The organism is Alteromonas gilva (assembly GCF_028595265.1).
Taxonomy (GTDB): domain Bacteria; phylum Pseudomonadota; class Gammaproteobacteria; order Enterobacterales; family Alteromonadaceae; genus Alteromonas; species Alteromonas gilva.
Map to the genome: position 1 here is coordinate 2,075,255 of NZ_JAQQXP010000001.1, position 115,343 is coordinate 2,190,597.

The window sequence follows — 115,343 nt, forward strand, 5'->3', positions numbered from 1 at the left end:
GAAGAAGTGATGCTGGGTGCCGTCATGTACGGTCACGAACAGCTACAAACCGTGATAAGTGCCGTTAACGAATTTGCTGCAGAAGTTGCGACCCCTAAGTGGGACTGGCAGCCGCCTGTAGAAAATACCTCGTTAAAAGATAAAGTTAAAGCGCTTGCCTTAGAAGGCATGACTGCTGCTTATCAAATCTCTGACAAGTTAGAGCGTAAAGACGCCGTGACTGCAGTGACTGAAAAAGCGGCCGCAGAGATTATTGCTGCAGACGAAGAGCAAGACGAGAAAGAAGTACTTGAGCTGTTACACGAACTGGAAAGTGACGTTGTTCGTTCACGTATTCTGGCTGGCGAGCCTCGTATTGATGGTCGTGATCCGACCATGGTTCGTGCTCTGAATGTTGCCACCGGCGTATTGCCACGTACTCATGGCTCTGCTGTATTCACCCGTGGTGAAACGCAGGCACTGGTTGTTGCAACCCTGGGTACTGAGCGTGATGCACAGATGATTGATGAGCTGGCCGGTCGTCGCGACAGCCGCTTTATGCTGCACTATAACTTCCCTCCTTACTGCGTGGGTGAAACCGGCATGATCGGCTCACCTAAGCGTCGTGAAATCGGCCATGGTCGTTTGGCTAAGCGTGGTATTCAGGCGGTAATGCCAAGTGAAGAAGAATTCCCGTATGTTGTTCGTGTGGTTTCTGAAATCACTGAATCTAACGGTTCATCTTCAATGGCGTCTGTTTGTGGTACGTCACTGGCGTTAATGGATGCTGGTGTGCCAATTAAGGCCTCTGTTGCGGGTATCGCGATGGGTCTGGTTAAACGCGATGATAACTTTGTTGTTCTGTCTGACATCTTAGGTGACGAAGATCACTTAGGTGACATGGACTTTAAAGTAGCGGGAACCACCGAGGGTGTTACGGCGCTGCAAATGGATATCAAGATTGAAGGTATCACTAAAGAAATCATGCAGATCGCCCTTAAGCAAGCCAAAGAGGCGCGCTTACACATCTTAGGTGTGATGGACCAGGCACTTGGTGGCCACCGTGAAGAAATGAGCGAATTCGCACCGCGTATTTATACCCTGAAGATTGATCAGGACAAAATTCGCGACGTTATCGGTAAGGGTGGTGCAATGATCCGCGCTATTACCGAAGAGTCTGACACCAACATCGAAATCGAAGATGATGGTACCGTTAAGATCTTCGCGACCGAGCGTGCTAAAGCTGACATCGCCATTAAGAAAATCGAACAGGTTACTGCAGAAATCGAAGTAGGCAAAACCTACCACGGTAAAGTAACCCGTACCGTTGACTTTGGTGCCTTTGTTGAAGTATTGCCAGGCAAAGAAGGTTTGGTGCATATTTCACAAATCGCCCACGAGCGAGTGAATAAAGTGACTGACTACCTGACCGAAGGTCAGATGATAGACGTAAAAGTAATGGAAATCGATCGCCAGAACCGTGTACGTCTTAGCATTAAAGAACTGTTAGAGAAGCCTGCTAAACAGGAATCGTCTGACGAATAATGCACAGTCAGCCTAACCACATCTGAGCAGGTGGATAAATAAATTCACTTGCAACAATGGTCAGGAATACGTACAAAAGGGGCTTAATTGCCCCTTTTTTATTGGAGTTTAAAGATGAACAAATCAGTGCAAACTGAAGTAGAAGCGGCTGTTTTCAGACGCTTAATCGACCATCTCGATGCGCACAAAGAGGTGCAAAACATTGAGCTGATGATCCTTGCTGACTTTTGCCGTAACTGCCTGGCGAAATGGTATAGCAAAGCCGCAGCCGACAAAGGTGAAAGCGTCGACTACGATGAAGCGCGTCAGATTGTGTATAAAATGCCCTACAGTGAGTGGAAAGATAAATTCCAACTGCCGGCCACACCTGATCAGCTTGCGGCGTTTGAAGCTAAGCAGCAACAAAAATAACCAGGCTTAAGCCGGTTAATCTTGTTCTTCGTCAAGAGGAAAGACATAAGCGTGGGGTAATAGCTCGGCCACGGTGGTTGTCGTGCACTGACCTTGGTTGGTCATCATTATTACCGGTGTTTCTGCGCCGGCGAACTCGGCTATCTTTTGTCGGCACCCCCCGCAAGGATAGCAGTATTCGTCGTTAGGACTGACAACGATTATCTGTTGAATTTGCGTGGCGCCCTGTGTCACCATGGCGCCAATGGCCGAAGCTTCTGCACATTGTCCGAGGGGATAGGCGGCGTTTTCAACATTACAGCCACTATAGACCTGTCCGTCGTTGGCTATAATCGCCGCGCCGACACGAAACTTAGAGTAGGGGGCATGGGCATTTTTCTGAGCGGCTAGTGCGGCTGTTTTTAATTGTTGTAACAATTTTGTTTCCTTTCTGGTCGTTATTTTTGTTTTAATCCCATTCTGGAATACGTGTTCAGGATTGACATCTGTTATAGTGAACAATACCACGGCGAATAGGAATGAATTATATTTACCATGCTTAGTCGATTGAGTCTTATTTTTTTTGTAATAGTGTTGTCGGGATGCGCTCAAACGGTCCCTGAATCGCGGCAAACCGAGATGGGTAATCTGCTCGTTCCCGAGCCTGCCCCTGTGAGCATGCGCTCTCAGGTTGCCATCGCCCGTTTTGGTCAGATTTTAGAAAATGCCGAGTTGAACGACGATGACAAAGCCCAGCTTCATTTTCAGCGTGGTATGTTGTACGACAGCGTTGGTCTGGGGGGATTAGCGCAGTTCGACTATAATCGCGCCATCACTCTCAAACCCGATATGGCAGAGGCCTATAACTCTCTTGGTGTGCATATGGTACAACAGGAGCAGTTTAGCCGTGCCTATGAAGCCTTCGATTCGACCCTCGATATCGATCCCGATTATGATTTTGCTTTTTTAAACCGCGGTATCGCGCTTTATTACGGTGGCCGTCCTGATTTGGCAATTAACGATCTTAATGCTTTTGCTGAGCGCGCACCTGAGGACCCATTCAGGGTGTTGTGGGCGTATTTTGCCGAGCAGGAACTTTCTGCCGAAGCGGCCAGAGCGAGCATGGCTGAGCGGCGCCAGCGCTTACCAGAAAGTCACTGGGCTACTACCCTGGTCGACTTGTTTTTAGGCACAAAAAACGAAAATCAGTTGCTCGATTCATTGCTTAGCGGCGTCAAAAACGAAAAAGAACTGACCGATCGCTTATGTGAGGCTTACTTTTACCTCGGCAAATACCATGAGGCAAAAAAGCAGCCCGGCGTAGCCTCCAATTACTTTAAATTCACATTGAGCACAAATGTATTTGAGTATGTTGAACATCGTTACGCACGACTGGAACTACAACGCATAAGGCAAGCTTCGGCTACAGACTAACGCAATGATGTTCAGAGCGACCTGTATAGCGGTATTTACGTCTCTCACCATAGCTGCCGACAGTGGCCATTTGCCATCGCAGTTGCTGGCCAACGCTGAGCGAGCCGCTGAACCAGCACCATTGTTATGGGTAGCGGTACAAGCGGGGAGTCAGGAAGCCAGGGCGCGTCTGCTTGCGCAGGCTGAAGCAAGCGAGGATGAGTACTGGCTGGAAAAACTCATTCAGGTCGGGTATTCCCCCGCCGCATTAGAACTGTCGCGCCTCAAAGAGGATCCGCGCCTGTCGGGCCGTTTGGTCAAGCTTGCAGCGCGCGGTGGTGTTGCCGAAGCACAGTATGAATACGCGCTGATCCGCGATGATTATAAGCATCGGGAAACCTGGTTAACCGCTGCTGCTGAGCAGGATTACTTTATTGCTCAGACAGCGTTAGCTGACTGGTATTTACTCCATGATGCGCAGGCGAAGGCAGAACCCTGGTTAGTTAAAACCGCCGCCAGGGATAGCCAGAGTGCCTATCAGCTGGCCTTTATTCGTTGGCAACAAGGCAGCGAGAATGAAGCGTTTGAGCTGTTCAAACAGGCTGCCCAACAGGACCATGTTGAAGCACAACGGGTGCTGTCCGTGTTAAAGCAATATCAACCGGTGTCACTGAGCGCTTTAGCCGAAACGCCAGCCGCAGAATATAGCAACGTTAGCTGCAAACAGCGTATTCAACCCTTTGCAACGGGCCTGGCCGAAATAGTGCAAGCGAACCGCATTTACCAACAATATCAGCAGGATAAACGACTCAGTCAATTACCTCTTTGCGTTGAAGAGCCGGTTTGGCTGGAGCGGCAGGCGCTCAACTGCAATGCTAACTGGCAGGGCCAGGGCCGGTTAGGATGCGATATAGCAGCGCTGGATGAAGTCACGCAGGCAAAGGGTTTTACGCATGCCGTGATCCTGGCAAAATCCGGCAAAGCGAATGTCAATAATGGCGTGATGTATCTGGATGTCGGTGATACCTACAGTGTGTTTGTCCATGAACTGGCGCATTTTGTTGGTTTTGTCGATGAATACCCGCTGACGCGTGAACTGGCTCGCGAATACTGTCAACGCAAGACGGCGCCAAACCTGGTGTTTTTAGGCCAGATAACCTATGCGCCACTGAGCAATATAGACTTCTGGGAAACCTTTGAATATCCGGTAAGCTTATATCCGTCACGTACCTGCAACAATATAGGCGTTAAAAGTTACAAGCCCAGTGAGCGCATTACGTTTATGGAAAATCACGATGCGCACTATATTCCTCCCCTGTATTTGTCGATATGGCGACAGCGTCTGCAACAACGCAGCAGCCAGCGCCCTATCGCGATGAACTTTTTTCAACACTATGAAAAGGCAGGGAATATTCCTAAAGCCGCATACTGGCTGGATGTGTTGCGCCAACAACGACGCGAACCAGACCCTATTGACGACGCGCCAACCGCGGCCAATGCAGCACGCAAGCTAAGCGATTAACCGGCTGATACCCGTGGTGAGAGCACATCATCACGGTATTCGTTCACCCACATTGCAGTGGCACCACATATGGCAACCGGCATCACCAAAAAGTTAATAATGGGGATCATTGCCATAACATTGACTGCGATGCCAAAGGGGTAGCTCAGCCCTTTGCGATTACCCAGGTGACTGCGCATTGTGGCAAAAGGCACTTTGTGATTGTCAAACGGGTAATCGCAGTATTGTATTGCCATCATCCAGGCACCAAATAAAAACCACAATACCTGGCCGACAACCGGTAAAATAAAAAACAACAATAAAAAACCGATAGCCCGCGGCAAGTAATAGATAAACTTAGTGACTTCGCGGCCCATCGTGCGCGGTATGTCTTTGATAATTGCCATAAGGCCTTCATCACCCAACGATTGGCCGGTAAGGTGGCGCTCGACTTTTTCGGCTAATAAGCCATTGAACGGGGCAGCAATCCAGTTCGCTAAGGTGCCAAACAAGAGCGCGAAGCTCAGTAAAATGCTAATCACCGCCAATGGCCAAAGCAAAAAGGTAATAGACGTTTTTAACCAGCCCAGAAAGTCGGGAATAAGGCCGGTAATGTAATTTACCCCGACTTCTATCTGACCAATCAAAAAGTAAAATGCCACGGAAAATAGCAGCAGATTGATGGTCAGTGGCACAAAAACAAATCGTTTTAACCCCTTGGTAGTGATCAAGTCAAAACCCTGGCCAAAATAACTCATACCACTTCGTTGTGCCATTTGAACTCCTGATTGCTGAAAATAAACAAGAAATAACCCTGATATGGCGTACCATACCTTACTGTGCACAGTATAAAATGCCAGACTACGGCTGTGAAATCCTAATTGTTACAGTCCATGAACTTTGTTACATTCAACCTATAATAACAATTCGAAAGTGCGCAACGTGAATTCTTCCGTAACGACGTTTACGACAGATCCAGCAGTAACTTACGCTCTCAAAGACAGGGTGGGTTAGCGTGCGGCTAAAGAAAATCAAACTTGCTGGTTTTAAGTCTTTTGTTGACCCAACCAGTATCCCCTTTCCCGGCGACATGACAGCTATTGTTGGTCCTAACGGCTGCGGCAAATCGAATGTCATTGATGCCGTGCGCTGGGTATTAGGTGAAAGTTCAGCTAAAAACCTCCGCGGTGATGCCATGACCGACGTTATTTTTAACGGATCGTCAGCCCGCAAACCGGTTGGTCAGTGCAGTGTTGAATTGGTGTTTGATAATTCCAGCGGTCGTATTGCCGGGGAATATGCGAAATATAACGAACTGTCGATCAAACGCCTTGTTACGCGCGAGGCGGTGTCGACGTATTTTCTGAATGGCAGTAAATGTCGGCGCCGCGACGTTACAGACTTATTTTTAGGCACAGGCCTTGGCCCGCGCAGTTACGCCATTATCGAACAGGGCATGATTTCCCGTCTGATAGAGTCTAAACCCCAGGATTTACGGGTATTTATTGAAGAAGCCGCGGGCATATCCAAATACAAAGAACGCCGCCGCGAAACGGAAAATCGTATTCGCCATACGCAGGATAATCTAGAACGCTTAGAAGATGTTCGCAGTGAGTTGTCGCGCCAGCTTGAGAAGCTGCAACGTCAGGCATCGGCCGCCAGACGCTATACCACGTTGAAGGCCGAAGAGCGCAAATTAAAAAGTGAACTGGCGGCTATCCGCTGGTTAAAGCATGATGATCATCTGCAAAAGTTACAGCAACAACAACAGCAACTGGAAACCGACATTGAGGCACTACGAGCGCGCCAGCGCGGTGACGAGGCGGGCATCGAAAAGTATCGTGATGTACAGCAGGTGTGCAAAGGCAAACTGGATGCGTTGCAACAGCAGTTGTTTAAAGTGAGTGCCGGTATTTCGCGACTTGAGCAGACCACGTTACACAACCAGCAAAGACGTCAGCAAATTAGTCAGGAGCTCAGTGACGCTAACCGTCAACGCGAGGAGTTAGCCGCGGAGCAGGAAGAACTCACCAGCCAGACTGAAGAGCAATCTGCGACATTGCTCGAACTCGAACCTGCTTACGAATTAAAAGAGGCCGCCTGCGAACAATTAGAGGTTACGCGTAACCAGGCTGAAGAGGCTTTACAAAAGCATCAGCGCGAATTTCAGCAAACCGATCAAAATTACCATCAACTCAAACAACAGGTGCACACCCAGCACAGTAAAATTCAATCGCTGCTGCAAATGCAGATGCGCACGCAACAGCGCATTGGCGAGCTACAGCAGGATATTAAAGAGTTTGACGACGCTGATCATGCGCAGACGATTGCCGGGTTGCAGACTGAGTCAGAGCAGGTAGCCGAACAGCTTTTGAGCGTTGAGGAGAGTGTTAACGAGGCGACGGAAAGTCTCAAAGCGCAGCAAGCTGAACATGCCGAGCAGCAGCAAAAACACCAGGCGCTCAATGCAACCTTGCAGCAACGTCAGTCTCAGCTTGCTGCTCTACAAACCCTGCAGCAGGCCAGCAGCACGGTACAGGACGAAATAGACGGTGTCGCACCATTATGGCAGTTTCTTGAGCCCATTGATGGCGCGGCACCGTTACTTGAAAGCATATTGCAACAACTGGGGGATGCTCGCCTTGCCAGCGATGTATCAAAAGAAAGCTTAGCAGCCATGCAACCGCAGCTGGCCGCGGGGGTGAGATATTTTTCGGCGGCAGAGTTAACCAGCACAAAGCGCGCTGGTACTGCGGCGGCGTTAGTCAGCAATGCACAGGTTCCCCGATGGTTTAACTCTGTGTACATTGCCTCGACAACCGACGAAGCACTTGAACGCTTGTCGGCAATCGATGAGCTGGCTGCCGTGGTGACCCATGATGGGCAGTGGTTTGGCGCTGACTGGTATAGCTTTGGCCAGCAGGATAAAGAGCAGGGCGTACTGCAAAGAGCCCAGCAAATTGCCACGTTACAGGCGGAAACAGACGAATTAACCAATCAGGTCGACAGCGCTGAGGATCGCGTCAGGCACAGCGCTGAACAAATCGATCAGGCCCGGCAACTGCTCAATACGCAGCAGGCACAATTAAACCACTATCACAGCCAGCAACAGCAAATTAAAAGCCGCATAAGCTGGGTGACTGAGCAACAGGCGCAACAAGCACAAAAGCAGCAGCGTTTAAACGAAGAGCTTTCACGTCAGCAACAACAGCTGGAAGATGAAGCCATGCAAATGGCCATGCTTAATGACAGCCTTGAAGAGCTTGAGATTCAGTTATCAGAGCAGCAGGAAAATCAGGCCCGGCTGCAGGATCTGCAGCAAGGACTTGAGCAGCAGGTGAATAATCATCGCAGTCAGTACGAGCAGCATATGCGCGAATTGCATGAACTTGCGCTTAACAAACAGCGGTGTCAGAACCAGCAGCAATCGTTACAGTCACAACTGCATCGTGTCGTACAGCAGGCACAGACACTGAGCGGGAGAATAGACGCCTTAACCGAAGAGGGGCAGGCACTGGAGCAACCAGCCCACGAGCATCGCTCACAACTGCAGGATCTACTCGAGGAAAAAGCGCAACTTGAATTGCAGCGGGCAACACTGCAAGAAGAACTTGACCATGCCGAGAGCCTGCTAACCGAGGCAATGCAGGGTCAGCAAGGCCTGATAAGTGATATCGCCAAGCGGCAGGAAAAGCTCGATAGCTTTAAAATTGAGGCTGAGGGCTACCGGGTGCGTGGCACCGCCATTCTTGAACAACTGAACGATTTAGGTGTCACACTTAAAACAGTGCTGGAAACCCTGCCCGGTGAAACCAGCGAATCGCAGTGGCAGGATACACTGGAACAAACGACTGCAGCCATAGGTCGTTTAGGGGCCGTTAACTTAGCGGCGGTAGAAGAGTATGATGTACAGGCCGAGCGCAAAGCCCATTTAGACACCCAGTTTGATGATTTAAATGAAGCCCTGGACACACTGCAAAATGCCATTCGCAAGATTGATCGTGAAACCCGTTCGCGCTTCAGTCAGACCTTTGAGCAGGTGAACGCCGATTTGCAGTTGTTATTTCCTAAGGTGTTCGGCGGTGGTTCGGCGTATTTAGCCTTAACAGATGATGATTTACTTGAGACCGGTGTGACAATTATGGCGCGCCCGCCGGGTAAGAAAAATAGTACAATTCATTTGCTCAGTGGTGGAGAAAAAGCATTAACCGCTTTATCATTGGTGTTTGCGATTTTCCGCCTGAATCCGGCGCCGTTTTGTTTATTGGACGAGGTTGATGCGCCATTAGACGATGCTAACGTGGGGCGATTTTGTAATTTGGTTTCGGAAATGTCGAAATCGGTACAGTTTATCTACATCTCACACAATAAAATTGCGATGGAGATGGCCAGCCATCTTACCGGTGTTACCATGGCAGAGCCAGGCGTCTCGAGAATGGTGGCTGTTGATGTGGATGAAGCGGTATCGATGGTAGAAGCAAGTAGTTAATGTAGATTAGTCACGCGCCGGCTAAACATTGTTTGTGGCGCGCTGAAGAGAGTAAAAGGTAAGGGTAGTTAGTCATACTGCCGTAATAACCAGGAAGACGATAAACCAATAGGGCGAAAGAAGTCGATGGAAGAAGAATTACGTTTGTCATTGTTGCTGCTAGGTGGTTTTTTTATCTTTGGTGTGTTGGCGCATGGCTTATGGAATATCCGTAAAAATAGCCAGGCCAAACGTCCGCAGCGCCGCGTGGAACCCGAGGATTGGCAGCACAATAGCGCCGATGAACAAGACGCCGCAGAAAACTCACAGGGTTTTGATGAATATGGTGTGGGTGAGGTGCGTGTAGTCAATACCGACATCCCGACTTCAACTGACGATGACGCGGATGAAGACGCAGTTAACGACAGCGAGGATGATCACGCCCACACGGTGCAGTTAAGCGCCGGCGAAAACGAGCACGTCTCATCAATGGCAGATGCCGAGCCGGCAACCGCTGCTGAGCAACGCGCTATAGAAGCTGAAAAAATCTATGCATCAGTGGTGTCTAACCCTAAGCCTCAGTTTGCCAAAGGTCACCCTGACAGCGTGCCGGATTCTGTACCGGCACCACCGGCGTTTTTGCTAAAAGAGGCAAATGAAAACGCTGAAAAAGCGCGCCCGATGGCCGACGAGTCGGCCGGCCAAACACCGAAGCATACCCCGGAAGATGACTTTTCTCTTGATGTTCAGGCGGCACCAGAGTCTGTCGATGCACGCAAGGAGCCGGAGGCAATTAATTTGTCTGACCAACAGTCATCCAACCGCAAAAATGCGGCTAAAAAGCGTCCTCGCCAGGGCAGCCGTCGTCGCCAGGAGCCAAACTTTGGTGATGACGAGCAAATGCAAATTGATTTTGATGATTCGGCAAAAGCCGCTGCGTCCGACTCGACAAAGGGTCCCCAGGTAGAGCCTGAAGTGCTCATTTTAAATGTCAGGGCGCCGGAAGATGCGCCTATCAGTGGTGCTGCCTTGTTACCCATGTTGTTAACCCTGGGATTTAAGTTTGGTGAGCAGGATATCTTTCACCGTCATGTGAACTCCAATGGTAAAGGCCCGGTATTGTTTAGTCTGGCTAATATGTTTAAGCCGGGAAATTTTGATATTGATAACCTCGAAACCTTTACCACCCGGGGTATATCATTGTTTATGCTGTTACCTATTGAGGGCGATCCGCATCAGGTTTTTAATATGATGCATAACGCTGCCAGAAAGATTGCCGATGAATTTAATGCGCAGGTACTTGACGGACGACGCAGCGTACTGACTAAGCAAGGACTTCAGCAGTATGTTGAGAAAATTCGCGACTTTGAGCGTAAGCGTATGATTGCCAAACAGTAATACAGGCTTTTTTAGATTAAGGACGGCGCCAGGACGAAGTGATTCGTGCTGGCGCTTTTATTAACAGAGTAGAGTAAATGAGTGATCAGACAGTAAGCGCCCGGCTCGAAGCGCTGCGCAATAAAATTAATGACTATAACTATCAGTACTATGTGCTGGATGATCCCAGTGTGCCGGATAGTGAATATGACCGTCAGATGCAGGCACTACAAGCCCTCGAAGCACAGCACCCGGAGCTCATTACGCCAGACTCACCCAGTCAGAAAGTCGGCGGTGAACCCCTCGGTGCATTTGAACAGGTCGAGCATGAAGTGCCGATGTTGTCGTTAGACAATGGTTTTGAGGACGAAGCCCTTAGCGCATTTGAAAAGCGCCTGCAGGACCGCTTAAAGTCATCTGATGTGCTCAGCTACAGCTGTGAGCCCAAGCTTGATGGCCTGGCGGTATCTATTCTCTATGAGAACGGCAGTCTGGTACAGGCCGCGACGCGTGGTGATGGCAGAGTCGGAGAGAACATTACCGCCAATGTCAGAACCATTGGTAATGTACCGCTCAAATTACGCGGCGAGGCGGTACCTGAACGAATTGAAGTCCGCGGCGAAGTGTTTATGCCCCGTGACGGGTTTGCAAAGCTCAACGATGCTCAGCGTCAGGCAGGGCTTAAGATCTTTGCTAACCCGCGTAACGCAGCGGCCGGTAGCCTGCGTCAGTTAGACTCACGAATTACCGCCAAACGGCCGTTAATGTTTTATGCCTACTCGTTAGGTGTGGTAGCACCGGATAGCTTTAGGTTACCCGAAAGTCATCATGAGCGGTTGCAGCAACTGGCAGAGTGGGGTATCCCATTGTGCCCCGACATTGCAACTGCCACGGGAGCTCAAGGCTGCCTTGATTACTATCAACAAATTTTAAGTCGTCGGGACGCGCTGGCCTACGATATTGATGGCGTGGTGTTTAAGGTTGACGCTATCGCGCTGCAACAGCAATTAGGCTTTGTTGCCCGTGCCCCCCGCTGGGCGATTGCCCAAAAATTCCCGGCCCAGGAAGAAATAACCACCTTACTGGATGTTGAGTTTCAGGTTGGCCGTACCGGCGCCATCACACCGGTGGCCAGACTGGAACCGGTGTTTGTGGGCGGTGTGACGGTGTCGAATGCGACCTTACATAATCAGGATGAAATAGACCGGCTTGGGGTTAAAATTGGCGATACGGTGATTGTTCGCCGCGCCGGTGACGTAATCCCGCAGGTAGTGTCTGTGATGCTCGACAAGCGACCTGACGATGCCAGGGATATAGCCTTCCCGGTGCATTGTCCGGTATGTGATTCGCAGGTAGAAAAGCTCGCCGACGAAGCCGTGGCCCGTTGCACGGGGGGCTTATTTTGCGCCGCTCAGCGCAAACAGGCGCTAAAACACTTTGCATCGCGCAAGGCCCTGGATATTGATGGTCTTGGCGATAAGCTTATTGAGCAACTGGTTGATGCCGGGCTGTTAAAAAATCCCGCCGATATCTTTCATTTAACCTTTGTACAGCTTATACAGCTGGAACGCATGGGCGATAAGTCGGCCGCCAATTTATTGCAGGCCATTCACAAGGCAAAGCAAACCACATTACCTAAGTTTTTATATGCGTTAGGTATTCGTGAAGTCGGCGAGACCACCGCCGTCAACCTGGCGATACATTTTAAAACCCTGGATGCCCTTAAACAGGCCGATGTCGATGCGTTGCAAGCAGTACCCGATGTTGGCGTGGTAGTCGCGCAGCATGTCAGTAACTTTTTTAATGAGTCGCACAATATCGACGTGCTCAACGGTTTACTGGACGCTGGTATGCACTGGCCTGATATCGAAGTTCCCGACGCCAGTGAGCAAGTATTAGACGGTAAAACCTGTGTGGTAACCGGCACACTCAGCGCCATGCCGCGCAACGAGGTCAAAGCGTTACTGCAACAGGCGGGGGCCAAAGTGGCTGGCAGTGTGTCGGCTAAAACCGACTTTTTAGTGGCAGGCGAAAAAGCCGGCTCTAAATTAACCAAGGCACAGGATCTTGGCATCGAGGTTTGGGATGAAGCGCGCCTGATGGCATTCCTGAGCGACAACGGATTGGTGTAAAAGCGACGATCGATGTTCTCGTCACAGGCTAACCTGACGCGGCAACACTCTCCAAGCGGCAGTGGCGGGTGGCTGCCTTGCAAGGGGTAACATTCATAGTCGTTTAACCTGCTTATTCGATAAATTGAAAACTGCCGCAAAAGCCAAACAATAAAAGTTAATAGCCATCTGGAGCAGTGCTTGAAATTAATCAATTTGGTGACCATTGCCGCGCTCATGGTAGGTGCCGTCAGTCACAACGTTAGAGCACAGGTCCGGGAGAAGCCGTTAGCACGACAGGAAGTCACTATTGCGGTATCTCGCTTAATCAAATGGATAGAGAAGGACTATATACATGAGATCAAGGGCGAGAAGGCCGTTGCGGTGTTAACAGAGGCACTTAACAGTGGCGAGTTTAACGGTCACTTTTCGTTTGGCCGTTTGAAGATTAAGCTGGAATCCATGTTAGTTGAGGCAACCTTAGATTCCAATTTTGAATTATTTCAGCCCTCTGGATTGGCGCAGACGGATACCCTTGCCAGTACAGTCCTGCCCGGTGCGATTCAGACCCGAGTCATCGATAATAACATTGGTTATCTTGCTATCGATGGCGATTTACTTGATGACCGTTGGCAAACGGAGCTTGATATCGCAATGGCGAGTTTGTCTGGCAGTGATGCCTTAATTATCGATTTAAGGACTGCCGGCTTTAGCCCACTGGCGCTCTCGCAACATTTTCTAAGCTATTTTGTGCCCACCGGTCAGCGGCTTTCCGAGGCTTCGTTTGCTCACCGTAAACGTGAGACGCTTATGTCTCACGCTGTTAATAAGCCGGTAAAAAAAGAAGTTGCCGTTTATATTGTTACCTCGCCGTTTGTGGCTGGTGCGTGGGAGTTTGTGGCGTACACGCTCAAACACGCTGAGCGAGCGACGATAGTGGGTAGCACCACCATCGGGTTAGGTTATATGACGACGTCGAGGCGTCTGAGTGAAAACCTGGGTATGCGCATGGCGTATGCGCAGATTATTAATCCTGAAACCCATGATAACTGGCAAGGAGAGGGGGTAATACCGGATGTGCTCTGCGCTGCCAGGGAAGCGGTTGCCGCAACGTTGTTGATGATAAACCACGCGACGCCGCAACAATGTGAGACTGAATAACCGCGCTATTTGACCTGCTTGTGCTTATTTTGTCGTTTTTCGCGTCTTGCCTGCCAGGCTTTCACTACCGAAAAGCGCCATAGCCAGTTAAGCGTGTAATAGCCCGCCAGACCAAACACTACCGAGCAAATTCCACATCCGAGCAGAAATGCCGGCCCAATCGTCGACAACGAATTAACTACCCATTCCCAGGTAGGCTCAAAATGAAAGCCATCAGATTCGGTCCCCAGTACAGTAGAACCTATCCAGTAAGCCCCATAAAATATGGGGGGCATTGTGAAAGGGTTGGTGATCCAGACCGTGGCCACCGACAGGGGCAGGTTAACCCGACAGGGAATAGCCGTTGCGGCGGATAACCACATCTGAAAAGGGACCGGCCAAAAAGCAAAAAACAATCCGATGCCAAAGGCACCCGATGCTGATTTGCGGTTCAAATGCCACAAATTTGGTTCATGTAAAATGCTGCCGAAAACTTTTAACGCCCGGTTTTGTTTAACCGACGTGGGATCCGGCAATAATCGCTTAATGAAATTCTTGGGCATATATCTCAATCTTATCTGACAACAGAGCTCACAGTGAACGGACGCATTATCGGTATTGCTGCAACGGGGTATTGTTGCGCTACAGTTTCTGCTCGATGGTGGCCATCTTTACCATCCATTGTCTGGCAATGTTGCCTGCTCCTGACTACCGGAATCATACTCATCGCCTGTTTCGGTCGCCACTATTATACCTCAAACCGTACACCAAAATCGTGGTGGTATTGTAGTGCAATGTTGGCGGGGCTTTGCACTGGTAGTCTATGGGCTGCCAGTTTAGGTCAATCATACCTTACCTGGCAACAGCTTGATGGCGAAATTCAGCAAGATGTCATAATTGAGGGACGAATTACCCGTTACCAGGTTTATCCTGATCTGCAGCGGCTGATCCTCGATAACGTTGTGCAGGATGGTCATTCATGGCCAGCGAGCAGGCAGATTTTACTCAATGATTACCGCCCGGACAGGCGCTTCAAAAGAGGCCAGTGGATTACCGGGCAGGTGCGTATCAGGCCGGCAAGGGCGCTTGCAAACCCGGCAGGTTTTGATGCCCAGCAATGGTATGTCAGTCAACAGATTGTCAAAACCGGTTACGTGCGTCACGCGTTGCAACTCATTGAACCTGATCTATCGCTGCGCGGGCGTTTGCAAATGCGTCTTATCACGTCGTTAATGCCCGGCAAAAAATGGCTCAACGCATTGCTGTTTGGCGATCGTGAGCAGTTTAGCAAGGCTGACTGGGGCCTGTTACAGCGCACCGGTACCGCTCATTTGTTTGCTATATCGGGTTTACATTTAATGATTGTGGCGGCCTTGTCTTTGTTATTGGTGCGGGCAGTAGTGCTCCTGGTCGCCACTACCAGGCTGCCATTACTGGCCAACTTTCGGCCTGTATCGGTCATAGTGATGCTGAGCTGCTGCGGTTTTTATGGTTATCTCGCACACTGGCAAGTGGCAGTAGTCAGAGCGTTTATCATGGTAGCGATTGGAGCTGCGTTGTTTCTGCTGGCGCGGCGCATCAGCCGTATGCAGGTGCTTATTTTTACACTGGCACTCAATATCGCGCTGACACCCTTTGCGGTTTATGGTTCGGCGTTATACCTGAGCATCGGTGCGGTTGGAATAATATTGCTGTATTACTGGCGCTGGCAGCTATTAGTTCGCAAGCCTGTCTGGATTCAGTGTATCGCGCTGCAATTTGCCCTCACTATAGGGATGATGCCCCTGGTAGGCGGCCTGCTGGGGCAGGTCAGTCTGCTCTCACCGTTTATTAATATCCTGTTGGTACCGGTGATGAGCATGCTGATAGTGCCTGGTTGCATGCTGGGGTTGTTGCTGAGTGTTATGGGCCCTTTGCAACCCTTTGGTGATGCTGTGTTAAATACGACCGGCAGGTTGCTGGAGTGGATCATGGTGCTGCTGGCGGGTATCGATGAACGCTATGCCAGCGGGACAGCGCTGCCGCTGGGCGATCCCGGCTACGCACTGGCAGGCGTTGTGGTGATTTGCCTGGCGGTTTTACCGGTATTCTATGGCCAGAGAAGACTGTTGTTGGTAGCGGTGTTAGCGAGCAGCCAGTTAAGCTCGGATGTGTTGTGGAGCAATACGCCCTGGCAGGTTCATTTTTTTGATGTGGGCCAGGGCAGCGCCACGCTGATTACCCGCAATCACGAAGCGCTACTGATCGATACTGGTGCCGGGTACGGTGCCGGCAACAATTATGTCGAGCGTGTTATTGAACCTTTTTTGCAGGCCGGCGGTTACACCTTAAAACAGGTATATCTTAGTCACCTGGACAATGACCACGCCGGTGGTTTACCGGCATTACAACGGCTGTATCCGGCGCTACCCGTTTTTACGCCCCATAACGGCTGCACACAAGGTCAGCAGCATCAGTGGCAGGCACTGCAAATAAGGGTGTTATGGCCTCCCGCTGACAGCCAGCGACTCTCCGAAAATGACAGGTCCTGCGTGCTCCTAATCGGCGATGACAAGCATAAGGTATTGTTACCCGGCGATATTGAACAACACGCAGAGTCGGCGTTACTGGCCGGTAAGCAGGCGCTGCGCGCCAGCGTATTACTGGCGCCTCATCATGGCAGTAATACCTCTTCGTCGGCGCAGTTTATTGCCCGGGTAGACCCGCAGTATGTGGTGTATTCACAGGGGTGGCTAAATCGTTGGGGGTTTCCCGATGAGCGGGTGAGGGCGCGTTACCAGCACCTTAATGCCAGCGAGATATTGATCAGTAAATCGGGTTATGTGCGCCTGAGCATGGGGCGTGTTATCAGCACTGAGCGGTTCCGCAACGGAAAAAATGCAAAATGGTTTCACAAAACGTTTTCAAATTAGGGAATTGGCCATATAAAAGGTACAATACCGCCGATTTTTTAGAACTGTATTAGTGTGATATGCAAGATACCGACACCGACGCACAAACATTACCCATAAAACGTTTTTTTGGTTACCTGCGAGCACATCGCCTGGCATTTATTGTGGCATTCGTTGGCATGGTGGGCTATTCGGCCCTGGATACCTTCGTCATTTCGCAGGTTCAGCCGGTGATAGATCGCTCACTGAATAATCAGGATTTTGATTATTTACGTATGGCGGCGTATCTGGTTGTGCCGGTATTTATTTTGCGCGGCATTTTTAACTTTATGGGCAGTTATGCGCTCAGTTGGATTGGTGCACAGGTGGTCATGACCATGCGCCAGCAGCTATTTGCCAAATATATTCATTTGCCGGTGAGCTTTCACGATCAACAGGCTAAAGGCAATCTCATTTCCAAAGTGATTTATGATACCGATCAGGTGGCGCGGGCAGCCGGTAAATCACTGGCGATTCTGGTCCGCGAGGGAGCACTGGTAATTGGTATTCTGGCCTGGATGTTTTATTTGTCGTGGCAATTATCGCTGGTGTTTTTGTTTGTGGGCCCCATCGTTGCTGTGATTGTTACCTATGTGACTAAACGATTCAGAAAAGTCAGTCGCAGTATACAGCAGTCCATGGGCAGCTTAACCAGTGCCGTCGAGCAGGTGGTTAAAGGGCATAAAGTGGTGCTCATGTTTGGTGGTCAGCAAAAAGAACAAGACCGTTTTGCTGCCAAAAACAACGCTAACCGTCAACAAACAATGAAGCTTGCGGTGACACAAACACTGAGTGTTTCAACCATACAAATTATTGCGTCTGCTGCGTTGGCAGTGGTGCTTTACATTGCCAGCACACCCGGCATGCTCGACGAACTCACCGCGGGTACATTCGTAACGATTGTGTTTTATATGGTGATGTTGCTCAAGCCGTTAAAACAGCTGACCACGGTGAACAGTGAGTTTCAAAAAGGCATGGCAGCCTGTCAGAGTATTTTTGCCATACTCGATGAAGAAATTGAGCGAGATACCGGCCGCTTAGAAAAAGCAGACGTTAAAGGTGATATCCGCTTTAACCATGTGACTTTTTCGTATCCTGACAAATCCATACCGGCAGTGAATGATATAAACGTGAGTGTACCGGCAGGCAGCAGCATTGCACTGGTTGGCCGCTCTGGCAGTGGTAAATCCACCATGTCCGGATTACTCACCCGTTTTTATTTGCCGCAACAAGGCACGATTACCTTAGATGACATTGATATCAATGACTTTAAATTAACCGCGTTGCGAAAGAATATTGCCCTGGTATCACAGCAGGTGACGTTATTTAACGATACCATTGCGAATAATATCGCTTACGGCGTGGCAGAAAATGTATCCCGCGCTGACATCCTGAGAGCCGCTAAGCTAGCCCATGTTATGGAGTTCGCTGAACAACTCGAGGATGGCCTGGATACCATGATAGGTGAGGATGGCTCAGCACTGTCTGGCGGTCAGCGCCAGCGAGTGGCCATTGCCCGCGCATTGTTACTTGATGCCCCGGTGCTTATTCTTGATGAGGCGACCTCAGCATTGGATACTGAGTCAGAACGCATGATCCAGGATGCGCTGGGCCATTTGCAACAAAACAGAACCAGTCTGATTATTGCGCATCGCCTTTCAACCATCGAAAATGCCGACCTAATCCTGGTGATCGATCAGGGCAAAATCATTGAGCAGGGTAAACATCAGCAATTGCTCGACAAAGGCGGTGCCTATGCACAGCTGCACGCGTTGCAGTTTGGAGACTAGACATGTCTGCGATTAGCCGCATGTGGTATGAAGGGCGCTGGTATCAATGGTTACTTGCGCCCTTAAGCCTGTTGTTTTGGGGCTTGTCAGCATTGCGTCGCGGGCTGTTTCGCGTTGGTATAAAAAAGCAGATCAGATTACCGGTGCCGGTGATTGTGGTTGGCAATATCAGTGTTGGTGGTAATGGCAAGACGCCTTTGGTGGTTGCCTTGTGTGACCGTTTAACCGCGCAAGGCTTTACTGTTGGTGTGGTGAGTCGCGGTTACGGCGCCGCCACCAAAGCATTTCCGCACACTGTTGATGTCAATGCGCAGGCAAACCTGGTTGGCGATGAGCCGCTGCTTATTGCCCGGCGTACCGGCGTGCCGGTGGTGATTGACCCCAACCGGCCCCGGGGCGCGGCGGTGTTGGTAGAAGCGTTTAACTGTGACGTTATTATTAGTGATGATGGCCTGCAACATTATGCGCTGGCCCGCGATATAGAGTGTGTGGTGGTAGACAGGCGGCTATTTGGTAACGGTTTTTTGTTACCCATGGGGCCGCTGCGGGAAGGTACATGGCGACTGCGCACAGTCGATTATCTGATTGTTAATCAGTCTCAGCAGGGCGTTAAGCTGCCGGCGCACCTAACGGCGTGTAAGCCGGTGCCAATGCAATTGCGCCCAGCTCAGCTGGTAAATGTTAAAAATCCGCAGCAGCACCGTGATATCCGGGAAATGAAAGCAGAGAGTACGATTACCGCATTGGCGGGCATCGGCGATCCGGCGCGCTTTTTTACACAATTACAGGATATGGGGCTTGCCCTTGACCATAAGGTGGCACTGTCCGATCATCACCCTATCAGCGCAGCAGATATTCCTGTTGATCACTGCGTAATAATGACAGAAAAAGATGCCGTAAAGGCCCGTGAGTTTGCTCACGATAACTGCTGGTACCAGCCTGTTGATGCAGTGCTACCAGAGGCTTTTTACATGCAACTCATACAGCAGATAAAGCGCGATGCGCAATGACAATAAAGAGAAGGAATCCCCATGGCATTCGATAAAAAGTTACTGGAAATCATTGCTTGTCCGGTGTGCAAGGGCAAGTTGATGTTCACTGAAAAAAGTGACAAGCCAGCACTGGTGTGTCGCTTTGATCGCTTAGTTTATCCCTTAAATGAAGGGATTCCGGTATTGATTGAGGAGCAGGCCGAGGCGATTTCGTTAGATGAACTCGACATGCTCAAAAAAGGCTAACAGTATGGACTTTGTGGCGATTATACCGGCCAGATTTCAATCGAGCCGCTTTCCGGGCAAGCCGCTGGTGGACATTCAGGGCAAACCCATGGTCCAGCACGTGGTTGAACGTGCCAAAGAAGCCGGTGCAGGCAGTGTTATTGTGGCCACCGACGATGAACGAATTGCCAAGGTTGCGGCGGGGTTTAGTTCGGTTGTCATGACCTCAGGGGCCCATACCTCCGGTACCGAGCGCATCGCGGAAGTGATTAAACGCAATAACATTGCTGATGATACGATTGTGGTTAATGTGCAGGGCGATGAGCCATTTGTACCTGCTGAAAATATTCGCCAGGTGGCAAGCAACCTGGCGGCAAACCCGGCCATGCAAATGGCGACGCTGTGCACCCGTATTCATTCGCAGAACGAAGTGCTTAATCCCAATATTGTTAAGGTAGTATTTTCTGCAACCGGCCGTGCGGTATATTTTTCCCGTTCGGTTATTCCCTTTGCCCGCGATACCATGACCTCTGATCCGGTTACGGTGGATACCGAGTTGTATTACCGCCACATTGGTTTGTATGCCTATACGGCCAGATACGTTAATCAGTACGTTGCATACCAGCCGTCGGCGCTGGAGCAAATTGAGTCACTGGAGCAGTTGCGGGCGCTTTGGTACGACGATGCCATACACGTCGATGTGGCTAAGTTGCCGCCACCGGTGGGCATTGATACACCGCAGGATCTGACTGATCTGCTGGCATCATTGCCGTCTTAAGAAATACCGACCTGAAAAGTGGCTAACCGACTGGCGGTACATTAAGTACCGCGTTAACAGTCCACACAAAAACACAGACCCAGCGACGTTTAGCGGGTCTGTTAAGCCGGTTTATTGTACCGGCGCGGCGTCATCCTGCTGGTCGTCCTGATCTTCCGACATAACGGCCCACATATCATGCTCGTTGGTATGAATAACCTCGGCCCACACCCGTTGGCCGGGACTTACATCATAGACGCCGTTAAGATGAACCACGCCATCTACTTCAGGCGCATCAGCATAACAGCGGCCAACAGCCCCTTCGGCATCCACTGCGTCAATGACAATCTGATATTCCTGGCCGATACGGGCTTTTAAGCGCTGGGTACTGATTTCACTTTGCACCGCCATAAAGCGTTCGAGACGCTGCTGTTTTACGGCTTCGTCAACCGGATCAGGTAAGTCATTGGCTTTGGCGCCTTCTACCGGTGAATACGCAAAACAACCAACCCTGTCGAGTTGCGCTTCACGCAGAAAATCCAGTAGTTCGTTAAACTCTTCTTCGGTCTCGCCCGGAAAACCTACAATAAAGGTTGAGCGAATGATCAGCTGCGGACACTGCTCTCGCCACTTTTGAATACGTTCCAGGGTGCGCTCGGCACTGCCCGGACGTTTCATTAATTTAAGGATGCGTTTATTGGCATGCTGAAAAGGAATATCCAGATAAGGCAGGATTTTACCTTCATTCATCAGCGGTATCAGGTGGTCCACGTGGGGGTAGGGGTAAACATAGTGAAGTCTTACCCACATATCCATTTCACCGAGTTTTTCACATAACTGCTGCATATGGGTTTTAACCGGCATGCCGTTCCAGAAACCGGTGCGGTGTTTGACATCCACGCCATAGGCACTGGTGTCCTGGGAGATCACTAATAACTCATTAACGCCGGCATTTTTAAGACGCTGTGCTTCGTCGAGTACTTCGCCGATGGGGCGGCTCACCAGATCGCCACGCATGGACGGAATAATACAAAAGGTACAACGATGGTTGCAGCCTTCGGATATTTTCAGGTAGGCGAAATGACGAGGCGTAAGTTTAACGCCATGGTCCGGGATTAAATGTTCAAACGGATTATGTTGCGGTTTCGGCAGGTGCTCATGAACCTGATTAACCACCTCTTCATAGGCATGCGGCCCCGTGATAGCCAGCACATTGGGGTGTACTTCGCGGATTTCGTCTTCTTTAATACCAAGACATCCGGTCACAATCACTTTGCCGTTTTCAGCCAGCGCTTCGCCAATGGTATCCAGTGATTCCTGCACCGCAGCATCAATAAAGCCACAGGTATTCACAATTACCAGTGCGGCATCGTCGTAGCTGGGCACTACCTCATATCCCTCTGTGCGCAACTGGGTCAGAATACGCTCTGAGTCGACCAGATTTTTTGGGCATCCCAGGCTGATAAACCCAATTCGGCTGGCAGCATTGGTATTCAATGGATCCTGAACGTTTTTCCTTTCTGCTTCCAGCACTTTAACCGGGGTTTCCAGTGTTGTGGTTTGCTTAGGGATATATTTTTCTACAGTCATTTTTTCACATCGTAAATCGTTATGACGTAATTATATCATTGTTTAACGGTCAGGCTTAAGTATCGATTGCGGTTTTATCGGGCAACGCAAAAGTGCGCGGCAGTGAACCCTTGGCTTACGGTTCAGGACGAATGGATACGTTTTAAAGCGGATAGGTAAATTGTTGCTGCTGCACATCATTATAATTGGTACTTGTTTTAGGCTCGGAATAAAACCACGGGATTGTCAGTAAGTATTTTGTAAATACGGTAGTTTTGAAACAAATTGTTGCATTTTTTAATAGTTTAAAACCACGAGGTTCATCCAGTATTGGCATCTCGTTGTAATTACCGGCTTTATGCTTAGGTTAAAAGGAAGTTAAATGAAGCGCTTTATCATTTGGATGATCACCACCGTGGTTGCGGTTGTAGTGTGGTCAGCGGCCAATTTTTTTGTGACGACGGAAGGCTGGACATTAAAGCGCCTGGCGCCAGCCGGTGATGTACAGGCATTTGAACGCGCACTCACGGCGCAGGCACAGCAACAATTTAAGGGTAATTTAATTTATGCGCTGCTCAGTAACGGCAAACAGGTTGCTGTGCAGTCGATGTCGAAGGGCAAGCCGGTTGATGAACACAGCCGGTTTGGCGTTGCCTCACTGAGTAAGTGGGTAACGGCCACAGCGGTTATGGTGCTGGTGGAGCAGGGTAAAGTTAATCTGGATACGCCGGTATCGAAGTACTTAACGCGCTGGCAGTTGCCGCCGAGTGAGTTTGACAATGAGCAGGTGACTTTACGCCGGCTACTCAGTCATACGGCAGGTATTACCGACGGGCTGGGCCATAACGGATTTGCCCCCGGTGAGCCTGTGCAACCGCTGGTCGAACATTTAACCCGGGCAAACGATGCCGATCCGGGTAAAAGTGGTAAGGTGCAGGTTGGCATGGCGCCGGGAACAAAGTGGATGTATTCAGGCGGCAGCTACAATATTATCCAGATGATCATTGAGGAAGTCTGCGGTTGTTCCTACGCACAGGCAATGCAGCAACTGGTATTTGCCCCGTTGGGGATGATCAGCACCGATTTTACGGTAAAGCGGGATGCGCCGGAACTGGCTACCTATTTTGGCGCTAATCAACAACCCAGAGTGTACCCTAATTACACTTCGCTGGCGGCGACAGGACTCTACACCACCGTGTCTGACCTCATTCGCTTTACGCGTTCTCAGATCCCTGCCAGGGTGCTCGATGAACCGGGTACAAGGCTGCTCACTGATAACACACTGGACACCATGCGTACACCTATTGCACAAGTCGAGGGCCTCGATATCTGGGGGGCCGGTGTCATGCTATTTGCACCAACAAACAGCGATGACTATGTTATTGGTCATGGCGGGCAGTCGCCGTATCTTAACGCGTCGGTGCGCCTGAATCCCGACAATGGCGATGCGATTATCGCTATGCAAACCGGCAATCAGGAAGCGCTGGCCTCTGATTTAGCCACGCACTGGACAACCTGGCAAACCGGTAAACCGGATATGTATATTCTTAACAATAGTGTGCCAGCCATGCTGTTACGTATTGTGGTAGGGAGTGGTGTGATTATGTTGCTGGCAATTACCTGGGGTGTGGTAGGCTATACCCGGCGCAGCAGGCGTCACCCGGCGTAACAGGCGTCACCCGGCGTAACAGGCGTCGATAAGTTAACTACATCAGGAGTGTTGATTGTGCAACACATACACTGCTATTGCCCACAGTCCTGGGATAAAGCATTATTCGACAGGGTTGCCGTATTAATGCAGCAACTGCGACCGCAATACCCAACTGAGACACTATCTGCCCTGCTGGCTCAACAGGTTGATGATGGCTATAAAATGGTGTTGGCACAAAATGCGCAGCACCAGATTGTTGGCATTGCAGGTTATGTGCTCGGCCATAAGCTGGCCTGGGGTCACTATTTGTATATAGATGACCTGGTAGTCGATGAGCATCATCGCGGCCAGCGGGTGGGACAGGCGCTGCTTGATTTTTGTCAGTCGTTAGCCACACAGCACCATTGTGACAGTTTACATCTGGACTCGGGTAGTCAGCGTCATCGTGCTCACAAGTTTTATCTGGGGCAGGGTATGCACATCAGCAGTTTTCATTTTACCCAGGCCGTTAACCAGCCATGAATATTGTGGCATCATATTCCTAATGCTTAAATTACCACTCAATTATTATGATGAGGCCGGCGTTGTGTTGCCGCCGCGCTGGTTTTACTGGATGCTTATGATAGCGTGCAGAGATGTTTTGCTGGTTTGTGCTTTTGCTGCGATCCCGGCCGAATCTGATCGTTTATACCGGCTGTTTTTCCCCCATAGCGACAGTTTATGGCTGCAATTGCTATCAAGCCTGCCGTTTATTGCTGTGATCATTCTGCTGAGTTTCAGAGGGCGTTTGTGGCAGGTGGGTTGTTCCCGGTGGCGTTTGGCTGTGAGACCATTATGTTGGCTGGGGTGCCTGACTCAACTGATGGTAGTGAGCTATTTGCTACAACGCAGCGGCTGGCAATTTGACCTTTATCTGGGCGCCGTCATCGTGTTGTTGGTGGCATTTACTATTATGCTGGTAAGAAGTCGTCATTTGACAGTGATGCTCGATGACTGGCAACAATTGCCTGCGGTAATTGGCGCCAGCGAAAATCAGTAGAGCAGAGGTGTTTATTGATACGGTGAGTTACTGGGTATTATTAGCCAGCGCCTGATCGCAGTAGGCTTTAACACTTACCTGACTGTCGTTAACCAGGCGTTCATAACAAATACCAGCAAAGGCATAGGAGTACTCACCCACGTCCAGCACCACGTAAGGGGCGGCGGGCTCGCTCACATCATAGCGCCACTGGCCGCCAATCAGGCCACGGACGACCTCACCAATGTAGGCACCATAAATATTACATAGCGTAAATACCGCGGTGTCTTCCAGTGCCTGATCCTTGTACCGGTCGATGAACGCCAGCAATAAATCATCAATGAGAGCAATACTCTGCGCACTGTAATCCAGTGACACGCCAAAGGTATCCTGGCTGGTTTCGACCGCGTCTTTAGCGCTTTGCGCCATTAATTCTTCTAGTTCTTGTTGTTGCATATGCGCTCTCCTTTTTCATTATTGTGCGCGACGGGCGATAAAATGTCGAGTTAGCTTACACTGTTGTACTCAGACTTTCGTCAGTTTATTGATTATTCTGCTGGCCGCAAACATGCCAAAGCTGGCGGTGACCATTACCGACGCGCCAAATCCGGATGCACAATCAAGACGGGTACTGCCATCGTCGAGGGATTTATTGTGGCATACCGAGCCATCCGGTTGAGGGTAGCGCAACTGTTCGGTGGAAAACACGCACTCAACGCCAAAGCGGCGCTGTGGGTTTTTAGAAAACCCGTAGTTACGGCGCAGCTCGTTGCGCAGCTTTGCGGCTAAAGGATCCTGTATGGTACGCGCCAAGTCGGCGCAGGTAATCCGGGTCGGGTCAATCTGCCCGCCGGCGCCGCCAACGGTCACAACGGGTATTTTGTTGCGTTTGCAATAATAAATAATGCTCGCCTTGGCACGAACCGAATCGGTGGCCTCAATCACGCCGTCTAATTCTGCATGCAACTGGTCACGAACGGTCTCTGGGGTAACAAAGTCTTCGATGACGGTCACCTCACAGCGGGGATTAATCTGTTTTATGCGCTCCGCCATGACTGTGACTTTGGCTTGTCCCACCGTATCGGTTAACGCATGGATCTGGCGATTAGTGTTGGTCACACAAATATCGTCTAAATCGATAAGTGTAATGTGACCCACGCCGCTTCTGGCCAGCGCTTCAGCACTCCATGAGCCCACGCCGCCAATCCCGATGACGGCAATACTGAGAGTGGCGATGCGTTCGGTTAACGCTTCACCATACAATCGGGCAATGCCACCAAAGCGTTGTTTATCAAACATGTTCAGGCCTTTAAGGGTTGATGTTGTAACCAGGTCGAGTACTATCGGGATCAGCTTAGCATTTTTCAATAGTGTTCCGATGACAGAATGTGATTATGCAATAATTGGCAGCGGTATAGTAGGTGCTGCGGTAGCGTACAGGTTGAGCCAACGCCAGCCACAGGCAAAAATTCGTATTTTTGACAAAGAGCCACACTGCGCGGCACATCAGACCGGGCGCAATTCCGGGGTCATCCATGCCGGGGTGTATTATACGCCTGGCAGTTATAAAGCGCGTTTTTGCCGTGCGGGCCTCGCCGCAACGGTTAATCTGTGTCAGCAACATAATATTGCCTACGAACAATGCGGCAAGCTCATTGTTGCTACCAGCGCCGATGAACTCGCCGCCATGCATGCGCTGTATGAGCGCTGCGTGCAAAACGAATTAAACCCGGTAATGCTTAGTCGTGAGCAAATCGCCCAGCGAGAGCCGGCCATTTCTGCCGTGGGCGGCTTTTTAGTGAAACAAACCGGAATTACAGATTATGCCGACATTACGCGCTGTTTATTGTCGTTGGCCAGCACCGCGAAAAACTGCCGGGTGTTGTACCAACATCAACTGCAAGCGCTGGAGGAAACCTCATCCGGCGTCTATCTGAGCATTAAAACCCCCGATGGGCATCGTCGCGTTCATGCGGCCAAAGTGATTAATTGTGCAGGCATATACAGCGATGAGATTATTCGTCGGCAAGGCCTGGAGTGCGACTTTAGAATGCTGCCGTTCAAAGGTGAGTATTATAAACTGGTGGCTAAATACAACCATGTCAGCCGGCATTTAATTTACCCGGTCCCTGATCCGGCCATGCCATTTTTAGGCGTGCACCTGACCAGAATGATCGGTGGCTACACAACCGTTGGGCCTAATGCGGTGTTAACCACCGGCCGCGAGGCCTATGGCAGCTTGTTAAGTCGTGATGCTGAGTGGTTAACAGTATTTGGTCATGCCGACGTGTGGAAGTTGCTGTGGCGCTATCGTAAGTCAGCAGTGCATGAGTTACGCTCTTCCTTGTCAAAAGTGCATTATGCCCGCTTGGTAAGCCGTTATTGCCCGGGGATCACCGCGCAGGACTTCTTACCTTACCGGGCGGGTATCCGGGCGCAGGCAGTGGACCGCCAGGGCAATCTTATTCACGATTTTAAATTTGTTGAGTCTGCACACACGTTGCATGTGGGCAATGCCCCGTCACCTGCTGCGACCAGCGCCTTACCCATTGCCGATGAGATCCTAAGCAGACTGTTCTAAATCTTCGATTAATCAGTCCAAATGTTACGTTAACCTGTATAAGCGTTGTTATGTTGAAATACACACTAATAAATCTTTTAACAGGAGTGTGGCATGGGGTTGCTTATTGATGGTCGCTGGCACGACCAATGGTATGACACCGATAACAATGGCGGCGCGTTTAAGCGTCAGGCGTCTCAGTTCAGAGAACAAATAACCAGTGACGGAAAATATCAGCCTCAAAGTGGCCGGTATCACCTGTATGTGTCGCTGGCTTGTCCGTGGGCACATCGCGCGTTGATTATGCGCGAACTAAAAGGCCTGACATCGCACATTAGTATTTCTATTGTCAGTCCTGACATGCTTGACCGTGGCTGGTCCTTTTTGCCTTATCCGGGCAGTACCGGCGACACCTTGTACGGTCATCAGTACTTATCTGAAATTTATGTCCGCGAGCAGGCCGACATTACCACCCGGGTAACCGTACCGGTATTGTGGGACAAGCATACCCAGAGTATCGTTAATAATGAGTCGGCTGACATTCTGCGTATTCTTAACAGCGCCTTTAATACGTTAACCGGTAACACCGACGATTATTATCCCGACGCGCTCAAAGCAGAGATTGATGAAGTAAACGAGTGGGTCTATCACGATATTAATAACGGCGTATACAAAGCCGGCTTTGCCACTGAACAAGCGGTTTATGAAGAGGCCGTTTATAAGTTGTTTGCGGCGTTAGACAAAGTAGAAGCGCGGTTAGCTCAGCATCGCTTTTTAGTCGGCAACAATTTAACCGAGGCAGATATTCGCTTATTTACCACGTTAGTGCGTTTTGATCCGGTTTATCATGGTCATTTCAAATGTAACCTTAAACAAATTAAAGATTACCCGGCGATTTACGATTACATGCGGCGTATTTACCGGCTGCCCGGAATTGCCGGAACGACCAACCTTGATCATATTAAACGCCATTATTATTACAGCCATACGATGATAAACCCAACGCAGGTAGTGCCGGTTGGCCCTGCGTATTCGTTATGGAAATGATCACTGCAGGAATGAACAGACTATGAAAAACAGAGGTATTAAACAGAAGGTCACCGGTATGCCAACCCAGGATGGAGCCGGTGTCAGTTTGACACGTATTATCGGTCAGAGAGCGTTACCTAATCTCGATCCGTTTTTGATGTTAGATTTTTTTGGTTCAGACAAGCCCAATGAATACATAGCAGGGTTTCCACCCCATCCGCACCGGGGTTTCCAGACAGTTACCTATATGCTCACCGGTAAAATGGGCCACAAAGACTCGGTGGGTAATGAAGGAATTATTGAAGATGGTGGTATTCAGTGGATGAACGCAGGGAAGGGCATTATTCATGAAGAAATGCCGCAACAAACCGATGGCTTATTAAGAGGGTTTCAGCTGTGGGTAAATTTACCCGCCGCAGATAAGTTGTCGCCACCCGGTTATCAGGATATCAAACCTGAGGCTGTGCCAGTGGTGACATTAAATGAAAACGTCAGTGCCAAAGTGCTCGCCGGTGAACTTATGGGCGAGAGCGGACCGGTGAATACGGCAAAGGTAAAACCACTGTTTTTAGATGTTCACTGGCAACCGGGTATGTCTGTAGATATCCCGGTGACGGCAGGCCACAGCGCGTTTTTGTATTGTTATGAAGGTACATGTGCGATTGATAATGCAGAGGTTAACACCGGTGAGTTGGCAGTATTCGAAGACGGTGATCAGGTGTCGCTGTCAGCAGCCACCGCCGGAAAGGCAATACTGGTCGCCGCAGCGCCCATTAATGAACCTGTTGTGCAATACGGCCCGTTTGTGATGAATACTGAGGCGGAGATCCATCAGGCAATTCGTGACTACCAGCAAGGGCGGTTAACGCAGTAACAGCTCTGGCGACTCTGGATTTTCGTTTGCACGAGCTGACGAGTATTAAAACAGACTATAGTGAAGTTTAATTTTCAGTGCCCCGGTGTCATAGCCATATAGCATTAATACCGGGGCGCAGTTGGTAATTAACGCGCGAACATCTCACCTTATCCTTATGACGAATATTTACCGCGGACGGCAGTCCGTCGTACATTGTTAGTTAATTGCTTTTTACATCAAAGCGTTTTTTACCAGACACATATGAGCCAGCGTAACTGATTTACACAGCGATCTTCGCCACGCTAAGATTGTTACTGCCCGCGCCGGTTAACGACTGACTATCATAAACGCATGAGATATCACCACTACAGTGGTTAAATTCATACGTAAGCGCGTGTAATCCACCACCAGTTCGGTCGGCAGTGTCAGCACCTGTTTGTCATAAAACATAATGGCCAGGTAACTAATACTCAGGGTCGCCAGTACCCAGGGTGCGCCGGCGTGCATTAAACAAAGCCAACCAATAAGCGTTGGTAACATAGCGATGTATTTTTGGTGGCCATCTTTATTACCACTGATTGCGTCATACCAATGGATCCCACCAAAAAACGATAGCAACACCGCTGAATACTGCGTGAAATAAAGAAAAACCAGCGATTGCGGTAAAATCGTCGTAAAGGTTAGGGCATTTAACCCTATAAAGGGCAGCAATCCGGCATATCCAAGTTGTTTAAAGTGCGGGTTCATTGTTCAAAAACCTGTCTGTTTATAATAAATGATTTGTATTTATTACTAATATATCTATTCAGAGGATTAATTAAATACAAGAAGATTGTGGTGTAATAGTTTGAAGGTTGTTAATTGAAATATTAATGTTTAATTAGTGTAAATTAACTGTTAATTTCATAGTTAATTAAATGTTATTTTATTGGCAGAAAAAACAAAAAAGGCCCGATTAACGAGCCTTTTAATTGATTTAACTATTAGCTTATTTAAGCGGCGTGTATTTACGCTCAGTTAAACCGGTGTAAAGTTGGCGTGGACGACCAATCTTTTGTGCCGGATCTGACATCATTTCGTGCCAGTGAGAAATCCAGCCGACCGTGCGAGACAGGGCAAAGATACAAGTAAACATATTGGTTGGAATACCAATCGCTTTCAACACGATACCTGAGTAAAAATCAACGTTCGGGAACAGTTTCTTCTCTGCAAAGTACGGGTCTTCAAGCGCGATGCGTTCAAGTTCCATAGCGACGTCGAGCAGCGGATCCTGTACGTTGAGTTCTTTAAGTACTTCGTGACAGCTTTCGCGCATTACTGTAGCGCGCGGGTCATAGTTTTTATAAACACGGTGACCAAAGCCCATCAGACGGAACGGGTCTTTCTTATCTTTAGCACGGGCAATGAACTCAGGGATGCGGTCAACAGAGCCAATCTCTTCCAGCATTTGCAGACACGCTTCGTTAGCGCCACCGTGAGCGGGGCCCCATAATGATGCAACACCCGCGGCGATACACGCGTAAGGGTTGGCGCCTGATGAGCCTGCCAGACGTACGGTAGACGTTGAGGCGTTCTGCTCATGGTCGGCATGCAAAGTAAAAATGCGATCCATGGCGCGTTCAACCGCCGGGCTGATTTCATAGTCTTCAGCTGGCACAGAGAACATCATATTAATGAAGTTAGCCGCATAGCTTAAATCGTTACGAGGATAAACAAAGGGCTGGCCAATGTTGTACTTATAACACATGGCTACCAACGTCGGCATTTTCGCAATTAAGCGGTGAGCACAACGTACGCGCTGGTCGGCACTGGAGACATCTAAATCACTATGATAAAACGACGACATTGCGCCCACAGTACCGTTGAGCATGGCCATTGGGTGTGCATCGTTTCTGAAGCCATGGAAAAACATGTTAATTTGCTCATGTACCATGGTGTGACGTTTGATGGTATTTTCGAAATCTTCGTATTCAGCTTTGCTTGGTGCGTCACCGTGCAGGAGCATGTGACAGACTTCTAAGTAATTGGCATCACGCGCTAACTCTTCAATGGGGAAACCGCGGTGTAACAACACACCTTTTTCGCCGTCGATGAAAGTGATTGAAGACTCGCAAGACCCAGTCGCCAGGAAACCAGGGTCGTAAGTGAAATAGCCGTGTTTGCCAAGGGCACGAATATCAATCACATCCTGCCCGGCTGTGCCAGACAAAATAGGAAGTTCTATTTCCTTATCGCCCGCTTTCAGAATGGCCTTTTGATCTGCCATAAGTTGCTCTCCTCAGAATTTTCATTATCAGGATGTTACTCAATTTTGAGCTATCCGGTGGGAAAAGTGGCGTATTTGTACTTTATTATGCAGTAACAAGTCAATTTTATTACCCATATTACGCGTAAATATTCGTGATTGTCGAAGATTATACCTGATTAGTCTAGTCCGGGATCATAGTTGTACGTGTGAATAATGATATAAGACTAATGTCCTAATACCACACAAAAAATTGTAATTATACTGGGTCGTGGATATACTCTGGGCTACTTGAATTGACCGAGTTTTTATTCTGTTAATTAAGTAATAAATTATTCACAAAATGTTAACAGCTCAATGGACGAGAACATTAGCATAGAAATAATCAAAATCACTCTGTCAGGACACAACAAAGAGTGGTTTGTCCCTACGGATAAAACAGGCAAAAAATTGTGAAAAAGCAAAGACCAGTAAATTTAGACCTTAACACTATCAAATTTCCTCCCTCTGCTATTTCGTCAATTCTTCACCGCGTCACTGGCGTCGCAATGTTTTTTGCGCTGCTGTTTGTGATCTGGGCATGGGCCGAATCGGTATCATCTCCAGAAGGGTTTGCGAACGTGCAGGCCATGATGGACGGAATTGTCGGAAAGATCATTGCAATTGGTACAGCTTCTGCGCTGACCTATCACATTCTCGGTGGTATTCGCCACGGCATTATGGATATGGGTCATTGGGAAGAACTCGAATCAGGTAACTTGAGTGCCCAGGTCATTATTGGCTTGTGGATTGTACTGACAGTAGTTATAGGGGTTGCGTTATGGTAACTAATCAGGCAAGCATAAAGCGTAATGGTGTACAGGACTATGTATCCTTACGAGCTACTGCTTTTATTATCGCTATTTATACCTTCTTTCTGGTGGGTTTTTTCATCACCACAGAAGAGATTACTTTTGATGTCTGGCAGGGCTTATTCTCTGGTCTGGCAATGAAAGTATTTACCCTCGCTGCATTGGTTTCCATCATGATCCATGTCCGAATTGGTCTGTGGCAGGTGCTAACTGATTATGTGAAGCCAGCCGGTGTGCGCGCAGTCACGCAGTATGTGTTAAACATCATTGCGTTTGTTTACGTCGCCGTTGGTTTGTTTGTCTTGTGGGGAGTGTAAAATGAGTTTACCCGTTCATGAATTTGACGCCGTCGTTATCGGCGCCGGCGGCGCAGGTATGCGTGCAGCACTGCAAATATCGCAGTCCGGCAAATCTTGTGCACTATTATCAAAAGTATTTCCAACCCGTTCGCATACGGTATCAGCCCAAGGCGGTATCACGGTAGCGTTGGGTAATTCCCACGAAGATAACTGGGAATGGCACATGTACGATACGGTTAAAGGTTCCGATTACATCGGTGACCAGGACGCTATCGAATATATGTGTAAAACAGGTCCTGAAGCGATTTACGAAATGGAGAACATGGGGTTACCTTTTTCTCGATTTGAAAACGGCCGGGTTTATCAGCGTCCATTCGGTGGTCAATCAAAAAATTTTGGTGGTGAGCAGGCGGCGAGAACAGCCGCAGCGGCTGACCGTACCGGTCACGCATTACTGCATTTGCTGTATCAACAAAACGTAAAAAATAAAACGAAAGTGTTCAGTGAGTGGTACGCACTTGATCTGGTTAAAAATCAGGACGGTGATGTGGTTGGCTGTACTGCCATCGATATTGAAACCGGTGAAACGGTGTATTTCAAGTCGAAGGCAGTAGTACTGGCTACCGGTGGTGCGGGTCGTATTTACGCATCAACCACCAATGCCCATATTAATACTGGTGATGGCATCGGTATGGCACTGCGTGCTGGTGTATGTGTGCAGGACATGGAAATGTGGCAGTTCCACCCCACCGGTATTGCCGGTGCCGGTACCCTGGTAACGGAAGGTTGCCGTGGTGAAGGTGGTTATCTGCTTAACAAAGACGGCGAGCGCTTTATGGAGCGCTATGCACCGAACGCAAAAGATCTGGCCGGCCGTGACGTAGTTGCCCGCTCGATGATGACAGAAATCCGCGAAGGCCGTGGTTGCGAAGGCCCGTGGGGCACGCACCTTAAGCTTAAGCTTGATCACCTTGGTAAGGATGTTCTGGAATCCCGCTTACCCGGTATTCTGGAACTGTCGCGTACCTTTGCTCACGTTGATCCGGTTAAAGAGCCTATTCCGGTTATTCCTACCTGTCACTATATGATGGGCGGTATCCCGACTAACGTTGATGGTCAGTGTCTGACACTGGATGAAAACGGCAAGGATAAAGTGGTTAACGGTTTATTTGCCTGTGGTGAGATTGCCTGTGTATCGGTACATGGTGCTAACCGCTTAGGCGGTAACTCACTGCTTGACCTGGTGGTATTTGGCCGGGCAACAGGTATGCATCTTGGTGAAAAGCTTGATGAGGTTGAAATTAACCGCGAAGCATCTGAGTCTGACCTGGAAGCGGCAATGGCGCGATTCAATCGTTGGGAAGGTTCCGAGATAGGCAAGGGCGAAGACCCTGTGCAAATTAAGAAAGACATGCAGAAATGTATGCAGCTTAATTTCTCGGTATTCCGCGAAGGTGAGGCAATGGCTGAAGGCCTTAAAGAACTCAGTGAAATCCGTGAGCGTCTCAAGCATGCACGTCTGGATGACAAGAGCGCCGACTTTAATACCCAGCGCATAGAGTGCCTGGAGCTTGATAACCTGATGGAAACCGCTTACAGCACTGCGGTTGCAGCCAACTTCCGCACGGAAAGCCGTGGCGCGCACAGCCGCTTCGATTATCCGGATCGCGATGATGACAACTGGTTGTGTCACAGTGTGTACAATCCGGCAACCGACGCAATGGTAAAACGTGACGTAAATATGGCACCGAAGCTTCGTGAAGCGTTCCCGCCTAAAATACGTTCATATTAAGAGAGGTTAGATCATGCAAGTAACTTTTTCTGTATACCGGTATAATCCTGAGGTGGATAATGCACCCCGGATGCAAGACTACACTCTGGACGTAGAAGAAGGGCAGGACATGATGGTGCTGGACGCACTGTTACTGATTAAAGAACAGGATCCAACATTATCACTGCGCCGTTCATGCCGTGAAGGCGTCTGCGGTTCAGACGGTATGAACATGAACGGTAAAAATGGTCTGGCATGTATTACGCCGTTGTCGGCCCTGGGCAAAGGTAAAATCGTTATTCGTCCGTTACCTGGCTTACCGGTGGTGCGCGATCTGGTTGTGGATATGACCCAGTTCTATACACAATACGAAAAGATCAAGCCGTTCCTGATTAACGACAGTAAACAGCCTCCTGCACGAGAGCATCTGCAGTCACCCGAAGAGCGTGCTAAACTAGACGGACTGTACGAGTGTATTCTGTGTGCATGTTGTTCAACGTCTTGCCCGTCATTCTGGTGGAATCCGGATAAATTTGTCGGTCCGGCAGGTTTGCTACATGCATACCGGTTCCTGATTGATAGCCGGGATACTGCAACAGATGAGCGACTCAACGACCTGGATGATGCCTTCAGCGTGTTCAGATGCCATGGCATCATGAACTGTGTAAGTGTATGTCCTAAGGGCTTAAACCCAACGAAAGCCATCGGCCAGATTAAGTCGATGCTTTTACAACGGGCTGTTTAGCAAAATTACTCAGTTTACTGTTAAAGTAACGAGTGTGTAATGCGAAAATGGCCATCCCTACGGGGTGGCTATTTTTTTGTAAATGGATTCGGGTGAGACTCATCCGACCTGATTATATTTATAGACAACCTAGCAAGGCACAATAATGCAAGAAAGCGTGATGAAAGCGTGGTGGGACTCATCGCATATGGCCGGAGCCAATGCTGCCTATGTGGAAGCATTGTACGAAGCCTACCTTGATGATCCGCAAAGTGTCACCGATTCCTGGCGTAGTATTTTTGACGCTTTACCCAAAGTAGACGGGGTGGAATTAGAAAGTAACCATAGCCAGATCAGAGAACAGTTTAAAAAACTAGCGGCTTTAGGGCCTTTGGCACGATGTAGTACCGGAAAGTCATCAGACACCAGTAACCAGTCGGACGAAAAGCAGGTCAAAGTACTCCAGCTTATCAATGCCTACCGGTTTCGTGGACACCAACACGCCAATCTCGATCCACTTGGCTTATGGCAACAAGAGCGAGTCAGAGATCTTGAATTGTCGCACCATAGTCTTTCTGAAACCGATTTCGATACCGTCTTTAATGTCGGCTCTTACGCAATTGGCAAAGAAACCATGCCATTGGGTGAGTTGTTCAAGTCACTGAACAGAACCTACTGTAGCTCACTCGGTGCAGAGTACATGCACATAACCGATACTGAGCAAAAACGCTGGTTACAGCAGCGCATTGAGTCGGTAGAAGCGCGTCCGGAAGTGGACCGTGACACTAAAATTAATATTCTTAAGGGCCTGGTTGCTGCCGATGGTATGGAAAAATACCTTGGCTCAAAGTTTCCGGGCGCTAAGCGTTTCTCGCTGGAAGGCGGCGATGCGCTAATTCCTATGTTAAAAGGCTTGATCACAGAGGCCGGCACGCAAGGCACCAAAGAGGTGGTTGTGGGCATGGCGCACCGTGGTCGGCTAAACGTACTGGTTAACGTACTGGGTAAAAACCCGTCGGTGCTATTCGACGAGTTTGGCGGCAAGCACGATGAGTCATTAGGCGCGGGTGATGTAAAATATCACGCCGGTTACTCTTCTGACTTCGCTACACCAGGTGGTAATGTTCACCTGGCGCTGGCGTTTAACCCGTCTCACCTTGAAATCGTTAATCCGGTTGTCATGGGGTCTGTCAGAGCACGTCTTGACCGTCGCGAAAATGATGAAGGCAAAGTATTACCGGTGACCATTCATGGTGACTCAGCCATCGCTGGTCAGGGTGTGGTTCAGGAAACCTTTAATATGTCGCAGACCCGCGGTTTCGCGGTAGGCGGCACGGTTCGTATCGTCATCAATAACCAGGTCGGCTTTACCACGTCAAAGATTCAGGACACGCGTTCTACGCAGTACTGTACTGACATTGCAAAAATGGTGCAGGCGCCAATACTACATGTCAACTCGGACGATCCCGAAGCGGTATTATTCGTTACCAAGCTGGCGCTTGATTTCCGTAACAAATTTAAGCGTGATGTGGTCATCGACTTAGTGTGCTATCGCCGTCATGGCCACAATGAGTCAGATGAGCCTAATGCCACGCAGCCAGTGATGTATCAAAAAATTAAGAAGCATCCGGTACCTCGTGAGATCTATGCCGATCAGCTTATAGCTGAAGGTGTGCTGGGCGAGCAGGATGTGAATAAGCTCATGGAAGACTACCGTGCGGCCATGGACCATGGCGCCTGTGTAGTAGAAGAATGGCGACCCATGACCGAACATTCGGTTGACTGGCACCCATTTCTGGGCCACGACTGGGACACGCCGTATGACGGCAGCATTAGCCTTGAGACGCTAAAGCACCTGGGTGAGCGACTGGTTACCTACCCTGAGGATCACAAGCTGCAATCCCGGGTTAACAAAGTGTATACCGACCGTAAGGCAATGTTAGCCGGTGACAGGAAACTTGACTGGGGGATGGCTGAGTTACTGGCTTATGCATCCATTGTTAAGGAAGGCACCAGTATTCGTTTTTCCGGTCAGGATTCTGGCCGTGGTACGTTCTTCCACCGTCATGCGGTATTGCATAATCAAACCGATTCGTCGGCTTATATGCCGTTACAGCATATCAGTGAAGATCAGGCACCAATTGAAATATATGATTCGGTGTTATCCGAAGAAGCGGTAATGGCCTTTGAATATGGCTATGCGACTGCCGAGCCAGAGTGTCTGACTATTTGGGAAGCGCAGTTTGGTGACTTCGCCAATGGTGCCCAGGTTGTGTTTGACCAGTTCTTAAGTTCTGGTGAGGCCAAATGGGGTCGTCTGTGCGGATTAACAGTATTGCTACCACACGGTTACGAGGGACAAGGGCCTGAGCACAGTTCAGCGCGTCTTGAGCGTTTCCTGCAATTATGTGCTGATCACAACTGGCAGGTATGTGTGCCGTCAACACCGGCCCAGGTATTTAATATGATTCGCCGGCAGGTGATACGGCCAATGCGTAAGCCGCTTATCGTTATGTCGCCGAAGTCATTACTGCGTCACCCAATGGCGGTTTCCAGCCTGGAAGAACTGTCTGAAGGCGTTTTCCACAACGTGATCGGTGAAATCGACGAATTAACCGCTAAAGACGTAAAACGCGTGGTGATGTGCTCAGGTAAGGTGTACTACGACTTACTGGACCAGCGCCGTAAAAACGAACAAACCGACGTTGCAATCATTCGTCTGGAACAGCTTTATCCGTTCCCGCAGGAAGAATGCGCGAAGATTGTGGCAGAGTACAGCCACGTCAAAGATTGGGTTTGGTGTCAGGAAGAGCCACAAAACCAGGGTGCCTGGTATTGTAGCCAACATCATTTCTGGCAGGTAATCCCTGATGGTGCCAAATTGACCTATGCCGGCCGACCAGCGTCTGCTTCGCCCGCAGTAGGTTATTTATCCGTTCACAACCAGCAACAAAAGAATCTGGTTGAAGACGCTCTCACGATAAAATAAGGAACAAAGATGACAATTGAGATAAAAGTTCCGGTTCTACCCGAGTCAGTTGCCGACGCCACGATTGCAACCTGGCACGTGAAAGCCGGGGACAGTGTTAAACGTGACCAGAACCTGGTAGACATTGAGACTGATAAGGTAGTACTTGAAGTTGTTGCCCCTGCAGATGGAGTTATCGGTGAGATTATCGATGAAGAGGGAGCCACAGTTCTCGGTGAGCAGGTTATTGCTAAATTAGAAGAAGGCGACGGCGGCAAAGCCAGCAAGTCGTCATCTTCAGATGATAAATCTTCGAAGGCTGATAAAGCAGATAAAGCTGAGTCTAAAAAAGACAGCAAAGACGAAGCGCCGGCAAAAGAAGCCAGCGGTGCCTCGGTTGATATAAAAGTACCGGTGTTACCTGAATCTGTTGCTGATGCCACGATTGCCACCTGGCATGTAGGGCCGGGCGAAAAAGTCAGCCGCGATCAAAACCTGGTTGATATCGAAACAGATAAGGTTGTGCTTGAAGTGGTTGCACCAGCCGATGGCTCGATCGCTGAAATCTTAGCTGAAGAGGGTACAACGGTAACGGCTGAAGAAGTCATCGCTAAATTCACTGAAGGCGCCGGTGCATCAGCACCAGCATCTGATTCAGCAAGCGAAGAAAACAGCGGCAGTGACGACGATGCGCTGAGCCCGTCGGTACGTCGTTTACTGGCTGAAAAAGGTGTCGATGCGGCCAAAGTTAAGGGAACCGGCAAAAATGGCCGTATTACCAAAGAAGACGTAGAGCAGTACCTTAAGTCTGATAGCAAGCCAGCAGCAAGCTCTCCGGCAAGCGAAGAAGCGCCTCAGGCGCCGGCTGGTGAACGTAGCGAAAAACGTGTACCGATGACACGTTTACGTAAAACGATTGCTAACCGTCTGCTGGAAGCGAAAAATTCTACGGCGATGTTGACAACGTTTAACGAAGTTAACATGAAGCCGATCATGGATCTGCGTAAACAATATCAGGAAAGCTTCGAGAAGCGTCATGGTATTCGTTTAGGTTTCATGTCGTTTTACGTAAAAGCGGTAACCGAAGCCCTTAAGCGCTTCCCGGAAGTGAACGCATCCTTAGACGGCGATGATATTGTTTATCATAACTATTTTGATATCTCTATTGCCGTGTCTACGCCGCGTGGCCTGGTGACGCCGGTACTTAAAGATAGCGATACACTCGGCATGGCCGGTATCGAGAAAGGCATCAAGGACCTGGCGATTAAAGGCCGTGACGGCAAGCTGTCGATGGCCGACTTGCAGGGTGGTAACTTCACCATTACTAACGGTGGTGTATTTGGCTCACTGATGTCTACACCAATCATCAATCCGCCACAAAGCGCTATTCTGGGTATGCATAAAATCCAGGATCGTCCGATGGCTGTGAATGGCAAAGTTGAAATTTTACCCATGATGTATCTGGCGTTGTCTTACGATCACCGGATTATTGATGGTAAAGAATCGGTAGGCTTCCTGGTTACCGTTAAAGAAATGCTGGAAGATCCAACGCGTCTGCTTCTGGATGTGTAAGACTTTCGTAGCATAACTAGGTGTGAGCGTGATACTGCGGTATCATTCTCACAGCGTTGGCATTTGGGGACGAATGTCAGCAAAGGATAAGTTGAGCCAGTTATACTGGCTTTCGTTTAAATAAAAATCGGAAAGAAACACCATGAATTTGCATGAATACCAAGGTAAGCAGCTATTCAAAGAATATGGCTTGCCTGTTTCTGAAGGATACGCATCAGATACCCCACAGGGTGCAGTAGAAGCTGCAGACCGTATTGGCGGTGACGAATGGGTTGTTAAATGTCAGGTCCACGCCGGTGGACGTGGTAAAGCCGGCGGTGTAAAGCTGGTTAAAACTAAAGATGAAATTCGCGCTTTTGCTGAAAAGTGGTTAGGCAAAAACCTGGTGACATTCCAGACTGACGAGAATGGTCAGCCTGTGAGCAAGATTTTAGTTGAATCTTGCACTGATATCGCGAACGAATTGTACTTAGGTGCGGTAGTTGACCGTGGTACCCGTCGTGTTGTTTTCATGGCGTCTACTGAAGGCGGCGTAGAAATTGAGACCGTTGCTGAAGAAACCCCTGAGAAGATTCTTAAAGCAGAAATCGACCCAATTGTTGGACCACAGCCTTACCAGGCACGCGAAATGGCGTTTAAATTAGGTCTGCAAGGCGTTCAGGTTAAACAATTTGTACAGATCTTTATGGGTCTGGCTAAGATGTTTGAAGATCTTGATCTTGCGCTGATTGAAATCAATCCGCTGGTTATCAAAGATGACGGTAATCTTCACTGTCTGGATGCGAAATTAGGCGTCGACAGTAATGCAATGTACCGCCAGCCTAAGCTGAAGGACATGAAAGACCCTTCACAGGAAGATCCTCGTGAAGCGCACGCGGCTCAGTACGAACTGAACTACGTAGCACTGGACGGTAACGTTGGCTGTATGGTTAACGGTGCGGGTCTGGCCATGGGTACCATGGATATCGTAAATCTGCACGGCGGTAGCCCGGCTAACTTCCTCGATGTTGGTGGCGGCGCGACTAAAGAGCGTGTAGCTGAAGCATTTAAAATTATCCTGTCTGACGACAACGTGAAAGCCGTACTGGTTAACATCTTCGGTGGTATCGTACGTTGTGACATGATTGCTGAAGGTATCATCGGCGCGGTGAAAGAAGTTGGCGTTAAAGTACCAGTTGTTGTTCGCCTTGAAGGTACCAATGCAGAGTTAGGCCGTGAAGTACTGGCAAATTCTGGTTTGGATATCATTGCTGCAGAGTCATTAACGGACGCAGCAGAGAAAGTTGTTGCAGCGGCGGAGGGTAAATAATGTCGGTTTTGATTGGTAAAGATACGAAAGTTATCTGTCAGGGTTTTACTGGCGGTCAGGGCACATTCCACTCTGAGCAAGCAATCGAATACGGTACACAAATGGTTGGCGGTGTAACACCTGGTAAAGGTGGCACAACGCATTTAGGCCTGCCGGTATTTAATACTGTACGCGAAGCGGTTGAAGCCACTGGCGCAACGGCAACGGTTATTTATGTGCCAGCACCATTCTGTAAAGATTCAATTGTTGAAGCGGTTGATGCGGGTATCGAATTAGTGGTTTGTATCACTGAAGGTATTCCGACTATCGATATGCTTTACGTTAAAGAATACGTAAATGCCAAAGGCGCACGTATGATTGGTCCTAACTGTCCGGGTGTGATCACGCCGGGAGAGTGTAAGATTGGTATCATGCCTGGTCACATTCACAAGCCTGGTAAAGTGGGCATTGTGTCGCGTTCAGGTACACTGACTTATGAAGCGGTTAAGCAAACCACGGACGAAGGTTTCGGCCAGTCTACCTGTGTAGGTATTGGTGGTGATCCTATCCCTGGTTCTAACTTCATCGACATCCTGAAATTGTTCCAGGACGATCCACAAACTGAAGCAATCGTAATGATTGGTGAAATTGGTGGTACGGCTGAAGAAGAAGCGGCGGCGTTTATTAAAGAAAACGTGACTAAGCCTGTAGTGTCTTACATTGCGGGTGTTACAGCGCCTCCTGGTAAGCGTATGGGTCATGCCGGTGCTATCATTGCAGGTGGTAAAGGTACTGCAGATGAGAAATTTGCTGCCCTTGAAGCCGCTGGCGTTAAAACTGTCCGCTCATTAGCGGATATCGGTAAAGCATTACGCGAAGCGACTGGCTGGTAATCACCGCCCAGCGTAGCGTATCGCTACCACGGATAGCAAAAGCCCGCGTTTATCGCGGGCTTTTTTATGCGTATCTGATGAGTTGCAACCACTACTGTTCGGGTAACGCGATATCAAAGTCCATCTGCACAGGCAAATGGTCAGAAAAATGATCAAAGGCAGCACCACGCAGCCTGCCCACCTCACTGACAATTATTCGCTTACTCGCCCACAGGCGATCTAACTTAATTAACGGCAGTTGGCTGGGAAAGGTCCGCCCGGTATCAAGTTGACGATACTGTTTATCCAAACGTTTAAAAATCTTCGTGTTAGGCCACCATTCGTTCATATCACCGCCCACACAGGCAGGTATATTAAAGCGCTGTTGAATATCACTCACCGCGTCATACAGGCAACGGGCCTGGTAGGCCCGCTCTCTTTTTTTGAGGCCTAAATGGGCATTAAGTAAGCTAATTTGATGGTCATTGGCTGATACCACCACCTGTTGCAGGGTTCTTGGCTCACGGTTTTCTACGCTAATGTCGAACTGCTGCCGGTGTAACACCGGGTGCCGGCTTAAAATTGCGTTGCCATACCAACCGTACGCGGTGGTCATGGTTTTTCCCGGAATGAGCTCAAAGTGGCCATTGGCACAGATTGCGGAGATATCGTCGTTGACACCGCGCTCCTGAGGCCGGGTGTCCATCTCCTGCAGCAGCACAAAGTCGGCATTCTGAGCAGCCAGAAACCGCCCAATGCGATGATAGTCCTGTATTCCGTCACGGCCAATACCACTATGTAAGTTATACGAAATCAGGCGATACATTCTTCGGATTCATCCTTTTTCTTCTGCTGTTTTTTTGCTTGATACAATTTTGCCAGCTTTTGTGAACCAAAAATCATAGCCACCCAGAACGCCAGTCCGATCACCAGATAGGTCACCGTTTCTTTTGAGGGACTTTTAAATATTTGCATTATTGAGTCGCCCACCAGACCTTTGGCAATCATTTGAGGAAACATGCCAAAAAATGTCCCGATCAAGAATTGCACCAGGGTAATCGATGATATTCCGGCCACCAGATTAACCAGGCTGAATGGGGCAATGGGTAGCATTCGAATGGTGGCAACCCCTACAATGCCGCTTTCTTTCAGTTTGGCATCCACGGCTTCAACCTTGGGACCACCGAGCTTTCTCAAGCCTGCGTTACCCAGTAATTTACCAATAACAAAGGTTACGCCGGCGCTTAGCAGGGCACCGAGCATACCGTAAACCGGTCCCCAGATAGGACCAAAGATGGCTGCCACTGCCAACGACAACACCGTGACCGGGAAAAATAACAAGCCGCCCACCAGGTACACCAATAACACGGTGGGTAGCGCAAAATAGGTGCCGCGGCTTTCTTCCAGGAATGCCGTAATTTGATCGCCATCCAGCCATGATACGGTATTGCTGATGTAGAGAAGAATGCCCACCAGTACGCTAAGAATAGTGAGTCCCAGCGCAATCATGATAGTGCGACGCCTGGGGTTGGTTATCCAGGTTAGTTTACCGTTGAGACTGGGAATAGGGGGGCCAAGTGGCTTCTCCGGGTCGGAAATACTTCTGAAGACATTTTCCTGCGACGGATCGGTAAATTCATTATCGTCGATTTCGGTCAGAACGTAACCGTGGGCCAGTTGACCATCCATTAATGCCTGGACCGGCGTGTCACTGTCGATAAGTGTGGCGACATCTTCTACGGTGCGCCCAGAATGTTCCGCTAACAAATCGTTTCTGATTAACCGAATGCAGTCACGGTTTTCCTCGTTATTGCCGTGCAAAATCAGATCGACTTCTGTATCCAGTGACATTGAGCGGTTACTTAAGTTCGCTGAGCCTATAATGAGGTATTTATCGTCCACCGCCATGACCTTTGAATGGATCCGTTTGTAGGCCATTTTTCCCTGTCTGTCACGAATCGATGAATAGGTCATCATTGCCCGCCCATCGTCGATGCCGTCTTCAATAATGTCTTTAAAGGCAATACGACTGGCCCAGTAGGCTTCTGATTCGAACAGTCCTTTAGGATCGTAGGAGCTCACAATCATCACATTTAATTTGGGGCATTCCTTTAAGCGTTTGTTTAACGCTTTGGCGATTTCCTCGCGGGTGGCGAACTGATTTTCGATATAAATAAATTCCTCAGCACTGCCAATAACGTCTAATAGCATGTGGCAGACTTCCTGCACGGGCTCCACGTCTTCCATTTCCGGAATGGTGCGGGCAATGGCGCAATCGACATTGGTAAAGCATGGCTCGACCCCTTCTGGCCAGGTTGCCGGGAGCTCGTTATCAGATTCGGTGGTTTCCGCTGTGGGCATTGGGGCCTGTGCAATGCGATCCCAGCGCCAGCGGGCCAGTTCGGCAAAGTGATTCACCAGTGGGCCGCAGGATACAATTTGCACATCATGGAGTGGGCCATATTCGCCATCCGGCCCATCGCGTTCGCTTTCTTCAATCTTGTGATCACGCGTGTCCCAGCGGTGTAATGCTACATCCATGCCGCCTGAAAAGAGCACTTCGTTATCGATAAGTACGACTTTTTGATGTTGTGAACCGCCCATGGGAATTGAGTCATCCAGCAGTGCTTTCACATTGTCGGGGGTTTTGTCCTGCCACACTTCCAGTGCCCACATTTCGCGCTGGTCAAAAAACGCAAATGACGAGTCCCAGCGTAGCAAGTAAATTTTAAGATCGGGGTTTTGCTCTGCTTTCCATTTAATTAATTCACCGATTCGAGAGGGGGCTTCAGATTGCTCTTCATCTTCGCCGTGCAGCAAACGGATACGACTATCAATATCCCAGCCAATGATGATAATTTCTTTCTCTGCTTTGCAAATGCTGGAGTGCAACGCACGATAATAATTAGCACAGTCAATTAGCGGTGTCGCAAAGTTAGCATGGGTTTCCTGCCAACAGTTTGTTTTGGTATCAAAGATTGTTTTTGACGTCATGTTTAACCCCTGTGAGCCGTAGTATTGTCGGCTTTTTCCTGTATAGAGAGGCTTTTGCAGGAATTGTACCTGATACATGGTGTAACTTAAGTTAATGATAATAAAGGTTATATTTTGTTTTCTTTGACGCTTTTAGTGTCTGTGTCCATAGGGTTCAGGCAAAATATTCCCTGATTCGTGTAGGATTTCCAAAAGTGATGCGGTGTTACCCAGAAATTGAGAGTTTTACCAAAGACAGGCAAACACAAATAATACTATGAGGAGAATTGCGGCCTACATTGATAGCCGCTGTGCAATCAATATTGTGATTTTTGTCTGAGCCATTAAACTATCCTCTTTTTAAAGAGAAATATCGTGTACTCAGCCGTTACCATTGGTTTGCAAAATCCGAAATCAGCCACCAACGTCGCCAGCATCTTACGCGCGGCCGGCTGCTTTGGTGTGAGCAGTGTGTTTTATACCGGGCAGCGTTTTGGCTATGCTAAAGAATTTAACGCCGACACTAAATCCTTTCATCGGGTGATCCCGACCATTGGCGTCGAACGCCTGGACACGGTTATACCGCAAGGCGCTGTGGTCGTTGGTGTTGAACTGGTTGAAGGGGCCATCCCGCTGCCGGAGTTTACTCACCCCGACAATGCCTATTACTTATTTGGCCCTGAAGATGGCAGTCTGGCGCCCGATTTAGTCAGGCGTTGTGACGCAGTGGTGTATATCCCAACGTTCAATAGTCTCAATCTTGCCGCGACGGCAAACATCCTGTTGTACGATCGCCTGGCAAAAGGGCAATACGACCGTTCTGACGCTTTCATACGTCAAAGCCGCGATAACAACAATGGTCTGCGGCTTGATTGAGAGAGTAGGACACGCGGTATTTGTGCGCTGTTCATTCACTGCCATTGGCGGCAAACAGGGCAGGCACCTGCAAAGTGGTCAGTGGCCGGTGAAAGTAATAACCCTGATAGGCCTGGCAACCTTGTTGTTGAAGAAACTCAAATTGCGCGGCGGTTTCGACGCCCTCGGCGACGGTTGTTAACCCTAACGTTGAGGCCAGTTCAATGATGGTTGAGCAAATTTTGGCATCTTCTTTTTGGTTGGCGCACTCAATCACAAAGGTCCGATCAATCTTCAGCACATCCACAGGTAGGGTTTTCAGGTAATTAAGCGAAGAGTAACCGGTACCAAAATCGTCGATGGCAATTGAAATGCTGAGTGCCCGTAAGGCTCTTAATACGCTGATACAACGGTCAATGTCGCTTAAAAAGACGCTTTCGGTTACTTCAAATTCGATCCAATCCCCATCGATACCGTGTGCACCCATACATTCATTCAGAAAGGTCAAAAATGTGTCTGACAATAAATGTTTGCCCGACAGGTTAATAGACACTCTGGGTACCTGGCGGTATTGCGCATGCCAGATGGCAAGTTGTTTAAATACCAGGTTCAGGATAAGTTCTTCCAGCCTGATAATTTGGCCGGATTCTTCGGCAACCGGAATAAAGGCCGTCGGTGAGTAATATTCGTCGGTTGCGCTTTGCAGTCTCACCAGCGCCTCCAGACCAATGACTTGACGCATGGCATTCAGTTTTGGTTGATAGAGCATGACAAAGTCTTTTTTGGCCTGAATAGCCTGACGCAGGTTTTGTTCAAAATCGAATAATTCAGAGGCTTCTTTTGCCATACTGTCTTCAAACAGCTTAAAGTTATCCCGTCCGGCCTGCTTGGCCTGATACATGGCAATATCGGCTTGCTGGATCAGTGTCATGGGCAGTCTGCTGGCGTCGTTGGTAATACTGATGCCAATGCTGGTCGGTATCTTTAATTCCCGGCCCCCTAAATTCACCACCTCACGCATTACCTGCAGTATTTTGGTGGCACTGATGACGATGCTGTCTTCGTCATGCTGGCCGACCATCAGGATCACAAATTCATCGCCACCCCAACGCGCGATGATATCGTTTTCGCGCGTCACATTAACCAGTCTGGTGGCAACTTCGAGGAGTAATTGGTCGCCGGCCTGATGACCCAGGGTATCATTGATTTTTTTGAACCGGTCAAGATCGAGAAAGAACACTGATACTGTATCGCTGGTACTCTGAATGCGCCGCAATGCCACTTGTAGTGCATCGAGAAAGTAGGTGCGATTGTACAGGCCGGTCAGTGGGTCACTGTAGGCTAACTCCCTAAGCTTTTCCTGCAACCGGCGTTGCCGGGTGACATCACGTATGTGTAACGTAAACTCATTGCTGACGGTACTGCCAAACGTGGTGCCGGTAATGGTAATTTCGGCAGGAAACTCATCATCAGTAGAGCGTCGTAAGTGAATGCTATTACGCCGGTTAATGAGTAAGCCTTGTGAGTCGACAAATTTATTTTTTAGGCTGTGGGATACTTTTTCCCGGTCTTTGGCGAGGACAAACAGGTCAATAAAGTTCTGGTCCATCACCTTGGCCTGCAAACAGCCAAAAGTACGTTCGGCAGCGGGGTTAAACTCAATGATTTTGCCTTGCAAATTAATGGTGACGATGCTGTCCATTGACGAGTTTAAAATGGCACTCTTACGTTTTTCACTGCTCTTAAAGTCATTTAATGCCGCATCGCGTTCGGTCATTTCAAACTGTACGCGCTCAATAACGCGATTATACTGACGCGCAATCTGGCCTACTTCGGTGAAAGGCTCTTCCGGCACAGGTTGACTAAAATTGGCCTCTTTTTCCTGTGTATCCATAGAGTTAAGCAGATCGAGTAATTCAGTTTTGGCATTGTGCTCGGTAATATTCATACCGACATATTCCTCATGCGCGCTGACCCGCAGAGGGAATTTTCGATTAATTAAATACAGTGCGAGCCAGCTGCAAGTGAAACTGAACACGCCGGTGACGATAATCCCGATGCTCTGCGTCAACAGTTGCTGCCAGAATGCATTGCTTAGCAGAATAATCGCAGGGTGGAACAGTGCCACAGCCAACGTGCCCCAAATACCGGCAAATAAATGGGTCGGTACCACACCCAGAGCATCATCAATTTTGTAGCGAATAAGGAGTTTCTCGCTGCTACTCATGACCACTCCGGCAACGCTGCCGATCACCGCAGCGCTGGCCGGCGTGACGACATTCGCGCTGGCTGTAATGGCCACCAGTCCGGCGATAACGCCGTTCAGCATAAAACTTACGTCCATGTAACGGTGGCTGCAGGAAAATATTAAACTGGCACTTAAGCCGCCAAAAGACGCGGCCAGACAGGTGTTGACTAAAATCGTCGGCACCTGGTCGGTAAGCGCCAGAGTGCTGCCGCCGTTAAAGCCAAACCAACCGAACCAAATTAGTAATGTACCGAGTACCGACAACGGTAAATTGCTCCCGGCGGGAAAAGACGCGTCGCCGTCAAAGCGACCAATCCTTGGGCCCAGTATCAAAATAGCAGCCAGGCTCACCCAGCCGCCAACCGAGTGAACCACCGTGGAACCGGCAAAATCAATAAAACCAATCTTTTCCAACCAGCCCAGATTGTTGGCATTAAACAGTGAGGCCCAGGCCCAGTGACCAACAAAGGGATAAATCAACGTACACAATACGATGGTAATGAGCAGGTAACCACGATAGGTCATGCGTTCAGCAACAGCGCCCGAGACTAACGTGGCAGTCGTACCGCAAAACATCATTTGGAACAAGAAAAAGCTATATTGCCACGGCGTATTATTTGCACCAAAAAAGAACTCGGTCGTACCAAAATAGCCCGAGGCTGACTGGCCAAACATGACAGCAAAGCCAAACATCCAAAAAATTATGGATGACAAAATCAAATCAGACAGGTTCTTAGCCGCCACATTTATGCTGTTTTTGCTGCGTACTTTGCCAGTTTCCAGGCATAAAAAGCCGGCCTGCATGGTAAATACAAGTATTGCCGATATCAAAATCCAACCAGAATCCAATGTAACCCCACGATACGACTTTCAGGTGCTTATGTCAGCCGGTGCTTATGCAATATGCACACCAGTGAACAGGGGGCAGCGCACCGGTGCTGGCAATCAGTGCAGAGCGAGGCGGAAAAATGACATTATTAAAACTGAATACGTATGCACTGAGTTGGTAATTAGCACACTAGCAGTTAGTATTTAATCTTTATTTTAACGAACTATTAACAGACCTGACGTCTCGCTGACGTATGTTGGGTATAGAGTTGGATTCACTATCATGCTAGCAGTTAGTCAATAAATATGGATTCTTTTACTAAGCAAAATAACCAACAGCCGACCCTGTCGTTTTGGCAAATATGGAATGTTAGCTTCGGCTTTCTGGGTGTTCAGTTTGGCTTTGCATTGCAAAATGCCAACGTAAGCAGAATATTGTCTGACCTGGGGGCCGATTTACATTCGCTGTCACTGTATTGGTTGGTAGCGCCTATTATGGGGTTAATTGTGCAACCCTGGGTCGGGGCGGCGTCAGATCGAACCTGGAACCGATTGGGCCGACGCCGACCGTTTATTCTGGCGGGGGCGATTGCGGCAGCACTGGGTATGCTGCTTATGCCGAATGCGCCCTTGTTCGTGGCGATTATGGCGCCGATGATTTTTGGAGCTATTATGCTGGCGTTAATGGATGCCAGTTTCAATGTGTGCTTTCAACCGTTTCGGTCACTGGTGTCCGACATGGTTCCCGTGTCACAGCGTAATCAGGGATACTCGGTGCAGGCATTGCTTATTAATATTGGTGCAGTGATTGGATCGATTTTGCCCTTCGTGCTGACCAACGTTGTCGGCCTGGAAAATAGCGCTAAGGCTGGCGAAGTGGCACCGTCGGTGGTGTGGGCGTTTTATCTTGGCGCTTCGGTGTTGCTGGGCTCGGTGTTGTGGACGGTATTTCGTACTAAAGAATATGCCCCGGCTGAATACCATCGCTACAAGGGGGTCGACTCTGAGCCTGATGACCAACCAACATTACCGCTTGGCACCCGCTTAAAGGCGTTTTTGAGTCTTATCGTGAATATGCCCCAAACCATGAAACAATTGGCGGTGGTGCAGTTTTTCTCCTGGTTTGCTCTGTACATTATGTGGGTATATACCACGCCTGCGATTACTCAGCACATCTGGCACGTGGATAAACAGTGGTTTGATCCGGTCTTTCTGGGCACGCTGGCAGTCATTCCTGCAGAAATAGCCCGGGCGAAAGGTGCTGCCGGTGACTGGGTCGGTATTTTATTCGCTGGTTATTCGGTATTTGCCGCGGTCTTTTCCGTCTTTCTTGCCAGTCTGGCGAATCGCCTGGGACGTAAACGCGTATACAGTTTTTCTTTAGCGGCTGGCGGTGTGGGCTATTTGTGTTTTTTACTGTTTGACGACATGACTGCGGTGACGGTTAACTTATTGATCACTGAGGTCACCGTACCGGTGGGGGCCGTACAACTGTTACTGCCGATGATTGGGGTCGGCATGGCATGGGCTGCTATTCTTGCCATGCCTTATGCAATGCTGGCCGGCGCCTTGCCAGCCAAACAAACCGGTGTCTACATGGGTATTTTCAATTATACCGTTGCTGCGCCACAAATTATCGCTGGTCTGTCAGCGGGATGGATGTTGAATCACATCTTTGCTAATGAGGCCATCTTTATCATTATTATCGCCGGAGTTTCCATGCTTGCCGGAGCTGTGGCGGTATTTTTTGTCAAAGACCATGCTTATGCTGAATCAAACTAATATGAAAGTACCTTTATTCGCCGTTTCGCTGCTGGCTGCTGCACTTGCCTCGGGATGTCGTTCAACACCCGACAAGCCTGTTACTGAAATCTATGGCACCAAGGAGCCGTTTGCTGCCGAGGCCATTTATTTTGTATTAACCGACCGTTTTGTTGATGGTGATGCCAGTAATAATTATGAACAGCAGGGGGGTGAGTACCCGACCTGGCAACTGCGTCTTGACGGACCCGACGGCAAATTTGCCAATGTGGGCTATATGGGCGGCGATCTGCAGGGCGTGTTGAATAACGTCCACTACATTAAGGATATGGGCTTTAGTGCAATCTGGTTATCGCCCATACTGGATAATCCCGACCAGGCGTTTAGTGGTGATGAACAAATTACCTATGGCGGGCAGTTTAAGGACGGCGGTAAAACGGGTTACCACGGCTATTGGGCAACTAACTTTTATAAAGCCGACGAGCATTTGGTGAGTGCAGATCTTGATTACGCGGCGTTTACCCGCGCTATGCGCCAGCATGGCCTTAAAACCGTTTTTGATATTGTTGCTAACCATGGTTCCCCCAGTTGGACCATGCCAGCGGATCAACCCGGATTTGGTGAGCTGTATGACCAACAGGGTAATCTGGTTGCCGATCATATGAACCTTGCCCCGGCGCAACTTAATCCTGACGGCGAACCCCTGCACGCATTTTTTCATCCGTATCCTGATCTGGTTAAATTATCTAACCTGAATGAACATAATCCGGCGGTACAGGATTATCTGATCAACAGCTATTTGTACTGGATAGAGCAGGGCGCAGACGCCTTTCGTATTGATACCATTCGCCATGTCTCCCACGACTTTTGGCGCACTATGGCTGAGCGTATCCGGGCAAAACATCCCCAATTTTACATGTTTGGCGAGAGTTTTCAGTATGATGCCAATTTTATTGCGCAGCATACCTTGCCCAAAAACGGCGGCATTTCCGTGCTCGACTTTCCCATGCAAAAAGCCATGGTATCGGTATTTGAAAATTCTGGCAGCGACTATGCCAGTCTTGATGAGGTACTCTACTTAACGCATGGCCCGTACCACAACCCGTACGATCTGACGACATTCTATGATAACCATGACATGGCAAGAATGAACGCCTCTGATGAGGGCTTTATCGATGCCCATAACTGGTTATTTACCGCCAGGGGAATTCCGGTAGTGTATCAGGGCAGTGAGTTTGGCTTTATGCGCGGCACTGCCGAACACGCCGGCAACCGTAACTTTATTGGTCAGCAAACGCTCGATAGTGCGGTTGATCATCCGATCCGTAGGGCGTTGACAGTTGTCGGCGACATTCGCCGTTCAACGCCGGCACTGCAACGTGGGTTACAATATAATGTGTCACTCAAAGGCGATCATGCGGTGTTTTTCCGCGTACTCGAAGAGCGCGATGTGCAACAAACCGTGTTGGTCATGCTTAACAAAGGCGATGTGCCGGCGCGTTTGACTGCGACGAAATTTGTTGCCGATGGTCAATGGCAGGAGCTGGTCAGCGATGACGTGGTAACGGTCAGCCACGGCGAACTCTCCGCGCTGGTGCCTGCCCATGGGTTAAAGGTGTTTGTTCGCAATCAGGCTATCACCGATGAGGATTTTCGCGCTGCGTTAGTGGCCCGGATGTCTCGCCAGTAAAACAGGGATGTTTTGTGGAGTAGCGATTACACCTGACATCCACAGGACTGCCTTACGATCAGCGTAGCAGGCAATAAATGATCCTTAGTGGGTTGCTCATTAATTGCCAGCAATAGATTCTCCACCAGTTTTTCACCGGCCTGATTGGTATTTTGCTGCACGGTGGTCAGGCTGGGCGTGGTCAGGGCGGCAACCTGTATATTATCAAAACCGACCACGGCAACCTGGTCAGGCACTTTGATACCCGCTTTATGCAGCGTGGCTAACACACCCACAGCGATAATGTCAGCGGCGCAGACAATGGCATCCGGCAGCGGGGCGGCGCCGTTCATTAACCGTTGCGCCGCCGCAGCGCCCGCGTCTTGTGTTGAGATTGCATCCAGCTGAATGTGCGTCGCCTCAGGCGATAAGCGAGTAACAAACCCTTCATAGCGGCCTTGAAATTCAGGTGCCTTGTCGCCAATATCACCAATAAAGGCAAAGCGCCGGTAACCGTGACTTAACAGGTGCGCCGCAATAGATTGGCCACCGCTGACATTATCACAGCCAATGGAGATGCCCGGCGACTCTGCTACCGGCGCGCCCCAACGCATTACATGGGTATGTTGCTGGCGTAATTGAGTAAGCTTGCCGGCATACGCCCGGTAATCGCCATAGCCGAGTAAAATTAACCCGTCGGCTTTATGGGAATCTTCATACTGGGCCTGCCAGTTACTGTCCAAATCCTGAAACGATACCAGCAGATCGTAGCCTTTCGCCGCACAAGCCCGGGTGATACTGCCTAACATTGCCAAAAAGAAGGGATTAACCAGTGAGTCATCTGAGGTAGGATCCTCAAACAATAATAACGCAATGGTGTTACTTCGCTGGCGGCGTAAATTACTGGCATTTTTGTCTACCTGATAATTTAACTGTGCGGCGATTTCCTGCACTTTTTTACGGGTTGCGATATTCACCAAAGGGCTGTCGTTTAAGGCTCTGGATACCGTCGATTGAGACACACCAGCCAGGTGGGCGATGTCAAGAGAGGTTGGCTTGTGTTTCATGGTTATGCTTCTTTTACAGCAATTTAAAATGGTAACTTTTGCTTTTTATTTGGCCAAGTATACATAAATTATTGTCACTGACAGCCAAGTTGTGTTGGTTAGCGACCCTAAGACAGTGATATACTTATTGAATGTGTGAGTGTGGCTGGCGATCAATCGTTTGTCTAGCGTTACTCATTGTTTATTTAACGAACCATTATAATAAGAGGGCATTGCGAATGGCCGAGACTGAACACCGTCCGACCAACTTTATCCGTCAAATTATCGATAAAGACCTCGCGAACGGGGTACACAGCACAATTAAAACGCGATTTCCTCCTGAGCCCAATGGCTTTTTGCACATTGGTCACGCTAAGTCGATCTGTTTAAACTTTGGTATCGCCAGGGATTATCAGGGCACTTGCAACCTGCGTTTTGACGACACCAACCCAAGCAAAGAAGATATTGCTTACGTCAATTCCATTCAGCAGGATGTGAAATGGTTAGGGTTTGAGTGGGCTGGCGAAGCGCGATACTCATCCAACTATTTTGATCAGTTGCATGGTTTTGCCGTTGAATTGATAGAGAAAGGGTTAGCTTACGTCGATTTTAGCGCTCAGGAAGCGATGCGCGAAATGCGCGGTACGCTGACTGAACCGGGTAAAAACAGCCCGTATCGTGATACCAGCGTTGAGACGAATCTGGCTGAGTTCGCCAAAATGACCGCCGGTGAATACCCTGAGGGACACTGTTCATTGCGGGCCAAAATAGACATGGCCTCACCGTTTATGTGTATGCGCGATCCGGTTATTTACCGGATTAAGTTTGCACACCATCACCAAACCGGTGAAAAGTGGTGTGTGTACCCGATGTATGACTTTACCCACTGTATTTCTGATGCGCTGGAAGGTATTACGCATTCACTGTGTACCCTGGAATTTCAGGACAACCGTCGTTTGTATGATTGGGTCATTGAGAATATCAGCATTGATTGCACGCCACGGCAGTACGAATTCTCGCGCTTAAACCTGGAATACACCGTGCTGAGTAAACGTCGTCTTATCCAGCTGGTTGAAGAGCAACACGTTGCCGGCTGGGACGATCCGCGTATGCCTACCATTGCCGGCCTGCGTCGTCGCGGATATACCGCGGGTGCGGTGCGCGAATTTTGCCAGCGTATCGGCGTCACCAAAATGGATAACATGGTTGAAATGGGCATGTTAGAAGCCTGTATTCGCGATGATCTTAACGTTAACGCACCGCGCGCTATGGCGGTGCTGGATCCCATTAAACTGGTGATCGAGAATTACCCCGAAGGTGAGAGTGAAACGCTGGTTGCCCCTAATCATCCAAACGATGAGTCGATGGGAACGCGTAATCTTAGCTTTAGTCGCGAGGTATGGATTGAAGCTGATGACTTCCGCGAGTCGGCCAATAAAAAATTCAAACGTTTAGTACTCGACAAAGAAGTTCGCCTCAGAAACGCCTATGTGGTGAAAGCCAATCGTGTTGAAAAAGACGAGCAGGGCAATGTTACCACCGTTTACTGCACCTATGATGCCGAGACCTTAGGTAAAGATCCCGCCGATGGCCGTAAGGTCAAAGGCGTTATCCACTGGGTTGACGTTGCCAGTGGCGAAGCGGCTGAATTCCGTTTATACGATCGTTTGTTTAATGTGCCTAATCCGGCTGCAGAAGCAGACTTTGTGGAAGCAATTAATCCACACAGCCTGACCATTAAACGCGGTTTTGCGGAGCCTGGGTTGGCGGCACGTATACCTCAGGTAGGCTGTTGGCAATTTGAGCGTACAGGGTATTTTTGCCTGGATCCGGACTCCACAGACACACAGTTGGTGTTTAACCAAACGGTGGGTTTACGGGATACCTGGGCCAAAATTGGTGACTAACCCTTAAAGCCTGTTAATTACAGCATTAAAAAAGCCCCGTTCGGGGCTTTTTTTGGTTAGCGTTGTTGGGCCATTACTTGGGCTGGCAATCTAACGACTCGCCGTTAACCTCGGCACTGTCCGGGCCCATCAGGTACAAGTACAGCGGCATAATATCGGCCGGCGTTTTCAGGGTGTCAGCGTTTTCGGCAGGAAACGCCTTCGCCCGCATATTTGTGCGTGTAGCGCCCGGATTAATACAGTTAAAGCGCAGCGGTTTATTCTTGTACTCATCGGCCAGCACCTGCATTAAGCCTTCGGTGGCAAATTTTGACACCGAATAGGTGCCCCAGAAAGCTCTGCCTTTGCGTCCTACCGAGGAGGTAGTAAATATCACCGACGCACCGGCTGATTTTTCTAACAGCGGCAATAGCGGTTGCAGCATATACATGCTGCTGTTGAGATTCACCTGCATGACTTGCTGCCATTCCTCAACTGAAATATGTGCAAACGGGCTTAAATGGCCAAGACTGCCGGCATTAAATAAAACGCCATCCAAATGCCCAAACTGATCGCTGATGGTATTGGCCATATCCTGATAATGTTTAGGTGTTGCACCATTTAAATCTAATGGCACAATCGCAGGTTCGGCCCAGCCGGCGGCGACAATCGTATCGTAAACCGCCTCAAGTTTGGCAACGGTTCTGCCAAGCAAAATACAGGTCGCGCCAAATTCAGCGTAAGTCAGCGCGGCTTGCTTGCCGATACCATCACCGGCACCGGTAATCAGTATGGTTTTGCCGCGAAGTAACTGCTTTGGTGCGTTGTAGTCGTTCATAAAGTGGGTTTCCTGCTAAACTAGTGGGGTCGGGAGCGTCATGCGTTGCCCGCGCGGATTTGCCAATGGGTGTGATGATACAAAACTCCCCAATCATGTAAACCGATTCTTTTAGCACAGCCATGATGGTTGCATTTTCTGATTAAAAAAGTGTCGGTTCTACAATTGTTTACAATAATATCTTACAAAAACTTAACAATTTTTTGCAAAATCCGCGTAAAGAAAATAATATGTCAATAGCAACTGGTCGTACATGTTCGATTTTTATTCACTGATCTAGGTAACAGGCCTTCTCAACAATGCAGTCGGACAGGCGCTTTTCCAGAATAACAAATATCCGTTTTGTAGGGAGATATAATGAAAAAACTAATCCTTAGCACCAGTGTTGCCTTGGCACTGGGGTTGACCGGCTGCGGTGGCGGTGGTGAGTCCATTGAAGACATTAACAACGAGACACAGGTACAAACACCGTTTTCGCGCATCGTGTTTGATCCGGCAAATGGTAACCTGAATATTCCTAATGATTTATTGATGCTGCCCGGCGACGATGGTTTCTTTGACTATACGTTGAATATACCGGTCAGCGATCCGACTAATTTCAGCGATCCACAAAATGCCTTAAATGTCCTGGACGGCTGGTCAATTCAGCAGCCTTTTGTCATCAACGTAAACACGCCTGATGGTGTGTCGTTAGACGAATCAACGCTGTCAGCGGGTATTCATCTTTATGAGGCAACCCTGGGCCTGGATCAAAGCGACCCTGACTGTGCAACAGCTGAGATACCCTCATCGGGCTGTAAGCTGGGCGATCAGCTGACCTATGGCGTCGACTATGTCTTGTCGCTGGTCGATGATAACACGGTCAGTGTGGTACCTATTAAGCCTCTGAGTGCGGCTACCGGCCACATGCTGGTAATGACAACCGCCTTAAAAGACTCTTCAGGCAAAGCCGTTCAGGGTTCCACGACCTGGGAATTAGTCAGACAGGATATCGATACGTTACCGCTGGCTACCGAAGCGCAGCTGTCGTTACAAACGATTGTAAACTCTTACATTGATCCGCTGCTGGATGCCGGCTACTCTCGTGAAGAAGTGACCTATGTGTCGGCCTTTACCACCCAATCAACTACCGATGTGTCGGGCACTGTTAAACAGCTTCTGATTGCTGATTTAGTCGCGGCTCTGCAAAGTGGCTCCAGCGACTTAGCCAGCGCGTTGCCTGTAATACGTGTTGAGGATGCCAATGGCCCTGATAATGCGATGGAAGCATTGGGGTTGATCAACGATGCCACCCTCGATGGTGCGCTGACCCAGGCGAAAGCAGGACTGCCGGCTCCGGTTCAGGCCGCGATTGACGCTACCGATTTTTCGTTACTGAAAACCTGTGACGGTGTGTTTGGTACCTTATCGGGTAACTTAAGCACCTATTGGGGCGCGCTTAATGACGTTGCTGTGGGTGTGTCACAAGCGTTTGCAGCACAAGCGGGCCCGTTCTGTGCCGCTCAGCGCTACACTGGCTCAATTTCCTTGCCCTATTACTCGGCGGTACCGAGCATGACGAATCCGTTAGCGCCGGTTAATGACTTTTGGCATGCGGCGTGTGACAGTGGCATTGTGCTGGCCGGCGTGCCTCAGGAAGCGTTGCAAAATGCCACGCCAGGACCTAACCATGCCCTTTGCAGCAGTGTTGGTTTAGCTGATTTACGCCTGAACGGCGAAATGATTGACGATCGCCGTAACCTGACGCGCTACAGTCCGATCCCGCAGGTAACCATGCCTGATAATACCCTGGACGTGCAGGTCACCATTCCTGATCCGGCCATTTCTGCTGCGCTGGGTGTCTCAATCAGCAAGCCGGAAAACGGCTGGCCGGTGGTTATTCTGGCCCACGGCATTACCGGTCAAAAAGAGCAAATGATGGCCGCCTCTGGCACGCTGTCGCTGCATGGCATTGCGACTATCGCCATCGACCTGCCTATGCACGGCAGTCGCGGTTTTGATTTAAATGGTGATGGGGTTGACGAACTGAATGCAACAACGGTATCGGTTACCCACTTTATGAATTTAGCAACACTGCCCAGTGCCCGGGACAATGTTCGCCAGGGTATGGCTGACTTACTCGGGTTACGTCTGGGGTTAAATGCTGTGGCCGATTTAACGGCCGCTCAGGCGGTTGACTTAGACGCGAGCAACGTGTCTTTCATGGGGGTGTCACTGGGTGCCATTACCGGTGCTAACTTTGTGGCGCTGGCTAACTCAACCCTGGGCAACCCAATGTTAGATGCTATGTTTAATGTCAAAGCGGCCTCACTGGAGTCTCCGGGAAGTGGTATTGCTAACTTCTTAATGGACTCACCGCGCTTTGGTCCGGTCATTAAAGGATTGTTGTTAAGCGAGTCTTCGCCTGAATTTAATGGCTTTGTAGCGCAAACCTATGGTGATAACCCTACGGAGCAAGACTTAGCTGAGGCGTTTACTGATTTTATGACGGTTATTGATGCCGCCGCGCAGGCACAAATAGCCGCGACATTCTCGCAGTTTACCTTTGCCGCGCAAACCGTACTGGACAGTGCTGATCCATCGGCCTATGCCGCCATACTTGGCGCCAACACGCCGGTTCACTTCATGACGGTGGTGGGCGACGGTGGTGAAAAACTGCCTGATCAGGTCATCCCGGTGGCAACGTCTTTACCACTATCCGGACAAAACCCGATGGCAGCAATGATTGGACTGGAGCAGGTTGTTTCGACCATCTCCGATACCTCGGGCGGCACAGTCAGTGGTCAGGTTCGCTTTAACAGTGGTGCTCATGGTTCGAGCCTGAGCCCGGCAGCTGATCCGGCGGTGACCCGCGAAATGCAGTTACAGCTGAGTGGTTTTATTAAGTCTAATGGCGCTGCACTGCCAGTGACTAATACCGCGGTAATTGCAAACTGAATGTAGCAATAACCTAATGACACCGTAAAAAAGGCCGGCTATCGCTGGCCTTTTTTTATGGCCAGGTCCCCTAAATAGCGCATTGTGTATCGTCACTGCCGTTTAACACTGGTATCATTCGCAGTGAAAAAATAACAATCAAATACTAACCCAGAGGCTGTTGTGGAATTCTTATACGAATACGGATTATTTTTAGCGAAAGCTGTAACCCTGATAGCGTCGATAGCTATTGTTTTAGCGTTGGTTGCCGGTGTTGCAGCCAAACAAAAGCAAGGCAAAGGTCAACTCGAAATTAATTCATTGAGTGATCAGTTTAGAGATATCACACACTACGCTCAGCAGGTCACCATGGACAAGGATAGCCTTAAAAAGCTGGCGAAGGAGCAAAAAAAGCAACAAAAGCTGAAGAAAAAGACCGTGGATGATAAAGCTGGCAAGCTGTTTGTTATCGATTTTAAAGGCTCGATGGATGCTCACGAAGTAGACAGACTGCGCGAAGAAGTCACCGCGGTATTATGTATTGCCAGTGAAAAGGATGAAGTGCTGGTTAAAGTAGAAAGCGGTGGTGGTGTGGTGCATGGTTACGGCCTGGCCGCAGCGCAACTTCAGCGCATTCGGGACAAGGGATTAACTCTTATCGTTGCGGTCGATAAGGTCGCAGCCAGTGGTGGTTATATGATGGCCTGTGTTGCTGATAAGTTACTGGCCAGTCAGTTTGCCATCATAGGCTCTATCGGGGTCTTAGCACAGCTGCCCAACTTTCATAAACTGCTTAAAAAGAATGATATTGATTTTGAGCAGCATACTGCCGGCGAATACAAGCGCACGCTGACGGTGTTTGGCGAAAATACCGATGAAGGCCGCGATAAGTTCCGTGAGGAACTCGAAGCCGTGCACGTGATGTTTAAAGACTGGGTCAGTGAAAAACGCACCAAGCTGGACATTGCTAAAGTCGCGACAGGTGAGTACTGGTATGGCAGTCAGGCGCTGGAACTTGGGCTGATAGATACCATTAAAACCTCTGATGACTATATTATGGATGCAGTCACTGAGCGTGATATCTTTGCTGTAAAGTATACCCAAAAGAAAAATGTCGCCGAAAAATTAGGCATGTCGTTTGCCCAGGGGGCAGAGCGGGCCGTTATGCGTTTAACCAGTCAGTTACCGCAGTGGTTCAGACAATCGTAAATGAGCAAGCACACCAAAGCGAGAATTATTGAAGCGGCCGAAAACCTGTTCGCTGAGCAGGGTTACGGTCAGACATCAATGCGCGAAATTACCGCCCGTGCTAATGTGAATTTAGCGTCAGTTAATTACCATTTTGGCAGCAAGAAAAACCTTATCCAGGCGGTACTTAAACGTTACTTTGATGTCATGATGCCGCAGATTGATGAGGCGCTTGAGGTACTGGTGCCCAGTGTGGGCCGGCGCGGAGTGGATCAGGTACTCCAAAGCCTGATGGCACCGCTGATTAATTTGAATGCGGTCCGGCCCAATGGCACCGAAATGTTCGTGCAGTTATTGGGCAAGGGGTATACCGAGTCTCAGGGGCATTTGCGTACATTTATTATGAGCAGCTACGGTGCCACGGTTCACAAACTGTTGGCCATGTTGCGAACCGCATTACCCGCGGTACCGGCCGATGAGTTATTCTGGCGTTTGCATTTTGCCATTGGCAGTTTTGTATTTTCAATGGCCTCCAGTCAGGCGCTCAAAGACATCGCCAAGGCAGATTACCAGCAGGATATCGACATTGCAGACGTTATTGCACATTTGGTACCGTTTGTGGCCCAGGGCATTAGTGGCGAGTGTTATCAAATTGAGGACTAAAGCATGTTAACGACCCAGCTGGTCGACTATCTGAATCAGCAATTAAATGTGGCGGCGATTAAAGATTATTGCCCCAACGGCCTGCAAGTCGAGGGCAAAGCAGACGTTAGTCACATCGTTACGGGAGTTACGGCGTCACAGCAACTCATCGACGCCGCAATCGCTGCAAACGCCGATGCCATACTGGTGCATCATGGCTATTTCTGGAAAGGCGAAAATGAAACCATCGTCGGCATGAAAAAGCGCCGTATCGCCAGCCTGCTTGCCCATGACATCAATCTGTTGGCCTACCATTTACCCATCGATGTTCACCCTATGTGGGGTAACAACGTACAGTTAGGGCAGCTGTTTGGCCTTGCTGACTTAGAACCTCTGGCCGGCACCGGGCCAGAGGGAATTGTTTATACCGGCACCACTGATATGACGTTGTCACACTTTGCGACACACGTTACCAGGGCGTTAAACCGTGAGCTGGTGGTCTGCGAAGGAGCCGCTGACAAAACCCTGCGTAAAGTTGCCTGGTGCACCGGCGGTGGTCAAAGCTTTATTGAGCAAGCTGCTCTGGCTGGTTGCGACGCGTTTATCAGTGGCGAAGTGTCGGAGCAGACGATTCATGTGGCGCGGGAAATGGACATTGCGTTTATCGCTGCGGGTCATCATGCCACCGAGCGTTACGGCGTAAAAAGTATTGGTGAGCATTTATCCGCTGAGTTTGGCCTTAAGGTCAGCTTCATTGATATTGATAATCCGGCTTAAGAGCGCAGTGTGTGAAAGATCAATCTTTTGACGGCCTGGCGCAAAAATTTGACCGCAACATTTACGGTACCACCAAAGGCCGTCTTCGCCATGAGCTGCTATGCGCCGCGCTGAGTGAACATCTTGCGCCACTCGGCCCGCAAAAAATTATCGAGCTCGGTGGTGGTACGGGGGTAATGGCCGACTATTTAGCTGGCGCAGGACATCAATTAACCCTAACCGATGTGTCGGCTGAAATCCTGCATCTCGCCCGGCAAAAATTACCCGCTGACATTACCATTCAACAGGCTGATTTGTTCAGTATTAACAACCTTGCCGATTATGATGTAGTGGTATGCCATGCTGTGCTCGAATGGCTGGCAAAACCCTATGATGCACTGGCTCATATTGCCTCACAGATGCCGCCCGGCAGCTTCCTGAGTTTAACGTTTTTTAATCGGGATGCGGCGATTTTTGGTAACGCCTTATACGGTAATTTTGACTATATAGCCCGTGATATGAAAGTTAAAAAACAGGTACGGTTAAATCCACAGCAGCCGTTGTCGCCAAAAGAGGTATTGGCCGCCGTGGAGAAGCTTGGTTTTCGGGTTGAGGGTAAGCGAGGCATTCGTTGTTTTCACGATTACCTGCGCGAGCGCGATATGGCCAGTAGTCACTACCAGCAACTACTTGAACTGGAATTCCGCTACCATCAGCAAGAGCCTTACTTATGGCTGGGTAAGTACTTTTACTTATGGCTGGTTAAAGAGATCTGAAACAGTCTTTTTAAGCGTCAGCGCAATACTGGATCAGCTATCCATTGGGTTGACTAAAAAGCGGTTTTTGTCGGCTTTTCCCTGCGCAAAATGGATGATGTTTTGCAATGTTACCTCGGCAATCTCTGTGAGTGCTTCGACGGTAAAAAATCCCTGATGGCCTGTGATGAGCACATTATGAAAGGTCTGTAATCGCTCAAAGACATCATCCTGAATGATTTCGCTGGAATGATCGCGAAAAAACAACTCCGACTCCATTTCGTAAACATCAAGACCAAGATAGCCAATTTTGTGAGTTTTCAATGCATTAATCACCGCACCGGTGTCGATCAGGCCGCCGCGTGAGGTGTTTATAATCATGACACCATCACGCATAGCCGATAACGAGTCCTGGTTTATCATATGATAGCTCTGCTCATTAAGCGGGCAGTGCAAACTGATGACATGGCATTCACTGAACAAGGTTTCAAGGCTGGTGTACTGCACGCCTAAGTTTTCGAGTTCTGGGTTGGGATAGGGATCGTAACAGTAAAGCTGACAGCCAAATCCCGATAATAAGCGCACCAGTGCGGCGCCGATATGGCCGGTACCGACTACGCCGATCTTTTTGTCATGCAGGGTAAAACCCAGTAATCCGTTAAGATTAAAGTTACCTTCGCGTACCCGATTATAGGCCTTATGGGTTTTGCGGTTCAGCGTCATCATTAACGTCAGTGCATGTTCGGCGACAGCTTCGGGAGAATAGGCGGGTACCCTTGATACCGCCATACCCAATGATTTTGCCGCGTCAATATCGACATTGTTATAGCCGGCACAGCGCAGCGCAATATGGCCGACCCCTTGCTGTTTTAGTTGCTCAAGGATGGCGGCATCTAACTGATCGTTGACAAACGCACAGACGACATCAGTGTCCTGGCTTAGTGCGGCGGTATTGGCGTTCAGCGTGGTTTCAAAACTGGTTAAGTTTACCTGAGAAGATAGCGTATGCTGGCTAAACGATTTAATATCGTAAGCTTGCGCACTGAACATGGCGACGCGCTGACAATTTTCCATAGTAACGGTCCTTGTGGTGGGTTCGATAGTTCAACCATCTTATTCGTCGCTGGCGTTGAACGCCAGTGAAGTTTGTGCCACTGCCACGGTTCGCCGTGTCAGCGTCAGGCATAACCAATTTTAATAAAGAGTAGTTAACATGAAAGTGAGTTTTATTGGTCTGGGGGTGATGGGATTTCCCATGGCGGGACATCTGCAACAACATGGCTTTGACGTGTGTGTTTACAATCGCACCAGCGCAAAAGCGAATGCGTGGCAGGCGCGTTTTAAGGGACGGGTTGGTACAACGCCCGCTGCCGCCGCCAAAGGTGCTGATATCGTTTTTGTGTGCGTAGGTAACGACGATGATGTCAGGCAGGTCGTTTACGGTAACGACGGCATACTCAGTGCACTGGTCGCCGGCGCCGTATTGGTTGATCATACCACTGCGTCCGCTGAACTGGCCAAAGAATTAGCCGGGCGCTGCGCTGCGCAGCAGGTGGACTTTTTGGATGCTCCGGTCTCAGGGGGGCAGGCGGGCGCCGAGAATGGCCAGTTGACCATTATGGTCGGGGGTGAGCAGGCAGTGTTTAATAAAGTAAAGCCTGTGATGGATGCTTATGCCAGACACAGTCAGCGAATTGGTGGCTGCGGCAGTGGCCAGTTAGCTAAAATGATGAATCAGATCTGTATTGCGGGTATTGTACAGGGATTAGCGGAAGCGCTGCATTTTGGTCAGCAGGCAGGACTTGATTGCGCCACGGTCATTGAGGTCATTAGTAAGGGGGCAGCGCAGTCCTGGCAAATGGAAAATCGCGCCACAACCATGCTCAATGGCGAGTACGAATTTGGCTTTGCGGTAGACTGGATGCGTAAAGATCTGGCTATCGCTCTGGCAGAGGCGCGGCGCAACGGTTCTACACTGGCACTAACAGCATTAGTGGATCAATATTATGCTGATGTGCAAAAAAGCGGCGGTGGCCGCTGGGATACGTCAAGTTTGCTTACGCGCCTGACCCGCTAAAAAGCGCCTCAACGGGGGCCCGGCTTGCCCCGGTCACCGCTAGCGCCGGAGGTAGACTTGCCGTGGCTGGTGTTCAGGTGCGGGTAGGTCGACTTCAGGCGCTCAAAACGTTGCGCGTTACTGCTTGATAATTCGCTCCCGCTAATCAGCTCTGTCAGGGCTGACGCTGATACGTTGCGATACCATGACTGGCCTTCCATTAACATTGTTTGCAGCATGTTAAGTGCAAATGCCGGCATATCCGGTTGTAGCTGAAGTGCATGGTAAAAGGCGTTGAGCGCTTGCTGGTAGGCTTGTTTAACAAAGTGCTGCTGTCCTTGTTCGTTGTACTTTTCGGCGCGATTCTGCGCCATACCGGTACTGTGCTCAGCGCTCAACAGCTGACTTTGTATTGTTTGATATTCGGAAGGAAGCTCACTGAACTCATTGTTAACACTGACCATGTCCAGTAACGTCGCTGCCTGGTCTGCATTGCCTAGTGCGTTGTTAACCAGCGCCGCTGTGATCAGGGTACTCGCTGGCGTGCGGCTAAACAGCGTCATATGATCGTGGGCGGTTAAATCGCGCGCTTTATCCAGTTGATCTTCCAGTATATAGCTGTGGGCTAACAGATAATCGTGGCGCTGGCGAGACTGCATATCGTTTTGACTTCGTGCGGCCACACCTACCAGTTTGCGCGCCTGTAATAAGCTTTCAGCCCGATTATTGACCGGACTGTTTTGCGCAATACTCAAATAAAATTCAGCCAGTTCAAAGGTGAACTCATCGAAGCGTTCCTTGGTGGAGCGGTTATATTCACGCTTTTTCTGGTACAACTCGATACTTTCAAGCACCCGGTTTAGTTTTTGATAGGTGAGTGATTTCAACCGCGTTGCCGGCAGGCTCAGTTCGCTGTCCTTGATGTGATCCAGGTAATACTCGGCGGTATCATACTCCGCCTGCTCAAACGACAGACACGCCAGCCATTCAAATGCTTTATCGCGGGTGAGCATTGCGCCACGCATGTTATCCAGTGAAGCCTGACAATCATCCCAGTTGCCCATCAGAAACTGGCATTTTAATTTACCCCATTGGGCCCACAGCACTTTATCTGACTTAGCCAGCACATTTCGGTAGATTTCGACGGCTTCGCTATAGCGACTCTGTTGCATCAGTAATCGCGCCAGCAGTCTTTCGAGATCTGCGCTGACCCGCGAAGGCTTGCCACTGGCAAGTAGTTTGGTTAACTGCTCGATGGCTTTGTCATAACGCTCATTATCGATATTCTTAAGCGCCTGCGCCGCTTGTTGTCGGTAATCGAGGTAATGTTTCACTGCGCGACGCAAACTGTTTATCGTGTAAGGTTTAATCAACAATAAGTCAGGATGAACATCAATGATTTGGCCGATGGTTTGCGGCAGACGATCCGCCGTCAGAAACATAATGCCAGTGCTGGGGCGAATGTATTGATTTTGTCGGAGTAATTGCACCCATTCTACGCCGTTGCGGTTTTGACCCAGATTAAAATCAAAAATCAGTACTTCAAAATTCTGTTTTCTTAATGCGCCTTTAAGCTCGTTACCGGTGCTAAAACTACTGACATCCAAATTACCGAGAGTGAGAAGGTGGTTACGAATTGTGCTTCTGGCTGTTGCATTGTCTTCAACAATTGCCACTCGAATTTTTTGCACGCTCTCTTACCCACAGGACATCTTATATCAATAAGCATATCAGGCAGCGTGGCTAATAGCAGCTAATTATCAGCTGTTGGCGCAATGTTTTACGTAAATGTCACATTATATTTACATTGTAACGGTACGTAATTTCGGCCTAACGTTTACGTAAAGGGAGTCCTGCTATAGCGTTAGTAAAAAATACCAACAAAAGAGAACAACGATGCCTCAGGTGAAACTGCTAATTAATGGTGAATTTATAGCGTCTGCTTCGCCGCGATTTATCCCTGTGACAAATCCGGCCAGCGGTGAAGTCATTGCCAATGTGCCCGACGCACTCCCCGAAGAGACAGAACGGGCGGTTCAGGCCGCTAAAGCGGCGTTTAAAGACTGGCAACGGGTGCCGGTGACTGAGCGTGCCCGAGTAATGATGCGCTACCAGGCCATCCTGAAGCGCGAACAAAAGCGTATTGCTGAGGTGCTGGCAAGTGAAACCGGCAAAGTATTCGATGACGCCATGGGCGATGTATGGCGAGGCATTGAAGTTGTCGAACAGGCCATGAATGCGCCGTCACTGATGATGGGCGAAACGGTAGAAAACGTTGCTCGCGGCATCGATACCGCCAGTTACATTCAGCCCATTGGCGTGTGTGTGGGCATTACGCCGTTTAATTTCCCGGCGATGATCCCGCTATGGATGTTTCCGCTTGCGGTAGTGTGCGGCAACACCTTTGTGCTTAAACCGTCAGAGCAGGATCCGCAAACCCCTATGTTACTGGCGGAACTGTTTGCCGAAGCCGGCGCACCGCCGGGGGTTCTCAATGTGATCCACGGTGGTCGTGAGCCGGTCGACCAACTGCTTAATCACCCGGATGTCGCGGCCGTTTCCTTTGTTGGCTCAGTGCCGGTTGGTCAGCATGTTTACCGTACCGCTACTGACAATCTCAAGCGTGCCCAGTGTTTTGCCGGGGCCAAGAATCATACTGTCGTGATGCCTGACGCCAATAAACAGCATGTAATCAATAATCTGGTTGGCGCATCGGTCGGGGCCGCGGGGCAACGCTGTATGGCTATCTCGGTTGCTGTTTTTGTTGGCGAGTCGCAACAGTGGATTGACGAACTGGCGAAGAATATCGCCGACGTTAAACCCGGGTTATGGCATGACAGCGAAGCGGGTTTTGGGCCGTTGATCAGCGCCGCCGCTAAGCATCGGGTGCTTGAGCTGATTGCCTCGGGGAAACAGCAAGGCGCAAACTGCGTCGTGGATGGCAGCGACTTTCAGGTTGAGGGCTTTGAACAGGGACACTGGATCGGACCAACGGTTTTTCGCGATGTAACAACTGATATGCGCATTTATCAGGAGGAAATATTTGGTCCGGTGCTGTGCTGTATCAGTGTTGATACGCTTGATGAAGCTCTGGCCCTGGTCAATGCCAACCCGTATGGGAACGGCACGTCAATATTTACTGCCAGTGGCGCGGCAGCGCGTAAATATCAGTCCCAGGTTACGGTTGGCCAGGTGGGTATTAATGTGCCCATTCCGGTGCCCTTGCCATTCTTTTCGTTTACCGGCTGGAAAAACTCTTTCTTTGGCGATTTGCATGCGTACGGTAAGCAGGCGGTACGGTTTTATACCGAGACCAAAACCGTAACGTCCCGTTGGCCGGAAGACGACATTCCCAGCGGTCCTAATTTAACCATTTCGCTGCGCTAAGGAGACACTGATGGACTTTAATCTTACCGAAGATCAGCAGGCCTTTGCTGATGTTGCCAGCCAGTTTGCGGCGGCTTCACTGGCTCCCTACGCGGCCGAATGGGATGCCACCCATACCTTTCCGCGTGACACTATCCGTGAAGCTGGCGAGCTTGGCTTTTGCGGCCTTTACACCCCGGAGGAGGCTGGCGGCTTGGGGCTAAGCCGGCTCGATTCGTCGATCATATTTGAGCAGCTGGCCATGGGATGCACAACAACCACTGCGATGCTGACTATTCATAATATGGCAACCTGGATGATAGCTACCTGGGGCCGTAAAGAAGTAAAAGATAAATGGGTTGCAGACTTAGTCAGTGGCGAAAAACTCGCCTCATACTGCCTTACTGAACCGGGCGCCGGTTCCGATGCGGCAAGCCTTGCTACCCGGGCGGTTAAGCACCAGGGCAGTTACCAGTTAAATGGCAGTAAGGTGTTTATTTCTGGTGCCGGTAGTACGGACATGCTGGTCGTTATGGCGCGCACGTCAGACGATGGCGCGAAGGGTATTTCTGCCTTTGCTGTACCGGCTGACTTGCCGGGTATTATTTACGGCAAAGCCGAAGAAAAGATGGGCTGGAACGCCCAACCCACGCGCATGATCACTTTTGATAACGTCACGGTTACCGCTGAGCACCTGTTGGGGGAAGAGGGGCAGGGCTTTTCGCTGGCCATGAAAGGCCTCGACGGTGGTCGCATTAATATTGCAACCTGCTCGGTGGGTACCGCTCAGCAGGCATTAAATACCGCCCGCGATTATATGCTCGAGCGTCAGCAGTTTGGTAAGCCACTGGCCGCTTTTCAGGCATTGCAATTTAAACTGGCAGATATGAATACGCACCTGGTCGCGGCGCGTCAGTTAGTGAGAATGGCCGCGTTCAAGCTTGATAACAACGATCCGCAGGCAACGGCATATTGCGCAATGGCCAAACGCTTTGCCACCGATACAGGTTTTGAGGTGTGTAATGAGGCACTGCAAATCCATGGCGGCTACGGCTATATTAAAGAGTACCCCCTGGAGCGACACATGCGCGATGTTCGGGTCCACCAGATACTGGAAGGGACCAACGAAATCATGCGTTTAATTATCAGCCGTCAGGTGTTACAGGAAGGCACCGAGTTACTGTAGGAGAGCATTGTGACAGATAAACTGATTTGCACCGAAATCAAGACAGCCTGTGGCCGGGTCATTGGTCATATAACGCTAAATAAACCCAATGCGCTCAATGCCCTCGACCTTGATATGGCGGTTGCCATGCAGGCAGCACTGGATAAATGGCGTACCGATGAGCAGGTGCTATTTGTGGTGTTAAGTGGCAGTGGTAATAAAGCCTTTTGCGCCGGTGGCGACATTGTCTCGATGTACCGGGCGATGCAGGAAAATAAAGGCGCGGTGCCTGACTTTGTGGAAGCGTTTTTCACCACTGAATACCGCCTTGATTACACCATACACCGTTACCCTAAGCCGGTTTTGGTATGGGGCGATGGCATTATTATGGGCGGCGGGACCGGCCTGCTTGCCGGTGCCAGTCACCGTATTCTGACGACTTCTACGCGACTGGCAATGCCAGAAATTACCATCGGCTTATATCCGGATGTCGGCGCCAGTTACTTTTTACCGCGGGCGCCCGGTTTCAGTGGCTTGTTTTTAGGCTTAACCGGCGCTGCCGTGAATGCGACAGACGGCGTCTATATTGGCCTTGGCGATTATGTCTTTGAAAGTGCTTCGATAGACAGTGTTATCAGCGAGCTGGCCAGTCTTAACTGGCAACCGGTTACAGTAACCGAACAGCTCTCCTCTTATTGTGAAACGCAGCAACTTAACAGTATGCAGCGCCCGATGGGCAAACTGGCAACCCACCGCTCGTTAATTGATAGTCAGTTAATCCGGTGTAAGGATGCAGCGCAGGCAGTACATGCCATCGCCGCGCTCAGTGCAGAAGATGACTGGCTGCAAAGTGCGCAACGCAATTTGGCAAAGGGTTCGCCGATTACCATGCATTTGGTTTGGGAGCAGTATCAGCGAGGCGCTGAACTCACGCTGGAGCAGTGTTTCGCGATGGAGCTGACCATGTCCTGTCGGTGTGCTGAGTCGGGTGAGTTTGCCGAAGGCGTCAGAGCGTTATTAATCGATAAGGATAACCAGCCGGCGTGGCGCTATAAGGCAGTCTCTGATGTCCCTGATGCGGTGGTCGCGCGTCATTTTGACAGTCTCTGGCAGTCCCATCCGCTGGCTAACTTAGGAGAAGTATCATGAGTAAGATTGCATTTATAGGTTTAGGTAATATGGGGGCGCCGATGGCCCATAATTTACTTAAACATAAGCAGCAGGTTAGCGTCTATGATCTGTTGCCTGCGGCCGTTAGTAAGCTGGTGGATGCCGGGGCAACAGGTGCCGCATCGCCCCGGGAGGCGGTAGCCGATGCTGACGTTGTGATTACAATGCTACCTGCGGCGAGCCATGTTACGTCGCTCTATTTAGGCGAGGAGGGGCTCATTACCCGGGTGGATAAGCGCGCGTTGCTTATCGATTGCAGTACAATTGATGCACAAAGTGCCCGGCAGGTTGGCATGGCGGCGCAAGAAGCCGGGGTGAGCTTTATTGATGCGCCCGTGTCAGGCGGTGTTGCCGGGGCAACTGCGGGGACACTCACGTTTATAATGGGCGGCGCCAGCGACGATGTGGCGCGTGCGCGCACTGTGTTGCAGTACATGGGAGCAAACCTGTTCCATGCCGGGGACCTTGGCGCCGGACAAATTGCCAAGCTGTGCAATAATATGCTGCTGTCGGTACTCATGGCCGGTACCAGCGAAGCACTGCAACTGGCAGTCGCCAACGGGCTTGATCCCAGCGTGATGTCAGACATCATGCTGCAGAGTTCGGGCTGTAACTGGGCGTTACAAAAATACAATCCGTGTCCGGGCGTCATGGACAACGTGCCCGCCAGCAATGACTATAACGGCGGCTTTATGGTTAAGCTCATGAATAAAGACCTGACCCTGGCGATGGAGGCCGCTGCCCAGGTGGGGGCCGCAACGCCCATGGCGGCCACAGCGCAGTCGCTTTATCGTTTGCATCAGCGCGGCAGTGGCAATGACGTGAAAGACTTTTCCAGTATCTATAAACTGTTTGAGTAATTTTCTGACCGGCAACACCGCACAGATCGCAAGCGGTGTTGCCGGCGCTGGACGCCGTTATTGCGCGACGTTATTGCGAGAAGCGTGTCAGATGCTTAATGGCCCGGCTGAGCAAGTCGACGTTGAGCGTCTCATCGCTACGCATGTTGCTGCTGATTTGAGTAATGTCGTAACTGCCGTTACTGAGTACTTCGATACGTTGGTCGTTGTAAATCACCACGATTTTTTCACCTGACGTACTCACCAGCCAGTCACGCTGGGGTTGCAATAAGTTTTGCCCGGTTGAATAGTTTTGCGGCTGTGCGGAACAGCCCATCGCGTGCAGCAATGTGGGCACTAAATCTTCGTTGCTGGCTAACTCACTTTGTAGCGGCATATTGGTATATAAAGTGCCTTTGTCTTGCTGATAACCGGTTGCAACAAGTACCAGTGTGCGTGTCAGATCGCTGCGCCTGAGTAACCCGGTCAACGTTTCTGCCGTGCCAAATGCCACCGTGATATCGCTATCCTTGTTAGGCTTATCGGTAAAGTTGAGCTGCTTGTACGCTGCCAGTTGCGCCGATTCAGATGGCATGTAGAGCTGAGTTGATAATCCGTAAGCCTGAGCCAAACCCAACAGCACCGGTTGCTTGTTCTGTAAACTTTGTTCATACAGTTCAGGCAGGCCATATAAGGTACTTACCACCAGGCCGGTGAGGCTCGTTGAGGTAGTAAAATAGTTGTCTATTTGGCGCATATCGGCGTTTTTCATAGCGTTGCTAATATCGCCGTTATCGGTTTGTACCAACAGCAACGCCTGTTTACCGGGTTCCAGTGCGCAATATACCGGCGCAGAGGGATAGCTCATCTGGTAAAAGTCGGGATCAAACTGTAATTGTTTGCGCTGTTCGTAACGTTCAATATCCAGTAAGCCGTAGCGCGACATGGTGGTTTTGGCCGTGGCCGGATAAGACAGCGGAAACATGTTGTCCTGTTTGATGATAGGCTGATAAAGCTGAGCATCGGCCCACACATGAATGGCGTGACCAGATACAAAGCACACCACAAAGAAACTCACCACACGACGGCCAATACGATAATGAACGAGGCGGTCTATGCGTTTCCAGACTGCATTGGCCAATACCAGTTGAAAGCCGAGCCACACGACAAACAGCAGTAATAAGTACAACAGCTGCTGGGCGCCAAACTGATACATCTGATTTTGTGCTTCGCTTTTCAGCAAGTGTGCAGAGCTGTGGCTTAAGTGAAAACCAGTACGGTTATAGAGCAGCGCGTCAAAAGCCAGCAGGGCAAGGCCCAGCGCAGCAACCGACGAGGCGATACCTTTAATGATTCGTGGTGAGAGATCAAGATAGCACAGCGGCAATATAAAGATCACAAACCCAAAGAAGGTTAAAAAGCTGATGTGGCCGAACCAGTTGGCAAACAGGTAGAACCCACCCAGCGCAGTACCGGGAGCCGGAGACGACACAACAAATACCGAGGCAATAACCAGTGCAATGACAATATTAGCCAGTGCAAACCAATGCCCCCAATTGACAAGTTTAGTAACCCGTTGACGTCGCGGCGATTCTGCTAAAATCATAAAGATCAGGCCGTTCCTTTAACACTTTTCAGCAGCACACTGGCAAACTGTTCAGCCATCGCCTGGCGTTGCGCCGGTGACACCTGGTGCTCAAAGATATGAGAAATGACATTTCCCAGCGCCATTAAAGAAAGATCACGACTTGCACCGTGTTTTTCGAGTACCATAATAATGTCGTTCATCAGGCGTTCAAATTCGGCATCACTGTATCGGCTTTGTTGGGGCATTTTACGCCTCTTGTCGTTAAATAGCTTGAAAAAGCAAAGTTTTTGGCAATAAAGCGATTATAATCGTTGTGTATCTGATAACAATCATTCATTCAAAAATCTGCATTAAATAGGCGTAATCGCCGCATAGTTTGAACGTCAGGTAATAGAGTAGATAACCAATTGGACACTATTTATTCATGAGTATATTGATTCATCATTTTGTTGTGCATCAGCTGTTCGTTAATAACGAAGGCAAAATGCAGATCATTCCCCGCGACGGTTGCGTGCCGGTAACGCCCGCTTTAGAGCAACTTGGCCAGCAGTTACACCACACGTTCGTGAGTAAGCCGGGCAAAGGGGTTGGCCATTTTTTGCAAGATCAGAATAGCGAAGAAAGCGCAGCGCAGTTTGCACCAGCACTCGACAGCTACCTTGCCCATCATGAGTCGTCGCCCTCTGACAGCGACACAGTGTTTGTACCGTTTACCCGGACCGCCGGTGATTTATTGCTTAAATCATTGGTTGATACCGGCCAGGTTGAAACCGGCTTTGTGCTGTTTGTGCATTATGAGTACCTGGCAACACAGTATTTGCTGGTCACCCTGCTCAATACCAAAGCGCACGTCGAAATAGACCAGCAACTGGAGCTTAACAGCCGTGAGCACCTTGATTTGGCAAAAATGCAGTTGGCGCTGCGAATCGATTTAACCCAATACCGGATTCAGCCAGAGCAACAGCGTTATATCAGTTTTATTAAAGGTCGTATGGGGCGCAAAGTCTCTGACTTCTTTATGCAATTTGTTGGCTGTGAAGAAAAAGTAGATGTAAAACAGCAAAATAAGCAGCTGATATCGTCGGTAGAAAGCTACCTGTCCAGTGAAGGGCTCGATGCTGATGAAAAAACCGCCCACCGCGACGAAGTATCCAGTTACTTTAAGCAACAAATCGAAAGTGGTGACAGCGTTAAAATCAGTGAGCTGGCAGAAAAACTGCCCCGGGATGAAGAAAACCACCGCGACTTTATGCAATTTACCCAGGCACTGGAATCGCCCATGGAACCCGAAGTGCAGCCCGATCCGGCGGCGCTGCGTCAGTTAGCCAAATTCAGCGGGCAGGGCGGTGGTGTGTCGCTCAGTTTTGAGCGCAAATTGCTCGGCGATCGGGTTATTTATCATCCTGACTCTGATACGCTGACCATCAAGGGCCTGCCGCCTAATTTGAAAGATCAACTTATGCGTAATAGTTAAGCAAGCACAGTTACAGTATGGGCGGCGGTACTGTTATACTGTTAGCATAACGGTCGGGCGCTGCGCTGGTGTTGCACACGAAGCGCCCATGCGTTGATGCAAAGCCCGGCCAGAACAACTTTAAATATTGAGAAACGATGCAATTATTTGTCAACGATTTAACCGTCATGGACTTTTCCTACCTGTGCCCTGAGCGCGGAATGGTAGGCGAAAGCTGGATAGTTGATGTGCTGCTCGATGGCACATTAAACGAAGAAAGTATGGTCCAGGACTTTGGTATTGTTAAAAAAAACCTGAAAAGACTGATTGACGAGTACGTTGATCATAAATTGCTGGTGCCGGCGGAATGCCCGGCAACCACAATCCGTCATGAAGATGACAGCGATCAGGTTGAGGTAAATTTTGACCTCGACGCCACAAAAGAAAACGGCCGCAGAATTCAAATGTATTGCCCGGCAGACGCTTACGCCTTTATTTACGCGCCGGTGATCACCATGGAATCGGTCAGCGAATATCTGCGCGAGGTCATTGCCACGCATCTGCCCGACAACGTGGACAATCTGACCATTAAGTTACGCACTGAAGTGATCACATCACCGTTTTATCACTACACACACGGCCTTAAAAAACACGATGGTAACTGCCAGCGCATTGCTCATGGCCATCGTTCGCGGGTCGATATTATTAGCGACGGCGCCAATGATGTAGAGAGCCAGCAGTACTGGGCTAAGCGGTGGCAGGATATCTATATAGCGTCCAGTGAAGACAGGATTACACCTGCGGCACTGCAGTTAAAGCAGCGTCTGAACAACTACGACGAACACGTTTGTTTTGCTTACGAGTCGACACAGGGCTATTTTGAAATTGTGTTACCGCAGAGCATGTGCGAAATCATCGACACTGATTCGACGGTAGAGTGTTTAGCGCAGTATATTTACAACCAGCAAAAACAGCGTTTACCCGATACACATTGCTGTGTACTTGCCTACGAAGGCGTGGGTAAAGGAGCTATGGTTAGTGACTAACTGGCGTATCTGGTGGCTGTTACTGGTACTGATTGGCATGCCTGTCGCCCAGGCACTGGAGCTGCGCGGTTCATTAACCCAGGGCAGCTTATTGCGTGGCAAAGTACCTGAGGGGAGCAAAGTTTGGCTCAACGATGAGCCGGTAAAAACCCTCAGTTCCGGTGAGTTTGTGATTGGCTTTGGTCGTGATGCGGGACCGCAACAGGCATTGCGCTGGCAGACGCCCGACGGTGAAATGCACAGTAAACCGCTGACATTAGCAGAGCGTCAGTATCCCACCCAGCACATCGAAGGCGTACCACAGGCCATGGTAACGCCGCCAGAGCGTGTATTAGCGCGTATTAAAGACGATAACTGGCGGGTAGCCGTGGCCCGCAAAACCGACAGTTTACGCACAGACTTTAACAGTGAATTTGTCTGGCCAGCAGAGGGGCCAATCACTGGTGTATATGGCAGTCAGCGGGTATTTAATGGCGTACCTAAACGTCCGCATTATGGTGTGGATGTAGGCGCCCCAACCGGTACAGCGGTAACCGCCCCGGCCGGTGGTAAAGTCACCCTGGCCCATCCGGATCTGTATTATTCCGGCGGTACCATTATTATCGACCATGGTTTGGGGGTGAATTCAACATTTTTACACCTTAGCAAGCTTTCTGTTGCGGTTGGCGATATCGTAAAGCAGGGCGATAAAATAGGTGAAATAGGCGCCACCGGCAGGGCAACCGGCCCACACCTCGACTGGCGCATTAACTGGTTTAATGAACGCCTCGATCCTGCACTACTGGTGCCGCCCCGTTAGCAAATTTTACCGGCATTAGGATAAGCGCTTCCTAATACCGCTGTTTACCAGCGTAAATCCCGCCGGGCGTATCATTGTCGCTACAGGCAAAGCCAGTCGTCATTTAAACACCACATAACGACTGGCTTTTACCGGTTTGCTATCAATGGTTTAACCAGGCAGCCAGTTTTTTAGGATCGCTGATTTGTAGAACACAGCTTTGCGGTTGTGGGGCTATCAGCGGCATTGACAGGTTCAGTAAGCGGCCATCGCGAATAACGCTCAATGCCAGCGGTGCCTGGCGCTCAACGCTTAGCATGCGCTGTAGTAATTTAGCATTAAGTACATAACCATCCGCAGCAATCAGCTTATCATCGATTTGTAGCCCGGCCTGACAGGCTGCGCTATCTTCCTGCACGCTCAGAATCACTAGTCCGCTGTCGGCATCTTTTGTGGTGGCGCCAAATTCGTAGCAGGGTGCTGATTTAGTCAGTAACTCGCCGCCCTTATCCTGCAGAGACACCGGTGATTGTGTGACGTGTGACACACCAATATCGGCTAACAGGCTGGCAAGGGGGACATCTTCGGTACCATAGACGACCCTGGCCAGATAGTCACTGACATCAACGTGCAGATGATCGCGACACAAAGTGGCGATAACATTTGCCGGTGTACCTTTGTTATGGCCGTATTGCTGCCAGAGTAAGCGCATTAAATCGTCGAGGTTGTAACGATTATTGCTTTGCTGTCGGAGTAAGATATCCAGACCGAGCGCCACGATGCCGCCTTTATTGTAGTAGCTGACAATGTTGTTAATGGCGCTGGCATCCTGTTTGTAAAACTTGGTCCAGGCGTAGTAACTCGATTCTGCAATGGATTGTTTAAACCTCCCGGCGTTTTTGTATAACCGTGTGAGGTTTTGCGCGACAATTTTTAAGTATTGTTCGGGCGAAATGACTCCGCTTCTGGCCAGCGTAACATCGTCGTAGAAACTGGTGAATCCTTCATAAATCCAGAGTTGATCGGTGTACACTTCCTGACTTAGATCCGGGCTTACCATCACATCGGGTTTGATGCTTTTGACATGCCAGGTATGAAATAGCTCATGGCTACATAAACTAATAAAGTTGGTGTAACTGTCGCTGGGCTCTTCAGCTTCTCCCGCCAGCGGCAGCTCAAAACGCGGATACAGCAGTGCTGTTGAACTGCGATGCTCGAGGCCGCCATAGCCTTTATCGGCAATCAGCGTCATAAACAGGTAACGCTGCACGGGTGCCGGTTTACCAAAGAGATCAAGATGATGCTGACAGACTTTGGCCAGATCACGGCGTAAACGCGGCATATCGTATTCGGTGCTACCGCTGAATAATAACGTAAACGTGACATCATCGACGGTAAAGTCGGTCTGGGTGCAAACCCCCATAAAAATCGGATGATCAATAAGCTCATCATAATCATTGGCCACCAGGCTGTTGCCTGTGCTCGCTGGCATTGAGGTTGCGAGCGACCAGTCAGGGCGTTGTTCCGGCAAGATAACGTCAACCTGACACGGACAATGCTGAAAATCCGTAACCGCCAAAAATACACTGGTACCGTTACAAAACGCGAACTCATCGTTGATATAGGCGCTGCGCACCGACAGATCAAAGGCATACACCTGATAGGTTACCGTGAGCGCTTCGCCGTTACAGGCAATGTGCCACGATTGTTTGTCGACAGGGCTAACGGTGAATTGTTCACCGGTGTTTGAGATAGCGTCAAGGGTAATAATGTTGCGCGCAAAGTCTCGCACCATGTAGGAGCCGGGTATCCATGCGGGTAATGAAAGTGTGAGTGTGTCTTTGCCCAGCGCCGGGATTGTCATGCTAACAGTAAACACATGCTGGCTGATTGAACTTACCGACAAAGTATAATGGATAGTGGCTGAACGTTGTTCCAAGTGTAAAAACCTCTCAGTGTCTGACGTAAAGCAAAACCGCCGCTTTATGGCCGTCTGGCAATAGTATGTGAATTGATTGACGAAATATGATTATATAGCCATAGTTATTGTTATTTCAGTTTAAATTATGTCGAAGCAAAAAAATACACAGCTTAGTCGTGCCGACATACAAAGCTTACAGGCATTATCACCGGGTAGTGTGGTTGACCTGCAGATTTCGACACCAACAGCCCCTAAACGGGTTCGCACTCATTATATTGGTGCAGATTTTCCCCATTGCTTACTGTTTCAGCTGCCGAGTGAATCAAAATGGGGATATTTACGCGATATTCTGGTACCCGAAAAAGAAGTTGTTGTGCGCTACGTATTGGAAGGCGGCGAGGGTAAAGTCATTGCACTGCGCTCTAAAGTACTGAAAGTTATCACCCATCCTACTAATATTGTATTTATCGCAATGCCATCTTCGTTACAAACGCTGGCACTGCGTAAACATAAGCGCTGGACGCCAGGCATTCAGGCCAGGATACTGATAAAAGACAACAACCGAGAACTGAGCACTGAGTGCATGATCGTTGATGTTTCGCAGCAAGGCTGCCGTTGTGTGGTGGAGCCTTCACCTGATTTTCCGCCTTTGGATAACGGTAAAACCGTGTCTCTGGCTATTTCGGCAGACAGTGACACGCAGATCCGTGGCATCATTAAAAACAGCAGTTCTGCTCATGCAAAAATGTTTTATGGCGTTCAGTTTAGCGCTGATGCGGAAATTGTTAAAAAATTGTTGGATCGTTTTATTGTTGAGATTTAGGATAGCCATAGGGCTATTGATACCTTTAACCGGGATTGCCTGGCGATGTCTGCAGCAGCGACACTGTGGATACGGTTTAATCGATTGCGAGTAATGCACAAATGCGTGATATAGAACGGTTGTTTAACGAGTATTCTGAAAGCCATATGAACCCAACCAATAAAATGATCCATCAGCTGGCGGTTCCGTTGATTTATTTTTCGGTAATTGGTCTGCTCTGGTCGATACCCGTGCCCGACTGGCTTGCTCAATACGGGGTGAATTTTGCCCACATCGCAATTCTACCCGCACTTTACTACTACTTTTTGTTGTCTGGACCCATTGGTGCGGCAATGACATTACTCACCATCGGCTGCTTTTTGGTTTTACAACAAATAGCTGCCTCCGAGGTTGCGGTATGGCAGGTCAGCGTGGTCGTGTTTGTGGTGATGTGGATACTGCAGTTTGTGGGGCATTGGGTAGAAGGCAAGCGCCCGTCGTTTTTGACTGATTTGCGTTTTTTATTAATTGGCCCTGCCTGGGTATGGGGAAGTTGGTTAAAGCGACTGCATATCAGTTACTAATTGCAGGCCATCTGCGACGGGTTGGGCCGTATCAGCCAGAGAAAGTGTTATTCAAAAGGGCAGCATTGCTGCGATAAATCGTTAGTCAATTACGACTAAGTCACTTATTCAACTCATAATTGTGCGTATAATGCAGTAGATGCTAAAAAATTCTGGTTCTTTCGTGCTGAAATGGCAACGCTTATTTGAAAACAATGAACGGCTGTTCTGGGTGTTACACACCGTAGGGTGGACGGGATTTGCTGTGGTGTATTACATTGGCTCGTTTCTTCATGAAGTGCGGCCAATCTTCTTATTCATAATTCTACTTAATTCTTATGCAGGCTGGATACTGACCATTCCGCTTCGCTATATTTATCGGTGGGCACGAAAACAAAACGCGGTAAAACTGCTGGTTACGGTGCTGGCGGCATCTTACGTAACTGCGCTTTTGTGGGCCGTGGTAAAAAATGTCAATTATTGGGAAATATATAAACACGGTTTTCGACCCGATGCCTGGTATTTGTATTTTAGTAACACCATCGACTCAATGATCATGATTGGTTGCTGGAGCGGTTTGTACTTCGGTATTAAAAACTTTGAAATGTTACAGCGGGAAAAACAAAATGCGCTCAAGGCCAGTACCATGGCGCATCAGGCCCATTTAAAAATGCTACGCTATCAGCTCAATCCGCATTTTTTATTTAATACCCTTAATGCCATTTCAACCCTCATCCTAATGAAAAACAACGACACGGCTGAGGCGATGGTGTCGCGGCTAAGCGACTTCTTGCGCTACTCACTGGACAACGACCCTATCAAAAAAGTGGCATTAGGCCAGGAAATCAAAGCACTGCGACTCTACCTTGAAATTGAGAAGGTTCGTTTCGGTGAGCGCCTGGAAGTGCAGTGGAATGTTGAAGAGGATTGCGAAAATGCTATGGTTCCCAGTATGATACTGCAACCGATTGTTGAAAATGCCATTAAGCATGCCATTTCGAAGTTAGAACAATCCGGTAAACTTACCATTGATGCGCGCCGTTTTGGCAATGATCTGTTGCTGAATGTGGCGGATAACGGCCCTGGCGCAGATATCGTGGCTGGTCAGTTGAGTCGCAGCGGCGGGGTGGGTTTACCGAATATCAAAGAGCGCCTGCACGCGCTGTATAATCGTAATTTTGCATTCACTGTAGAGCATAATCAGCCTCAAGGCGTGCGTGTTAGTGTGCGTATTCCTTATGATGTAAAGGATAGTTAATAATGAGTCAGCAAAAAATAAAAACACTTATCGTTGATGATGAACCGTTAGCCCGCAGTGGACTAAGGTTACGCCTGGAAAAGTTCGACGATGTCGAAGTGGTTGCTGAGTGCCAAAATGGTCTGGATGCGGTAAGTATGATTTCCCAGCACCGCCCGGATTTAGTTTTTCTCGATATTCAGATGCCAGGCTTAAATGGCTTCCAGGTGATAAATAAACTCAAGGAGTTAAAGCAACCGATTCCAATGATCGTGTTTGTTACCGCCTACGATAGCTATGCGATTAAAGCGTTTGATGTACATGCCATTGATTACCTGTTAAAGCCGGCCGATGATGAGCGACTCGGCGCTGCCCTGGCCAAGGTAAGAGAGTACTTTTCTACCCAGCATCAGGATGAGCAGTCACGCAAACTGGTGAATCTGGTGGCCGAACTAACCGGCGATGACTGCGATGAAATCTTACGTAAACTCGCCAGCGGCGAAGCGGTTGAAACCAATCCGTATCCTGATGTGCTGGCAATCAAGGACGGCTCTGAGGTTACCCGTGTAAATGTGTCAGATATTCAGTGGATTGATGCGGCCGGGGATTACATGTGCGTGCATTCATTGGACGGCATGCACATTATGCGCAAAACCATGAAAGAACTGGAGCAGGAGCTCAACCCCCAATTGTTTGTTCGGGTTCACCGCTCTGCCATTGCGAACATCCGCTATGTCAAAAAGCTCGTAAGTCACATAAGTGGTGAGTATCATTTAATTTTAAGTAACGATACAGAGCTCAAGGTTAGCCGCAGCCATCGCGATAAAGTAAAAGCAGCAATGAAAATGTAATGTAAATCGACTATGTACTGCTGGCGTTACAAACAAGTCTCGTTGGTTCGCTATTTATATCCGCCATCAGTATGCGGTAGGCTACCGATGAGCCGGACATTATTGTTTGAGCCTGTTAAGCGCTGTTACTTTCTGAGTTATTCCTGGTTCGTGCAGGATACTTGCTGAGGGTACTTAGCGGTGTGGGACTGGTTGCAACGCTCCCGGCCTTGGGTGTTGTGTTGATTTATCTGCTACTACATCATTGATAGTGCCATTGTCAAATGGTGGATAACTCTTCGCTAAACGTTTATATCTATTGATATTGAAAGATATTGTCATATTTGTGTGAATGCATTTTCAACTAAGAGCCTTTATTTATAAAGACCCCAATCCAGGCTATTTTATTTTCTGTGTGTCCGCAATTCCCTGTGGATATCCAGGAGATATCGATCTTTGATTTAGTATGTCAATTCTCTAACCTTTTGATAGTTCAACATCAATGGTAAAACCACCACTTTCTTCGACGATAAAAATTTTTGCATAGTTTGCAGCCTGGCTTTTTCCAATACAGACAGTGTCAATCGTAGTCGCGCCGGTAACAGGCTGGCAGTTTGTTACTTTACTTTTGACGAAACGATTTATAGCCCTAACCACGTCGATTAATACTAGCACGCAAACACAACTGCTCTTAGTCATGCCGGCATTGAGCCAGTTATATCAAAGAATAACGGGTTTAAATAACTAAATAGAAAAATGCCGACGACACATTAATACTGAAGTGCAGCCAAAATAGCGAAATTTCTGCTGATTAACCGAACAAGATATAAATCGGCATCTATAATGATTTTAAAGATACTCAAGTTACTGAATCGGCGGACGATAACTATTTTATAATTATTTTAGGGGTGGGTAATGTTAAGAAAAATAAAAATTGCAAACCGGCTTATGTTGGCGTTTGGGTTAATGTGTTTGCTAACGATACTGGTCAGTGCGATTGCGATCTATCGTTTTAACAATATGGAAGACAATTTAAACAACATCGCCGAACGTCGGTTACCATCAGCACTGATAACGGGCGAAATGAATCGCGAGTTTTTATTAATTAGACTCAATACTTTAAGCATGATTTATGCTGAGGATTCTGAACATTATAGATCCCTGAAAAAGCGTATGCAGCAGGCTCAGCGAAATTATGACGATGCGGCTGACAGAGTGGCAGAGTTTCATAAAACCGAAAAGGGTAGTGCTACGTTAAGCACTGTGACTTCAGCGAAACAATACTACGATGAACAGCATCAGCAATTATTCGCGATGTTGGAAGACGGTAATTTCGATAAAGCGAAAGAGTTTCAGCGTTTACGCTTTGCAGACGCCTCCAGTCAAGTAACTGAAGCACTTTCTGCGCTGGCTCGTTATCAGGAAACTACCGGCGGGAATGCAGCGGTTAGAGCCAGAGAAGGGGCTACTTTAGCGATTTCAAATATGATCTTGATCACCATATTTGCCATTGTCGCAGCGATTATTCTGGCCTGGTTATTTGGCCGTAGTCTTATTCAGCCAATCCAAAATGCGCTATCTGTAAGCAGGCGTATTGCCGCTGGCGATCTGAGCCAGGCTTTTCATGACGATGCGCCTGACGAAGCAGGTGAAATGATCAGAGCCATGGCTGAGATGCAATCCCAGTTACAAGCCACTATAAATGATATCAACACATCATCATTGAAATTAGCGTCAATGTCTGAGCAATTGAGCAACGTTACCCAACAGTCAACCCGCACTCTTAATCAGCAAAGCAATGAATTAGAAATGGCAGCTACTGCGGTAAATGAATTAACCACCGCAGTAGAAGAAGTGGCGCAAAATGCTGCAGCAACATCACAAAATTCTGAGCAGGCAGACAGTAAAGCAAAACATGGACTTGAGCGAGTTGATCACACCATTGATACCGTCGAGAAACTGGCAGGGGAATTACAGCAAACTCGCGAACGGATCGATAAATTAGCCGATAGAGTAGGCGAGATTAGTACGGTGCTAGACGTGATTCGAGCCATCGCTGAACAAACCAATTTACTGGCATTGAATGCAGCCATTGAGGCTGCAAGAGCTGGAGAGAGTGGTAGGGGGTTTGCCGTTGTTGCAGACGAAGTAAGAGCTTTGGCACATCGTACCCAGGAGTCAACGAAAGAGATCGAACGCATGATGCACTTAGTGCAAGGCGAAACTAAAGAATCGGTAGCGGCCATGACATCGAGTAGTGGGAGGGCGAGTGATACATTAATTATCGCTAAAGAGGCTGGCGATGCAATCGGGCTGATCACTGAAGCAATATCACAAATAAGTGGTCAGAATCTTGTGATTGCCAGTGCGGCAGAAGAGCAAGCGACGGTTGCACGAGAGGTCGACAAGAACCTCGTTAATATACGAGATTTGGCTCAAGAAACTGCAACGGGTGCCAGCGAAACTCAAACTTCCAGCTCCGAGTTAGCTAAACTCGCCGATCACCTTAGTCAGCTAGTGACGAGATTTAAATTATAAACAGAAAGTCAGTTAACCGAGCCAATCATGGCTCGGTTAATCCAGCCTTATTGTGCGCATTAAGTTTGGGGTAATATGTTCAGCCGCTTTGACACCAATGTGCCATAACATTATGTGAGCCAGTCTCCTGTTCCGTGAACTGGCAATTATCGGTTTGCTATCGGACTATTTAGTTAAATCCCAGCTATGGCGCTCGTTGAGCATGGTCTTCATAGTGCGCGTCAGTGAGTCACTGAACACCTTTTTGGTTTCCCAGGTTTGTTCGAGTGGCACTTCTGCCGGCTCAAGATTTTGTTGGCCCACCATGATGCAATGTTTACCTTGTTCTACGCAGCGAACCGCCTCAACGCCGAGGGTGGTTGCTAATATCCTGTCCTGACTAACGGGTGAACCGCCACGCTGAACATGACCTAAAATGACCGGGCGCACCTCGCCGCCGGTCAGGTTTTCGAGTTTCTCAGCCAGTGTGTTAATTCCCTCCGGCCAAAGATTTTCAGTGAGAACAATGATAAAGCTCTCGTGGCCATAGCGCTTACGGTGAATCGACAGTTGCTGATGAATATCGTTTAAGGTTTCGTCGGGATCGGTAAACAGCTCGGGTAAAATAGCATAATTTGCCGCACCGGATATGGCTGCTTTGGCGCCTAAAAAGCCGGCGTGACGGCCCATGACCTCAACCAGAAAGATGCGCTCAAATGCATCGGCGGTATCGCGCACTTTGTCGATAGAGTCCATAGCAGTTTGAATGGCAGTGTAGTAACCAATGGTAGTATCGGTGCCGTAAATATCGTTATCGATAGTGGCCGGGAGACCAATCACCTGACCGTCCCAAAATTTACTTAAGTGTTTAGCGCCGCGAAACGAGCCATCACCGCCGAGGATCAAAATAGCGTCTATGGCGAGTTCACTAAGATGTTTAGCGGCGTTTTTGGCAGCGCTGTCTTGTTTAAATTCTTCGCAGCGGGCGCTACGTAAAATAGTGCCGCCACGCTGTATGATATTGTGCACTTTCTTGCTGTCGAGCTTGCGCCAGTTAGGTGCAAGCAGGCCATGAAAGCCGTGCTCAAAGCCAATGACGGTGTGGCCGGCACCTTCGCTGGCCACGACAATAGCTCTGATGCAGGCATTCATGCCTGGTGCATCACCGCCTGAGGTAAGTACTGCAATTCTTTTCGTGGTCACAATGACTTCCTTTACATTTTGAAACACAAGCATAGCACTCGTGAGGGAATTTGTAGTCGCCACTGTAGTCTTAATTTGACTACTATGCGTAAAACCAGCAACAACCCAATGACACTGTCATCAATAAGGTTGTCAGTTTCCAGAGGGGATGCCAAGTGAAAATTATCAGGAAGACACAATGAAAAAAGGTTTGTTGATTGCGATCATCTTTTTGCTGGTGGGCTGTTCCACTAAATTTACCTACAACAATTTGGATTGGCTGATCCACTGGTATATCGACGACTACGTTTCGCTGACAGACGAACAGGAAGAGTTCTTTGACGATCATTTTGCCCAGTGGCAACAATGGCATCGCAGCGAAGAGTTGAGCAAATATATTGCCCATTTACGCGCACTCAAAGCCGATTTGAGCGCACCGACACTGACCGCGCAACAGATTGAAATGCATATGCAGGACAGCCGCCTGCATTGGGAACGTCTGCGGGATCGCGTTAGCCCGGCTCTTGCTCAGATAGCCTATGATCTCACTGACGAGCAAATTGAGTCGCTATTTGACGAGATTAACGACAAAAACGACGAGATCCGTGAGTCGCTGGCGGATTACGCTGAAATGTCGGTGGAAGAACAAGCAGAAGAGCGACTCGACAATTTAGAAGACGATGTAAGTGAATACATAGGCCGCCTCAACCAGGAACAAAAACGCATTATTAAGGCTTTCGCTCCCGAATTTAACAGCACACGGGCGTTGTGGTTAAAATACCGCACAGAAATGCAACAAGGGGCCAGAACACTGCTGGCAAACCGCAAACAAAATCCGTTGTTTAGAACCGAGTTAGTCGCACTTATTACCCGTCCGGAAGATTTCAGGAGTGAAACCTACCGGACTCTTAGGGTTGAGAATACCCGCACCTATGCGAAAATGGCCGAACAGCTGTTCTATACCCTGGATAAAAAACAAAAAAGGAAGCTTATAGGGGAAATTGACGATATGATTGAAGACCTTGAATACCTTATGAGTAACGAATAATTGGATAGCCAATACAGGCCCCTCTATGGGTTTTGTTTATCATTAACTACTGCTGTGCTATGGGGTGTATTGCCGCTTTTTTTAACCGTTTGTTTGCAGGCCATGGATAGCCAGACGATTACGTTGTACCGCTTTGTTGCTGCTGCCATTCTGGTCGGTGCCTGGTTGCTTTACCGGCGCCAGTTACCCAAAGTACACCGCTACCGTAAGGCGATTATCGTTTTAGCGATTGCCTGTACCTTTATGTTGGTGGTGAATTACGTATTTAATGTCGCCGGACTACAATACTTAAGCCCCGGTAGCGTACAGGTGTTTATGCAGGTTGCGCCGTTTGCACTAATGATAGGTGGCGTGTTCTTGTATAAAGAACACTTTAGTCGACTGCAGTTTTGGGGAGCCGGCAGTTTATTGATTGGCCTTATGCTCTTTTTTAACCAGCGATTACCACAAATCATTGCCTCTGATAGCGAAGATAGTATTGGCATCATATTTACGTTTATCGCGGCGGTAACCTGGGCCGGCTATGCTCTGTGCCAGAAGCCATTAATGAAAAACATGTCTGCCATGCAGCTAACCCTGATTATTTATATTCTGGGCAGTTTTATTTTGCTTCCGTTTACCTCACCGTTTGCCATTGCCAGTATCAACGAAGTACAGGGATGGGCGCTGTTGTTCTGCTGTTTGAATACGTTTATTGCCTATGGGGCGTTTACCGAAGCTATGCGGGTATGGTATGCATCGAGGGTCAGCGCCGTAATTGCAACGGCACCGGTGTTTACCTTTATATCCATGGCCAGTGCCGAAGCGTTATTTCCAGGCCGGTTTGAACAACCTCCGCTGGGACCGCTTGCCATCGTTGGCGCCGCCATGGTGATCAGCGGCTCGGTGATGGCTGCGTTAGGCAGAGGCAAGCGCTAAACCACGAGTCAGGGATTGGTTCTGGTTTCTTGTTTGCTTATCGGCGTTTCGCCATTTTTACAGATAGTGTCGTAATCATCGCGGTAATAGCGAAAGTTTTCGCATTCTGCCTCATACCGTTGTCGTGCAGTAAGGGCCATTTGCGGGTTTTTAGGGTTACGAATAGCCTGCTCAAGCACTTTACACTGCTGAGCCTGCGCTTTGACTTCCATAATATCTTCACAAAGTGTTGACTGACTTGCACATCCTGTTAGCCATGAACCTGCCAAGAGCATACACGAGCTTGCGATTAACATATGATGTTTCATAGTACTCTCTCTTTTTTGCTCTTAACTGATGTTGTTTTAATTATAACGTAGCAATACCTAAGCGTAATAATTCTTCACGTAAACCATCAAATTTCTCCTGATGTTGTTTACGCATCGGTGCATGGTTTAGGATCTTATATACTTGCCGTGCTTCTCTAATCAGCTTTGCGTCATCGGTTTTGTCCTTGCCCAACAGCTTTAAAATACATTGCAGTAAGTTAAGCGTGATCCCGGCATTAACGGGAGATAATACCAGCGCTGCATTAAATACGGGCTTGGCATCGGCGTATTTCTCCTGTTGATAAAGCTGAATTCCCTTGCGGTTTAACTGGGTATATTTTTGTTCGCTCTCTTTGCACTGACTGGAGATATGCTGGATCACGCGCAGGCTCGCCTCATCGAGTTCGATGCCTTGTTCTTTCAGTAACGCGGTAAGCGTACTGATTTCTTCAAACTCGCCAAGATCAGCCATAAGCTGAAGACTTGAGGTGGCCAGCGAGCCAGGATATTCCTCGAATTGTTTTTCGATGGCCTCCTGGGTTTCAATGAGTGAACGTTTGGCATCGATTAACTTACCATCAATGGCATCGACACGGGCATGGATGAGTTGATCGAAAATTTCCAGGTTAAACGGTTCGTCGACCCGCTGCAGTGCGTCATCGTAGGGCGCGCGCTGCAACTGCAATAATGCTTCTTGCTGAAAACGGTGGCGCTGGGTTTTGGAGTCGGCCGCTTCGGCAGCGTCAAGCAGCGACGAAATATGATTACACCAGTAATTGACCCGCTTAAAAATCGTGTTTTTAGACAGATTCCAGGTTGCTTTGGTGGATTCGATCAGGAGCTCAAAATTATTGTTTTCACGGGCAATTTGGCAGGCCAGATGTTGACGCTGTAAAGACAGCGGTGAGTTTTTAATGGCCTGTTTAATGTAATCGATGGCTTCTTCTGGCTGATTTTGTGCAGACTTGGCCTGCGCCAGAATATCCAGTGCTTCGGGGTCGAACTGATTTAAGTTTAACACCTGATTGGCGCACTTTATTGCTTCCGGGTATTGCTTCATGGCCAGATGCGTTTTACCCAAGGCTAATTGCGCCCACTGGCTGGGTAATAAATCAGCCTGACTGGTGAGAAGGGCCTGCGCCTCCTGGTATTTATTCTGCTGCCAGAACATTTCGGTTTGCAGGGCTACCGAGGTGCGATTATAGGAGCCCGGCATGTTTTCCAGTTGCTGCAGTGCTGACTCAGCCTGGGGGTAGTCTTTTTCTGTCAGCGCCGATAATACATCGATAAAGAACTGCTTTTTTTGCCACGCTTTATTCAGGCGATTTTTTAGCTGGGCCTGTGAAAATGGTTTGAGCAAATAATCATCGGGGTTGTGCTCCAGGGAGCCTAGTACGATAGGACGGGCCGCATCGGCACTGATCAGTAAAAAGACTGCTCCGGGCCCAATTAATGTGCGATGTTGCAGCTCCTGATACAGCTCGAAGCCATTTTTTTTGTTTGAGCCCAGGTGCAAGTCACTAACAATAATATCAACCTGATGGTTGCGACAAAACTTAATCGCCTGGTCTGCGCTGGTTGCCATCATGACGTCCTTAGCCCCTAAGTTTGTCAAGAGTCCTTTCAGCAAAACTAAAAAAGGGCGCTGATCCTCAACTACAAGGATATTAACGTCCTGATAGGGCACTCCCAATGTTTGCTCCCGTCGCTGGCGATACTTTAAGTTAATTTACTAAAGGATAATGTGAACGCGCCGATTAAGCTAGTAAGTCTTTAATATTTATGAATGATTTTGCATACAGATAATAGTCAGTCAATCGACGCCAAAGTACTGCCGATAAATAAAGAACTTGCGCTTAATCAAGCTGCTAGCGGCAGCAACGCGTTTTTTAAATTGTGCCTGGCATTGTATGATACGCACGGCGATAGCGCGGTTAGCTGGCGTAACGAGCATGAAACGGTAGCCGACGATGACTTTCCTGCCAGGCTTAATCATTACCGGCGAAGCCCGCTGACCACCAACGAGTCTAACCTGGCGACTTACCTACGCTGGCAGGCTGATATTGCGGCCAGCCCCGACGGTCATAGCAATATTAAATTGTGGCAGGCTATGCACCCCGATCCGTTAAGTTTTACCAATGACAGCAACCGGATCCCGCCCGACGTAAAGCAAAACTGCGCCTACCGCACTCAGTTGGCATGGTTAAATGCAAAGCGTGAGGAGCCCCCCACAGCCGGGTACGATACCGATCCCACGTTGTTGTCGAGCATCATTCCCGGTTCGCAGGCATTGCAATTATAAATTAAGCCATAACGCTAAAATTCCTCGTGAGGTTTTCCTGACGAGGTTTTTTTGCTATATTGCGCGCGCATTTTGCACTGGTTTTACGTTCCAACTCGCAAAGGTATAACATTTATGAGTCAGTATATTGTATGCGCAATGTATAAATTCGTTGCGCTTGAAGATTATGAAGCCATTCGTCAGCCCCTACAGGAGACAATGGAAGCCAACCAAATTAAAGGTACGTTGTTACTCGCGTCTGAGGGTATCAATGGTACGGTATCGGGCACCCAGGAAGGTATTGATAACTTGCTTGAATGGTTAAACAGCGATGCCCGGTTTAACCCGATTTCTTACAAGATTTCTTACCACGAAACCCAGCCGTTTTACCGCACCAAGGTTAAACTCAAAAAAGAGATTGTCACCATGGGTGTTGAAGGCATTGATCCGCGGCAAACGGTGGGCACCTACGTGAAGCCGGCAGACTGGAATGCGTTGATCAGCGACCCCGATGTAGTGTTAATTGATACGCGCAATGATTACGAAATAGAAATTGGTACTTTTCAGAACGCGGTAAACCCTAATACCAAAACCTTTCGCGAGTTTCCCGATTACGTAAAAGAGAATCTTGATCCGGCCAAAAATAAAAAGGTCGCCATGTTCTGTACCGGCGGTATCCGCTGTGAAAAATCCACTGCCTATTTAAAAGAGCAGGGTTTTGAAGAAGTCTACCACCTGGAAGGCGGCATACTGCAGTATCTCGAAGATGTGCCTAAAGAGCAGTCGATGTGGGAAGGCGATTGTTTTGTTTTTGACAATCGCGTAGCGGTTGATCACGATTTACAAAAAAGTGCCTATGACCAGTGTTATGCCTGCCGATTACCGATTACCGAGGCCGACAAGCAAAGTGATCAGTACGAATCAGGGGTAAGTTGCCCGCATTGTTATGGCACCCATACCGACGACCAAATCGCCCGTTTCCGCGAACGTGAAAAGCAGGTAAACCTTGCCCGCGAACGCAACGAGGAACACGTGGGTACCGAAGCCCGTGATGCCATGGAAGCGCGGCGCAAAGCGAAAGCCGAAGAACAACGCGCACGTGCTTTAAAGGCTCGGGAAGTGTCGCAGTCGTAGACATTCATATTGGCTGAGGTTACACTTCAGTCATCCAAGAATTGACAGGGAATTTAACCAGTGTCTACCGAGTTATCACCTGAAAAAATAGAAGAGATTCAAAAAGATTTTAATTTTTTTGATCGCGACGGTAACGGTCAAATCGACCTGCAGGAGTTTATTGAGCTGCTGACAGTGATTTCACCTAAAACCAAAGCCAGCCACGTAGAAGAAGGCTTTAAACTTATCGACGAAAACGATGATGGATATATCGACTTTGACGAGTTTTTAGACTGGTGGCAGGAGTGTTGGTGGGAATACTAACCCCACATTGGATTCGTTTCCTGAACATACCGAAAGCCGCTTAAAACAAAGCGGCTTTTTTGATCCTCGGCAACACGTCGCTGCGATCAATACAGGGAAGTTAGCAGCTCAGGCGAAATTGACTAATCCTATTTTGTACCTATGATAGTAATCATAGAGCTATCAGGGAGGAACGAATGGATATCGCTGTCATAATATACCTTCTTTTTACAATCACAGTTGTTGGCTGTATCGCGCTCTACATTAATAAACCGCATTTATTTCAAATTGTCTATTTTACGTGGTCACGAACTACGAAGGGGCTTTTTGCGTTTGCTTGCGGCTTCCTGCCTTAAGTTTTAAATGGCATTCCTCTGAATATCATGGGAATCGTAACTGCGGTAATAATCGGCGTTGCTTTGGAAAAGTAGAAACGACTTGCTTATATAGTGCCACGCATTTAACAAGATACTTAAACCACATAGCACAGCATTTCACAGGGAGCCATTGTTTGGCATTAGTAAATAATGCATGTTTCCATGGGAAATAATAAACACGCTTTAGCAAAACGTTACGCATGTAACGTTCCGCTAAAGCGTGTTTCAACCGGTGCATTCACAAACCAATGTCAGCCAGGGTTCGCTGACTCTTTCTAAAAGGGGCAGATTTAACTTCAGTTATCAGGCTATCGACTTTTGGGGCAGGGTTTGTATCCGTTGCTAATTCGTACGTCCATAAGTAATCATAGCCTAGCTGTTTTACTTCGTGCCGGTCGAGTAAAACCACTACCTGAGTGATCCCCGCCAGACGTATTGCTCTGTAACACAGCCCGCATGGTTCACCGGAGGCAAACAGCGTTGAACCCGCTAAACTGGCACGGCCAAGGGACTGAGCGGCCGCTCGAATTGCCTGAATTTCTGCATGGGCGGTGCAGTCATGTAACTCATTAACCTGGTTTACGCCTTCGCCAATACAGTTACCGTGTTGATCAACAATAATCGATGAAAAGGGTAATCCACCCTTATCAACCTGCCGCTGCGCCAACAAGACGGTGTAATTAGCAAAATGTGTGATTTGTGAGCGGCTTAACATGTTACGGGCTTCAGGTTTTTGGCCAGCTCACCGGCAATTTTATCGGCTTTTGCTTCGGCTTGTGTCAGTGACGCCTGATGTCGGTGATCGGCAAACTCCTGATATTCAGAGGCTATCTCGAAAATCTCGGTTACCCCTAAGTACTTGCTGAGTGTACGTAAATGGGGAACCAGATGTCCGTATGCTTCGTTTATGCCGCCTTTCTCAAAACCAAATTCACCGCTTGAAGTAATAATAACTAATGTTTTACCCGTTAGTAGTGGGGCTAAAGGGCGATCGCCTCTCGCAAGGTCAAAATCAAAGGTTTTATTAATGCGTACGATTTGATCAAACCACGCTTTTAATTGTGCAGGCATACCATAATTGTACATGGGTGATGAAATAACAATGATATCGGCTTTTTTGAGCTCGGCGATGTATTCATCTGATTGCGCAAGTACTTGCTTTTGCTCTGCTGTGCGGTTGTGCTCTGGCGTAAATACCGCACCGATCCAGTCCTGTGTAATATACTGAGGTGGATTAATACCCACGTCACGATACATATATTCATCTATATCTATCATTGATTTAAACGCTGATATAAATCGTCTGGCCAGTTTTTTTGAGATGGAATCATGCTCGGGGTTTGGATTGGAAACGGCTCTTACGCTTGCATCGATATGTAAAACAGTAGTCATTGTGGTTACCTTGGCTGATTAAATCGACTGCCATTTTTGGTTGTTTCATCACTAATAACAAACGAATAAAAAACATTTACAGGTGAGTAAAACACATCTATCTTGATGTTGTTCAACAATGAGAATTCATCATGCAAGTGTCTTTGCCCGCGCTTAAAGCGTTCGAATCCGCTGCCAGACTTGGCAGTTTTAAGGCTGCCGCCGCTGAACTTGCGATCTCACCAACGGCGGTGTCTCACCATATTAATAAATTAGAACAGCGGCTCAGCGTGCGTTTGTTTGAGCGTTCAGCAAGAAAAGTTACCCTCACTGCACAGGGGAAAGAACTGGCAACGGCTGCCAGCGAAGGTTTTAATGTAATACAGCAGGCGCTTAACAATTTAACGGTTACAAACCAACACATAAATGTGGCAACCACGTCGTCTTTTGCGGCGTTAGTGTTACTTCCTGCACTCAATGAGTTTTATGCAAAATATCCACAGTGCAGCGTTAACATCACCAGCGGTGAGCAAATTGAACCTGATAACTTTACGTTGCCTATCCGCCTTGGTGACGTTAACCAACAGGTCAGTAGCGATATCATTAAGCGCGAGCAATTTAATTTATTTAGCGCTGCATACAGTGCGGAGATGTTTAACAGGGCAGAGCAAGTCACTGTTTATACCAACAAGTGGAAAAACCCGACGCTGCCAGCAGTGCCCATAGAGGCATGGCTGGCCCTCAACGGGCTTTCCAGTAACAAGTTGGATATCAGATACTTTGATCAGGAGTTATTTTGCATACAACAAGCGTTGCAGGAAAATGCCTGTGTGTTTTGCTCTGGCACGCTCGTTCAAGGCTACTTATCTGCAGGGCTGTTAAGCGAACTGAATACCCGTGCTGTCGACTCGCTGCTTTGTTATTACTTAGCAGATAAAGAAAAAAGGACATCCCGGCACAATGTCATGTTTATAGAGTGGCTGGAAGCGCTGGTCAGGTAACACTCCTGGCCGCTTGGGTTAGTCATTCTTGCTCAATTTTTGAAAAAGCAAAAGGAGAAGACACCGATGGAACCGGATTATTCTGATTATTCAACAGAAGAGCTTCTTGAAGTACTGGACTCCATCGATCAGACTCGGTTTCCCGAACGAGCCATACAAATTAAGCATCAACTGGCGCAACGAGGGGATTTAAAAGAAATAGAGCCCGCCGCTGCAAAGGCAGCTTCTGACGAAAATTTACCTGGTACTGGCGGACAAGTGTTTTTGAGTCTTGTCGCGCTGTTTTTGTTGTGGGTTATTGTTAATGCAGCGACTACCGCTACAGTGAGCGTCAGAAGCAGTGACTATTATTATGCCTCGTCGCCAACCCTGTTTTTGCTAATTCTTGGGACTTATATTTTTGCTATGGGCGCCTGTGTAAAACGGGTTGTTACGGCAAGACGCAAGGCTAAACAAAACGTTTAGCCCTCATCATTGTCGTCGTTATCAGGCTCGTCGTTATCCCGGGCTGGTGCAGGCTTTCTGCGCATTGGCATATGGCCAATGTCTTCGGTTGTGCCCTGCTTGTTGTTGTATGGTTTGGCCTATTTATGATTATTGGTGGCACGGTATTTCAAATGTAGCAGACCGAATTAGGGGCTAACGCGTTTTCTGATTCGTATTCGTGCAAAGATCTTAATTTGTACGTTGTCGCACACAGATAGCCTTGGGTAACACAGCACCTTCTATTTCACAGCACTTTCTATTTCACAACGCCTAACTTCAACCTCGGCTGTTCAAAAAAATCAATTAAAAATATCGGTAGAAATAAAATAAACTAATCAAACTACAATTCGTGTTAAACTCGTCGACCTACATTCCGTAGTTTGGTGGTTCAGAGGTAATCATGGTTCAAAGATTTGCATCACTTACAATTAGAAGCCGCCTTGCGTTAGGTTTCGGCATTATACTCGCCCTGCTTATATTGCTTACCATTCAAGGGATAAACAAGGTTAACTTTATCGACCGTACCCTTTCTGAGATAACCGATATCAACTCAGTAAAGCAAAGATTTGCCATTAACTTCAGAGGCAGTGTTCATGATCGGGCCATCGCAATAAGAGACATTGCCATTGCGCGAAAACCATCAGAGATAACGACGTTTGTTAACGAAATTCGGGAACTGGAAACTTTTTACCGTACCTCGGAAAATGAAATGAACGCCATGCTGAATGACGACACGGTGTTTTCTGCAGAAGAGAAAAATATACTGCGCCGCATAGCGTCTATTCAAAGTCGTACGCTGCCACTCATAGAAGAAATTATCAACGCAAAGAGAAATAATGAAAGTGTTGATGATGTGGTGCTGGATGAAGCCAGACCGGCTTTTATTGCCTGGTTGAATACCATTAATGAGTTTATTGACTATCAGGAGCAGCAAAATCAACAAGCTACCCCTGAAGCAAGAGAAGTCGCCGGCGGCTTTCAGAGCCTGATGCTGGTGCTGACATTAATCTCTTTAACCATATCCGTGATTGTGGCATTTCTGATTGAAAGAAGCCTGCGCCTTTCCCTCGGCGGAGAGCCGTTTGACGCGCAGCGCGCCATTCAGACGATGGCCAATGGAGATCTGACGAAAAATTTAACATCCTCCTACAAAGGAAGCATCCTCGACTCACTCTCAGACATGAGTGATAAGCTTACTGAAATTGTGAGGAATATCGTAAGCACCTCCAATGATGTCTCTACCCAAATCAGCGAGGTTGCAGAAGGCTCCGCAAATGCGCTGGATGCTGCACAAAAACAGGCCATGCTGACAAATGAAACGGCTTCCAAATTAATCGCAATGCGCTCAAGCATTGATGAGGTGGCTGAAATTGCCAAACGAACGGAAGAAAACTCAGGCCTGACTGTTGATTACGCTGGACAGGGTCGCGTGGTCGTAGAGTCAACCTCGGCTGAAATTGAAAAAATCTCAACCACGGTAAATCAGTCAGTTGAGCAAATAAAACTGCTGGAAGAAAACACCAAGAAAATTGGCGGCATCGCCGGCGTAATCAGTGGTATATCTGAACAAACTAACCTGCTCGCGCTAAACGCCGCCATCGAAGCGGCCAGAGCGGGAGAATCCGGTAGAGGATTTGCAGTAGTTGCCGATGAGGTTCGTCAGCTGGCGCAGCGCACCGGCGAAGCAACTTCACAGATTGAAAGTATGATATCAGAGGTACAAGCCCAGACCGCCGCATCAGTAAACGCCATGGAAACAACGCAGCCATTAGTTGAGAATGGCCGTGCCCAGGTGATCAAGGCAACAGAATTACTCGAAAATATTGAGCGCCAGGCCAATGACTCTTTGATACGCGTTCAGGAAGTGGCCCGGGCTGCGTCAGAGCAAGTGAATGTGGTTGGCGATGTGAGCCAGGCAATGGAAAAAATCACGGCTATGTCAGAAGAGGCAACCCAGTCCATGCACAGCAATAAGACAGCAACACAAACCCTGAATGAACTGTCGCATCAGCTCAAAGAAGAAGTCAGATTCTTTACTGTTTAATCAATCGGTTCGTGCCCGGCAAAGGAGCACGAACTTCCATATACATTTGAATATAGTGGTGTGATTACCAAGGGTAACTGACCGTATAAGCACCATTACTCAAACTACACAACCGCAGAGCTTCTGGAAGTTCTGGACTCCATCGATCACGCGCTATGTCTAAAACGTGTTAAGCAAATTAAGCATCAACTAACGCAACGAAAGGATTTACCAGAATTAAAAGCCAATGATGGAGCGCGTCCGTGCAAAGAATAAACGCCTGGGATTGTTGGCCAGGTCTTCTTGTTCGTTGTCGCCCTGTTTTTACTAAGGGTCACTACAAATGGCTTAATTACCGTACCTTTGGTATGAGGAGAAGCACCTACAGCTATACTTCTTCGCCGGAAATGTACTTACTCATTCTAGCCGCCCATATTATTTCTATGGGCGTTTGTGTAAAACGGGTTGTTACGGCGAGACGCTAGGCTAAACAAAACGTTTAGCCCTCATCATTGTCGTCGTTATCAAGCTCGTCGTTATCCGGTGCTGGTGCAGGCTTTCTGCGCATTGGCATATGGCCAATGTCTTCGCCGGTCATGGTTTTCACCCGACGGGTTTTCTTAACCGCTGACGTGCCGCCGTTAGCGGTGTCTTTGCTGGCGTTTTTAGCCGCTTTAGGTTTTACTGGCTTGGGTTTAATGCCTTTAAACTTAGCCGGCAATTCAGAGTGTGCCTCTGGTTCAATGGGATAGCTGAGCTGTTGTTTGAGGGCTGTAAAACTTTGCCAGTCACGTTTACCCACAAAGGAAACCGCTGCACCCTGGTTGCCTGCGCGACCGGTACGGCCAATGCGGTGTACGTATTCTTCAGGGTGTTTAGGCATGTCGTAGTTCACCACTAAGCCAACCTTGGATAAATCTAATCCTCGTGACGCCACATCGGTTGTCACCAGAATATCAAACTGACCGCGCGCAAAGTCATTCATTGTTAATGAGCGTTTAGACTGTGCATAATCGCCACGCAGAGGCCGTGATGAACGCGTGGGTAGTTCACTGGTCAACATGGCTGCCAGACGTTCGGCATCGTCGCGGGTGGCGGTAAATACAATCGCCTGATTATAATCGAGGCTGGCTAACTGATTAACCAATAAGGCATCTTTGTGCTCAGGGTGATCAGCAAAGTAAAGTGTTTGGCTAATGTCGGTATGTTCTGCCGTGGCGCTGCCTACCGCCACACGTACCGGCGCTTTAAGCAGAGTATCGAGCACATGGTTGAGCTCAACGTGATCCATGGTCGCCGAGAACAACATGGTTTGACGTTTGCGGTGATCGGCCTTGCGGTTGATCAGGGTAATAGCCTGGGCAAAGCCTAAATCGAGCATGCGATCAGCTTCATCGAAGATCAGCATTTCGAGGCCGTTAATGAAAAAGCTCTTATCTTCGAGGTGGTCGGCAATCCGGCCAGGTGTACCTACAATAATATGCGGATTGCGACGCAATGCTTTAGCCTGATCATTATAATTATCGCCGCCCACCACTAACGCCGTTGCCAGGCTCTTTTTTTGACACAGCCACTTCGCTTCGCCAAACACCTGTTTGGCCAGTTCCCGGGTGGGGGCCAGAATAAGCACCCGCGGATCCTGTTTACTAAGCGCCTTTTGCGTGAGTAAGCGATGCACAGCCGGAAGCAGGAACGCCAGGGTTTTGCCCGATCCTGTTTTAGACGATGCAATAATGTCTTTGCCCAGCAACGCCGGGAGAATGGTTTTTTCCTGAACTTCGGTAAGTTCGGTAAAGCCTTTATCTTCTACTCGGCTAACAAGAGTGTGGTGGACAGGTAAATCGGTTATTAACAAGGTAATGACGCTCCGCTTAATGATCGCGCCTATTATCCCTGAATACGCGGGTGAGTAAAGCCGCAGAGGTAATATTCATGGTTGGGGAGTGGAAAAGGCAGATAACGCAACACGACTTGCGCTATCTGCTTGCTGCCAGGGGCAGTTTACTTAGGAAAAGTGCATTTCCGGGATATCGCCTTCAACTACTAACTTGCCGGCCGTTTTGGCCTCGATTTCGTCGATGGTCACACCAGGCGCACGCTCGCGCAGATAAAACGCGCCGTCTTTCACTTCCAGTACCGCTAAATCGGTAATAATACGGGTAATACAATTCACCCCTGTCAGTGGTAACGTACATTCAGACAACAGCTTGGAATTGCCGTGTTTGTCGGCGTGGGTCATGGTAACGATAATGTTTTTGGCGCCGGCGACTAAATCCATCGCGCCGCCCATGCCTTTTATGAGCTTGCCTGGAATCATCCACGAGGCGATATTGCCGTTTACGTCTACTTCAAAGGCACCCAGCACGGTAAAGTCCACATGGCCACCACGGATCATGGCAAAGCTCTCTGCCGAACTGAATATTGAGGCGCCGGTGCTGGCCGTTACGGTTTCCTTGCCGGCGTTAATCATGTCTGCGTCAATGGTTTCTTCGGTTGGATAGGGGCCCATACCCAGCAAACCATTTTCTGACTGCAGCATCACACTGATGCCTTCGGGTACATAATTTGCGGCCAGTGTTGGAATACCAATCCCCAGATTCACGTAACTGCCATCCTGGAATTCCTGCGCAACACGCATTGCAATTTGCTCTCTTGTTAATGCCACGGTCGCCTCCTATTTAGCCGTAATACGGCGTTCGATACGTTTTTCAAACGTGCCCTGGATTACCCGGTCTACATAAATACCCGGTGTGTGGATATGTGCCGGATCCAATTCACCAGGCTCCACGATTTCTTCTACTTCTACAACGGTTATTTTACCTGCCGTCGCCGCCATAGGATTAAAATTTTGTGCGGTATGACGGTAAATGCAGTTACCATAGCGGTCTGCTTTCCAGGCTTTAACAATCGCAAAGTCACCGGTGATAGACTCTTCCAGTATATACGGGCGGCCGTTAAATTCTTTTACTTCTTTGCCTTCGCCAACCGGTGTACCGTAGCCGGTTGCGGTGTAAAACGCCGGGATACCCGCACCACCGGCACGCATTTTCTCTGCCAGGGTACCTTGCGGGGTTAACTCTACTTCGAGTTCACCGTTAAGTAACTGCTTTTCAAACAGGGCATTCTCGCCAACGTACGACGAGACCATTTTTTTGATTTGTTTATCTTCGAGCAAAATACCCAAACCAAAACCGTCGACACCGCAGTTATTCGACACAATAGTGAGGCCTTTGGTACCCATTTTTTTTATCTGGGCAATACTCCCTTCCGGAATACCGCATAGTCCGAAGCCACCTGCAATCACGGTCATGTTATCTTCTAACCCTTGCATTGCTTCGTCGTAACTGGATACGACCTTATCGAAGCCAGACATAGCATGCTCTCCTCTAATTAATGAACAATGTCAGTATTAATCACGGTTAAAATTTTGTAAAATTGAATTAATATCACTATTAATAAATAAAAGTTAATAATATGAGCGTGTCGTACCGAAACATGCAGGCCTTTGTTTGCGTTGCTGACTCTGCCACGTTTGCCGAGGCGGCTGAAAAGCTGTTTTTAACGCAGCCGGCGTTGTCGAGTGCCATTAAAAAAATGGAGCAACAGTTGGGTGGCCAGTTATTCAGTCGCACCACACGGCGGGTACAATTAACCCCGGAAGGCGAGACCCTGCTGCCCCAGGCGCGCCGGTTATTGCTGGAGTGGGATGATGCGGTAGAAGGCGTACAAAATTTGTTTGCCATGGCACAGGGGCGGTTGTCGGTGGCTGCCATGCCGTCGTTTGCAGAATCACGGTTGCCGGGTATTCTGGTTCGCTTTCATCAACAGTTTCCGAATATTCGCCTGCGTATTCATGATGTGATCATGGAAGAAACTATTCATGCTGTGCGCACTGGCCGGGCCGACATTGGTTTTTGTTTTGAGCCGGAGTTACTCGATAACTTAGACTTTTTCCCGTTGTTTAACGACCGCTTTGTGGCCGTAATGCCCCAACAGCATCCGCTTAATGGCAAGCGCAGTATTGGCTGGCAGGATTTGGTTAATGAGCCCTTTATTATGCTCAACAAAGGTTCTTCGGTGAGGCAGTGGACAGAGCATACCGCCGCGCGGTTTGGCCAGCTAAATATCGTGGCCGAAACTGGTCAGTATGGCTCGGTGGGGCAGTTAATAGCACAAGGCCTTGGTATCTCCGTTGTACCTTCGCTGTGTTTGGAGCAAATGCTGCGTAAGGGACTGGTATGCCGGGATATTACCGACAGCCCGCTGGTAAAACGGGTAGGGATGGTGCGCGCCAGCAGAGGGGTAACTTCTGTCACCGCGCAAACATTGTGGCAGCAAGTGGTTGAGGTGAATACCGATAAGGTTTAGCCACTGTCACTCACATACTTATGTCAGCGTTCAGATGACTAACCCGCTAATTATCTCATCAGCACTCATGGTAATGTTCACCGTTAGGTATTTCGCCAAACGCAGGGGCGGTGTGTCTGGTGCGCTACGATGATTCGATTGCGCTTTACTTTGCTGCCGTCAGGCAGTTGTCCCAGTAGGGTTGGTCACCATAATAGTCGGCAGCAAAGTTAATAAAAGCGCGCACCTTGCTGGCCAGTAGTTGCCTGTGTGCATAGACGGCGTAAAGCCGCATTGGCGGTGGCTTATGGTCACGCATAATCACCTTTAACTGGCCTTGTTCAAGGGCCTGATAGCAAATAAAGGTAGGCTGCAACGCAATACCATGGCCAAGTATGGCTGACTGTGTCAGCAATTCACCATGATTACAGGTCAGGGCGGCGTTGTGCATGTTCTGCCCTTCGGCAAGGAAATTGTGAGGCGCAGGGCTGTTGCCTTCATCAATATAGCTGTATCGCAAATAGCGGTGAGTTTTAAGATCGTCAAGGGAGTGCGGTTCACCGTACTGAGCTAAATATGACGGGGCCGCACACAGCACTAACTGAATTGGCGTCAGGGGTTTTGCAATAAACGAAGAACTCTTTAAATGACCAATTCTAAGCGCAATATCAAAACCTTCTTCAATAATGTCTACTTTGCGATCGCTAAGGTTTAAATCTATATCCACATCAGGGTACTGCTGTTGAAACGTGCTGAGCAGCGGCGCGAGGTGTTGTGTGGAGAAGGCGACTGGCGCACTGATCCTTAGCAGGCCGTTAGCCTGATGCTGCATGGCATTAAGATCGCTTTCCATGCTATCAATTTCTTCCAATACCTGGCTGGCCCTTAATAAATACTGCTGACCCGCTTCGGTAAGGTGTACGCGACGGGTAGTACGGTTGAGCAACCTGCTGGCCAGATGATTCTCCAGTTGCGATACGTACTTGCTCACTAGTTGCGGTGATTTATCAAGCTTTTCAGCCGCCGCGCTAAATGAACCTGAACGCGCCACTGTTATGAATGCTCGCATTGCTTCAATTCTGTCCATAAGGTCTATTATCAACGAAGTGTTGATAATTACTCTATTTTATCTCTATTAATAAATCAATTTGCGAGTAGTAAAGTGGCAACGACTTAGCGAGACGTCATTCGCAAGGCGTTTAATTAAATTAACCGGAGATTGAATTATGAACACAACATTATTAAAACTACTTTCTACTGATGCGGGTTTTGCGGCTTTAATCCTGCGGGTACCAACCGGCATTGTATTAGCTGCCCATGGTGCCCAAAAATTATTTGCCTGGTTTGGTGGTTACGGGCTTGAAGGCACCGGCCAATACATGACTAGTCTGGGCCTTGAGCCTGGATATTTAATGGCGCTACTGGCTGGAAGTGCTGAGTTTTTTGGCGGGCTGGCGCTGATATTCGGCGTGTTAACCCGGCCCGCAGCGTTGGTGGCAGCTTTTACTATGGTCATGGCAATATTTACAGCGCATATTCAAAACGGCTTGTTTATATCGAATGGCGGCTATGAATACGCACTCGCGCTTTTGGCGGCAACAGCATCACTCGTTTTAAGTGGCGCAGGGCGGTCTTCGGTTGACCGGGTTATTGCCGCAAAACTCCCCCGTCAGGCTTAATCGCACCATGGCCTGCAATCCCGGGCAGGCCACAAATCGGAAGCTTAAGGGAGCCTGACTGGTAGCAATGTCAGAAAAGTTAAAAAAGCGCGGCACTGTGACAGTTAGCCCGAAAGGTATTAAGGAGACTCAAGGTGATGAACAACTCACAACAAGCGGTGTTTATCTCTCACGGCGGTGGGCCCATGCCGCTACTGGGGGACCCAGGCCATCAGGGATTGGTTGAACATCTCAATGCACTCAGCAAGCGCCTGCGCCGGCCGTCGGCCATATTAGTTATCAGCGCCCACTGGGAAGCGGCGGTTGCAACGGTAACCAGCAATCCGGCACCACCGCTACTGTACGACTACTATGGCTTTCCCCCTCAAAGCTATAAAATAACCTACCCGTGCCCGGGGGAACCAGCGTTGGCGGCGAGTGTGGCCAGCGCACTTCAATCTGCGGGTATTAAGGTGAACACCGATGATGAGCGTGGTTTGGATCATGGCGTGTTTGTACCACTTAAGCTTATGTATCCGGATGCCGATATTCCAGTTGTTCAACTGTCACTGCTGAACAGCCTTGATGCCAGCCTGCACATTCAATTAGGGCAGGCCATCGGTGCTCTGGAGTATGACAATTTGTTGATCCTGGGTTCAGGTTTTTCGTTTCATAACATGCGCGCATTTTTTGCGCCGGATACCGCCGTGAGCCGGGAACACAATGTTGCGTTTGAAAGCTGGTTTAAAAACGTAATGACGGCACAAGACATAAGTGAAGAGTCGCGGTCTGATCAGCTTTGCAATTGGGAGCAAGCGCCCGGTGCACGGTTCTGTCATCCACGTGAAGAGCATTTGTTACCACTGCACGTTTGTTATGGAGCGGCTGGCAGAGCGGCTGATATTGTCGAGTCTGTGGTTGTGCTGAATAAGCAGGCAGGCACGTTTGGCTGGTTGTAGTGTGCGTTTTATCAGGCGATAAAAAGAACCGCATCGTGAAGTCACCTAAAAGTGTAAAGACACCTGAAAGCAGCGTTCAGGTGTCTAGGTTTTTATCAATTGTTGTCTTGTTGGCGTTATGAACTCGGTAGCTTATTACGTGCCAGTTGATGTTCACTTTGTTGAGTCACTGAGTACACATCACCGTATATTTGTTCAAAAAGCTGCTGCCAGATTTTCGACTCCTGATTAGCTTGCCAATGATCAGTATTAAATACCTTGTGCTGACTACTTGCAGAATATTCGTGAATGATTTTGCGACCATACATGACTACTTTCTTTTTATAAGGGTCAAATAGAACAACCTCATACCTTAATTTCATTCTCTCGGCGTACTGACAAAAACCGGGAAACCAGCCGCTATTTCTGCTGGCAAAAATAACTGCCGGCACTTTGCATTCTTCCGTTATCCCGCGTGCGTGAGAGATGGCCTTTAGCCTGATTTGCGCGACGAGTGTAGACTGCTCGCCTTAAGAAATTTGCTCAAACTCTATCTTTTGATTGTCTGAAGCGCGGCGTACCTCGCTATATTCTTTTGATAGGTCTGCTAAATATTTTTCGGTGCTATCTTTCCACCTATGACTGAGGGATGTGAGATGCAAATCCTCAGTGCCAGGCGGTGCATAAACGATATATTTAAACTCCTGTAAGTCTTTAATTGGTGCGGTCACCAATTTTTCAAAATCAGAAGATTCAACTTGTTCGAGTAGAGGTTGATCGTTGGGTAAACGTCTGTTGTTTGGCGTTTATGATGTATCGAGTCTATGGACAGGCTCCGGGTGCTTTGACGGCTTTGTTATTGGCTGACCAGCTTGCGCCAGGTAATCTATAGCGACTTCACTGCTCACGGCAGCTGTTTTTGCTAACTTTTCATCCGGATCAGTTTCTCTACTACTGCTAGTTGCGTTACTGTGGACTGGTTCATGTTCATTTTTTAACTGCTGCTCATTGGTATTATCGGTTTTATTTGCTTTGTTAGCGAAAACCTGTTGTTCCACTGCCGTTGAATCGAGTGAACTATCAGCAGAGACCTCCGTGTTTACGTTAGTTATTGGTGGTGGAGTAGTAGTCCTTATCGACGTCAGTTGCTCACTAACATCTACATGCTGTACTTGCTCTGGTTGGGCAGATGTTTTCGTTTCGTTAGCGATAGAAGTGTAGTGAGTACCGGCATTAACGTTTAAGGTTAATCCTAAAATAGCCACGCAGCTCAGCGCAATTGTGTGCTCAACAGACTTTGATAATCGTCTCGGTTGGCCAAATAAACGCTTCACTCTTGCCAGTAATAAATACTGATTTTTATTCGCCGCCACAGCGGTTTGACTATTATGGCTAATATCGGCGAAGCGGCTCAATGTATGGGCAAATGTCAGCGGGCTGCCACAGACTTTTACTGCGATATCGTCACAGCAATGCTCACGTTCAATGTCAATTTTCTTACTTATAGCGAGTACAAACGGGTTAAAGAAAAAAAGTACTTTGATGGCACACTGAACAATATTCATCAAATAATCATTACGCTTAATATGAGCCAGTTCATGCAGCACTATGGCTTCGACCTGCTCGTGAGGCAACTGCGATAACATACCGAGTGGCAATAATATTACCGGCTTTACATGACCGATAACGCAAGGAACCAGCACTTTGGTCGACTGAAAAAAACGAATGTTTTTGTGTATTGCTAGTTGAGCAGCCAACGCTTCAAATCTTTTCTGCGAATTATTGGGAACTGTGCTAATAGCACGGGACTTTAATTGATGTGTTAAGACTAAGTCTGCTATATAACGCAGTGCCTGTAGCGCAAAGCCACAAATCCACGCCGCTACAATGTAAATTAACCAAGGATTGACGGTTTGATAGATCCATTGCCACCAGGAACGGGGGCTATCGGCCACCAAAACACTTTGTAGCTGGCTAAATAAAGCCTTTGCTTGAGCAATATCCTGATAACTGTAGGTGTATGTTTTAGCGCTTATTAAAAAGCAGCAGCCCAATGCAATAACGGCTAGCCAGTACCTTGTTAAAGCACTCGCTCGCTTATTAATAAATAAAGTAAATATAAGCAATAACAGAACTATTAAACTCTGCCAAAAGGAATGCACTATGGTCCATCCGAGGGCATATACAAACTGGCTATCAAGTAATGTAATAAATCTATCCATGATCTTTATTCTCCATTTCTTTTATGAATGCCTTTACTTCGTCAATCTCGGCTTGCGTGACATCATGCTTACCTAATAACTGCATCATGAGGCGACTGGCAGACCCACCGAAGGTGCTTTTTACAAACTTATCCAGCAAATTACCTTTCGCTTCAGACTCTTGAATCAACGGAAAGTAAATATGGCTTTTACCTTCTTTACGTCGATCCAGCAGGCCTTTTTCGACCATTATCTGCATTGTTTTAAGGGTTGTCGTATAACCGACTGCGCGCTGTAAATTAAGTTGCGTATTGACAGTTTGCGTAGTGGCTTCTTTGGTTTTCCAAAGCACGTTTAATATTTCGAGCTCTGCTGGGGTCGGTGTAACCATGTTTTATCCTTAAATACGAATAGCTTCGTATTTACTATGTACGAAACCCATCGTAGTTGCAAATCCAAATCGCGATTTTTATTTACAAGCGAAGAAGAAGGGGAGTAGCGAAATGGAGAAAAATCTAAACTTACCCGACTTAGGGGTTTGTAAAATAAGCCTTTAGGCTAGAGAGCTACAATGAAATAGTGCCGTCGCCGTTTTTGGTTGACTATTTACAGTAATCTTTACAAGCTTAAAGCGTCTTCAAAAATATTCCCGCATCGTGCGGTTTATCCGCTTAAGCGCTCATCATTGGGTTATGAATCAATACTGCTAGTAGCAAACTTTTTTCTATTAACAATGAGCAGTACCAAACCTATGATGCCTGTCACGGTGCCGATAGGGAACAATAGTAGCAATATTGTCGAATAGAATATTAGTACCCAAAACAGCCAACCAGTGCGATATTTTAAAAACACAACGGAAACGACAAATAGGATTATTGCCACTAATGATAAGAGGCTGCCCTGTATGATGTTTATCGTTGCTGCTCTTAATTCGTCCTGTGGAATTTTGGGCTCATTGGGGCCAAACAGCGTTATTTCCTGAAATGAAGAGGCCATCAAAAGATACGTTTCAACGACTCCCCAGAGGGGGGCCCAAAATAGAAGTAATCCTAAAATTGCGAGGTATCTCCCTGTAGTTTGTTTTTTCACGTTGCTTCCTTGTGCGTGTTGTGTGCCGTTGCATGAGCCAGTTTGATTAAGAACGGCTGATAATAAAAGGGCGATTAGTTAAAAGAAAAGAGACACGGCCAGCATTGGCCAGCATTACTCAAATACAAGTTGCGAATAAAAATATTCCTGCTCTTTATCAAAGTAGGTTACCCGTTTTCCTTTTTGCATATTTAAGCTATCACCGGCTTGAAAAAGTCTCCTTACCATTGACATATATATTGTTGTCCAGGGGCCTTCTTCAAACGCTTTGCCGACAATCTCACAGGTTAACTGTTTACAAGTAAGACTCAATATTTCAATACGATTACTCAGTTCATGGAGTTGAATCATATCACTTAAACGCTGCTCCATTTGCATATGCCACTGATCATTTCTATCCGGGTTGAGATTTTCTTTTATTTCATCGAGAAACGCGTTGTCTTCAGTAGCCTTACTAAAGAAACCCTCGGCAAAATGCTCAGGCACTCTATCGTTAAATAATTCTTTTAAAGCCTGCTTATGTCGCGTTTGCCATTGTTTTAATTCGCGAATGGCTTCATCAGACATTGCGGCAGTGGTGCCTGTATTGTCAGTTTTACCTGTGGTGGCTGTTTCCTGGCTGTCTGAATACTGTGGCGAAGTGGAGGGCGACGGCGCATTACCACCTGACTCAATTGGTTGAGTATCGCCCATGCTATTTTGCACTTCTTTGCTGGCGATAGCTGTTGGCAACTGGGCCTGCTTGGTTGTTAACGTCTCAGGTGATTGCTTTGCAATCGGGCTTTCAATCTGATGAGGGGGATGCTCTAAGGGGGATTCTTGCGTTTGATTTTGGTTAAGTAACGAGTGAGAAAGATAACCTGCAGCGAACGCAACAATAAGAGCCGACAACAATACAACGAGCTTTTGCATAATAATTCCTTTTAATAATCGCTAAGCCTAAACCCTGGCTAAATTTTTTAAATACTAATTTAAAAAAGCCGTGTTTGTTGTTTATTGAACGATTAAGCTTTTTCTATAAGTTAGGTAAAATATCAGCAACATTCAACATTTCTCTTGGTTTGAATCACGATAGGCAAGGACCTGTTAGCTTTTATTATTTCAGTGCGTCGTAGAGTTTATTTGCCAGATTCAAGGTGTTTGATGTTACGCCGTCGCGGCTGATGTGGAGTGTTTTTTCAGTAAACACGGTGTCGCGGGTTGTTTGTAAATAATCAACAATGGCCTCGTCGCTGACGTCTTGTTTTTTTAACGCGTTGGCATTTTCCCGGGCCTGGTTGAGTTCTACCGTGCTGCTAAGCTGCGCCAGTGTTTCGAGCTGCTTACTTAAACGCTCGTCCCGGTTTAGGTAATTTTGCAGTTTTGTAATGCCTGCTTGCTCTGATCCGGTTAAATCATCGACTGTCCAGCTACCGTCATTATTGGTGATGTTGACTGGCAAGTTGACGCCGTGTTGGGAGGCAAGTTCCTGCAGTTCTTCGGCCACGCGATGTTCGTAAAAATCACGCATATTTTTAAGTTTGTTTAACGACAAATTAGAATCACCGGCAGCGATGTCGGCTGAAATGGTACTAATTTGATTGTCGTCCAGACGCCCCGTCAGTTGGTTTAATTCGGCTTGCAGCTTAGTGCTACCGGTACCATCAGACAGTTTTTTAAACGCTTTATCTGCCGCGGTGGGATCGTTGAGGTAGTCGATTAACGTGGGTCTTGAGTTTATTTGCACAATCGTAGCACTGGTCATAGTGGTTGTCAGTTACGCTTTGGATTGCATGTTTCAGACCAGATTTAACCAGCCGATGATTAAATGACGTGGCGGGCATAGTGTGTGTTTATTTAGCCTGCTATCTGCCAGGCTGCGGGGGAGATAAAATGAATATCAGGGCAGGGCGCACACCGTTATAACATACGGTGTGCGTGGGGCTATTACGGCTAAATTGCTACCATTTTTTCTTGGGCGCAAACAATTCGTCCAGCTCGTCGCGCTCTTCTTCGCGGCGTTTGGCTCTGTCCTGCGCGTTGGCATTTTTAAGGTTTTCCTGGATTTCCTGCAATTGCTGTTTAACCCAATCCCTGCGGGTCTGAATAAACTCGTCAGACTGTGATTGATTCTCCAGCGCAGTAATCGCTTTTTCAAAGTACTGTCGTGCCGAGCCTAACATCCCGGACTGCTGAGCCGCTCTGCCGCGACGAATGAGGGTTTCAACATTCACTTTTAACTGCAGTTTTTCGAGTTGTTTGTCTTGCTCAAGGTAGGTGCTGCCATCGACTTTGCCTTTGCTTCGTTCGGTACGCAGCATCACTCGCAGTTTTTTTACTGCCTGAATGTATTGAATAATCATTTTGTCGGTTTCAGGCAGCGCGAACTGGTTGTTGTTATCAGGCTCCATATCAATCGATTTTATTCTTGAGCTGATATCTTCTAAATGTTGTTTGGTGTCCGGTGACGACGAAGAAAGTTCATTAATGACCTGCAAAGCGCGGTGAATTCGCTGCAACAGAATTTTTACCAGCCCCTGAGAAATAGGCATTTGCGCTGTTGCCATCAACACATTCTCGGTTTCATCGATGATGGTGCGCTGTTTGGCAACTTCTGTGCGTCGCTCTGCGTCCATTTTTGCTTTGTATTGTTGATAGGCGTTAACGACGATCGCTACAATGAGCAATACTACTATCAGTACAATTATTATTATAAATGTCATTCAGCGTTTCCTGTTATTACATCGATATGAACAGCGTTTTATGTGTATCGGCCAGTGTTAAGGGATTTTGACCTCAAAAACACCACCGCCCATAGCTCCCCCGTTAGACAAAGTAATAGAGCCCTGACGAACCTGATCATCAGCACTTCTTACATGTGCGCGAGCAATTAAATGTGCAAAATACAATCCCAGACCAGTACGTCCTTGTGATACGTTAAAGTCTGTGGGCTTTGCATCGTTGGCTACGAGCATATGGTCGGGATAACCATCGCCATCATCTTCTATTTTAATTACCAAAAAGTCGTTTTGCTGACTCACACTGATAATTATATCTGATGTACCATATCGCAGTGCATTGATCAAAACATCATTAATTAACAAATACATGAGATCGGCATCTAAATACCACGCCAGCTCATCCGTGCAGCGATTATCGATGCTGATGTTTTTTTGTGATGCATACAGTTGATTTGATAGCACAATGTCTTCAATCAGTTCGTTAACGTAGCACTGATCAATCATTACCGGCAAGCTTTCACGATTGGCCCGGTACAATGACAATATCTGCACTAACCCGGTATTCATTCGGTTCGCTTCGTAATGCAAATCGACGATTTGGCGTCGGGTGTCACTTAGTTCGGGTGGCAAGGTAGAAACAATTTGCTCAACTGACTGCACTAATAAATTCAGTGAGTTTTTCATGTCGTGCACAGCCGCAGCTAAAATAGTCGAAAAATCAATCTGTTCGTTGATGGGTGTACTAATACGACCGGGTGACTCTGTTGAATCTGGATGTTGCACGCCATTTTTGTCGGGCATTTGTATTACTTCCAATTGTTCTCAGACTTGCTTATGCTAGTATCCAACATAATAGCAACTTTTTCCTCTACTTTTGCGTAAGCATCCGATTTGGCCGGCCATTTAAATGTATTTTTACTGGCTGAGATGATTGACTTGTGCGCTGACGGTGGTCAGGTTACCGCGTGGATATACAATGAAATTACAACAATTAAGATATATTGTCGAAGTACAAAACAATAACCTTAACGTGTCGGCCACCGCTGAAAGTTTATTTACTTCGCAACCCGGTATCAGTAAGCAGGTCAGAATGCTCGAAGATGAGTTAGGCGTGCAGATATTTGGTCGCAGTGGTAAACACCTTACCCATGTTACACCGGCAGGCAATGAGGTGATCAACATTGCCCGGGAAATTCTTGCCAAGGTAGAAAGTATTAAAGCCGTTGCCCGCGAGCATAATTTGCCTGATCAGGGCAAATTAAACATTGCCACCACTCATACGCAGGCGCGCTATGCATTACCCGATGTCATTAAGGGCTTTATGAATAAGTACCCCAAGGTGTCGCTGCATATGCATCAGGGCACACCTTCGCAGATCAGTGATTTAGCCGCCAAAGGCGAGGCTGATTTTGCCATCGCGACAGAGTCGTTGCATTTATACAATGATCTGGTGATGCTACCTTGCTATCACTGGAATCGCAGTGTCATCGTTAACAAGGACCATCCGCTCGCTAAGAAAACCTCAATCACTATCGAAGACGTCGCTCAATACCCGCTGGTGACTTATGTGTTTGGTTTTACGGGGCGTTCTGAACTTGATCATGCATTTGAGAAAGCCGGCCTCACGCCTACGATTGTGTTTACCGCAACCGACGCCGATGTCATCAAAACCTATGTAAGGCTTGGTGTCGGCATTGGTGTGATTGCCTCAATGGCAGTGAGTGAAGAATTAGACGCCGATTTAGTAAAAATTGATGCCAGCCATATGTTTGATTACAGCACCACTAAAATCGGCTTTCGAAAAGGCTCTTTTTTACGCAGTTATATGTTTGATTTTATTGAGCGTTTTGCACCGCATTTAACTAAAGATAAAGTAGAAAAGGCAATGATGTGCAAAAATAACGATGAAGTGGAAAAAATGTTTAAAGGCCATACGCTACCGGTGAAGTAGCGCAGGGCTGTTCAGTTAAACATTAGCACTCGATAATATTTACCGCGAGACCGCCTCTGGCGGTTTCTTTGTATTTGGTCTTCATATCTGCGCCGGTGTCGCGCATGGTTTTAATCACCTTATCGAGTGACACTTTGTGTTCACCGGTACCGCGTAATGCCAGGCGCGATGCGTTAATAGCTTTTATCGCGCCCATGGCGTTGCGCTCTATACAGGGCACCTGCACCAGGCCACCGACGGGATCGCAGGTGAGCCCCAGGTTGTGTTCCATCCCAATTTCGGCGGCGTTCTCGACTGCCGCAATATTACCGCCTAATACTTCGGTTAATGCCCCGGCTGCCATAGAGCAGGCCACGCCAACTTCGCCCTGACAGCCCACTTCGGCGCCAGAGATGGAGGCATTTTCTTTATATAGAATGCCAATGGCACCGGCGGTTAACAAAAAGCGACTGGCAATGTCTTTGTCGACCGGACGGACAAACTTATCGACATACTTAAGTACCGCCGGAATAATGCCTGCAGCGCCGTTGGTCGGAGCTGTGACAACCCGGCCGCCGGCGGCGTTTTCTTCGTTTACCGCTAAGGCAAACATGTTAACCCAATCCAGAGGCTGCATGGGATCGCCGCTGTATTCGGTCATTAAACGATGGTAAAGCGATGGAGCCCGGCGCATCACTTTTAAGCCGCCAGGTAATATGCCTTCGCTCTCGATGCCGCGTTCGATGCTGGCATCCATGGTCATCCATAAATGTTGTAAGCGGGTTTTAATATCCACACCCGGGTGCAATGCCTGTTCATTTTTGAGCATTAAAGCGCTAATGCTCAGGCCTTGCTCCTTGCATAACGCCAATAATTGCTGCGCGGTAGTAAAGCTGAAAGGCACGGTGTTGGTGATTTCTTTTGCTTGTTGTTTGGCCAGATCCCATTGATCATCGCGCACAATAAAGCCGCCGCCAATGGAATAATAAGTCTGTGACAATAACAAGGCATCCTGATTGTAGGCATGCAGGGTCATGGCATTGGCGTGACGTGGCATGGTTTTACGGCGGTGAAACACAATCGCCTTGGTGCGCGGAAACGCGATGACCTGTTCGCCACCTAAATTCAGCTTTTCGCTGGCGTCGATGTCGGCCAGCCAGCGCTCAATGGCATCCACATCGATGGTTTCCGGGCGCTCACCGAGTAAACCGAGTATCACCGCTTTGCCACTGCCATGGCCTTTACCGGTTTGACCTAAAGAGCCAAAAAGCTCTGTCGTTACATGGGTAACCTTGTTTATCAGCTGCTGGGAACGTAACTCGCTGACAAACTCTGCGGCCGCATTCATGGGACCTACAGTATGAGAGCTCGACGGGCCAATCCCGATGCTGAACATATCAAATACGCTAATCATTCGATGCTATAACCTTATCTTTTTATTTATATTGCCTGCTGGCAAGGGGTAGAGCAAACCAGATAAGCTAATGGTAGCATGAGATTAATTAATGATTTTTTTTGCCGCTTATGAGGCAGGCTGACGGGTGTCATGAAAGATTGACGCTAACTGACTGATGAGTGCTGCGGTGGCGCCCCATATCATGCGTTCCTGCCAGAGAATAAAATGCACAGGGTGGGCGAGATTACCGCGTTGTACAGACTCAATAAGGTGGTTATCCGGATTGAGTAGAAAGCTCAGCGGCACTTCAAAGGTATCATGCACTTCATTAGGATCGATATTAAGCGAAAACGCGGGCTCAACAATGGCTACCACGGCGGTAATATGAAAGCCGGTAAGCGTGTGATGAGGGGGAAGCGACCCCACAATCTGGCATTGCTCGCGGGGCAAGCCAACTTCTTCCCAGGCTTCGCGCAGCGCAGTTTCGGTTAAATTACGGTCGTGGCGCTCAACTTTGCCACCAGGAAAACTCACCTGGCCAGGATGGTGGGTTAAGTGGCTGGCGCGTTGGGTGAACAATACCCGTAAACCGTCCGTGTAGTTGAGCAGCGGAACCAGTACCGCCGCCGCTCTGCCGGTCTCGCGCAAGGGAAAGTCCTGGCTGGCAATCATCGGTGGCGAAACGTGAAACTGACTTAAGAAATCATGCTTTTTCAATGGTCGACTCCAGCACCGGTAAAATTCTGGCCACCTTGTCCAGGGTTTCCTGAAATTCCTCATTAGCCACAGAGTCCAGCACAATGCCGCCGCCAGCCCAGCAATAAAGTTGATTTTGCTCTGCTAACAGCGTGCGAATACAAATACTTGAGTCGAGGTCGTTTTTTAATCCCAGATACACCATACTGCCACAATAGGGCGCGCGGCGGTTAGGTTCAAGCTCTTCGATGATCTCCATTGCCCGAATTTTCGGGGCTCCGGTAATTGAACCGCCGGGAAAGCACCCTTGCAGGAGATCCAGCGGATGGCTGTCTGCGCTCAGGCGACTGCGTATTCGGCTAACCATATGGTGCACCGCAGCGTAACTTTCCAGTTTAAATAAATCCGGAACGCTTACACTGCCAGGCGCGCTATGCTTGCTGATGTCGTTGCGCAATAAGTCCACAATCATCAGGTTTTCAGCGCGGTCTTTTTCAGCACTGAGTAAGGCCGCAGCGTTACGTTCATCCTGGATAGGGTCGGTGCTTCTGGGCCGTGTGCCTTTAATCGGCTTGGTTTCAATAATGCCGTCCCGACACTGAATAAAACGTTCCGGTGACAAGCTCAGAAGCGTGCTGTTGCCGGTGTTTAAAAACGCCGAGAATGGCGCATTATTAGCCTGCGTTAATAACCGGTATGCCGGCCATACATCTCCGCTAAACCCCGCTTTAAAACGCTGGGCAAAGTTTACCTGATAGCAGTCACCGGCGGTCAGGTAATCATGAACCTTACCCAGTGCGGTATTGTAATCCGTTTGCGTCAGGTTACTTTGCCATGGGGTGGTTAAACGAAAAGCCCGGCAACTGGCATTCAGCCAGTTATTAAAGTCGGGCACAGCTACCCCGGACGTATGACAAAAGTACCAGCGGTTAGTGTGGGTATCGTGGATCAGGGCCCGGTCATAGATGCCCAGCATCATATCCGGACATTCATATTCAGCGGGGTTTAACGAAGGTAATGTTTCAAAATATCGCCCCAGGTCGTAACTACAAAATCCAGCCAGCCCTAACACCATTGGTAAGGTGTTGTAGAGTGACTGTTCAACTTCTGAAGTATCAACGCTGAGCTGAAACGCCTGAATGTAAGACTGGGCTACTTTCAGTGGCGAGTGATCGCCGCGGAATTTTTTAATGATGGCGCCATCGGCGCTGGCGACACGGGTCTCGCCCTGTTTGCTGGTAAGGGTAAGTAAAGGTTGCCATAAGGCGATATCAAACCGGCTGCCGCTTTCCTGGCTGGCCCCTGAATCGAGTAACAGGGCACCATCGGTTTGTGCTACCGCCGCAAATACATCCTGAATGGTGCAGGTCGCGGCTAGCGACACTTCGGTTAAACTGAGCGACGTGGGCTCAAAATTATAATCTAATTGTGACATTAACAGTTTTACAATCGTTAGCAGATAGCAGGGCACATGACCTTTTCGATCCCGTGATACCGGAGTTCCACTAAGGTCGAAGATGGTTTTATTGGTGCCGGTTGTCGACATGGGGTAGTATACGGTTTCTTCGTCTAGATGACTATGTGAGCCTAAAAATAAGAGGACGCCATGACCGTAATTCGTCAACAAGACTTTATCGATAGCATTGAAGATGCACTGCAGTTTATTTCTTATTACCACCCCCTTGATTATGTGAAGGCCGTCGAACAGGCCTATTTAAAAGAAGAAAGCCAGGCGGCTAAAGACGCTATGGCGCAAATTCTGATTAACTCACGTATGTCAGCAGAAGGTAAACGTCCGCTGTGTCAGGACACCGGTATTGTGACCTGTTTTGTTAAAATCGGGATGTCGGTTAGCTGGGACAAAGCAGACATGACCGTTCAGGAAATGGTGGATGAAGGCACCCGCCGTGCATACCTTAACCCGGACAACCCGTTACGCGCCTCAATTGTTGCCGATCCGGCCGGCGCGCGAACCAATACTAAAGATAATACCCCGGCCGTAGTGCACATCGATATGGTGCCCGGTGACAAAATTGAAGTGATGATCGCGGCCAAGGGCGGCGGTTCAGAAAACAAATCTAAAATGGTAATGCTCAACCCCAGCGACGACATTGTAGAGTGGGTACTTAAAACGCTTCCTACCATGGGCGCCGGTTGGTGTCCGCCGGGTATGCTGGGCCTCGGCATTGGCGGTACGGCTGAAAAAGCCGCGGTACTGGCCAAGGAAAGCTTAATGGATCCGGTTGATATTCAGGAACTGATTGAGCGTGGTCCGCAAACGACGGACGAGAAACTGCGGGTAGAAATTTACGAGCGGGTGAATAAACTCGGGATCGGTGCCCAGGGGCTCGGTGGTTTAACCACGGTGGTCGAC

General features: G+C 48.6%; 101 protein-coding genes (2 of these 101 running past the window's edge). 62 read left to right on the top strand and 39 right to left on the bottom strand.

Annotation, left to right across the window (positions count from 1 at the left end; genetic code table 11):
- Together pnp and OIK42_RS09125 are read left to right on the top strand one after the other, a co-directional pair.
- Positions 1-1,524, top strand: partial view of a polyribonucleotide nucleotidyltransferase gene (gene pnp / locus OIK42_RS09120; protein WP_273639902.1) — the 3' portion only. The gene continues 588 nt to the left of window position 1, outside the view; the window shows 1,524 of its 2,112 coding nt (coding positions 589-2,112); its start codon lies beyond the left edge, outside the window; the stop codon is at positions 1,522-1,524.
- 114 nt (positions 1,525-1,638) lie between these two features.
- A complete protein-coding gene (locus OIK42_RS09125; protein ID WP_273639904.1) occupies positions 1,639-1,935 on the top strand; it encodes a DUF1244 domain-containing protein in 297 nt (98 codons plus the stop codon).
- 15 nt (positions 1,936-1,950) lie between these two features.
- Here the strand turns inward: OIK42_RS09125 and cdd are convergent, their stop codons facing one another.
- Positions 1,951-2,388: a cytidine deaminase gene (gene cdd, locus OIK42_RS09130; RefSeq protein WP_510166951.1), complete on the bottom strand. Its 438-nt coding sequence runs from the start codon at positions 2,386-2,388 to the stop codon at positions 1,951-1,953.
- 81 nt (positions 2,389-2,469) lie between these two features.
- Here cdd and nlpI point away from each other — a divergent pair, with 81 nt between their 5' ends.
- Positions 2,470-3,348: a lipoprotein NlpI gene (nlpI, locus tag OIK42_RS09135; protein ID WP_273639905.1), complete on the top strand. Its 879-nt coding sequence runs from the start codon at positions 2,470-2,472 to the stop codon at positions 3,346-3,348.
- 4 nt (positions 3,349-3,352) lie between these two features.
- On the top strand, positions 3,353-4,849 hold the full coding sequence (locus OIK42_RS09140; protein ID WP_273639907.1) for a tetratricopeptide repeat protein: 1,497 nt from the start codon (positions 3,353-3,355) through the stop codon (positions 4,847-4,849).
- On the opposite strand, the gene cysZ is transcribed toward OIK42_RS09140, so the two are convergent.
- The gene (gene cysZ, locus OIK42_RS09145) at positions 4,846-5,604 is read right to left on the bottom strand and encodes a sulfate transporter CysZ (protein WP_273639909.1); all 759 of its coding nucleotides are present in this window, start codon (positions 5,602-5,604) and stop codon (positions 4,846-4,848) included. The two genes, OIK42_RS09140 and cysZ, sit on opposite strands and share 4 nt — an antisense overlap.
- Positions 5,605-5,843: 239 nt before the next feature.
- Between cysZ and smc the strand changes: the two genes are divergently transcribed.
- The 4 genes from smc to OIK42_RS09165 all read left to right on the top strand — a co-directional run bounded on the left by smc (position 5,844) and on the right by OIK42_RS09165 (position 13,945).
- The gene (gene smc, locus OIK42_RS09150) at positions 5,844-9,317 is read left to right on the top strand and encodes a chromosome segregation protein SMC (protein WP_273639910.1); all 3,474 of its coding nucleotides are present in this window, start codon (positions 5,844-5,846) and stop codon (positions 9,315-9,317) included.
- A gap of 126 nt (positions 9,318-9,443) precedes the next feature.
- A complete protein-coding gene (zipA, locus tag OIK42_RS09155; protein WP_273639912.1) occupies positions 9,444-10,694 on the top strand; it encodes a cell division protein ZipA in 1,251 nt (416 codons plus the stop codon).
- Between the two features lie 77 nt (positions 10,695-10,771).
- The gene (ligA, locus tag OIK42_RS09160) at positions 10,772-12,805 is read left to right on the top strand and encodes an NAD-dependent DNA ligase LigA (protein WP_273639914.1); all 2,034 of its coding nucleotides are present in this window, start codon (positions 10,772-10,774) and stop codon (positions 12,803-12,805) included.
- 180 nt (positions 12,806-12,985) lie between these two features.
- Positions 12,986-13,945 (top strand): S41 family peptidase, encoded by a 960-nt coding sequence (locus tag OIK42_RS09165; protein WP_273639916.1) that lies wholly within the window; start codon positions 12,986-12,988, stop codon positions 13,943-13,945.
- Positions 13,946-13,950: 5 nt separating this feature from the next.
- Here OIK42_RS09165 and OIK42_RS09170 read toward each other — a convergent pair whose 3' ends face one another.
- Positions 13,951-14,487, bottom strand: coding sequence for a DUF2062 domain-containing protein (locus tag OIK42_RS09170; protein WP_273639918.1), 537 nt, complete (start codon positions 14,485-14,487; stop codon positions 13,951-13,953).
- Positions 14,488-14,520: 33 nt separating this feature from the next.
- Here OIK42_RS09170 and OIK42_RS09175 point away from each other — a divergent pair, with 33 nt between their 5' ends.
- Genes OIK42_RS09175 through kdsB form a run of 5 tightly spaced genes read left to right on the top strand, consistent with a single transcriptional unit; the run spans position 14,521 to position 20,639 of the window.
- Positions 14,521-16,836, top strand: coding sequence for a DNA internalization-related competence protein ComEC/Rec2 (locus tag OIK42_RS09175; RefSeq protein WP_273639920.1), 2,316 nt, complete (start codon positions 14,521-14,523; stop codon positions 16,834-16,836).
- A 59-nt stretch (positions 16,837-16,895) separates the two neighbouring features.
- Entirely contained in the window at positions 16,896-18,644 is a 1,749-nt protein-coding gene (gene msbA, locus OIK42_RS09180) for a lipid A export permease/ATP-binding protein MsbA (RefSeq protein WP_273639921.1), read from the top strand.
- 2 nt (positions 18,645-18,646) lie between these two features.
- On the top strand, positions 18,647-19,654 hold the full coding sequence (lpxK, locus tag OIK42_RS09185; RefSeq protein ID WP_273639923.1) for a tetraacyldisaccharide 4'-kinase: 1,008 nt from the start codon (positions 18,647-18,649) through the stop codon (positions 19,652-19,654).
- Between the two features lie 21 nt (positions 19,655-19,675).
- Positions 19,676-19,882 carry a Trm112 family protein gene (locus OIK42_RS09190; RefSeq protein ID WP_273639925.1) on the top strand — a complete coding sequence of 69 codons (207 nt, stop codon included), beginning with the start codon at positions 19,676-19,678 and terminating at the stop codon, positions 19,880-19,882.
- 4 nt (positions 19,883-19,886) lie between these two features.
- Positions 19,887-20,639 carry a 3-deoxy-manno-octulosonate cytidylyltransferase gene (kdsB, locus tag OIK42_RS09195; RefSeq protein WP_273639927.1) on the top strand — a complete coding sequence of 251 codons (753 nt, stop codon included), beginning with the start codon at positions 19,887-19,889 and terminating at the stop codon, positions 20,637-20,639.
- Between the two features lie 111 nt (positions 20,640-20,750).
- On the opposite strand, the gene rimO is transcribed toward kdsB, so the two are convergent.
- Positions 20,751-22,208, bottom strand: a complete 1,458-nt coding sequence (gene rimO / locus OIK42_RS09200; RefSeq protein ID WP_273639929.1) for a 30S ribosomal protein S12 methylthiotransferase RimO — start codon at positions 22,206-22,208, stop codon at positions 20,751-20,753.
- Between the two features lie 361 nt (positions 22,209-22,569).
- On the opposite strand from rimO, the gene OIK42_RS09205 reads away from it, so the two are divergent.
- Genes OIK42_RS09205 through OIK42_RS09215 form a run of 3 tightly spaced genes read left to right on the top strand, consistent with a single transcriptional unit; the run spans position 22,570 to position 24,877 of the window.
- The gene (locus OIK42_RS09205) at positions 22,570-23,856 is read left to right on the top strand and encodes a serine hydrolase domain-containing protein (protein ID WP_273639931.1); all 1,287 of its coding nucleotides are present in this window, start codon (positions 22,570-22,572) and stop codon (positions 23,854-23,856) included.
- 57 nt (positions 23,857-23,913) lie between these two features.
- A complete protein-coding gene (locus OIK42_RS09210) occupies positions 23,914-24,360 on the top strand; it encodes a GNAT family N-acetyltransferase (RefSeq protein ID WP_273639933.1) in 447 nt (148 codons plus the stop codon).
- 22 nt (positions 24,361-24,382) lie between these two features.
- Positions 24,383-24,877: a DUF2919 family protein gene (locus OIK42_RS09215; RefSeq protein ID WP_273639935.1), complete on the top strand. Its 495-nt coding sequence runs from the start codon at positions 24,383-24,385 to the stop codon at positions 24,875-24,877.
- A gap of 27 nt (positions 24,878-24,904) precedes the next feature.
- On the opposite strand, the gene OIK42_RS09220 is transcribed toward OIK42_RS09215, so the two are convergent.
- Positions 24,905-25,312 carry a hypothetical protein gene (locus OIK42_RS09220; RefSeq protein ID WP_273639937.1) on the bottom strand — a complete coding sequence of 136 codons (408 nt, stop codon included), beginning with the start codon at positions 25,310-25,312 and terminating at the stop codon, positions 24,905-24,907.
- Positions 25,313-25,381: 69 nt separating this feature from the next.
- Positions 25,382-26,155: a tRNA cyclic N6-threonylcarbamoyladenosine(37) synthase TcdA gene (gene tcdA / locus OIK42_RS09225; protein WP_273641467.1), complete on the bottom strand. Its 774-nt coding sequence runs from the start codon at positions 26,153-26,155 to the stop codon at positions 25,382-25,384.
- A gap of 79 nt (positions 26,156-26,234) precedes the next feature.
- On the opposite strand from tcdA, the gene lhgD reads away from it, so the two are divergent.
- The 3 genes from lhgD to OIK42_RS09240 all read left to right on the top strand — a co-directional run bounded on the left by lhgD (position 26,235) and on the right by OIK42_RS09240 (position 29,319).
- Positions 26,235-27,437 carry an L-2-hydroxyglutarate dehydrogenase gene (gene lhgD, locus OIK42_RS09230; protein ID WP_273639939.1) on the top strand — a complete coding sequence of 401 codons (1,203 nt, stop codon included), beginning with the start codon at positions 26,235-26,237 and terminating at the stop codon, positions 27,435-27,437.
- Between the two features lie 93 nt (positions 27,438-27,530).
- Entirely contained in the window at positions 27,531-28,463 is a 933-nt protein-coding gene (locus OIK42_RS09235) for a glutathione S-transferase family protein (protein WP_273639940.1), read from the top strand.
- Between the two features lie 22 nt (positions 28,464-28,485).
- Positions 28,486-29,319, top strand: a complete 834-nt coding sequence (locus OIK42_RS09240; RefSeq protein ID WP_273639942.1) for a pirin family protein — start codon at positions 28,486-28,488, stop codon at positions 29,317-29,319.
- Between the two features lie 309 nt (positions 29,320-29,628).
- Here the strand turns inward: OIK42_RS09240 and OIK42_RS09245 are convergent, their stop codons facing one another.
- Together OIK42_RS09245 and gltA are read right to left on the bottom strand one after the other, a co-directional pair.
- Positions 29,629-30,048, bottom strand: coding sequence for a DUF3429 domain-containing protein (locus OIK42_RS09245; protein ID WP_273639944.1), 420 nt, complete (start codon positions 30,046-30,048; stop codon positions 29,629-29,631).
- Between the two features lie 241 nt (positions 30,049-30,289).
- Complete coding sequence (gltA, locus tag OIK42_RS09250) at positions 30,290-31,567, bottom strand: citrate synthase (RefSeq protein WP_273639946.1); 1,278 nt, start codon at positions 31,565-31,567, stop codon at positions 30,290-30,292.
- A gap of 431 nt (positions 31,568-31,998) precedes the next feature.
- On the opposite strand from gltA, the gene sdhC reads away from it, so the two are divergent.
- From sdhC to sucD, 8 genes are all read left to right on the top strand, one after another.
- Positions 31,999-32,373, top strand: coding sequence for a succinate dehydrogenase, cytochrome b556 subunit (gene sdhC, locus OIK42_RS09255; RefSeq protein WP_273639947.1), 375 nt, complete (start codon positions 31,999-32,001; stop codon positions 32,371-32,373).
- Positions 32,367-32,714, top strand: coding sequence for a succinate dehydrogenase, hydrophobic membrane anchor protein (sdhD, locus tag OIK42_RS09260; RefSeq protein WP_273639948.1), 348 nt, complete (start codon positions 32,367-32,369; stop codon positions 32,712-32,714). The genes sdhC and sdhD overlap by 7 nt, the downstream gene beginning before the upstream one ends.
- A gap of 1 nt (position 32,715) precedes the next feature.
- Entirely contained in the window at positions 32,716-34,488 is a 1,773-nt protein-coding gene (sdhA, locus tag OIK42_RS09265; RefSeq protein WP_273639950.1) for a succinate dehydrogenase flavoprotein subunit, read from the top strand.
- 13 nt (positions 34,489-34,501) lie between these two features.
- Entirely contained in the window at positions 34,502-35,212 is a 711-nt protein-coding gene (locus OIK42_RS09270) for a succinate dehydrogenase iron-sulfur subunit (RefSeq protein ID WP_273639952.1), read from the top strand.
- 145 nt (positions 35,213-35,357) lie between these two features.
- A complete protein-coding gene (gene sucA / locus OIK42_RS09275) occupies positions 35,358-38,180 on the top strand; it encodes a 2-oxoglutarate dehydrogenase E1 component (RefSeq protein WP_273639954.1) in 2,823 nt (940 codons plus the stop codon).
- A gap of 9 nt (positions 38,181-38,189) precedes the next feature.
- Positions 38,190-39,731 carry a 2-oxoglutarate dehydrogenase complex dihydrolipoyllysine-residue succinyltransferase gene (gene odhB, locus OIK42_RS09280; protein ID WP_273639956.1) on the top strand — a complete coding sequence of 514 codons (1,542 nt, stop codon included), beginning with the start codon at positions 38,190-38,192 and terminating at the stop codon, positions 39,729-39,731.
- A 142-nt stretch (positions 39,732-39,873) separates the two neighbouring features.
- Positions 39,874-41,040 (top strand): ADP-forming succinate--CoA ligase subunit beta, encoded by a 1,167-nt coding sequence (gene sucC, locus OIK42_RS09285; protein WP_273639958.1) that lies wholly within the window; start codon positions 39,874-39,876, stop codon positions 41,038-41,040.
- A complete protein-coding gene (gene sucD, locus OIK42_RS09290) occupies positions 41,040-41,912 on the top strand; it encodes a succinate--CoA ligase subunit alpha (protein WP_273639960.1) in 873 nt (290 codons plus the stop codon). Before sucC ends, sucD begins: the two co-directional genes overlap by 1 nt.
- A 91-nt stretch (positions 41,913-42,003) precedes the next feature.
- On the opposite strand, the gene OIK42_RS09295 is transcribed toward sucD, so the two are convergent.
- Both OIK42_RS09295 and OIK42_RS09300 read right to left on the bottom strand, forming a co-directional pair.
- The gene (locus OIK42_RS09295; RefSeq protein WP_273639961.1) at positions 42,004-42,717 is read right to left on the bottom strand and encodes an endonuclease/exonuclease/phosphatase family protein; all 714 of its coding nucleotides are present in this window, start codon (positions 42,715-42,717) and stop codon (positions 42,004-42,006) included.
- Positions 42,705-44,885 (bottom strand): VTT domain-containing protein, encoded by a 2,181-nt coding sequence (locus OIK42_RS09300; RefSeq protein WP_273639963.1) that lies wholly within the window; start codon positions 44,883-44,885, stop codon positions 42,705-42,707. Before OIK42_RS09300 ends, OIK42_RS09295 begins: the two co-directional genes overlap by 13 nt.
- Before the next feature lie 351 nt (positions 44,886-45,236).
- Here OIK42_RS09300 and OIK42_RS09305 point away from each other — a divergent pair, with 351 nt between their 5' ends.
- The gene (locus OIK42_RS09305; protein ID WP_273641469.1) at positions 45,237-45,740 is read left to right on the top strand and encodes a TrmH family RNA methyltransferase; all 504 of its coding nucleotides are present in this window, start codon (positions 45,237-45,239) and stop codon (positions 45,738-45,740) included.
- Positions 45,741-45,771: 31 nt separating this feature from the next.
- On the opposite strand, the gene amt is transcribed toward OIK42_RS09305, so the two are convergent.
- Positions 45,772-48,816 (bottom strand): ammonium transporter, encoded by a 3,045-nt coding sequence (gene amt, locus OIK42_RS09310; RefSeq protein WP_273639965.1) that lies wholly within the window; start codon positions 48,814-48,816, stop codon positions 45,772-45,774.
- 285 nt (positions 48,817-49,101) lie between these two features.
- Between amt and OIK42_RS09315 the strand changes: the two genes are divergently transcribed.
- Both OIK42_RS09315 and OIK42_RS09320 read left to right on the top strand, forming a co-directional pair.
- Entirely contained in the window at positions 49,102-50,577 is a 1,476-nt protein-coding gene (locus OIK42_RS09315) for an MFS transporter (RefSeq protein ID WP_273639967.1), read from the top strand.
- A 1-nt stretch (position 50,578) separates the two neighbouring features.
- Complete coding sequence (locus OIK42_RS09320) at positions 50,579-52,246, top strand: alpha-amylase family glycosyl hydrolase (RefSeq protein WP_273639969.1); 1,668 nt, start codon at positions 50,579-50,581, stop codon at positions 52,244-52,246.
- Between the two features lie 26 nt (positions 52,247-52,272).
- On the opposite strand, the gene OIK42_RS09325 is transcribed toward OIK42_RS09320, so the two are convergent.
- Positions 52,273-53,292, bottom strand: a complete 1,020-nt coding sequence (locus tag OIK42_RS09325; protein ID WP_273639971.1) for a LacI family DNA-binding transcriptional regulator — start codon at positions 53,290-53,292, stop codon at positions 52,273-52,275.
- A gap of 218 nt (positions 53,293-53,510) precedes the next feature.
- On the opposite strand from OIK42_RS09325, the gene glnS reads away from it, so the two are divergent.
- On the top strand, positions 53,511-55,178 hold the full coding sequence (glnS, locus tag OIK42_RS09330; RefSeq protein WP_273639973.1) for a glutamine--tRNA ligase: 1,668 nt from the start codon (positions 53,511-53,513) through the stop codon (positions 55,176-55,178).
- A 73-nt stretch (positions 55,179-55,251) separates the two neighbouring features.
- On the opposite strand, the gene OIK42_RS09335 is transcribed toward glnS, so the two are convergent.
- On the bottom strand, positions 55,252-55,995 hold the full coding sequence (locus tag OIK42_RS09335; RefSeq protein ID WP_273639975.1) for a YciK family oxidoreductase: 744 nt from the start codon (positions 55,993-55,995) through the stop codon (positions 55,252-55,254).
- 357 nt (positions 55,996-56,352) lie between these two features.
- Here OIK42_RS09335 and OIK42_RS09340 point away from each other — a divergent pair, with 357 nt between their 5' ends.
- The 5 genes from OIK42_RS09340 (at position 56,353) to OIK42_RS09360 (ending at position 62,273) form a co-directional block, all read left to right on the top strand.
- Entirely contained in the window at positions 56,353-58,932 is a 2,580-nt protein-coding gene (locus OIK42_RS09340; protein ID WP_273639977.1) for a VolA/Pla-1 family phospholipase, read from the top strand.
- A 162-nt stretch (positions 58,933-59,094) separates the two neighbouring features.
- Positions 59,095-60,120: a protease SohB gene (gene sohB / locus OIK42_RS09345; protein ID WP_273639979.1), complete on the top strand. Its 1,026-nt coding sequence runs from the start codon at positions 59,095-59,097 to the stop codon at positions 60,118-60,120.
- On the top strand, positions 60,121-60,762 hold the full coding sequence (locus tag OIK42_RS09350; protein WP_273639981.1) for a TetR/AcrR family transcriptional regulator: 642 nt from the start codon (positions 60,121-60,123) through the stop codon (positions 60,760-60,762).
- Positions 60,763-60,765: 3 nt separating this feature from the next.
- Positions 60,766-61,518: a Nif3-like dinuclear metal center hexameric protein gene (locus OIK42_RS09355; protein ID WP_273639983.1), complete on the top strand. Its 753-nt coding sequence runs from the start codon at positions 60,766-60,768 to the stop codon at positions 61,516-61,518.
- Between the two features lie 11 nt (positions 61,519-61,529).
- On the top strand, positions 61,530-62,273 hold the full coding sequence (locus OIK42_RS09360; RefSeq protein ID WP_273639985.1) for a methyltransferase domain-containing protein: 744 nt from the start codon (positions 61,530-61,532) through the stop codon (positions 62,271-62,273).
- A gap of 33 nt (positions 62,274-62,306) precedes the next feature.
- On the opposite strand, the gene OIK42_RS09365 is transcribed toward OIK42_RS09360, so the two are convergent.
- On the bottom strand, positions 62,307-63,326 hold the full coding sequence (locus OIK42_RS09365; protein WP_273639987.1) for a 2-hydroxyacid dehydrogenase: 1,020 nt from the start codon (positions 63,324-63,326) through the stop codon (positions 62,307-62,309).
- A gap of 139 nt (positions 63,327-63,465) precedes the next feature.
- Here OIK42_RS09365 and OIK42_RS09370 point away from each other — a divergent pair, with 139 nt between their 5' ends.
- The gene (locus tag OIK42_RS09370) at positions 63,466-64,329 is read left to right on the top strand and encodes an NAD(P)-dependent oxidoreductase (protein ID WP_273639989.1); all 864 of its coding nucleotides are present in this window, start codon (positions 63,466-63,468) and stop codon (positions 64,327-64,329) included.
- Positions 64,330-64,337: 8 nt separating this feature from the next.
- Here OIK42_RS09370 and OIK42_RS09375 read toward each other — a convergent pair whose 3' ends face one another.
- Positions 64,338-65,999 carry a response regulator gene (locus tag OIK42_RS09375; RefSeq protein WP_273639990.1) on the bottom strand — a complete coding sequence of 554 codons (1,662 nt, stop codon included), beginning with the start codon at positions 65,997-65,999 and terminating at the stop codon, positions 64,338-64,340.
- A 205-nt stretch (positions 66,000-66,204) separates the two neighbouring features.
- On the opposite strand from OIK42_RS09375, the gene OIK42_RS09380 reads away from it, so the two are divergent.
- Genes OIK42_RS09380 through mmsB form a run of 4 tightly spaced genes read left to right on the top strand, consistent with a single transcriptional unit; the run spans position 66,205 to position 70,869 of the window.
- Positions 66,205-67,695 (top strand): CoA-acylating methylmalonate-semialdehyde dehydrogenase, encoded by a 1,491-nt coding sequence (locus tag OIK42_RS09380; protein WP_273639991.1) that lies wholly within the window; start codon positions 66,205-66,207, stop codon positions 67,693-67,695.
- 10 nt (positions 67,696-67,705) lie between these two features.
- A complete protein-coding gene (locus OIK42_RS09385) occupies positions 67,706-68,860 on the top strand; it encodes an acyl-CoA dehydrogenase family protein (protein ID WP_273639993.1) in 1,155 nt (384 codons plus the stop codon).
- 9 nt (positions 68,861-68,869) lie between these two features.
- Positions 68,870-69,988, top strand: a complete 1,119-nt coding sequence (locus tag OIK42_RS09390) for an enoyl-CoA hydratase/isomerase family protein (protein WP_273639994.1) — start codon at positions 68,870-68,872, stop codon at positions 69,986-69,988.
- Positions 69,985-70,869 (top strand): 3-hydroxyisobutyrate dehydrogenase, encoded by an 885-nt coding sequence (gene mmsB, locus OIK42_RS09395; RefSeq protein ID WP_273639996.1) that lies wholly within the window; start codon positions 69,985-69,987, stop codon positions 70,867-70,869. Before OIK42_RS09390 ends, mmsB begins: the two co-directional genes overlap by 4 nt.
- Positions 70,870-70,939: 70 nt before the next feature.
- Here mmsB and OIK42_RS09400 read toward each other — a convergent pair whose 3' ends face one another.
- Positions 70,940-72,454: a DUF3413 domain-containing protein gene (locus tag OIK42_RS09400; RefSeq protein ID WP_273639997.1), complete on the bottom strand. Its 1,515-nt coding sequence runs from the start codon at positions 72,452-72,454 to the stop codon at positions 70,940-70,942.
- A 5-nt stretch (positions 72,455-72,459) separates the two neighbouring features.
- Positions 72,460-72,681, bottom strand: coding sequence for a YejL family protein (locus OIK42_RS09405; RefSeq protein WP_273639999.1), 222 nt, complete (start codon positions 72,679-72,681; stop codon positions 72,460-72,462).
- Between the two features lie 179 nt (positions 72,682-72,860).
- Between OIK42_RS09405 and yejK the strand changes: the two genes are divergently transcribed.
- The 3 genes from yejK to OIK42_RS09420 all read left to right on the top strand — a co-directional run bounded on the left by yejK (position 72,861) and on the right by OIK42_RS09420 (position 75,734).
- Positions 72,861-73,910 (top strand): nucleoid-associated protein YejK, encoded by a 1,050-nt coding sequence (gene yejK, locus OIK42_RS09410; protein ID WP_273640001.1) that lies wholly within the window; start codon positions 72,861-72,863, stop codon positions 73,908-73,910.
- Positions 73,911-74,047: 137 nt separating this feature from the next.
- A complete protein-coding gene (locus OIK42_RS09415; RefSeq protein ID WP_273640003.1) occupies positions 74,048-74,935 on the top strand; it encodes a 6-carboxytetrahydropterin synthase in 888 nt (295 codons plus the stop codon).
- 37 nt (positions 74,936-74,972) lie between these two features.
- A complete protein-coding gene (locus OIK42_RS09420) occupies positions 74,973-75,734 on the top strand; it encodes a M23 family metallopeptidase (RefSeq protein WP_273641471.1) in 762 nt (253 codons plus the stop codon).
- 142 nt (positions 75,735-75,876) lie between these two features.
- Here OIK42_RS09420 and OIK42_RS09425 read toward each other — a convergent pair whose 3' ends face one another.
- Positions 75,877-77,652, bottom strand: a complete 1,776-nt coding sequence (locus tag OIK42_RS09425; protein WP_273640005.1) for a M61 family metallopeptidase — start codon at positions 77,650-77,652, stop codon at positions 75,877-75,879.
- 127 nt (positions 77,653-77,779) lie between these two features.
- Here OIK42_RS09425 and OIK42_RS09430 point away from each other — a divergent pair, with 127 nt between their 5' ends.
- The 4 genes from OIK42_RS09430 to OIK42_RS09445 all read left to right on the top strand — a co-directional run bounded on the left by OIK42_RS09430 (position 77,780) and on the right by OIK42_RS09445 (position 81,087).
- Positions 77,780-78,457: a PilZ domain-containing protein gene (locus tag OIK42_RS09430; RefSeq protein ID WP_273640007.1), complete on the top strand. Its 678-nt coding sequence runs from the start codon at positions 77,780-77,782 to the stop codon at positions 78,455-78,457.
- Between the two features lie 101 nt (positions 78,458-78,558).
- Positions 78,559-79,020: an Mpo1 family 2-hydroxy fatty acid dioxygenase gene (locus OIK42_RS09435; RefSeq protein WP_273640009.1), complete on the top strand. Its 462-nt coding sequence runs from the start codon at positions 78,559-78,561 to the stop codon at positions 79,018-79,020.
- Between the two features lie 139 nt (positions 79,021-79,159).
- Positions 79,160-80,257, top strand: a complete 1,098-nt coding sequence (locus OIK42_RS09440) for a sensor histidine kinase (RefSeq protein ID WP_374211849.1) — start codon at positions 79,160-79,162, stop codon at positions 80,255-80,257.
- A gap of 2 nt (positions 80,258-80,259) precedes the next feature.
- Positions 80,260-81,087: a LytR/AlgR family response regulator transcription factor gene (locus tag OIK42_RS09445; protein WP_273640011.1), complete on the top strand. Its 828-nt coding sequence runs from the start codon at positions 80,260-80,262 to the stop codon at positions 81,085-81,087.
- A 456-nt stretch (positions 81,088-81,543) separates the two neighbouring features.
- On the opposite strand, the gene OIK42_RS09450 is transcribed toward OIK42_RS09445, so the two are convergent.
- The gene (locus OIK42_RS09450) at positions 81,544-81,741 is read right to left on the bottom strand and encodes a hypothetical protein (protein ID WP_273640013.1); all 198 of its coding nucleotides are present in this window, start codon (positions 81,739-81,741) and stop codon (positions 81,544-81,546) included.
- Between the two features lie 240 nt (positions 81,742-81,981).
- On the opposite strand from OIK42_RS09450, the gene OIK42_RS09455 reads away from it, so the two are divergent.
- Positions 81,982-83,604 carry a methyl-accepting chemotaxis protein gene (locus tag OIK42_RS09455; protein WP_273640014.1) on the top strand — a complete coding sequence of 541 codons (1,623 nt, stop codon included), beginning with the start codon at positions 81,982-81,984 and terminating at the stop codon, positions 83,602-83,604.
- Between the two features lie 165 nt (positions 83,605-83,769).
- Here OIK42_RS09455 and OIK42_RS09460 read toward each other — a convergent pair whose 3' ends face one another.
- Positions 83,770-84,786: an ATP-dependent 6-phosphofructokinase gene (locus tag OIK42_RS09460; protein ID WP_273640015.1), complete on the bottom strand. Its 1,017-nt coding sequence runs from the start codon at positions 84,784-84,786 to the stop codon at positions 83,770-83,772.
- Between the two features lie 178 nt (positions 84,787-84,964).
- Between OIK42_RS09460 and OIK42_RS09465 the strand changes: the two genes are divergently transcribed.
- Together OIK42_RS09465 and OIK42_RS09470 are read left to right on the top strand one after the other, a co-directional pair.
- Positions 84,965-85,813, top strand: a complete 849-nt coding sequence (locus OIK42_RS09465; RefSeq protein ID WP_273640017.1) for a DUF6279 family lipoprotein — start codon at positions 84,965-84,967, stop codon at positions 85,811-85,813.
- On the top strand, positions 85,814-86,731 hold the full coding sequence (locus OIK42_RS09470; protein WP_273640018.1) for a DMT family transporter: 918 nt from the start codon (positions 85,814-85,816) through the stop codon (positions 86,729-86,731). It abuts the gene before it with no gap.
- An 8-nt stretch (positions 86,732-86,739) separates the two neighbouring features.
- On the opposite strand, the gene OIK42_RS09475 is transcribed toward OIK42_RS09470, so the two are convergent.
- Positions 86,740-87,039 carry a hypothetical protein gene (locus tag OIK42_RS09475; protein WP_273640019.1) on the bottom strand — a complete coding sequence of 100 codons (300 nt, stop codon included), beginning with the start codon at positions 87,037-87,039 and terminating at the stop codon, positions 86,740-86,742.
- Positions 87,040-87,079: 40 nt separating this feature from the next.
- Entirely contained in the window at positions 87,080-88,726 is a 1,647-nt protein-coding gene (locus OIK42_RS09480) for a response regulator (protein WP_273641475.1), read from the bottom strand.
- A 105-nt stretch (positions 88,727-88,831) separates the two neighbouring features.
- Between OIK42_RS09480 and OIK42_RS09485 the strand changes: the two genes are divergently transcribed.
- The 3 genes from OIK42_RS09485 (at position 88,832) to OIK42_RS09495 (ending at position 90,757) form a co-directional block, all read left to right on the top strand.
- Entirely contained in the window at positions 88,832-89,341 is a 510-nt protein-coding gene (locus tag OIK42_RS09485) for a VC2046/SO_2500 family protein (protein WP_273640020.1), read from the top strand.
- A 114-nt stretch (positions 89,342-89,455) separates the two neighbouring features.
- On the top strand, positions 89,456-90,454 hold the full coding sequence (trhO, locus tag OIK42_RS09490; protein ID WP_273640021.1) for an oxygen-dependent tRNA uridine(34) hydroxylase TrhO: 999 nt from the start codon (positions 89,456-89,458) through the stop codon (positions 90,452-90,454).
- A gap of 60 nt (positions 90,455-90,514) precedes the next feature.
- Entirely contained in the window at positions 90,515-90,757 is a 243-nt protein-coding gene (locus OIK42_RS09495; RefSeq protein ID WP_273640022.1) for an EF-hand domain-containing protein, read from the top strand.
- Between the two features lie 594 nt (positions 90,758-91,351).
- Here OIK42_RS09495 and OIK42_RS09500 read toward each other — a convergent pair.
- Together OIK42_RS09500 and OIK42_RS09505 are read right to left on the bottom strand one after the other, a co-directional pair.
- A complete protein-coding gene (locus tag OIK42_RS09500; RefSeq protein ID WP_273640023.1) occupies positions 91,352-91,828 on the bottom strand; it encodes a nucleoside deaminase in 477 nt (158 codons plus the stop codon).
- Positions 91,822-92,505 (bottom strand): FMN-dependent NADH-azoreductase, encoded by a 684-nt coding sequence (locus tag OIK42_RS09505; protein WP_273640025.1) that lies wholly within the window; start codon positions 92,503-92,505, stop codon positions 91,822-91,824. Before OIK42_RS09505 ends, OIK42_RS09500 begins: the two co-directional genes overlap by 7 nt.
- A 131-nt stretch (positions 92,506-92,636) precedes the next feature.
- On the opposite strand from OIK42_RS09505, the gene OIK42_RS09510 reads away from it, so the two are divergent.
- The 3 genes from OIK42_RS09510 to OIK42_RS09520 all read left to right on the top strand — a co-directional run bounded on the left by OIK42_RS09510 (position 92,637) and on the right by OIK42_RS09520 (position 96,015).
- Positions 92,637-93,485 (top strand): LysR family transcriptional regulator, encoded by an 849-nt coding sequence (locus OIK42_RS09510; protein WP_273640026.1) that lies wholly within the window; start codon positions 92,637-92,639, stop codon positions 93,483-93,485.
- A gap of 66 nt (positions 93,486-93,551) precedes the next feature.
- Positions 93,552-93,950: a hypothetical protein gene (locus tag OIK42_RS09515; RefSeq protein WP_273640028.1), complete on the top strand. Its 399-nt coding sequence runs from the start codon at positions 93,552-93,554 to the stop codon at positions 93,948-93,950.
- A gap of 421 nt (positions 93,951-94,371) precedes the next feature.
- The gene (locus OIK42_RS09520; protein ID WP_273640030.1) at positions 94,372-96,015 is read left to right on the top strand and encodes a methyl-accepting chemotaxis protein; all 1,644 of its coding nucleotides are present in this window, start codon (positions 94,372-94,374) and stop codon (positions 96,013-96,015) included.
- 478 nt (positions 96,016-96,493) lie between these two features.
- Here the strand turns inward: OIK42_RS09520 and OIK42_RS09525 are convergent, their stop codons facing one another.
- The 3 genes from OIK42_RS09525 to OIK42_RS09535 form a co-directional block, all read right to left on the bottom strand.
- Positions 96,494-97,849 (bottom strand): DEAD/DEAH box helicase, encoded by a 1,356-nt coding sequence (locus tag OIK42_RS09525; RefSeq protein WP_273640031.1) that lies wholly within the window; start codon positions 97,847-97,849, stop codon positions 96,494-96,496.
- A gap of 150 nt (positions 97,850-97,999) precedes the next feature.
- A complete protein-coding gene (locus OIK42_RS09530) occupies positions 98,000-98,659 on the bottom strand; it encodes a CoA transferase subunit B (protein WP_273640032.1) in 660 nt (219 codons plus the stop codon).
- A 9-nt stretch (positions 98,660-98,668) separates the two neighbouring features.
- Entirely contained in the window at positions 98,669-99,367 is a 699-nt protein-coding gene (locus OIK42_RS09535) for a CoA transferase subunit A (protein ID WP_273640033.1), read from the bottom strand.
- 101 nt (positions 99,368-99,468) lie between these two features.
- Between OIK42_RS09535 and OIK42_RS09540 the strand changes: the two genes are divergently transcribed.
- Positions 99,469-100,362 carry a LysR family transcriptional regulator gene (locus OIK42_RS09540; protein WP_273640034.1) on the top strand — a complete coding sequence of 298 codons (894 nt, stop codon included), beginning with the start codon at positions 99,469-99,471 and terminating at the stop codon, positions 100,360-100,362.
- Between the two features lie 145 nt (positions 100,363-100,507).
- Here OIK42_RS09540 and OIK42_RS09545 read toward each other — a convergent pair whose 3' ends face one another.
- Positions 100,508-101,410, bottom strand: a complete 903-nt coding sequence (locus OIK42_RS09545) for a LysR family transcriptional regulator (RefSeq protein ID WP_309568759.1) — start codon at positions 101,408-101,410, stop codon at positions 100,508-100,510.
- Positions 101,411-101,567: 157 nt separating this feature from the next.
- Between OIK42_RS09545 and OIK42_RS09550 the strand changes: the two genes are divergently transcribed.
- Both OIK42_RS09550 and OIK42_RS09555 read left to right on the top strand, forming a co-directional pair.
- Positions 101,568-102,020: a DoxX family protein gene (locus OIK42_RS09550; protein WP_273640036.1), complete on the top strand. Its 453-nt coding sequence runs from the start codon at positions 101,568-101,570 to the stop codon at positions 102,018-102,020.
- A 137-nt stretch (positions 102,021-102,157) separates the two neighbouring features.
- Positions 102,158-102,958, top strand: coding sequence for a DODA-type extradiol aromatic ring-opening family dioxygenase (locus tag OIK42_RS09555; protein ID WP_273641477.1), 801 nt, complete (start codon positions 102,158-102,160; stop codon positions 102,956-102,958).
- Positions 102,959-103,074: 116 nt separating this feature from the next.
- Here OIK42_RS09555 and OIK42_RS09560 read toward each other — a convergent pair whose 3' ends face one another.
- The 8 genes from OIK42_RS09560 to OIK42_RS09595 form a co-directional block, all read right to left on the bottom strand.
- On the bottom strand, positions 103,075-103,320 hold the full coding sequence (locus OIK42_RS09560) for a hypothetical protein (protein ID WP_273640038.1): 246 nt from the start codon (positions 103,318-103,320) through the stop codon (positions 103,075-103,077).
- Between the two features lie 423 nt (positions 103,321-103,743).
- Entirely contained in the window at positions 103,744-105,159 is a 1,416-nt protein-coding gene (locus OIK42_RS09565) for a M56 family metallopeptidase (protein WP_273640040.1), read from the bottom strand.
- Positions 105,152-105,529 (bottom strand): BlaI/MecI/CopY family transcriptional regulator, encoded by a 378-nt coding sequence (locus OIK42_RS09570; protein ID WP_273640042.1) that lies wholly within the window; start codon positions 105,527-105,529, stop codon positions 105,152-105,154. The genes OIK42_RS09565 and OIK42_RS09570 overlap by 8 nt, the downstream gene beginning before the upstream one ends.
- Before the next feature lie 299 nt (positions 105,530-105,828).
- Entirely contained in the window at positions 105,829-106,227 is a 399-nt protein-coding gene (locus OIK42_RS09575) for a hypothetical protein (protein WP_273640044.1), read from the bottom strand.
- A 114-nt stretch (positions 106,228-106,341) separates the two neighbouring features.
- Positions 106,342-107,139: a hypothetical protein gene (locus OIK42_RS09580; RefSeq protein WP_273640046.1), complete on the bottom strand. Its 798-nt coding sequence runs from the start codon at positions 107,137-107,139 to the stop codon at positions 106,342-106,344.
- 184 nt (positions 107,140-107,323) lie between these two features.
- Positions 107,324-107,971 carry a hypothetical protein gene (locus tag OIK42_RS09585; RefSeq protein ID WP_273640048.1) on the bottom strand — a complete coding sequence of 216 codons (648 nt, stop codon included), beginning with the start codon at positions 107,969-107,971 and terminating at the stop codon, positions 107,324-107,326.
- Between the two features lie 196 nt (positions 107,972-108,167).
- The gene (locus tag OIK42_RS09590) at positions 108,168-108,929 is read right to left on the bottom strand and encodes a hypothetical protein (RefSeq protein ID WP_273640050.1); all 762 of its coding nucleotides are present in this window, start codon (positions 108,927-108,929) and stop codon (positions 108,168-108,170) included.
- Positions 108,930-108,986: 57 nt separating this feature from the next.
- Complete coding sequence (locus OIK42_RS09595) at positions 108,987-109,748, bottom strand: sensor histidine kinase (RefSeq protein WP_273640052.1); 762 nt, start codon at positions 109,746-109,748, stop codon at positions 108,987-108,989.
- 175 nt (positions 109,749-109,923) lie between these two features.
- On the opposite strand from OIK42_RS09595, the gene cysB reads away from it, so the two are divergent.
- Positions 109,924-110,898, top strand: a complete 975-nt coding sequence (cysB, locus tag OIK42_RS09600) for an HTH-type transcriptional regulator CysB (protein WP_273640054.1) — start codon at positions 109,924-109,926, stop codon at positions 110,896-110,898.
- Between the two features lie 22 nt (positions 110,899-110,920).
- Here the strand turns inward: cysB and OIK42_RS09605 are convergent, their stop codons facing one another.
- From OIK42_RS09605 to pabB, 3 genes are all read right to left on the bottom strand, one after another.
- Positions 110,921-112,291, bottom strand: coding sequence for an L-serine ammonia-lyase (locus tag OIK42_RS09605; RefSeq protein ID WP_273640056.1), 1,371 nt, complete (start codon positions 112,289-112,291; stop codon positions 110,921-110,923).
- A 108-nt stretch (positions 112,292-112,399) separates the two neighbouring features.
- On the bottom strand, positions 112,400-112,990 hold the full coding sequence (locus OIK42_RS09610; protein ID WP_273640058.1) for a CoA pyrophosphatase: 591 nt from the start codon (positions 112,988-112,990) through the stop codon (positions 112,400-112,402).
- On the bottom strand, positions 112,977-114,596 hold the full coding sequence (gene pabB, locus OIK42_RS09615; protein WP_273640060.1) for an aminodeoxychorismate synthase component I: 1,620 nt from the start codon (positions 114,594-114,596) through the stop codon (positions 112,977-112,979). Before pabB ends, OIK42_RS09610 begins: the two co-directional genes overlap by 14 nt.
- Between pabB and OIK42_RS09620 the strand changes: the two genes are divergently transcribed.
- Positions 114,576-115,343 carry the 5' portion of a fumarate hydratase gene (locus tag OIK42_RS09620; protein WP_273640061.1) on the top strand. Its footprint extends 762 nt past the window's final position, so the window shows 768 of its 1,530 coding nt (coding positions 1-768); the start codon lies at positions 114,576-114,578; its stop codon lies beyond the right edge, outside the window. The two genes, pabB and OIK42_RS09620, sit on opposite strands and share 21 nt — an antisense overlap.

Bases quoted from the DNA above. Each gene is read 5' to 3' on its own strand.
- OIK42_RS09125 (WP_273639904.1), top strand. From the start codon at position 1,639: ATGAACAAATCAGTGCAAACTGAAGTAGAAGCGGCTGTTTTCAGACGC.
- nlpI (WP_273639905.1), top strand. From the start codon at position 2,470: ATGCTTAGTCGATTGAGTCTTATTTTTTTTGTAATAGTGTTGTCGGGA.
- OIK42_RS09140 (WP_273639907.1), top strand. From the start codon at position 3,353: ATGATGTTCAGAGCGACCTGTATAGCGGTATTTACGTCTCTCACCATA.
- cysZ (WP_273639909.1), bottom strand. From the start codon at position 5,604: ATGGCACAACGAAGTGGTATGAGTTATTTTGGCCAGGGTTTTGACTTG.
- zipA (WP_273639912.1), top strand. From the start codon at position 9,444: ATGGAAGAAGAATTACGTTTGTCATTGTTGCTGCTAGGTGGTTTTTTT.
- ligA (WP_273639914.1), top strand. From the start codon at position 10,772: ATGAGTGATCAGACAGTAAGCGCCCGGCTCGAAGCGCTGCGCAATAAA.
- OIK42_RS09170 (WP_273639918.1), bottom strand. From the start codon at position 14,487: ATGCCCAAGAATTTCATTAAGCGATTATTGCCGGATCCCACGTCGGTT.
- msbA (WP_273639921.1), top strand. From the start codon at position 16,896: ATGCAAGATACCGACACCGACGCACAAACATTACCCATAAAACGTTTT.
- lpxK (WP_273639923.1), top strand. From the start codon at position 18,647: ATGTCTGCGATTAGCCGCATGTGGTATGAAGGGCGCTGGTATCAATGG.
- OIK42_RS09190 (WP_273639925.1), top strand. From the start codon at position 19,676: ATGGCATTCGATAAAAAGTTACTGGAAATCATTGCTTGTCCGGTGTGC.
- kdsB (WP_273639927.1), top strand. From the start codon at position 19,887: ATGGACTTTGTGGCGATTATACCGGCCAGATTTCAATCGAGCCGCTTT.
- rimO (WP_273639929.1), bottom strand. From the start codon at position 22,208: ATGACTGTAGAAAAATATATCCCTAAGCAAACCACAACACTGGAAACC.
- OIK42_RS09205 (WP_273639931.1), top strand. From the start codon at position 22,570: ATGAAGCGCTTTATCATTTGGATGATCACCACCGTGGTTGCGGTTGTA.
- OIK42_RS09215 (WP_273639935.1), top strand. From the start codon at position 24,383: ATGCTTAAATTACCACTCAATTATTATGATGAGGCCGGCGTTGTGTTG.
- OIK42_RS09220 (WP_273639937.1), bottom strand. From the start codon at position 25,312: ATGCAACAACAAGAACTAGAAGAATTAATGGCGCAAAGCGCTAAAGAC.
- tcdA (WP_273641467.1), bottom strand. From the start codon at position 26,155: ATGTTTGATAAACAACGCTTTGGTGGCATTGCCCGATTGTATGGTGAA.
- lhgD (WP_273639939.1), top strand. From the start codon at position 26,235: ATGACAGAATGTGATTATGCAATAATTGGCAGCGGTATAGTAGGTGCT.
- OIK42_RS09235 (WP_273639940.1), top strand. From the start codon at position 27,531: ATGGGGTTGCTTATTGATGGTCGCTGGCACGACCAATGGTATGACACC.
- OIK42_RS09240 (WP_273639942.1), top strand. From the start codon at position 28,486: ATGAAAAACAGAGGTATTAAACAGAAGGTCACCGGTATGCCAACCCAG.
- OIK42_RS09245 (WP_273639944.1), bottom strand. From the start codon at position 30,048: ATGAACCCGCACTTTAAACAACTTGGATATGCCGGATTGCTGCCCTTT.
- gltA (WP_273639946.1), bottom strand. From the start codon at position 31,567: ATGGCAGATCAAAAGGCCATTCTGAAAGCGGGCGATAAGGAAATAGAA.
- sdhD (WP_273639948.1), top strand. From the start codon at position 32,367: ATGGTAACTAATCAGGCAAGCATAAAGCGTAATGGTGTACAGGACTAT.
- sdhA (WP_273639950.1), top strand. From the start codon at position 32,716: ATGAGTTTACCCGTTCATGAATTTGACGCCGTCGTTATCGGCGCCGGC.
- OIK42_RS09270 (WP_273639952.1), top strand. From the start codon at position 34,502: ATGCAAGTAACTTTTTCTGTATACCGGTATAATCCTGAGGTGGATAAT.
- sucA (WP_273639954.1), top strand. From the start codon at position 35,358: ATGCAAGAAAGCGTGATGAAAGCGTGGTGGGACTCATCGCATATGGCC.
- odhB (WP_273639956.1), top strand. From the start codon at position 38,190: ATGACAATTGAGATAAAAGTTCCGGTTCTACCCGAGTCAGTTGCCGAC.
- sucC (WP_273639958.1), top strand. From the start codon at position 39,874: ATGAATTTGCATGAATACCAAGGTAAGCAGCTATTCAAAGAATATGGC.
- sucD (WP_273639960.1), top strand. From the start codon at position 41,040: ATGTCGGTTTTGATTGGTAAAGATACGAAAGTTATCTGTCAGGGTTTT.
- OIK42_RS09295 (WP_273639961.1), bottom strand. From the start codon at position 42,717: ATGTATCGCCTGATTTCGTATAACTTACATAGTGGTATTGGCCGTGAC.
- OIK42_RS09300 (WP_273639963.1), bottom strand. From the start codon at position 44,885: ATGACGTCAAAAACAATCTTTGATACCAAAACAAACTGTTGGCAGGAA.
- OIK42_RS09315 (WP_273639967.1), top strand. From the start codon at position 49,102: ATGGATTCTTTTACTAAGCAAAATAACCAACAGCCGACCCTGTCGTTT.
- OIK42_RS09320 (WP_273639969.1), top strand. From the start codon at position 50,579: ATGAAAGTACCTTTATTCGCCGTTTCGCTGCTGGCTGCTGCACTTGCC.
- OIK42_RS09325 (WP_273639971.1), bottom strand. From the start codon at position 53,292: ATGAAACACAAGCCAACCTCTCTTGACATCGCCCACCTGGCTGGTGTG.
- glnS (WP_273639973.1), top strand. From the start codon at position 53,511: ATGGCCGAGACTGAACACCGTCCGACCAACTTTATCCGTCAAATTATC.
- OIK42_RS09335 (WP_273639975.1), bottom strand. From the start codon at position 55,995: ATGAACGACTACAACGCACCAAAGCAGTTACTTCGCGGCAAAACCATA.
- OIK42_RS09340 (WP_273639977.1), top strand. From the start codon at position 56,353: ATGAAAAAACTAATCCTTAGCACCAGTGTTGCCTTGGCACTGGGGTTG.
- OIK42_RS09350 (WP_273639981.1), top strand. From the start codon at position 60,121: ATGAGCAAGCACACCAAAGCGAGAATTATTGAAGCGGCCGAAAACCTG.
- OIK42_RS09355 (WP_273639983.1), top strand. From the start codon at position 60,766: ATGTTAACGACCCAGCTGGTCGACTATCTGAATCAGCAATTAAATGTG.
- OIK42_RS09365 (WP_273639987.1), bottom strand. From the start codon at position 63,326: ATGGAAAATTGTCAGCGCGTCGCCATGTTCAGTGCGCAAGCTTACGAT.
- OIK42_RS09370 (WP_273639989.1), top strand. From the start codon at position 63,466: ATGAAAGTGAGTTTTATTGGTCTGGGGGTGATGGGATTTCCCATGGCG.
- OIK42_RS09380 (WP_273639991.1), top strand. From the start codon at position 66,205: ATGCCTCAGGTGAAACTGCTAATTAATGGTGAATTTATAGCGTCTGCT.
- OIK42_RS09385 (WP_273639993.1), top strand. From the start codon at position 67,706: ATGGACTTTAATCTTACCGAAGATCAGCAGGCCTTTGCTGATGTTGCC.
- mmsB (WP_273639996.1), top strand. From the start codon at position 69,985: ATGAGTAAGATTGCATTTATAGGTTTAGGTAATATGGGGGCGCCGATG.
- OIK42_RS09400 (WP_273639997.1), bottom strand. From the start codon at position 72,454: ATGATTTTAGCAGAATCGCCGCGACGTCAACGGGTTACTAAACTTGTC.
- OIK42_RS09405 (WP_273639999.1), bottom strand. From the start codon at position 72,681: ATGCCCCAACAAAGCCGATACAGTGATGCCGAATTTGAACGCCTGATG.
- yejK (WP_273640001.1), top strand. From the start codon at position 72,861: ATGAGTATATTGATTCATCATTTTGTTGTGCATCAGCTGTTCGTTAAT.
- OIK42_RS09415 (WP_273640003.1), top strand. From the start codon at position 74,048: ATGCAATTATTTGTCAACGATTTAACCGTCATGGACTTTTCCTACCTG.
- OIK42_RS09420 (WP_273641471.1), top strand. From the start codon at position 74,973: ATGCCTGTCGCCCAGGCACTGGAGCTGCGCGGTTCATTAACCCAGGGC.
- OIK42_RS09430 (WP_273640007.1), top strand. From the start codon at position 77,780: ATGTCGAAGCAAAAAAATACACAGCTTAGTCGTGCCGACATACAAAGC.
- OIK42_RS09435 (WP_273640009.1), top strand. From the start codon at position 78,559: ATGCGTGATATAGAACGGTTGTTTAACGAGTATTCTGAAAGCCATATG.
- OIK42_RS09440 (WP_374211849.1), top strand. From the start codon at position 79,160: ATGCTAAAAAATTCTGGTTCTTTCGTGCTGAAATGGCAACGCTTATTT.
- OIK42_RS09445 (WP_273640011.1), top strand. From the start codon at position 80,260: ATGAGTCAGCAAAAAATAAAAACACTTATCGTTGATGATGAACCGTTA.
- OIK42_RS09455 (WP_273640014.1), top strand. From the start codon at position 81,982: ATGTTAAGAAAAATAAAAATTGCAAACCGGCTTATGTTGGCGTTTGGG.
- OIK42_RS09465 (WP_273640017.1), top strand. From the start codon at position 84,965: ATGAAAAAAGGTTTGTTGATTGCGATCATCTTTTTGCTGGTGGGCTGT.
- OIK42_RS09475 (WP_273640019.1), bottom strand. From the start codon at position 87,039: ATGAAACATCATATGTTAATCGCAAGCTCGTGTATGCTCTTGGCAGGT.
- trhO (WP_273640021.1), top strand. From the start codon at position 89,456: ATGAGTCAGTATATTGTATGCGCAATGTATAAATTCGTTGCGCTTGAA.
- OIK42_RS09500 (WP_273640023.1), bottom strand. From the start codon at position 91,828: ATGTTAAGCCGCTCACAAATCACACATTTTGCTAATTACACCGTCTTG.
- OIK42_RS09505 (WP_273640025.1), bottom strand. From the start codon at position 92,505: ATGACTACTGTTTTACATATCGATGCAAGCGTAAGAGCCGTTTCCAAT.
- OIK42_RS09510 (WP_273640026.1), top strand. From the start codon at position 92,637: ATGCAAGTGTCTTTGCCCGCGCTTAAAGCGTTCGAATCCGCTGCCAGA.
- OIK42_RS09515 (WP_273640028.1), top strand. From the start codon at position 93,552: ATGGAACCGGATTATTCTGATTATTCAACAGAAGAGCTTCTTGAAGTA.
- OIK42_RS09520 (WP_273640030.1), top strand. From the start codon at position 94,372: ATGGTTCAAAGATTTGCATCACTTACAATTAGAAGCCGCCTTGCGTTA.
- OIK42_RS09535 (WP_273640033.1), bottom strand. From the start codon at position 99,367: ATGTCTGGCTTCGATAAGGTCGTATCCAGTTACGACGAAGCAATGCAA.
- OIK42_RS09540 (WP_273640034.1), top strand. From the start codon at position 99,469: ATGAGCGTGTCGTACCGAAACATGCAGGCCTTTGTTTGCGTTGCTGAC.
- OIK42_RS09545 (WP_309568759.1), bottom strand. From the start codon at position 101,410: ATGCGAGCATTCATAACAGTGGCGCGTTCAGGTTCATTTAGCGCGGCG.
- OIK42_RS09550 (WP_273640036.1), top strand. From the start codon at position 101,568: ATGAACACAACATTATTAAAACTACTTTCTACTGATGCGGGTTTTGCG.
- OIK42_RS09555 (WP_273641477.1), top strand. From the start codon at position 102,158: ATGAACAACTCACAACAAGCGGTGTTTATCTCTCACGGCGGTGGGCCC.
- OIK42_RS09560 (WP_273640038.1), bottom strand. From the start codon at position 103,320: ATGAAATTAAGGTATGAGGTTGTTCTATTTGACCCTTATAAAAAGAAA.
- OIK42_RS09565 (WP_273640040.1), bottom strand. From the start codon at position 105,159: ATGGATAGATTTATTACATTACTTGATAGCCAGTTTGTATATGCCCTC.
- OIK42_RS09570 (WP_273640042.1), bottom strand. From the start codon at position 105,529: ATGGTTACACCGACCCCAGCAGAGCTCGAAATATTAAACGTGCTTTGG.
- OIK42_RS09580 (WP_273640046.1), bottom strand. From the start codon at position 107,139: ATGCAAAAGCTCGTTGTATTGTTGTCGGCTCTTATTGTTGCGTTCGCT.
- OIK42_RS09585 (WP_273640048.1), bottom strand. From the start codon at position 107,971: ATGACCAGTGCTACGATTGTGCAAATAAACTCAAGACCCACGTTAATC.
- OIK42_RS09590 (WP_273640050.1), bottom strand. From the start codon at position 108,929: ATGACATTTATAATAATAATTGTACTGATAGTAGTATTGCTCATTGTA.
- OIK42_RS09595 (WP_273640052.1), bottom strand. From the start codon at position 109,748: ATGCCCGACAAAAATGGCGTGCAACATCCAGATTCAACAGAGTCACCC.
- cysB (WP_273640054.1), top strand. From the start codon at position 109,924: ATGAAATTACAACAATTAAGATATATTGTCGAAGTACAAAACAATAAC.
- OIK42_RS09605 (WP_273640056.1), bottom strand. From the start codon at position 112,291: ATGATTAGCGTATTTGATATGTTCAGCATCGGGATTGGCCCGTCGAGC.